The sequence below is a fragment of the Kitasatospora sp. NPDC005751 genome, assembly GCF_040630835.1.
GTDB lineage: Bacteria > Actinomycetota > Actinomycetes > Streptomycetales > Streptomycetaceae > Kitasatospora.
The window spans coordinates 1-112318 of sequence record NZ_JBEXYC010000017.1 but is presented as its reverse complement, the minus strand read 5'-3'; the positions used below and the strand labels follow the sequence as shown (position 1 = coordinate 112318).

100 protein-coding genes, 1 pseudogene and 1 riboswitch (1 of these 102 cut by a window edge) are annotated in these 112318 nt (G+C 74.6%); of the genes and pseudogenes, 53 read left to right on the top strand and 48 right to left on the bottom strand.

All coding sequences use genetic code 11. The features are described from left to right. A protein-coding gene (locus ABZ497_RS18355) for a GDSL-type esterase/lipase family protein (protein WP_359806360.1) crosses the window boundary here: on the top strand, nt 1–382 show its 3' end. It extends 815 nt beyond the left edge of the window; 382 of the gene's 1197 nt are visible here — the last part of the coding sequence; its start codon lies beyond the left edge, outside the window; it ends in the stop codon at nt 380–382. Between the two features lie 66 nt (nt 383–448). Here ABZ497_RS18355 and ABZ497_RS18350 read toward each other — a convergent pair whose 3' ends face one another. After that, complete coding sequence (locus tag ABZ497_RS18350) at nt 449–1807, bottom strand: NAD(P)/FAD-dependent oxidoreductase (RefSeq protein WP_359806357.1); 1359 nt, start codon at nt 1805–1807, stop codon at nt 449–451. Nucleotides 1808–1978: 171 nt separating this feature from the next. Here ABZ497_RS18350 and ABZ497_RS18345 point away from each other — a divergent pair, with 171 nt between their 5' ends. The 4 genes from ABZ497_RS18345 to purB all read left to right on the top strand — a co-directional run bounded on the left by ABZ497_RS18345 (nt 1979) and on the right by purB (nt 5291). Then, nucleotides 1979–2734, top strand: coding sequence for a HipA family kinase (locus tag ABZ497_RS18345; RefSeq protein ID WP_359806355.1), 756 nt, complete (start codon nt 1979–1981; stop codon nt 2732–2734). After that, a complete protein-coding gene (locus tag ABZ497_RS18340; RefSeq protein WP_359806352.1) occupies nt 2731–3144 on the top strand; it encodes a DUF3037 domain-containing protein in 414 nt (137 codons plus the stop codon). The genes ABZ497_RS18345 and ABZ497_RS18340 overlap by 4 nt, the downstream gene beginning before the upstream one ends. A 121-nt stretch (nt 3145–3265) precedes the next feature. Beyond that, complete coding sequence (locus ABZ497_RS18335) at nt 3266–3721, top strand: MarR family transcriptional regulator (protein ID WP_359806349.1); 456 nt, start codon at nt 3266–3268, stop codon at nt 3719–3721. Between the two features lie 139 nt (nt 3722–3860). Further along, a complete protein-coding gene (gene purB / locus ABZ497_RS18330; protein ID WP_359806347.1) occupies nt 3861–5291 on the top strand; it encodes an adenylosuccinate lyase in 1431 nt (476 codons plus the stop codon). Between the two features lie 7 nt (nt 5292–5298). On the opposite strand, the gene ABZ497_RS18325 is transcribed toward purB, so the two are convergent. Continuing rightward, the gene (locus ABZ497_RS18325; RefSeq protein ID WP_359806344.1) at nt 5299–6837 is read right to left on the bottom strand and encodes an MFS transporter; all 1539 of its coding nucleotides are present in this window, start codon (nt 6835–6837) and stop codon (nt 5299–5301) included. A gap of 310 nt (nt 6838–7147) precedes the next feature. After that, a riboswitch (cyclic di-AMP (ydaO/yuaA leader) is annotated at nt 7148–7308 on the top strand. A gap of 4 nt (nt 7309–7312) precedes the next feature. Between ABZ497_RS18325 and ABZ497_RS18320 the strand changes: the two genes are divergently transcribed. Beyond that, nucleotides 7313–8368, top strand: a complete 1056-nt coding sequence (locus tag ABZ497_RS18320) for a LysM peptidoglycan-binding domain-containing M23 family metallopeptidase (protein WP_359806341.1) — start codon at nt 7313–7315, stop codon at nt 8366–8368. Nucleotides 8369–8754: 386 nt separating this feature from the next. Here ABZ497_RS18320 and ABZ497_RS18315 read toward each other — a convergent pair whose 3' ends face one another. Beyond that, nucleotides 8755–9474 carry a DUF2470 domain-containing protein gene (locus ABZ497_RS18315; protein WP_359806338.1) on the bottom strand — a complete coding sequence of 240 codons (720 nt, stop codon included), beginning with the start codon at nt 9472–9474 and terminating at the stop codon, nt 8755–8757. A gap of 227 nt (nt 9475–9701) precedes the next feature. Here ABZ497_RS18315 and ABZ497_RS18310 point away from each other — a divergent pair, with 227 nt between their 5' ends. Then, nucleotides 9702–10916, top strand: a complete 1215-nt coding sequence (locus ABZ497_RS18310) for an MFS transporter (RefSeq protein ID WP_359806336.1) — start codon at nt 9702–9704, stop codon at nt 10914–10916. A gap of 129 nt (nt 10917–11045) precedes the next feature. Here ABZ497_RS18310 and ABZ497_RS18305 read toward each other — a convergent pair whose 3' ends face one another. From ABZ497_RS18305 to ABZ497_RS18295, 3 genes are all read right to left on the bottom strand, one after another. Continuing rightward, nucleotides 11046–11462, bottom strand: a complete 417-nt coding sequence (locus tag ABZ497_RS18305) for a RidA family protein (protein WP_329490901.1) — start codon at nt 11460–11462, stop codon at nt 11046–11048. A gap of 67 nt (nt 11463–11529) precedes the next feature. Beyond that, nucleotides 11530–12291 carry an IclR family transcriptional regulator gene (locus ABZ497_RS18300; protein ID WP_329490902.1) on the bottom strand — a complete coding sequence of 254 codons (762 nt, stop codon included), beginning with the start codon at nt 12289–12291 and terminating at the stop codon, nt 11530–11532. Next, nucleotides 12288–13577, bottom strand: a complete 1290-nt coding sequence (locus tag ABZ497_RS18295; RefSeq protein ID WP_359806333.1) for a sugar kinase — start codon at nt 13575–13577, stop codon at nt 12288–12290. The genes ABZ497_RS18300 and ABZ497_RS18295 overlap by 4 nt, the downstream gene beginning before the upstream one ends. A 126-nt stretch (nt 13578–13703) precedes the next feature. Between ABZ497_RS18295 and ABZ497_RS18290 the strand changes: the two genes are divergently transcribed. The 5 genes from ABZ497_RS18290 to ABZ497_RS18270 all read left to right on the top strand — a co-directional run bounded on the left by ABZ497_RS18290 (nt 13704) and on the right by ABZ497_RS18270 (nt 20342). Next, complete coding sequence (locus ABZ497_RS18290; RefSeq protein ID WP_359806330.1) at nt 13704–15005, top strand: alanine racemase; 1302 nt, start codon at nt 13704–13706, stop codon at nt 15003–15005. Beyond that, entirely contained in the window at nt 15005–16627 is a 1623-nt protein-coding gene (locus tag ABZ497_RS18285; protein ID WP_359806327.1) for a D-aminoacylase, read from the top strand. Before ABZ497_RS18290 ends, ABZ497_RS18285 begins: the two co-directional genes overlap by 1 nt. After that, a complete protein-coding gene (locus tag ABZ497_RS18280) occupies nt 16624–17334 on the top strand; it encodes a bifunctional 4-hydroxy-2-oxoglutarate aldolase/2-dehydro-3-deoxy-phosphogluconate aldolase (protein WP_359806324.1) in 711 nt (236 codons plus the stop codon). Before ABZ497_RS18285 ends, ABZ497_RS18280 begins: the two co-directional genes overlap by 4 nt. Nucleotides 17335–17549: 215 nt before the next feature. Continuing rightward, nucleotides 17550–19166 (top strand): alpha-amylase family glycosyl hydrolase, encoded by a 1617-nt coding sequence (locus ABZ497_RS18275; protein ID WP_359806321.1) that lies wholly within the window; start codon nt 17550–17552, stop codon nt 19164–19166. Between the two features lie 123 nt (nt 19167–19289). Beyond that, the gene (locus ABZ497_RS18270; RefSeq protein ID WP_359806318.1) at nt 19290–20342 is read left to right on the top strand and encodes a hypothetical protein; all 1053 of its coding nucleotides are present in this window, start codon (nt 19290–19292) and stop codon (nt 20340–20342) included. A gap of 127 nt (nt 20343–20469) precedes the next feature. On the opposite strand, the gene ABZ497_RS18265 is transcribed toward ABZ497_RS18270, so the two are convergent. Together ABZ497_RS18265 and polX are read right to left on the bottom strand one after the other, a co-directional pair. Beyond that, nucleotides 20470–21351 carry a (2Fe-2S)-binding protein gene (locus ABZ497_RS18265; RefSeq protein ID WP_359806316.1) on the bottom strand — a complete coding sequence of 294 codons (882 nt, stop codon included), beginning with the start codon at nt 21349–21351 and terminating at the stop codon, nt 20470–20472. Between the two features lie 531 nt (nt 21352–21882). Continuing rightward, nucleotides 21883–23610, bottom strand: a complete 1728-nt coding sequence (gene polX, locus ABZ497_RS18260; protein ID WP_359806313.1) for a DNA polymerase/3'-5' exonuclease PolX — start codon at nt 23608–23610, stop codon at nt 21883–21885. A gap of 319 nt (nt 23611–23929) precedes the next feature. On the opposite strand from polX, the gene ABZ497_RS18255 reads away from it, so the two are divergent. The 6 genes from ABZ497_RS18255 to ABZ497_RS18230 all read left to right on the top strand — a co-directional run bounded on the left by ABZ497_RS18255 (nt 23930) and on the right by ABZ497_RS18230 (nt 30071). Beyond that, nucleotides 23930–24727 (top strand): hypothetical protein, encoded by a 798-nt coding sequence (locus ABZ497_RS18255; protein WP_359806310.1) that lies wholly within the window; start codon nt 23930–23932, stop codon nt 24725–24727. A 125-nt stretch (nt 24728–24852) separates the two neighbouring features. After that, a complete protein-coding gene (locus ABZ497_RS18250) occupies nt 24853–25590 on the top strand; it encodes a winged helix-turn-helix domain-containing protein (RefSeq protein ID WP_359806308.1) in 738 nt (245 codons plus the stop codon). Continuing rightward, nucleotides 25587–27044, top strand: coding sequence for an MFS transporter (locus ABZ497_RS18245; RefSeq protein WP_359806305.1), 1458 nt, complete (start codon nt 25587–25589; stop codon nt 27042–27044). Before ABZ497_RS18250 ends, ABZ497_RS18245 begins: the two co-directional genes overlap by 4 nt. A gap of 340 nt (nt 27045–27384) precedes the next feature. Further along, the gene (locus ABZ497_RS18240; protein ID WP_359806303.1) at nt 27385–28347 is read left to right on the top strand and encodes a hypothetical protein; all 963 of its coding nucleotides are present in this window, start codon (nt 27385–27387) and stop codon (nt 28345–28347) included. A 19-nt stretch (nt 28348–28366) separates the two neighbouring features. After that, on the top strand, nt 28367–29200 hold the full coding sequence (locus ABZ497_RS18235) for a hypothetical protein (protein ID WP_359806302.1): 834 nt from the start codon (nt 28367–28369) through the stop codon (nt 29198–29200). After that, nucleotides 29178–30071: an inositol monophosphatase family protein gene (locus ABZ497_RS18230; RefSeq protein WP_359806299.1), complete on the top strand. Its 894-nt coding sequence runs from the start codon at nt 29178–29180 to the stop codon at nt 30069–30071. The genes ABZ497_RS18235 and ABZ497_RS18230 overlap by 23 nt, the downstream gene beginning before the upstream one ends. A gap of 97 nt (nt 30072–30168) precedes the next feature. Here the strand turns inward: ABZ497_RS18230 and ABZ497_RS18225 are convergent, their stop codons facing one another. Continuing rightward, complete coding sequence (locus tag ABZ497_RS18225) at nt 30169–31371, bottom strand: SLC13 family permease (RefSeq protein WP_359806297.1); 1203 nt, start codon at nt 31369–31371, stop codon at nt 30169–30171. Between the two features lie 88 nt (nt 31372–31459). Between ABZ497_RS18225 and ABZ497_RS18220 the strand changes: the two genes are divergently transcribed. After that, entirely contained in the window at nt 31460–37381 is a 5922-nt protein-coding gene (locus ABZ497_RS18220; protein WP_359806294.1) for a TIR domain-containing protein, read from the top strand. Nucleotides 37382–37424: 43 nt separating this feature from the next. Here ABZ497_RS18220 and ABZ497_RS18215 read toward each other — a convergent pair whose 3' ends face one another. Together ABZ497_RS18215 and ABZ497_RS18210 are read right to left on the bottom strand one after the other, a co-directional pair. Further along, entirely contained in the window at nt 37425–38099 is a 675-nt protein-coding gene (locus ABZ497_RS18215) for a DUF6629 family protein (protein ID WP_329490918.1), read from the bottom strand. A gap of 29 nt (nt 38100–38128) precedes the next feature. After that, on the bottom strand, nt 38129–39112 hold the full coding sequence (locus tag ABZ497_RS18210; protein ID WP_359806291.1) for a DMT family transporter: 984 nt from the start codon (nt 39110–39112) through the stop codon (nt 38129–38131). A 282-nt stretch (nt 39113–39394) separates the two neighbouring features. Between ABZ497_RS18210 and ABZ497_RS18205 the strand changes: the two genes are divergently transcribed. Next, nucleotides 39395–39658, top strand: a complete 264-nt coding sequence (locus tag ABZ497_RS18205; protein ID WP_329490920.1) for a dsRBD fold-containing protein — start codon at nt 39395–39397, stop codon at nt 39656–39658. Between the two features lie 179 nt (nt 39659–39837). Here the strand turns inward: ABZ497_RS18205 and ABZ497_RS18200 are convergent, their stop codons facing one another. Then, the gene (locus ABZ497_RS18200; RefSeq protein ID WP_359806288.1) at nt 39838–40707 is read right to left on the bottom strand and encodes an alpha/beta fold hydrolase; all 870 of its coding nucleotides are present in this window, start codon (nt 40705–40707) and stop codon (nt 39838–39840) included. 185 nt (nt 40708–40892) lie between these two features. Between ABZ497_RS18200 and ABZ497_RS18195 the strand changes: the two genes are divergently transcribed. Further along, nucleotides 40893–41327, top strand: a complete 435-nt coding sequence (locus tag ABZ497_RS18195) for a MarR family transcriptional regulator (protein WP_329492362.1) — start codon at nt 40893–40895, stop codon at nt 41325–41327. A gap of 71 nt (nt 41328–41398) precedes the next feature. Here ABZ497_RS18195 and ABZ497_RS18190 read toward each other — a convergent pair whose 3' ends face one another. Beyond that, on the bottom strand, nt 41399–41746 hold the full coding sequence (locus ABZ497_RS18190; protein WP_329490922.1) for a hypothetical protein: 348 nt from the start codon (nt 41744–41746) through the stop codon (nt 41399–41401). A 262-nt stretch (nt 41747–42008) separates the two neighbouring features. After that, nucleotides 42009–42998 carry an AEC family transporter gene (locus tag ABZ497_RS18185; RefSeq protein WP_359806285.1) on the bottom strand — a complete coding sequence of 330 codons (990 nt, stop codon included), beginning with the start codon at nt 42996–42998 and terminating at the stop codon, nt 42009–42011. A 143-nt stretch (nt 42999–43141) separates the two neighbouring features. Between ABZ497_RS18185 and ABZ497_RS18180 the strand changes: the two genes are divergently transcribed. Then, nucleotides 43142–43600, top strand: a complete 459-nt coding sequence (locus ABZ497_RS18180; protein ID WP_359806284.1) for an HD domain-containing protein — start codon at nt 43142–43144, stop codon at nt 43598–43600. Nucleotides 43601–43869: 269 nt separating this feature from the next. Here ABZ497_RS18180 and ABZ497_RS18175 read toward each other — a convergent pair whose 3' ends face one another. Together ABZ497_RS18175 and ABZ497_RS18170 are read right to left on the bottom strand one after the other, a co-directional pair. Beyond that, the gene (locus tag ABZ497_RS18175) at nt 43870–44244 is read right to left on the bottom strand and encodes a transglycosylase SLT domain-containing protein (RefSeq protein WP_359806281.1); all 375 of its coding nucleotides are present in this window, start codon (nt 44242–44244) and stop codon (nt 43870–43872) included. Between the two features lie 517 nt (nt 44245–44761). Then, complete coding sequence (locus ABZ497_RS18170) at nt 44762–45556, bottom strand: NAD(P)H-dependent oxidoreductase (RefSeq protein ID WP_359806278.1); 795 nt, start codon at nt 45554–45556, stop codon at nt 44762–44764. A 116-nt stretch (nt 45557–45672) separates the two neighbouring features. Between ABZ497_RS18170 and ABZ497_RS18165 the strand changes: the two genes are divergently transcribed. The 3 genes from ABZ497_RS18165 to ABZ497_RS18155 all read left to right on the top strand — a co-directional run bounded on the left by ABZ497_RS18165 (nt 45673) and on the right by ABZ497_RS18155 (nt 48309). Beyond that, nucleotides 45673–46647 carry a helix-turn-helix transcriptional regulator gene (locus ABZ497_RS18165; protein WP_359806275.1) on the top strand — a complete coding sequence of 325 codons (975 nt, stop codon included), beginning with the start codon at nt 45673–45675 and terminating at the stop codon, nt 46645–46647. Nucleotides 46648–46819: 172 nt separating this feature from the next. Then, nucleotides 46820–47353, top strand: coding sequence for a SigE family RNA polymerase sigma factor (locus ABZ497_RS18160; protein WP_329490929.1), 534 nt, complete (start codon nt 46820–46822; stop codon nt 47351–47353). A 2-nt stretch (nt 47354–47355) separates the two neighbouring features. Then, complete coding sequence (locus tag ABZ497_RS18155) at nt 47356–48309, top strand: hypothetical protein (protein ID WP_359806273.1); 954 nt, start codon at nt 47356–47358, stop codon at nt 48307–48309. Between the two features lie 82 nt (nt 48310–48391). Here the strand turns inward: ABZ497_RS18155 and ABZ497_RS18150 are convergent, their stop codons facing one another. The 3 genes from ABZ497_RS18150 to ABZ497_RS18140 all read right to left on the bottom strand — a co-directional run bounded on the left by ABZ497_RS18150 (nt 48392) and on the right by ABZ497_RS18140 (nt 52291). Further along, nucleotides 48392–50023: a carboxyl transferase domain-containing protein gene (locus ABZ497_RS18150; protein ID WP_359806270.1), complete on the bottom strand. Its 1632-nt coding sequence runs from the start codon at nt 50021–50023 to the stop codon at nt 48392–48394. Nucleotides 50024–50177: 154 nt separating this feature from the next. Beyond that, nucleotides 50178–51026, bottom strand: a complete 849-nt coding sequence (locus ABZ497_RS18145) for a sirohydrochlorin chelatase (protein ID WP_359806267.1) — start codon at nt 51024–51026, stop codon at nt 50178–50180. Nucleotides 51027–51142: 116 nt separating this feature from the next. Then, nucleotides 51143–52291, bottom strand: a complete 1149-nt coding sequence (locus ABZ497_RS18140; RefSeq protein WP_359806265.1) for a uroporphyrinogen-III synthase — start codon at nt 52289–52291, stop codon at nt 51143–51145. Between the two features lie 357 nt (nt 52292–52648). On the opposite strand from ABZ497_RS18140, the gene nirB reads away from it, so the two are divergent. From nirB to ABZ497_RS18115, 5 genes are all read left to right on the top strand, one after another. Continuing rightward, nucleotides 52649–55243: a nitrite reductase large subunit NirB gene (nirB, locus tag ABZ497_RS18135; protein ID WP_359806262.1), complete on the top strand. Its 2595-nt coding sequence runs from the start codon at nt 52649–52651 to the stop codon at nt 55241–55243. Then, nucleotides 55240–55644 (top strand): nitrite reductase small subunit NirD, encoded by a 405-nt coding sequence (gene nirD / locus ABZ497_RS18130; RefSeq protein ID WP_329490935.1) that lies wholly within the window; start codon nt 55240–55242, stop codon nt 55642–55644. Before nirB ends, nirD begins: the two co-directional genes overlap by 4 nt. After that, entirely contained in the window at nt 55641–56999 is a 1359-nt protein-coding gene (locus ABZ497_RS18125; protein WP_359806259.1) for a nitrate/nitrite transporter, read from the top strand. The genes nirD and ABZ497_RS18125 overlap by 4 nt, the downstream gene beginning before the upstream one ends. A 92-nt stretch (nt 57000–57091) precedes the next feature. Then, nucleotides 57092–57763, top strand: coding sequence for a helix-turn-helix domain-containing protein (locus ABZ497_RS18120; protein ID WP_359806257.1), 672 nt, complete (start codon nt 57092–57094; stop codon nt 57761–57763). A gap of 180 nt (nt 57764–57943) precedes the next feature. Then, on the top strand, nt 57944–58555 hold the full coding sequence (locus ABZ497_RS18115) for a universal stress protein (protein ID WP_359806254.1): 612 nt from the start codon (nt 57944–57946) through the stop codon (nt 58553–58555). Nucleotides 58556–58575: 20 nt separating this feature from the next. Here ABZ497_RS18115 and ABZ497_RS18110 read toward each other — a convergent pair whose 3' ends face one another. Together ABZ497_RS18110 and ABZ497_RS18105 are read right to left on the bottom strand one after the other, a co-directional pair. Continuing rightward, nucleotides 58576–59334 (bottom strand): alpha/beta hydrolase, encoded by a 759-nt coding sequence (locus tag ABZ497_RS18110; RefSeq protein ID WP_359806251.1) that lies wholly within the window; start codon nt 59332–59334, stop codon nt 58576–58578. A 517-nt stretch (nt 59335–59851) separates the two neighbouring features. Continuing rightward, nucleotides 59852–60802 carry an IclR family transcriptional regulator gene (locus tag ABZ497_RS18105; RefSeq protein WP_359806249.1) on the bottom strand — a complete coding sequence of 317 codons (951 nt, stop codon included), beginning with the start codon at nt 60800–60802 and terminating at the stop codon, nt 59852–59854. A gap of 321 nt (nt 60803–61123) precedes the next feature. On the opposite strand from ABZ497_RS18105, the gene ABZ497_RS18100 reads away from it, so the two are divergent. From ABZ497_RS18100 to ABZ497_RS18090, 3 genes are read left to right on the top strand one after another with little or no spacing between them, the layout of a single operon-like run. Beyond that, nucleotides 61124–62437 (top strand): extracellular solute-binding protein, encoded by a 1314-nt coding sequence (locus ABZ497_RS18100; RefSeq protein WP_359806246.1) that lies wholly within the window; start codon nt 61124–61126, stop codon nt 62435–62437. Between the two features lie 41 nt (nt 62438–62478). Beyond that, the gene (locus ABZ497_RS18095; protein WP_359806244.1) at nt 62479–63456 is read left to right on the top strand and encodes a sugar ABC transporter permease; all 978 of its coding nucleotides are present in this window, start codon (nt 62479–62481) and stop codon (nt 63454–63456) included. Beyond that, nucleotides 63453–64301 (top strand): carbohydrate ABC transporter permease, encoded by an 849-nt coding sequence (locus ABZ497_RS18090; RefSeq protein WP_359806242.1) that lies wholly within the window; start codon nt 63453–63455, stop codon nt 64299–64301. The genes ABZ497_RS18095 and ABZ497_RS18090 overlap by 4 nt, the downstream gene beginning before the upstream one ends. Before the next feature lie 147 nt (nt 64302–64448). Here the strand turns inward: ABZ497_RS18090 and ABZ497_RS18085 are convergent, their stop codons facing one another. Together ABZ497_RS18085 and ABZ497_RS18080 are read right to left on the bottom strand one after the other, a co-directional pair. Then, nucleotides 64449–65309, bottom strand: coding sequence for a VOC family protein (locus ABZ497_RS18085; RefSeq protein WP_359806239.1), 861 nt, complete (start codon nt 65307–65309; stop codon nt 64449–64451). A 96-nt stretch (nt 65310–65405) separates the two neighbouring features. Continuing rightward, nucleotides 65406–66047 (bottom strand): alpha-ketoglutarate-dependent dioxygenase AlkB, encoded by a 642-nt coding sequence (locus tag ABZ497_RS18080; RefSeq protein WP_359806236.1) that lies wholly within the window; start codon nt 66045–66047, stop codon nt 65406–65408. A gap of 403 nt (nt 66048–66450) precedes the next feature. On the opposite strand from ABZ497_RS18080, the gene ABZ497_RS18075 reads away from it, so the two are divergent. Continuing rightward, a complete protein-coding gene (locus ABZ497_RS18075; RefSeq protein ID WP_359806234.1) occupies nt 66451–66870 on the top strand; it encodes an SHOCT domain-containing protein in 420 nt (139 codons plus the stop codon). A gap of 180 nt (nt 66871–67050) precedes the next feature. Here the strand turns inward: ABZ497_RS18075 and ABZ497_RS18070 are convergent, their stop codons facing one another. Then, entirely contained in the window at nt 67051–67305 is a 255-nt protein-coding gene (locus tag ABZ497_RS18070; RefSeq protein WP_359806231.1) for a LapA family protein, read from the bottom strand. 939 nt (nt 67306–68244) lie between these two features. On the opposite strand from ABZ497_RS18070, the gene ABZ497_RS18065 reads away from it, so the two are divergent. The 4 genes from ABZ497_RS18065 to ABZ497_RS18050 all read left to right on the top strand — a co-directional run bounded on the left by ABZ497_RS18065 (nt 68245) and on the right by ABZ497_RS18050 (nt 71205). Beyond that, nucleotides 68245–68628 (top strand): hypothetical protein, encoded by a 384-nt coding sequence (locus ABZ497_RS18065; protein WP_329490948.1) that lies wholly within the window; start codon nt 68245–68247, stop codon nt 68626–68628. 130 nt (nt 68629–68758) lie between these two features. Further along, nucleotides 68759–70174, top strand: coding sequence for a hypothetical protein (locus ABZ497_RS18060; RefSeq protein WP_359806228.1), 1416 nt, complete (start codon nt 68759–68761; stop codon nt 70172–70174). 82 nt (nt 70175–70256) lie between these two features. Next, nucleotides 70257–70661 carry a roadblock/LC7 domain-containing protein gene (locus ABZ497_RS18055; RefSeq protein WP_329490950.1) on the top strand — a complete coding sequence of 135 codons (405 nt, stop codon included), beginning with the start codon at nt 70257–70259 and terminating at the stop codon, nt 70659–70661. Between the two features lie 169 nt (nt 70662–70830). Then, nucleotides 70831–71205 (top strand): hypothetical protein, encoded by a 375-nt coding sequence (locus ABZ497_RS18050; protein WP_329490951.1) that lies wholly within the window; start codon nt 70831–70833, stop codon nt 71203–71205. 134 nt (nt 71206–71339) lie between these two features. Here the strand turns inward: ABZ497_RS18050 and ABZ497_RS18045 are convergent, their stop codons facing one another. From ABZ497_RS18045 to ABZ497_RS18010, 8 genes are all read right to left on the bottom strand, one after another. After that, nucleotides 71340–71726, bottom strand: coding sequence for a DUF6188 family protein (locus ABZ497_RS18045; protein WP_359806224.1), 387 nt, complete (start codon nt 71724–71726; stop codon nt 71340–71342). Between the two features lie 40 nt (nt 71727–71766). Then, entirely contained in the window at nt 71767–72876 is a 1110-nt protein-coding gene (locus ABZ497_RS18040; protein ID WP_359806219.1) for an NUDIX hydrolase, read from the bottom strand. 154 nt (nt 72877–73030) lie between these two features. Further along, complete coding sequence (locus ABZ497_RS18035) at nt 73031–74080, bottom strand: SGNH/GDSL hydrolase family protein (RefSeq protein WP_359806217.1); 1050 nt, start codon at nt 74078–74080, stop codon at nt 73031–73033. Further along, entirely contained in the window at nt 74077–75327 is a 1251-nt protein-coding gene (locus ABZ497_RS18030) for a glycosyltransferase (protein ID WP_359806214.1), read from the bottom strand. The genes ABZ497_RS18035 and ABZ497_RS18030 overlap by 4 nt, the downstream gene beginning before the upstream one ends. Further along, on the bottom strand, nt 75324–76586 hold the full coding sequence (locus ABZ497_RS18025; protein WP_359806212.1) for a glycosyltransferase family 1 protein: 1263 nt from the start codon (nt 76584–76586) through the stop codon (nt 75324–75326). The genes ABZ497_RS18030 and ABZ497_RS18025 overlap by 4 nt, the downstream gene beginning before the upstream one ends. Nucleotides 76587–76715: 129 nt before the next feature. Next, complete coding sequence (locus tag ABZ497_RS18020) at nt 76716–76910, bottom strand: DUF1508 domain-containing protein (protein WP_329490958.1); 195 nt, start codon at nt 76908–76910, stop codon at nt 76716–76718. 129 nt (nt 76911–77039) lie between these two features. Continuing rightward, on the bottom strand, nt 77040–77366 hold the full coding sequence (locus tag ABZ497_RS18015; protein WP_359806209.1) for a hypothetical protein: 327 nt from the start codon (nt 77364–77366) through the stop codon (nt 77040–77042). Nucleotides 77367–77838: 472 nt separating this feature from the next. Then, nucleotides 77839–79161 (bottom strand): MFS transporter, encoded by a 1323-nt coding sequence (locus ABZ497_RS18010; RefSeq protein ID WP_359806207.1) that lies wholly within the window; start codon nt 79159–79161, stop codon nt 77839–77841. 193 nt (nt 79162–79354) lie between these two features. Between ABZ497_RS18010 and ABZ497_RS18005 the strand changes: the two genes are divergently transcribed. Both ABZ497_RS18005 and ABZ497_RS18000 read left to right on the top strand, forming a co-directional pair. After that, the gene (locus tag ABZ497_RS18005; protein ID WP_359806205.1) at nt 79355–82543 is read left to right on the top strand and encodes a DEAD/DEAH box helicase; all 3189 of its coding nucleotides are present in this window, start codon (nt 79355–79357) and stop codon (nt 82541–82543) included. Between the two features lie 9 nt (nt 82544–82552). Beyond that, nucleotides 82553–82759, top strand: a complete 207-nt coding sequence (locus ABZ497_RS18000; RefSeq protein WP_359806202.1) for a hypothetical protein — start codon at nt 82553–82555, stop codon at nt 82757–82759. A 225-nt stretch (nt 82760–82984) separates the two neighbouring features. On the opposite strand, the gene sph is transcribed toward ABZ497_RS18000, so the two are convergent. The 3 genes from sph to ABZ497_RS17985 all read right to left on the bottom strand — a co-directional run bounded on the left by sph (nt 82985) and on the right by ABZ497_RS17985 (nt 87283). Continuing rightward, nucleotides 82985–83989, bottom strand: a complete 1005-nt coding sequence (gene sph / locus ABZ497_RS17995; RefSeq protein ID WP_359806201.1) for a sphingomyelin phosphodiesterase — start codon at nt 83987–83989, stop codon at nt 82985–82987. A gap of 72 nt (nt 83990–84061) precedes the next feature. Next, nucleotides 84062–86158 (bottom strand): MMPL family transporter, encoded by a 2097-nt coding sequence (locus ABZ497_RS17990; protein WP_359806199.1) that lies wholly within the window; start codon nt 86156–86158, stop codon nt 84062–84064. A 165-nt stretch (nt 86159–86323) separates the two neighbouring features. Next, nucleotides 86324–87283, bottom strand: coding sequence for a deoxyribonuclease IV (locus tag ABZ497_RS17985; RefSeq protein ID WP_329490965.1), 960 nt, complete (start codon nt 87281–87283; stop codon nt 86324–86326). 595 nt (nt 87284–87878) lie between these two features. On the opposite strand from ABZ497_RS17985, the gene ABZ497_RS17980 reads away from it, so the two are divergent. Together ABZ497_RS17980 and ABZ497_RS17975 are read left to right on the top strand one after the other, a co-directional pair. Beyond that, entirely contained in the window at nt 87879–88961 is a 1083-nt protein-coding gene (locus tag ABZ497_RS17980) for a right-handed parallel beta-helix repeat-containing protein (protein ID WP_359806196.1), read from the top strand. Between the two features lie 100 nt (nt 88962–89061). Continuing rightward, a complete protein-coding gene (locus tag ABZ497_RS17975) occupies nt 89062–90093 on the top strand; it encodes a methyltransferase (protein ID WP_329490967.1) in 1032 nt (343 codons plus the stop codon). Nucleotides 90094–90159: 66 nt separating this feature from the next. On the opposite strand, the gene ABZ497_RS17970 is transcribed toward ABZ497_RS17975, so the two are convergent. From ABZ497_RS17970 to ABZ497_RS17955, 4 genes are all read right to left on the bottom strand, one after another. Further along, complete coding sequence (locus ABZ497_RS17970; RefSeq protein ID WP_329490968.1) at nt 90160–90837, bottom strand: class F sortase; 678 nt, start codon at nt 90835–90837, stop codon at nt 90160–90162. A gap of 188 nt (nt 90838–91025) precedes the next feature. Beyond that, nucleotides 91026–91424, bottom strand: a complete 399-nt coding sequence (locus ABZ497_RS17965; protein ID WP_352297482.1) for a hypothetical protein — start codon at nt 91422–91424, stop codon at nt 91026–91028. A gap of 225 nt (nt 91425–91649) precedes the next feature. Continuing rightward, complete coding sequence (locus ABZ497_RS17960; protein ID WP_359806192.1) at nt 91650–92153, bottom strand: hypothetical protein; 504 nt, start codon at nt 92151–92153, stop codon at nt 91650–91652. 1 nt (nt 92154) lies between these two features. Next, entirely contained in the window at nt 92155–93435 is a 1281-nt protein-coding gene (locus ABZ497_RS17955; protein ID WP_359806190.1) for a tyrosinase family protein, read from the bottom strand. Nucleotides 93436–93689: 254 nt separating this feature from the next. Between ABZ497_RS17955 and ABZ497_RS17950 the strand changes: the two genes are divergently transcribed. Continuing rightward, nucleotides 93690–94358 carry a DUF4360 domain-containing protein gene (locus ABZ497_RS17950; RefSeq protein WP_359806188.1) on the top strand — a complete coding sequence of 223 codons (669 nt, stop codon included), beginning with the start codon at nt 93690–93692 and terminating at the stop codon, nt 94356–94358. Nucleotides 94359–94435: 77 nt separating this feature from the next. On the opposite strand, the gene ABZ497_RS17945 is transcribed toward ABZ497_RS17950, so the two are convergent. From ABZ497_RS17945 to ABZ497_RS17915, 7 genes are read right to left on the bottom strand one after another with little or no spacing between them, the layout of a single operon-like run. Next, the gene (locus tag ABZ497_RS17945; RefSeq protein WP_352297475.1) at nt 94436–94768 is read right to left on the bottom strand and encodes a TcmI family type II polyketide cyclase; all 333 of its coding nucleotides are present in this window, start codon (nt 94766–94768) and stop codon (nt 94436–94438) included. A 5-nt stretch (nt 94769–94773) separates the two neighbouring features. Then, the gene (locus ABZ497_RS17940) at nt 94774–95229 is read right to left on the bottom strand and encodes an SRPBCC family protein (RefSeq protein ID WP_329490974.1); all 456 of its coding nucleotides are present in this window, start codon (nt 95227–95229) and stop codon (nt 94774–94776) included. 1 nt (nt 95230) lies between these two features. Continuing rightward, nucleotides 95231–95491, bottom strand: coding sequence for an acyl carrier protein (locus ABZ497_RS17935; protein WP_329490975.1), 261 nt, complete (start codon nt 95489–95491; stop codon nt 95231–95233). A 40-nt stretch (nt 95492–95531) separates the two neighbouring features. Next, nucleotides 95532–96773: a beta-ketoacyl synthase N-terminal-like domain-containing protein gene (locus ABZ497_RS17930; protein WP_329490976.1), complete on the bottom strand. Its 1242-nt coding sequence runs from the start codon at nt 96771–96773 to the stop codon at nt 95532–95534. A 5-nt stretch (nt 96774–96778) separates the two neighbouring features. Then, nucleotides 96779–98035 (bottom strand): beta-ketoacyl-[acyl-carrier-protein] synthase family protein, encoded by a 1257-nt coding sequence (locus tag ABZ497_RS17925; RefSeq protein ID WP_359806183.1) that lies wholly within the window; start codon nt 98033–98035, stop codon nt 96779–96781. Further along, entirely contained in the window at nt 98032–98466 is a 435-nt protein-coding gene (locus ABZ497_RS17920) for a cupin domain-containing protein (protein ID WP_359806182.1), read from the bottom strand. Before ABZ497_RS17920 ends, ABZ497_RS17925 begins: the two co-directional genes overlap by 4 nt. Nucleotides 98467–98512: 46 nt before the next feature. Next, nucleotides 98513–99679 carry a SchA/CurD-like domain-containing protein gene (locus ABZ497_RS17915; protein WP_329490979.1) on the bottom strand — a complete coding sequence of 389 codons (1167 nt, stop codon included), beginning with the start codon at nt 99677–99679 and terminating at the stop codon, nt 98513–98515. 306 nt (nt 99680–99985) lie between these two features. Between ABZ497_RS17915 and ABZ497_RS17910 the strand changes: the two genes are divergently transcribed. Continuing rightward, nucleotides 99986–101611 carry an FAD-dependent monooxygenase gene (locus ABZ497_RS17910; protein ID WP_359806179.1) on the top strand — a complete coding sequence of 542 codons (1626 nt, stop codon included), beginning with the start codon at nt 99986–99988 and terminating at the stop codon, nt 101609–101611. A 77-nt stretch (nt 101612–101688) separates the two neighbouring features. On the opposite strand, the gene ABZ497_RS17905 is transcribed toward ABZ497_RS17910, so the two are convergent. Beyond that, nucleotides 101689–103353: an APC family permease gene (locus tag ABZ497_RS17905; protein WP_352294313.1), complete on the bottom strand. Its 1665-nt coding sequence runs from the start codon at nt 103351–103353 to the stop codon at nt 101689–101691. 389 nt (nt 103354–103742) lie between these two features. On the opposite strand from ABZ497_RS17905, the gene ABZ497_RS17900 reads away from it, so the two are divergent. From ABZ497_RS17900 to ABZ497_RS17870, 7 genes are all read left to right on the top strand, one after another. After that, the gene (locus ABZ497_RS17900) at nt 103743–104045 is read left to right on the top strand and encodes an urease subunit gamma (RefSeq protein WP_329490983.1); all 303 of its coding nucleotides are present in this window, start codon (nt 103743–103745) and stop codon (nt 104043–104045) included. Further along, nucleotides 104042–104368 carry an urease subunit beta gene (locus ABZ497_RS17895; protein WP_329490984.1) on the top strand — a complete coding sequence of 109 codons (327 nt, stop codon included), beginning with the start codon at nt 104042–104044 and terminating at the stop codon, nt 104366–104368. Before ABZ497_RS17900 ends, ABZ497_RS17895 begins: the two co-directional genes overlap by 4 nt. Further along, entirely contained in the window at nt 104361–106097 is a 1737-nt protein-coding gene (locus ABZ497_RS17890) for an urease subunit alpha (protein ID WP_359806175.1), read from the top strand. Before ABZ497_RS17895 ends, ABZ497_RS17890 begins: the two co-directional genes overlap by 8 nt. Further along, nucleotides 106097–106762, top strand: a complete 666-nt coding sequence (locus tag ABZ497_RS17885) for an urease accessory UreF family protein (RefSeq protein ID WP_359806172.1) — start codon at nt 106097–106099, stop codon at nt 106760–106762. Before ABZ497_RS17890 ends, ABZ497_RS17885 begins: the two co-directional genes overlap by 1 nt. Continuing rightward, nucleotides 106752–107444, top strand: a complete 693-nt coding sequence (gene ureG, locus ABZ497_RS17880) for an urease accessory protein UreG (RefSeq protein WP_352294307.1) — start codon at nt 106752–106754, stop codon at nt 107442–107444. Before ABZ497_RS17885 ends, ureG begins: the two co-directional genes overlap by 11 nt. A 23-nt stretch (nt 107445–107467) precedes the next feature. Next, the gene (locus ABZ497_RS17875) at nt 107468–108250 is read left to right on the top strand and encodes an urease accessory protein UreD (protein ID WP_359806169.1); all 783 of its coding nucleotides are present in this window, start codon (nt 107468–107470) and stop codon (nt 108248–108250) included. A gap of 91 nt (nt 108251–108341) precedes the next feature. Next, on the top strand, nt 108342–109652 hold the full coding sequence (locus ABZ497_RS17870; protein ID WP_359806167.1) for a DUF2254 domain-containing protein: 1311 nt from the start codon (nt 108342–108344) through the stop codon (nt 109650–109652). Nucleotides 109653–109680: 28 nt separating this feature from the next. On the opposite strand, the gene ABZ497_RS17865 is transcribed toward ABZ497_RS17870, so the two are convergent. Further along, nucleotides 109681–110616 carry a serine/threonine dehydratase gene (locus tag ABZ497_RS17865; RefSeq protein WP_359806165.1) on the bottom strand — a complete coding sequence of 312 codons (936 nt, stop codon included), beginning with the start codon at nt 110614–110616 and terminating at the stop codon, nt 109681–109683. A gap of 296 nt (nt 110617–110912) precedes the next feature. On the opposite strand from ABZ497_RS17865, the gene ABZ497_RS17860 reads away from it, so the two are divergent. Together ABZ497_RS17860 and ABZ497_RS17855 are read left to right on the top strand one after the other, a co-directional pair. Next, on the top strand, nt 110913–111776 hold the full coding sequence (locus ABZ497_RS17860; protein WP_359806163.1) for an EamA family transporter: 864 nt from the start codon (nt 110913–110915) through the stop codon (nt 111774–111776). An 81-nt stretch (nt 111777–111857) separates the two neighbouring features. Further along, nucleotides 111858–112318 (top strand): annotated as a pseudogene (locus tag ABZ497_RS17855) (transposase); the annotation flags it as partial.

Here is a 112318-nt window from a genome sequence, read left to right as displayed (position 1 = left end):
CTGGAACGGCGACGCGGACTGGGCCCGGGACTCGTTGGTGCCGCAGATCTCACGGGCGCTGGCCGGGGTCGCCGCCGCGAAGGGGGCGCAGTTCCTGGACCTGGCGGACATGCTGCAGGGGCGCGAGGTCTGCTCCAAGGCCACCAAGCAGGCGAGTTCGAGCAGCGCGCCGTCCGCCACCACGAGTGAGTGGGCGCGGTTCGTCGACGGCGGGCTCAGCGCCTCGCAGGGCACGATCCAGGAGTCGATGCACCCGAACTACTACGGCCAGCAGGCCCTCGGGCAGTGCCTGACCCTGCTGTACGCGCGGCCGACCGGCAACTACGGCTGCCGCAACACGGCCGGCAAGGACGCGAGCGGGATGTACCTCACCGCGCGGTAGCGTGCGGCGCGGCCGGTCCCCGTCCCCGGGCCCGAGTGGGCGGGAACGGGGACCGGCCGCGGCGGGTCAGCCCTTGGCGAGCAGCGCCTCGGCGTGCGCGCGCACCTGATCCTTCGTCAGATAGGCGTCGGTGTACTCGAAGTCCCGCAGCCGGGCGGGCTGGCGGGCCAGGAAGCCGGTCCGGACGAAGTCGTCGCCGGCGGTGGCGTTGAGCAGCCAGTTTGCGCCGACCCGGAACTTCGCCGCGTTGGTGCGCATCGCCATCAGGTGGTAGCCGCGGGCGACCACCTGGGCGGGGACGCCGCGCAGTTCGACGCCGACCGGCTTGGAGACCGCGTCCTTGCCGCCGAGGTCCACCACCAGGCCCAGGTCCTTGTGGTAGTAGGGCTCCAGCGGCTGGTTGCGCAGCGCGGCGATCACGTTGTTGGCCACCGCCCGGCCCTGGCGGGCGGAGTGCTGGGCGGTGGGCGGGCAGACCGCGCCGTCGCCCTTCGCGAGGTCCGGGACGGCGGCGGCGTCGCCGAGTGCGAAGACGCCCTCGAACTGCGGCACCCGCATCTCCGCGGTGACCGCGATCCGGCCGCGGACCGTCTCGGCGTCCAGGGTGCCGATCAGCGGGCTGGCCGCGACGCCGGCCGTCCAGATCAGCGTCCGGCAGGGGAGCACCCGGCCGTCGGTGAACTTGACCGACTCGGCGCCGACTTCGGCCACCGAGACGCCCAGCGAGACCTCGATGCCGCGCTCGCGCAGCACCTCCAGGGCGGCGACGCCGAGGGCGTCGCCGAGCTCCGGCATCAGCTTCGGGGCGATGTCGATCAGGTGCCACTTGATCTGCCGGGCGTCCAGCCGCGGGTAGCGCCGGGCGGCCGCGGTGGTCAGCCGCTGGAGGCAGGCGGCGGTCTCGGTGCCCGCGTAGCCGCCGCCGACCACCACGAACTGGAGCCGGGACTCGCGCTCCCGCTGGTCCAGGGTGGCGGAGGCGAGGTCGAGTTGGGCGATGACGTGGTCGCGGACGTAGGTCGCCTCGGCGAGCGTCTTCATGCCGCGCGCGTAGTCGGTCAGGCCCGGGATGTCGAAGGTGCGGGTCACGCTGCCGGGCGCGAGCACCAGGTAGTCGTACTTCTGCGCGACCACCTCGTCGGTGATCTTGCGGACCACGCAGACCTTGGAACGCGGGTCGACGCCGATCGCGCCGCCGGGGACGATGTGGGTGCGGCGCAGCGTCCGGCGGAGCGAGACCGCGACCGACTGCGGGGTCAGCACCCCGGCCGCCACGTGCGGGAGCAGCGGCAGATAGAGCTGATAGCTGAACGGCGTGACCAGCGAGATCTCCGCCTCCGAGGGCGTGAGCTTGCGTTCGAGCCGGCGAGCGCACTCCAGTCCGGCGAAGCCACCGCCCACGATCAGGATCCGAGCTCGTTCCATCGTTCATCCCTTACAGTGCAGTTCGTACCGTGCAAGGTCCCCACTACTCTGAGCCACACTCGCACGGCGGAGCGGGCGCTGCCACCGGACGGCGCGGATGGCGCAGGCCCGCGCCGGGCGGGGACGGCACGCGGCGCCCGGTCCGCGCATATGCCCGATAGGCTGTCCGGCGTGCTCCCCGAGGTGACGGCGGTTCGTTATGTGACGCCACTGCGAGAAGGCGGCTCGATGCCGGGCCTGGTCGAGGCCGACGACCGGCGGCTGTACGCCCTGAAATGGGTCGGCGCCGCGCAGGGCCGCAAAGCGCTGGTGGCGGAGGTGCTGGCCGGTGAGCTGGGCCGCCGGCTCGGGCTGCCGGTACCGGAGTTGGTCACCGTGGACCTCGACCCGGTGCTGGCCCGCAGCGAGCCGGACCCGCAGATCCAGGACCAGATGCGGGCCAGTGGCGGCCGCAACCTCGGGATGGCCTTCGTCAGCGGGGCGCTCAACTTCGACCCGCTCTGCTTCGAGGTGGACGCCGGGCTGGCCGGGCAGGTGCTCTGGTTCGACGCCCTGATCGGCAACGTCGACCGCTCGTGGCGCAACCCCAACCTGCTGGTGGCCACCGGCGGGCTGCGGCTGATCGACCACGGCGCCAGCCTGATCTTCCATCACCACTGGGCGGGCGCGGCCGGCTGGATCCGCCGCCCGTACGACGCCTCCGACCACGCGCTGTTGCGCGCGGAGCCCGATCTGGTGGCCGCGGACAAGGCGCTCGCGCCGCTCGCCGAGGCGGCGGTGGAGGCGGCGGTGGCGCAGATCCCGGACGTCTGGCTGGCGGACGAGCCGGGCTTCGACTCGCCCGAGGCGGTGCGCGCCGCGTACCGCTCCCAGCTGACCGGGCGACTGGCCGGTCCGCGTGACTGGCTGCCGGAGGTCTCCGCATGAGCGAGTCCGTGACGCCGGCCCCGCCGGCCGTCGAGCTGCACGACTACGAGTACGCGGTGATCCGGGCGGTGCCCCGGGTCGAGCGCGGCGAGTGCGTCAACGTCGGGGTGCTGCTGTACTGCCGGCAGAGCGCGCACCTGGGCGCCCGTACCCATCTGGACCAGGCCCGGCTGCTGGCGCTCGACCCGGTGGCGGACGTCGCCGGGGTGCGGCGGGCGCTGCACGGGATCGAGGCGGTCTGCGCGGGCGGGCCCGCGGCCGGTCCGGCGGCGGGCGACAGTCCGGGGCAGCGGTTCCGCTGGCTGACGGCGCCGCGCAGCGCCGTCGTCCAGCCGGGACCGGTGCACACCGGGCTGACCGGTGACCCGGAGGCCGAGCTGCGGCGGCTCTTCGACCAGCTGGTGCTCTGAGGGCGACCGGTCGGGTGCCCGGGGGCCGTCCGGGGGCCTTCCGGGGCCGAGCGGTTGACCTGCGGACTTTTGCCCCGGTCAAAGCTTGAGTTGGTGAAGCACTCGGTCGTACGCTGGCCCCATGGGTTCGACAGCGACGACGACCGTTCCGACCAACGCCGAGTTGATGGAGGCGTTGGCCGCCGTCGGCGCCGCCTACTTCCAGGACTTCGCGGGAGCCGCGGCCCGGCACGGTCTCTCCTCCTCCCAGGCGAAGGCGCTCGGTGCGGTGCAGGAGCCGGTGCCGATGCGCGCGCTGGCCGGCCGGCTGGGCTGCGACGCCTCCAACGTGACGGGGATCGTCGACCGGCTGGAGTCGCTCGGCCTGGCCAACCGTGAGGCGGCGGCCGGTGACCGGCGGGTCAAGATCGTGGTGATCACCGAGCAGGGCCGCGAGATCCTCGGGCTGATCCGCGGCGAGATGAGCCGTACCCACCACGCCTTCGAGGCGATGACGGACGAGCAGCGGATCTCGCTGCACTCGATCTGCGCGCAGGTGCTGCCGGTCCTCGCCGGGCGCTCGCCCGGCACGGTGTAGCGGTTCGGCGGTTCGGCGGTTCGGCGGTTCGGCGGCACGGCGGTACGGCGGTACGGCGATCGGCCGGGGCGGGCGCGGGAGGCGGCAGCGCCCGGTCCGCCGCCGCTCGCGCTGACCTCGGCTGTTAGGCTTGCGAAGCGTGAGCGCGAAGCCCCAGATCCCCAATGTCCTGGCCTCCCGGTACGCCTCGGCGACCCTGGCCCAGCTGTGGTCCCCCGAGCACAAGGTGGTCCTTGAGCGCCACCTGTGGCTCGCCGTCCTGAAGGCCCAGCAGGACCTCGGCGTGGAGGTGCCCGCGGGCGCCGTCGCCGACTACGAGCGGGTGATCGACCAGGTCGACCTCGGTTCGATCGCCGCCCGCGAGCGGGTCACCCGGCACGACGTGAAGGCGCGGATCGAGGAGTTCAGCGACCTCGCCGGCCACGAGCAGATCCACAAGGGCATGACCTCCCGGGACCTGACCGAGAACGTCGAGCAGCTGCAGATCCGCCAGTCGCTGGAGCACGTCCGCGACCGCACGGTCGCCGTGCTGGTCCGCCTGGGCCGGCTCGCCGCCCAGCACTCCGAGCTGGTCATGGCCGGCCGGTCGCACAACGTCGCCGCGCAGGCCACCACCCTGGGCAAGCGCTTCGCGACCGTCGCCGACGAGGTGCTGGTCGCCTTCCGCCGGCTGGAGGAGCTGATCGCCCGCTACCCGCTGCGCGGGATCAAGGGCCCGGTCGGCACCGCCCAGGACATGCTGGACCTGCTCGGCGGCGACACCGACAAGCTCGCCGAGCTGGAGCGCCGGGTGGCCGGTCACCTCGGCTTCGACCACGTGCTGACCAGCGTCGGCCAGGTCTACCCGCGCTCGCTGGACTTCGAGGTGCTCACCGCCCTCGTCCAGCTCTCGGCCGGGCCGTCCAGCCTGGCCAAGACGATCCGCCTGATGGCCGGCCACGAGCTGGTCACCGAGGGGTTCAAGGAGGGCCAGGTCGGCTCCTCCGCGATGCCGCACAAGATGAACACCCGCTCCTGCGAGCGCGTCAACGGCCTGGCCGTCATCCTGCGCGGGTACGCCTCGATGACCGCCGAGCTGGGCGGCGACCAGTGGAACGAGGGCGACGTCTCCTGCTCGGTGGTCCGCCGGGTCGCGCTGCCGGACGCCTTCTTCGCCTTCGACGGCCTGCTGGAGACCTTCCTGACCGTCCTCGACGAGTTCGGCGCCTTCCCCGCCGTGATCGAGGCCGAGCTGGACCGCTACCTGCCGTTCCTGGCCACCACCAAGGTGCTGATGGGCGCGGTGCGGGCGGGCGTCGGCCGGGAGACCGGGCACGAGGTCATCAAGGAGCACGCCGTCGCCTCGGCGCTGGCGATGCGGGCCGGCGCGCGGGAGAACGAGCTGCTGGACCGGCTGGCGGCGGACGCGCGGATCCCGCTGGACCGGGCCGGGCTGGACGCGCTGCTGGCCGACCGGCTCTCCTTCACCGGCGCGGCCGGTGCCCAGGTCGCCGAGGTGGTCCGCCAGGTCGAGGCCGTCGCGACCGCCTACCCCGAGGCCGCCAAGTACGCCCCGGGCGACATCCTCTGACGTTGCCTCAGGCCTTCGTGGGCCCCGCCGCCGATCCGGTGGCGGGGCCTTCGCCGTGTCCGGCGGCGGCATGGCCCGGATCCAGCGGAGGGGCGGTGCCGCAGGCGTAGGCGCAGTCCGGCTCGGCGACCGGGTGGTCCTCGGGGGCCAGCACATTGCCCCGGACGGTGGTGAACGCCGTCACCGCGCCGGTGACCAGCAGCCCGGCGCAGATCAGCATCGCGGTCCGGAAGGCGGAGTCCACCGCGGCCGGCACCCGGTAGGCCTCGCCGCTGAGCCCGGCCAGCGCCGGCAGGGCGGCCACCGCGAGCAGCCCGGCCGCGCGGGCGGCGGCGTTGTTGACGCCGCTGGCGATCCCGGCATGCCGGACCTCCACCGCCGCGAGCACCGTCGCGGTCAGCGGCGCGACCAGCAGGACCATCCCGCAGCCCATCACGGTGGCGGCCGGCAGCACGTCCGTCCAGTACGAGGCGTCGGAGCCGATCCGCAGCATCAGCAGGACCCCCGTCGCGCAGAGCAGCGGCCCCACGGTGAGCGGGAGGCGCGGGCCGATCCGCTTGCCGAGCCGGCCGGCCCGGGCGGACAGCGCGAGCATCAGCACGGTGATCGGCAGCAGGGCGAGCCCGGAGACCAGTGGGGAGAAGCCGGAGACGATCTGCAGCTGGACGACCAGGAGGAAGAAGACGCCGCTGAACGCCGCGTAGACGCAGAGGGTGACCAGGTTCACCGCGGTGAACAGGCGGGAGGAGAAGAGGCCGAGCGGCAGCATCGGCTCCGGGACGCGGCGTTCGACCACCACGAAGGCCGTGCCCAGCAGCAGGCCGGCCGCGCCGGACACCCACACCACGGCCGAGAGCCCGTCGCCCGCCGCGGTCAGCGCGTAGGTGACCGAGCCCAGCGCGAGCGCGGCCAGCGCCGCGCCGAGGACGTCGAACCGGCCGGTCGCGCTCTCGTCCCGGCTCTCCGGGACGTGCCGGGAGGCCACCGCGACCACCAGGGCGGCGAGCGGGACGTTCAACAGGAAGATCCACCGCCAGCCGGGGCCGTCCACCAGCCAGCCGCCGAGGAACGGGCCGATCGCGGCGGACACCCCGCCGAGGCCGGACCAGAGGCCGACCGCCGCCGAGCGGTCGTCAGGGTGGAACACCGCCTGGAGCATCGCCAGCGAGCCGGGGGTGAGCAGCGCCCCGCCGACGCCCTGCACCGCACGGGCGGCGACCAGCACCTCGATGGTGGGGGCCGCGGCGCAGGCCGCCGAGGCGGCGGCGAACCAGAGCACGCCGATCAGGAAGACGCGGCGCCGGCCGTAGCGGTCACCGAGCGCGCCGCCGAGCAGGATCAGGCCGGCCAGGGTGAGCAGATAGGCGTTGAGCGTCCATTGCAGGGCGGCGAGCGGAGCGCCGAGATCGGTGCCGATCCGGGGCAGTGCGACGTTGACGACGGTGCCGTCGAGCATCGCCATGCTGGAGCCGAGCACCGTCGCCAGTAGTACCCAGCGGCCCTGCGCGGTGCCCAGGCGCAGGGTGCCGGCCTCGGAGGTGGCCACCGCCTGATCCTGCGCTCCGGGAGGCGACGTGACAAGGGTCACCGGGGGTGTGTCGGCGGATGGCTTTCCGTAGGTGATCGCATGCGTACGGACACCGAAATCGGCGGAGCGTCGTGGATCAGTGGCACGCGGTGAATCGATTGTGCACATACTGTGCAGCCGATCATTCGGAGTGTCACGGCCTTCCCGGTAGTGGTTGTCGATTCAAGAGATCGACATTGCTTCGCCCGGGCGGATGAGTTTTAGTTCAGCGACCGCCCGGCATTGGACCGGGTGGCCACCGGGTGGAACGCCTAGTCCTGCCGCTGCCCGGTGGTACGAACCGAACTCTGTACGGCAGGAGCGGGGGACCCAAAGGTAAGTCGCCGGACCGGAATTCACGGTCCGGCTTGGGGTGAAGCCGCGCTATGCGGCCGGGCAACTCCAGCCCGAACCCGACAGCTCACCTCGCAGGCGTCGGAGAGGACAGTTCGCCATGCCCGCACAGGCTCGTCGTATCACCCTGCCCCGCGCCGCCCGCATCGGCATCGCCACCGCCGTGACCGGCGCCGCTTTCGCCCTCCCGCTGGTGACCACCATCAGCGCCCAGGCCCACACCGCTCCGGCCGCCAAGCCCGCGCAGACCTCCACCTGGACCGGCGCCACCAGCGTCGACGCCGCGCCGGCCGCTGCCGCCAAGCCGGCCGCCGAGGCCGCCAAGCCGGCCGCCGCGCCGGCCGAGGAGAGCTACAAGGTCGTCGGCGGGGACACCCTGTCGAAGATCGCCGACGCCAAGCAGGTCGAGGGTGGCTGGAAGGCCCTCTACGACCACAACCGCTCGGTCGTCGGTGCCAACCCGAACCTCATCTTCCCGGGTCAGCAGCTCGCGCTGGGTGCCAAGGCCGCCGCCGCTCCGGCTGCCGCCGAGGCCGCCAAGCCCGCCGCCCCGGCCGCCAAGCCGCAGGTCTCGCAGGACGCGCAGAAGCCGGCTGCCCAGCACGCCGCCCCGAAGCCGGTCCAGGCCGCCAAGCCCGCCGAGGCCCCGGCTGCCAAGCCGGCCGCCCCCGCCGCCAAGCCGGCCGCCCCCGCCGCGAAGCCGGCCGCTCCGGCCGCTCCCGCCGCGCCGGCCGCCGTGGCCAGCACCTCGGGCTTCGTCGCCCCCCTCGCCAACCCGAAGCTCGGCACCGCCTACGGCGTGGCCGGCTCGATGTGGGCCTCCGGTCACCACACCGGTGCCGACTTCGTCGCCTCCACCGGCACCCCGCTGCGCGCCGTCGGCGCCGGCACCGTGGTGAAGGCCGGCAACGGCGGCGCCTACGGCAACGAGGTCGAGATCAAGCTCGCCGACGGCCACTACGCCGAGTACGCGCACCTGTCCTCGATCGGTGTGAAGATCGGTCAGACCGTCACCGCCGGCCAGCAGATCGGCCTCTCGGGTGCCACCGGCAACGTGACCGGCCCGCACCTGCACTTCGAGATCCGCACCGGCTCGGAGTACGGCTCGGACATCGACCCGATCGCCTACCTGCGGGCGCACGGCGTCTCCCTCTGACCTGAGGTCGGACTTCCGCTGGGTGCGGGGCGTACGACCTCCCGGGATGGTCATGTCGGGTGACCGCTCGACCGGGTGGTCGCCGCACCGTCAGCGGATCATGGGCGCGGGACACGCCCTGGCCGGCCCGGCTCGCGAATTTCCTTCGCGAGCCGGGCCGGCCTTTTTCGTGCCCTTCTGACAGGCAGGTGCCCCCCCACGATCAGGGTTTCCATCCGGCGCTTCCGAGTGGTCGGTTCCGTCGTGCGGAAGGCCTTCCGAAAGCCTTTCCGGAAAGCCTTCCTGGGGGGCCTTCCGGGATGTGCCGACGGCCCGTCCGCGGTCGGACGGGCCGTCAATTCTCGGTCGGCGGTCGCGGTGAAAGGAATGGGCTGCCCCGGCGGGGGTCAGGACCGGTGGGCGGGCAGGTCGCTGTTGGCGGCGGTCAGCAGCTGGTGCACGCGGTGGCCGAACTCGTCCGCGTCGCGGGCCGGCTCGGGGAAGACCAGGCGGACGTCGCGGTGGCCGTAGGGGTGGTCCAGGCGGAGCACCAGGCCGTGCCGGTCGAGGGCCAGCGGGCGGACGTCGGGGTGTCCGACGAGCAACTCGCGGTCCAGCAGCCGGGTGAGCACGGCGAGGGCGTCCGGGTGGTCGTCGGCGAGGTGGGTGAGCATCGCCGCCTCGAAGCGCGCCAGCGGGTCGGGCGCGGCCAGGGCGAGGTCGGCGCCGGTGAGGGCGGTGGTGCCGTACGGGGTGGAGAGGACGGCGTGTGCGACGTCCAGCCGCAGGTGGACGCTGAGGCCGTCGTCGGCGAGGTGGGCGAGGTGCAGCCGGCCGGCCAGGGTGAGACGGCCGCGGACGCGGTCGCGGACGGCGACCGGGGCGATGTCGGTGAGGTCCAGGACGACGGCCAGACCGTCCTGCTCGCGGGTCACGGCGAGGGTGAGCGGCGAGTCGAGCGGTGCGCCCAGGCGCAGCCGGGAGCCGTGTACCGAGACCGGGGTGTCCAGGTCGTGGTACTCGCCGCAGGCCCGGATCACCACGGAGGAGGTGGCGCTGAGCAGGCTGCAGACCCGTTCGGCGGCGGTGGGTTCGGGCGCCTCGACGTCGACGGGACTGGGGCTCATGACGACCTCCGTTAGTTAGGTGAGGCTAACCTAATCACTTCGCCAGGGGAGGGCAAGGTGTGCGCGGGTGGTTCGCGGGTCGCGCTGGAGGGTGCGCGGGTGCAAGGGATTGCAGGTGGAGATAGCGAGCGCTTGCAAGTATCCGGCGCTCGGTCGTATTGTCGACGCTGGTAGTTGCACACGCAATCTTCTGTACGCTTCTGTACGCTCTGGAAAGCGGTCCCCTCATGCCCCTCGCGCTCCTGGCGCTGGCGATCAGCGCCTTCGGCATCGGCACCACCGAGTTCGTGATCATGGGCCTGCTGCCCGAGGTCGCCGGCGACTTCTCGGTGTCCATCCCCACCGCCGGCCTGCTCATCTCCGGCTACGCACTCGGTGTCGTGATCGGCGGCCCGCTGCTCACCGTCCTCGGCACCCGGATCCCCCGCAAGGGGATGCTGCTGATGCTGATGGGCCTGTTCATCGCCGGCAACCTGGTCTCCGCCGTCGCGCCCGCCTTCGGTCTGCTGCTGGTCGGCCGGGTGCTCGCGGCCTTCGCGCACGGCGCCTTCTTCGGCATCGGCTCGGTGGTCGCCGCCGACCTCGTCGCCCCGCACAAGCGGGCCGGCGCCATTGCCCTGATGTTCACCGGGCTCACCGCCGCCAACGTGCTCGGCGTGCCGATGGGCACCCTGCTCGGCCAGCACTTCGGCTGGCGCTCCACCTTCTACGTGGTCGCGGCGCTCGGCGCGATCGGCTTCGCCGGCATCGCGGCCCTGGTGCCCGTCCAGCCGCGCGCCGAGGACACCCGGCTCGGCCCGGAGCTGGCCGTCTTCCGCAAGCCGCAGATCTGGCTCGCGCTGAGCATGACGGTGCTCGGCTGGGGCGGCATCTTCGCGATGTTCACCTACATCACGCCGATGATGACCGAGATGGCGGGCTTCGCCCCCTCCAGCGTGACCTGGCTGCTCTTCCTGTTCGGCGTCGGCCTGTTCATCGGCAACCTGCTCGGCGGCTGGTTCGCCGACCGCGCGCTGATGCGGAGCCTGTACGTGATCCTGGCGGTGCTGGCGGTGCTGCTCTTCGCCTTCACCCTCGCCTCGCACAGCAGGGTCGGCGCGATCGTCGCCATTCCGCTGATCGGCGTGTTCGGCTTCGCGACCGTCGCACCGCTGCAGAAGCGGGTGATGGACCAGGCCGCCGGCGCGCCCACGCTGGCCTCGGCCGCCAACATCGCGGCCTTCAACCTGGGCAACGCGCTCGCCGCCTGGCTCGGCGGGCTGGTCATCTCGTCCGGGCTCGGCTACGACGCGCCGAACTGGGTGGGCGGGCTGATGGCCGCCGCCGCCCTGGGGGTCGCGCTGCTCTCCGGCGCGCTGGAGCGGCGGGGGGCCGGCGCCGGTGGCAGGGTCGTGGCGCGCGGTGGAGCGGCCGCCGAGGAGGCGGTCACCGCCGGGCGGTGAGCGCGGACCGCGTGGGGCCCGGACACTCGTCCGGGCCCCACGCGTCGTGTCGAGGCTGGTCAGCCGAGCACGGCTCGCGCGTCTCGGTGGCCGGTCAGCCGATCACGGCCTGTGCGTCTCGGTGGCCGGTCAGCCGATCACGGCCTGTGCGTCGATCTCGACCAGCATCGGCTCCTGCGGCAGCTCGACGAAGATCGTGGTGCGGCAGGGCTTCACGCCGCCCGGCGCGATGTTCTCCTCGATGAACGCGGCGTAGACCTCGTTCATCAGCGGGAAGTCGGCCCGCTTGGTCAGGTAGACGCGGAACATCACCACGTCCTCGATGGTGGCGCCGCCGGCCTCCACGATCGCCTTGACGTTCTCCAGCGTGCGGCGGGTCTGCGCCTTCACGTCGCCGTGGTGCAGGTACTCGCCGGTGGCCGGGTCCTGCGGGCCCTGGCCGGAGACCTGGAGGATGGGGCCCTTGCGGACGCCCTGGGAGAACATCCAGGCCGGGGCGGGGGCGCCGTCGGTGCGGATCTCGGTCTTGTCGCTCTGGTCGCTCATGGGCTTCCTCGGTTGGTGGTGGCGGGTCGGCTGGTCCGGGGCCGGCGGGGCCGGCCGGTTCGGCGGGTCAGCCGGTCTGGGGAGCCTGGGGGTTCTGCCCGCAGTCGGCGGAGACGGCGCGGGCGGTGGCGAGCAGCTGGGGCAGCAGCTCCAGCACCTGTTCGTAAGGGAGGACGACGTCGGGGACGGAGATCGAGGCGGCGGCGACGACGCGCCCGCTGGCGTCCCGGATCGGCGCCGCCACGCAGTTGATGAAGGCCTCGTGTTCGGCGTGGTCCTGCGCCCAGCCCTGGGCCGCGACCTTCTCCAGCTCGGCGAGCAGCGCCTCGGGAGTGGTCAGGGTGCGGGCGGTGTGCGGGGTGAAGTCGATGCCGGCCACCACCCGGCGCCGCTCGGGCACCGGCAGGTCGGCGAGCAGCACCTTGGAGACGGCGGCGCTGTGCAGGGCCGCCCGCAGGCCGATCCGCGAGTACATCCTGACCGGGTGGCGCGAGTCGTACTTGTCGATGTAGACGACCTCCCCGCCCTCGTACGCGGCCAGGTGCACGGTCTGGCCGGTGGCGGCGTTCAGCTCGGCCAGGTGCGGCGCGGCGATCCGGCGGACGCCGCGCTGCTCCAGGGCGAGGCCGGAGAGGGCGAAGAGGCCGGCACCGAGGTGGTAGCGGTAGGCCGGGTCGCGGTAGACGAATCGTTCCTCTTCGAGGCTCTGGAGCAGCCGCAGCACCGTGGTCTTGTGCACGCCGAGCACCTCGGCGAGCTGGTCCAGCGAGCGCTCGCCCTCGCCGAGCTCGGCGAGGATGCGCAGGGCGCGGGTGACGGTCTGGCTCATCGTGCTCCAAGGGCCGGGGAGGTGGCCGGTCGAGGGTCGGTGACACCGCCCCCGGTCACCGGCGCCGCCGTCGCGGACGGGACCGGCCGGGGCGGCGCCGCCGCGGGCAGTACGGGGGACACGATGCCATCCGCGGAGACCCGGGTGGCGGCCCACTCCCGGGGGGAGGCGTTCAGCAGTGCGGCGACCACCGGCTCGGGCGGCAGTTCGGCCTGGTCCCCGTGGGCGGTCAGCGCGCAGGCGGCGCTGAGGTGGCCGAGCCGCAGCCGGCGGCGCTGGTCCAGGCCGCGGACGGTGGCCGCGAGGTAGCCGGCCGCGAAGGCGTCGCCCGCGCCGGTGGCCTCGACCACCTCGACGGCGAGGGCCGGTTCGGTGACGGCCGCGCCGTCCCGCTCCAGCGCGGTGACCGTCCGGGCGGCGTCCTTGACCACCACGGTGGCGGGGGAGGGGAACCGGCGGCGCAGCGCCAGCGGGTCGCCGGTGCCGAAGGCGGCCTCGCCTTCGTCGGCGCCGAGCAGCAGCAGATCGGCGGCGTCCAGCAGGGGGGGGAGGACGGCCGGGTCGCGGTCCAGCCAGAGCGCGGGGCGCCAGTTCAGGTCGAAGCTGGTCAGCCGGCCGGGGCGGCGGTCGGCGAGCAGGGCGCGCAGCAGGGCCAGGCAGTCGTCGGACAGGGCAGCGGTGATGCCGGACAGGTGCAGCAACCGGGCACCGGCGAGCAGGCGGACGGCGGCCGGGTCGTCCAACAGGGCGGGCGAGAGCGCGGCGGCGGCCGAGCCGCGCCGGTGGTAGTGCAGCCGGCTGCGCCCGGGGCCGAGGTCGTGCCGGGCACCGGTGGAGCCGCCGACCTCCTTGAGGTAGAGGCCGGTCGGGCGGTGCGGGTCGACGGCGACCGCCGAGACGTCCACCCCGCGGGCGGCGACCTCGCCGACCAGGCGGCGGCCGAAGCCGTCGTCGCCCACCCGGCTGATCCAGGCGCTCGACACGCCGAGCGCCGCCAGGGCGCCCGCCACGTTGGACTCGGCGCCGCCGACCGAGAGGCGGAAGTTCTCCACCGCCTCCAGCGGGCCCGGCCGGTCCGGCAGCAGGACAGCCATCGACTCGCCCACGCAGACCGCCGTCGGGGTCCCGGGCGTCGGGCGCGTCGCCGCTCCGCCGTGGGCCACCGGGCCGTCGTGCGCCGACGGTCCGCCCGGTGCCGCCGTCGGGCCCGGCTCCGCCCGGCCGGCCGCCGTCAGGCTGTCGAGCGGAGGGGTGCCCGAGCTCACGGCGGCGTCCTGTCGGGGCATCTGGTGGGCTCCTCGTGTGCTGCGGCTGACCGTTTCCGTTGACCTTCGTCCGGCGCCGATGCTAGAACCGTGATGCCAGCATGTGCAACCCTCGTTGCACATGTTGCAACACGTAAGGAGAACACGGTGGACCAGACCTTCGTAAGCAGCGGCACCGGACCGGGCATCGACACCGGCGCGGTCGCGGCCCTCGCCGACGAGGTGCTCGACTGGCGCTTCAAGGCGCTGCCGCCCGCCGCGTGGGGGTCGACCGTGCGGGACTACCTCGCCACCGGGCCCACGCTCGCCGGTTTCGGCACCCCGCTGCTCACCCTGGACGCCGCCGCGCTCGACCACAATGTGCGGACGATGGCCGACTGGTGCGCCAAGGCGGGCGTCGCCCTCGCCCCGCACGGCAAGACCACGATGGCGCCGGCGCTCTGGCAGGCCCAACTGGACGCCGGCAGCCACGGCATCACCCTGGCCAACCTGCCGCAGGTCCGGGTGGCGCGGGCGTTCGGCGTCCGGCGGATCCTGCTCGCCAACACCCTGCTCGACCCGGCCGGGCTCGGCTGGCTCGCCGGTGAGCTGGCCGCCGACCCGTCGTTCGCCTTCGTCTCCTGGGTGGACTCCACCGAGAGCGTCCGGCTGATGGACGAGGCGCTGCGCGCGGTCGGCGCCGAACGACCGGTCGAGGTCCTGGTCGAGCTCGGCGGCCCCGGCGGGCGGACCGGCGCCCGCGGGGTCGACGCGGCCGTCGAGGTCGCCGCCGCGGTGCTGCGCGCGCCGACGCTGCGACTGGCGGGGATCGGCGGCTACGAGGGCGCACTGGCCCACGACGCCGGCGCCGACGGCCTGGCCACCGTCCGCGGCTACCTGCGCGCCCTCGCCGACCTGCACGGACGGCTGGCCGGCGGCTACGCCGACGGTGCCCCGCCGATCGTCACGGCCGGTGGCAGCGCCTACTTCGACCTGGTGGTCGAGGAGCTGGCCGCACTGCCGGAGGCCTCGGTGGTCCTGCGCTCGGGCGCCTACGTCGCCCACGACGACGGCTTCTACCGGGGGATCTCCCCGCTGGGCCGGGGGGCCGGTCCGACGCCCTTCCGGGGCGCCCTGCACGGCTGGGCCCGGGTGGTCTCCCGGCCGGAGCCGCAGCTGGCCCTGCTCGACGCGGGCAAGCGCGACCTGCCCTTCGACGAGGGCCTGCCGGAGCCCCAACTCGTCCGGGGCGGAACGGTGCTGACCGGCACGGCGGCCCGGGTCACCGCGCTCAACGACCAGCACGCCTTCCTGCGGGACGCCGGCGACCTCGCGCCGGTCGGCGCGGTACTGCGGCTCGGGGTGTCCCACCCGTGCACCGCCTTCGACAAGTGGACGATGATCCCGGTGCTGGACGACGCCTCCGCGGCTGACCCGAAGGTCACCGGGCTGATCAGGACGTATTTCTGATGGAGCCTCAGTCTCCGGTCGACGACCTCGTCTTCAAGGGGGCCACCGTCGTCGACGGCACCGGCGCCGACCGGTACCGGGCCGACGTCCGGATCGGGCAGGGACGGATCGCCGAGCTCGGGAACGGGCTCGGCGGCGCCCGCGAAGTGGACGCCGACGGCCTGGTACTGGCCCCCGGCTTCATCGACATGCACGCCCACTCCGACCTGGCCCTGCTGCTCGAACCCGACCACCCGGCCAAGGTCACCCAGGGCGTCACCTGCGAAGTCCTCGGCCAGGACGGCCTCTCCTACGCCCCGGTCGACGACGGCACGCTGCCCGCGCTGCGCCGCCAGATCGCCGGGTGGAACGGCGATCCGGAGGGCTTCGACTGGGACTGGCGCACCGTCGGCGAGTACCTGGACCGGCTGGACCGGACCGGGCCGGCCGTCAACGCCTGCTACCTCGTCCCGCACGGCTCGCTGCGGATGCTGGCCATGGGGTGGGAGAACCGGGCTCCGAGCGCCCGGGAGCTCGACCGGATGCGCGAACTGCTGGCCCAGGGTCTGGCCGAAGGCGCCGTCGGCCTCTCCAGCGGCCTGACCTACACGCCCGGGATGTACGCCGACACCGCCGAGCTGGTCGCCCTCTGCCGGGTCGTCGCCGAGTGCGGCGGATTCCACGCACCGCACCAACGGTCCTACGGGGCAGGGGCGTTGGAGGGCTACGCCGAGATGGTGGAGATCGCCCGCCGGTCCGGCTGCCCGCTGCACCTGACCCACGCCACGATGAACTTCGGCGTCAACCAGGGGCGGGCGGGCGAACTGCTCGACCTCGTCGACCGGGCGCTCGCCGACGGCATCGACCTCACCCTGGACAGCTACCCCTACCTGCCCGGCTCCACCACACTGGCCGCCCTGCTGCCCGGCTGGGCCACCGAGGGCGGCCCGCAGGCCACCCTGGCCCGGCTCGGTGAAGCGGACGCGTGCGAGCGGATCCGGTACGAGGTGGAGGTGAAGGGCAGCGACGGCTGCCACGGGGTGGTCACCGACTGGGCGACCATCCAGCTCTCCGGCGTCCGGAACCAGGAGCTGGCGGGGGCCGTCGGCCGGACCGTCGCCGAGCTGGCCGCCGAGCAGGGCCGCAGCGGGACGGAGGTCTTCCTCGACCTGCTGCGCCGGGACGAGCTGGCCACCACCATCCTCCAGCACGTCGGCCACGAGGAGAACGTCCGGGCGATCATGCGGCATCGCGCGCACACCGTCGGCAGCGACGGCCTGTTGGTCGGGGCCCGGCCGCACCCGCGGGCCTGGGGCACCTTCCCCCGCTATCTCGCGCACTACAGCAGGGAGTTGGGCGTCCTGACCCTGGAGCAGGCGATCGCCCGGATGACCGGCCGGCCCGCCGCCCGGCTGCGGCTGGACCGGCGCGGCCGGATCGCCCCCGGATTCCACGCCGACCTGGTGCTCTTCGACCCCGAACGCGTCCAGGACACCGCCACCTTCGAACAGCCCCGGCGGCCCGCCGCCGGTATCGAGCACGTCTACGTCAACGGCACCGCCGTCGTCCAGCAGGGCCGCACCACGGGCGCCAGGCCCGGGCGCGCCCTGCGCCGAACCGATCGAGGAACCCGAGCCGCATGAGCCCTTCGCCCTTCGTCTCCGACGCCGTTTCCGTGACGGCTGCGGCGGCCGCTTCCGTTCCCGCGGCCGCTTCCGTCCTCGCGGCCGCGCGTGCCGCGCTGGCCGCCGATCCGGTGATCGCCGTCGTCCGTGCCCCCCGGATACCCGACGCCGCCGCGCTCTGCGCCGCGCTCGCCGAGGGCGGCATCACCTGGACCGAATTCACCTACACCACACCCGGTGTGACGGACCATCTGCTCAGGGCGGCGCAGGCCGGCCACCGGGTCGGGGTCGGTACGGTGCTGACCGCCGAGCAGGCCGAGCGCGGCATCGCCGCCGGCGCGTCCTTCCTGGTCACGCCCGGCTGCCGGCCCGAGGTGGCCCGGGTCGGGCACGCCGCCGGGGTACCGGTCGTGCTGGGCGCGCTCACCCCCACCGAGGTCGCGCAGGCCGTCGACCTCGGCGCCGCGGCGGTCAAGATCTTCCCGGCCCGGACCTTCGGGCCCGGCTACTTCAAGGACCTCCGCGGCCCCTACCCGGACGTTCCGCTGGTCGCCTCCGGCGGCGTCAACGCGGGCAACGCGGCGGAGTTCCTGGCACAGGGCGCGCTCGCGGTCTGCGCGGGGACGGACGTGGTGGCGCCGGAGGCCGTCGCGGCCGGGGACTGGGCCGAGATCGCCGGGCGGGCGCGGGTGTTCACCCGGGCCTGCGCCATGGGCGGCCGGTAGGCGCGGCGGGGCCGGGGACTGGGCCGAGATCGCCCGGCGGGCGCGGGTGTTCACCCGGGCCTGCGCCGTGGGCGGCCGGTAGGCGCGGCGGGGCCGGGTCGCCGGGGTAGGCCCGGCCCCGGGGGAGCGGTGCCGGAGGGGGGCTGTCGGGACGGCCGGGATTGGACGAGAATCGGTGGTTCCGGACCCCGGCACCCGGTAGGAGGATCCACCCCATGACCTCGACCCGCCCCGGCCCCGACTGGTTGGCCGACGCCGTCCTGTACCAGATCTACCCGCAGACCTTCGCCGACTCCGACGGCGACGGCATCGGGGACTTCGCGGGCATCGCCGCCCGCCTGGACCACCTGGCCTGGCTCGGGGTCGACACGGTCTGGCTGAACCCGTGCTTCGCCTCGCCGTTCCGGGACGCCGGGTACGACGTGAGCGACTACCTCACGCCCGCGCCCCGGTACGGCTCCACCGAGGACCTGGCCGCGCTGGTCGAGGCGGCGCGCGGCCGGGGCATCCGGATCCTGCTCGACCTGGTCGCCGGTCACACCTCCGACCGGCACCCCTGGTTCCTGGCCGCCGCCGAGGACCGGGACGACGACCGCTACATCTGGTCGGACCGGCCGGTCGACGGCTTCGTCGCCTCGCCCGGCAGCCGCCCCGGCTGGTACCGGCCGAACTTCTTCGACTGCCAGCCGGCGCTCAACTTCGGCTACGCGCAGAGCCGTTCCGACCAGCCCTGGCGACAGCCGGTGGACGCCGACGGTCCGCGCGCGAACCGCGCCGCGCTGCGCGGGATCATGGCGCACTGGCTGGACCTCGGCCTGGCCGGGTTCCGCGTCGACATGGCCTCCTCGCTGGTCAAGGACGACCCCGGGTTCGTCGAGACCTCCAAGCTCTGGACGGAGCTGCGCGACTGGCTCGACCGTGCCCACCCGCAGGCCGCGCTGCTCGCCGAGTGGGGCGACCCGGCCGCCGCCGTCGCGGCCGGTTTCCACGCCGACTTCTTCCTCCAGTTCGGCGGCGCCGACCACGGTCTGCCGCTCCGCTCGCTGTGGAACAACGGCACCGGCACGGTCGAGGAGTACTGGAAGCAGGGCCCCTGCTACTTCGAGGCCGAGGGCCGCGGCACCCCGCGGGTCTTCCTCGACGCCTGGCGCAGCGCCGCCCAACTCACCGAGGGCGCCGGGTACATCGCGCTGCCCACCGCGAACCACGACTTCTCCCGGCTCGCCACCGGCCCGCGGACCGCCGAACAGCTCGCCCCCGCCTTCGCCTTCCAGCTCACCTGGCCCACCCTGCCGGCGGTCTACTACGGCGACGAGATCGGCATGCGCTATCTTCCCGGCCTGCCCGACGTGGAGGGCAGCACGCTCGGTCCGCGGTACAACCGGGCCGGCTCGCGCACGCCGATGCAGTGGGAGCCCGGGGCGAACGCCGGCTTCTCCACCGCTCCCGCCGAGCGGCTCTACCTGCCGGTCGACCCCGACCCGCACCGCCCGGACGTGGCCACGCAGCGGGCCGACCCGACCTCGCTGCTGCACACCGTCCGGCGCCTGATCGCGCTTCGGCGGGCCCATCCGGGCCTGGGGGCGGGCGGTGCGGTCGAGGTCCGCAGCGTCGGCTACCCGCTGGTGTACACCCGGGCGGGGCGGTACCTGGTGGTGGTCAATCCGCGGCGGGAGCCGGGCGTGGTGCCGCTCGGGTCGGCGCTGCCGGGCGGTCGGGGCGGTGCGGCTGATCCGGTCGCGGTGCGGCCGCTGGACGTGCAGGGGGTGCGGGTGGTCGACGGAGAGCTCCGGGCGGACGGGTTCTCGTACGGGGTGTTCGAGCTGGTCTGAGCAGGGCGGGCCGCGCGGGGGTGGGTCCGGGCTTTCGCTCGTCCGCGAAATGGTTGTACACTGCATCCAGATGGTTGCATTTACCATCTTCTAGGCCCGGCAACGGAGGATGAGACGAACGCCATGAGTGCACCCCAGACCACCGCTGCGGCGCCCACCCCGGGGCACGCGCTCAAGCACCTCGCCGTCCACCTGCTCACCCCGCTGCTGATGTGCCTGGGCATGGCGCTCGCCTACCAGGGGGCGTTCCACCAGCCCGAGCCGCACCACCTGAAGGTCGCCGTCGTCGGCACCTCCCCGCAGGCTCAGGGCCTGGCGGACGCCGTCCGGGCCAAGGCCGGCCCGGCGCTCGACGTCAGCACCCTGGCGACCAAGGACGCCGCCGAGCAGCAGCTACGCGACCGCGACCTGGTCGGCGCGTTCCTCCCGGACGCCCGGAGCCCCGAACTGATCGTCGCCAAGGGCGGGTCCGACACCTCCGCGATGGCGGCGGAGGCGGTGTTCCGGAACGTCACCGACCAGCAGGGCGTGCCGCTGACCGTCACCGACCTCGCCACGCCCGGCAAGGGCGACCCGACCGGCCAGGGCCTGTTCTTCCTGCTGGTCGCGCTCAGCATCGGCTCCTACGCGAGCGTCGCGGTGATCGGCGCGGCCGGCGCCGCCCTCGGCATGCGGACCCGGGCCCTGGTCGGCCTCGCCGTCTCGCTGGCGGTGAGCGTGATCGGCATCGGCACCGCCGGGCCGGTCTTCCACGTCGTGGACCACGACCTGGCAGCCGTCTGGGCGCTCGGCTGGCTGTATTCGGCGGGTGTCCTCGCGATCGGCATCGGCCTGCACAGCTTCCTGAAGCGGTGGACCACGCTGACGATGATGGTGCTGTTCGTGATGCTGAACTTCACCACCTCGGGCGGCATCTACCGGCCCGAGCTGCAGAACGGCTTCTTCGGTGCCCTGCACGCCTTCTGGACCGGCGCCGGATTCCTGGAGGGCGCCCGCAGCGTCCTGTACTTCGACGGCGGCGCCGGGCTCGGCGGGCACGTGCTGACCCTGGCGCTCTGGCTGGGGCTGGGCGGTGCGGTGATGGTCGGCGCGGCGGCGTACGAGAAGCGCGGCCGGTCAGCGGTCGAGGCGGAGGCGGAGGCCGAGGAGGAGATGGCGGAGGCGGTCGCGGTCTGACCGTGACGCCGGAAGGCTTCACCCGTCGCCACGGGCATCGGCGCCGGGTGGGGATCGGCGGCCCGCGCCCGGCCCCGGACAGGCCGCACGCGGGCCGCCGCGCCGCGCCTCGGGCGGGGTGGCGTGGTCAGGGGCGGCGTGGTCCGGGGCGGCGTGCTTCGGGGTGGCGTGGTCCGGGCGGGCTGGTGAAGCAGCAGTCGCCGCAGACGCCGGTGCCCGGGCCGACCCGGTAGTAGAGGCAGCAACTGGTGCGCCGGAAGCCGGTGCCGCGCAGCTCGCCGGTGTCGGCCAGCGGTGGCCGGCGGAGGACCGCCGCGACGAGGGCGCGGGCCCGGCCGGGGGCCGCGTGGGCGTCGAGCATGCGCAGGGCCCCCGCCAGGGCGGAGGCGGCATTGCCGTCGAGCAGTCTGCCGGAGAGCGGCACGGCGGCCCGGACGGCGGCCGCGAGCAGCGTCAACTGGCCCTGGACGAGCACGTGGTGGATCCGGTCGGCCAGCTGCTCGTCGCTCGCGCGGGGGCCGGTCGGAGCCGGGGCGGGCGGCTGTGGGGGGTGGGGTGCGTCGTGGTGCGGCGCTCGGTGGTCCGGTGTCCCGATGTGGGGCGTTCCGTCGTGGGGCGTTCCGTCGTGGGGTGTCGCTTCGTGCGGTGTCGCCTCGTGCGGTGTCCAGAGGTCGATCGGGCCCTGCTCCGGGATGCGCACGTAGGCGCGGTCGGGGTCCAGCGCGGGGACGGTGCCCAGCAGGACGGCGGCGCCGAGGCCCACCGAGCAGAATCGGGCGGCGAGCCCGAGGTGCAGGATCGAGGCCGCCACCCGGGGTTCGGCGGTGCCGAGCCGGTGGGCCACCACCCGGACCCGCTCGGCCAGCGGCGAGCGGGGCCCGTGCGCGTACAGCTCGCGCAGCGGGCGGAATCCCGGAGGGGCGGCCTCGGCGGGCGAGGCGCCGGAGTCCAGGGCGAAGTACGGTCCGACGGCGGAGAGTCGGCGGTAGTCGGGCGTGCTGGTGGTCATCGGCCGACCGCCCGGGCGACCGGCGGGCACGGGGTCGGCCGGCGGAGCCCGGGGCTGCCTGCGGGCGGGCGGTCGTCGGTCATCGGGCGGTCCTCCGGGGCGGGCCGTGGGGGCGTCGGCCCCGGGACGGTCGAGTGGCCGGTGTCGGCGGTGATGAACGCTACCGCGCCACGGGCGCCCGAGTCCTGGCCCCGGAGCCGCGGCCCCCGCCGCCGGGCGTGCCGAACCTGCGGTCGCCGGGCGTGCGGAACCTGCGAGGAGGGGGATGGCCTCCGGACGTCGCGTCCTCCGGCCTCATAGTTCGATCGTCGACCGAGGTACCAGCGGCAGACCCTGATCCGTCTCGATCTGTCGCCACTGCCTCCTGCGGTCGAACTCCCACAGCTCCTCGCAGGTCCACCTCCATGATGCGCCTCCCGCGCCCCGGGCACCAGGGCTTTTCCCCATGAATCGGGGCAATCTACCCGGCTCCTGGGCGGGTCGGGCGCACCCGCGGCGACCTGACGGGCACCTGGGGGCGGCTGCCGCGCGCTACCGCAGCGCGTCCTTGCGCAGGAACCGCTTCAGGCGTTGCCACGGCCAGGTGTTGATCACGTCCTCGGCGGTCAGCCAGGCCCGCTGCGCGGTGCCGACGCCGTACCTCGGGTACGCCAGCTGCGGGGTGGAGTGGGCGTCGCTGTCGATCGAGAAGCGGACCCCGTGGCGCTTCGCCCGCAGCACGTCCTCGTCGCGCAGGTCGAGGCGGTTCGGTGAGCTGTTGATCTCGATCGCGGTGCCGGTCCGGGCGGCGGCCCGGAACACGGCGTCGAGGTCGACGTCGATCGGCCCGCGCCGGCCGATCCGCCGGGTGGTGAGGTGGCCGATGACGTGCACGTGCGGGTTCTCGCAGGCGCGGATCAGCCGGCGGGTCTGGGCGGCGCGGTCGGCCCCGAAGTGCGAGTGGACGGAGGCGACGCAGACGTCGAAACCGGCCAGGAACTCGGCGGGCCAGTCCACCCCGCCGTCCGGGCCGATGTTCAGCTCGGTGCCGTGCAGCAGCCGCATCCGCCGGTGCCGGCCCGCCAGTTCGCGCAGTCGCTCGCGCTGGGCGAGCATCTTCTCGTCCGTCATCCGCTGCATCACCAGGTCCGGCGCGTGGTCGGTGACGGCGTAGTACGCGTAACCGCGGGCGGCCGCCGTGTCGATCATCTCCTCCAGGCTCGCCAGCCCGTCGGTGAGATCGGTGTGGGTGTGCAGATCGCCGCGCAGGTCCGCCTCGGTGACCAGCACCGGGAGTTCGCCCTCCAGGGCTGCCTCGATCTCGCCGCGGTCCTCGCGCATCGGCGGCGCGATCCAGGGCAGCCCGAGCGCCGCGTAGACCTCCTCCTCGGTCGCCGAGACCACCTTGTCGCCGCTCTCCGCGTCGAACAGGCCGTACTCGGAGAGCTTGAGTCCGGCCCGGACGGCCATCGTGCGGAGCTTGATGTTGTGCGCCTTGGAGCCGGTGAAGTACACCAGCGCCGCTCCCCAGTCGTCCTCCGGCACCACCCGCAGGTCGACCTGGAGCCCCTTGGCGGTGCGGACCGAGGTCTTGGTCGGCCCGCGGGCGATCACCTCGGCCACCGAGGGGAGTCCGGTGAGCGCGGCCATCAGCGGCGCGGAGTCCTCGGCGGTGGCGAGCACGTCGATGTCGCCGACCGTCTCGCGCATCCGGCGCAGCGAACCCGCGTACGCGCAGCGGGTGCAGCCCGGGACGGCCGCGATCGCGGCGACGATCTGCTCGGCCTGTTCGGTGGCCGCGTCGAGCAGCGTCCGCCCGCCGGCCTGCCGCATCAGCTCGATGCCGCGCAGGATCTGCTCGCCGCTGCGCTCGCCGAACCCGGCCACGGCGCTCAGCCGGTCAGCGCGGATGGCCTCGGCGAGCTGGTCGACGGAGGCGATGTCGAGGTCGCGGTAGAGGGCGAGCGCGCGTTTGGGCCCGACACCGGGAACGGCCGTCATGGCGCGGACCCCGGCCGGGATGGCCGCGCGCAGCGTCTCCAGCGCGTCCATCCGGCCGGTGGCGAGGTACTGGGCGACCTTGTCGGCGGTGGACTTCCCGACGCCGGGGATCTTCTGGAGGCCCTTGGCGTCCAGCCCGGCGATGTCCTCCGGGTGGCCGCCCACCGCACGGGCGGCCTTCTCGTAGGCGCGGGCCCGGAAGGCGTCCCCGCCGGTGATCGAGATCAGGTCGGCGTACTCCTGGAGCAGCTCCTGGACCTGGTCGTTGAGCCGGGTCATGGGGTCAGTCTAGGTTCGGCGGCCCGATCGGGCAGGGGGTGCGGCTCGGTGGCCTCGGGGCGTGCGGGCGCGCGTCGGGGCGTGCGGGCCGGGCCGGTGCGCTCGGGCGGCGCCGTGCGGGCGGTGGCGACCGGACCCCCGTCGGTCGACGGGTTCGTTCCCGGTCGGTCGGCGGGGTACTGTGCCCGGTTCGTGCCCGGGAGCCGGATTGTCACCCGTGCGGCCCGGGCGCAGGCTTGGCGGAGGACCCGGAGCGCGGCCGACTCCGGTCCGCCGTGCGGCCGGCGGCGACGATCGGTGAGGTACGAGGGGCAGGGCGATGGCACGCGGGAAGCTCTGGGGCTATGTCGCGTCGGGCGCCCGGGCGCTCGGCGGGTTCGGTGCGTTCGGCGCCGTCGCCGGGGGCGGCCGGGGCGGTGGTCCGGGCGCGGGCGAGGACGGTACCGGGGAGAAGGCGGGGTTCGGACCCGCGGACGGTCTCGGGCGGCCCCCGGCCGGTGTGATGGCCGGGCCCCGCGAACTCAGCCGCCCGGAGCTGGAGCGGGTGCGGTGGACGGACCGGGCGGAGGGGTGCGGTCCGCGGGCGCCGCACGTCCAGGTGGCCGACGTGGTCCAGCGGGTCCTGCGCGGGGGCGGCCGCGCGGGGCAGGTGGCGGTCCGAATACCGGCCGGCCTGCCGGTGGTGGTCGCGGACGCCCGGCGGCTGGAGTCGGCGCTGGCGGGGTTGGTCGATCACGCGATCAGGCGCAGCCCGTGGGGGGCCAGGGTGCTGGTGCGCGCCGATGTGGTGGACGCCGGTGCGGTGGACCCCGGTGTGCGGGACTTCGGTGGGCGGGACGTCCCGGGGGCGGGGTCGGGGGCCGGGGGTGCGGCGGGGCTCGCGAGCGCGGCGGGTGCCGGCGCCGGTCGGGCCCGGGTGGAGCTCAGGGTGGTGGACCGCGGGCAGAGCGAGCTGCCGGAGGCCCGGCAGTGGCTGCTCGCCGGCCTGCGCTCCGCCGGTGCGGCCGGCCCGGCGGTGGACGGCCTGGTCCGTGCGGCGGGCGGGCGGCTGGCGGTGGAGCAGACTCCGGGCGGTGGCCTCACCGTGGTGCTGGCTCTGTCGGTCGCCCGGGAGTGAGACGGAGCGCCGCGGACGGGCCGTGACGGTCGGGCGGGGGCGCCGGAAGGCCGTCTAGGAGGACCGCAAAGACTTCTTCGCAAAAACCCTTTGCGAAGAAGTCTTTGCGGTCCTAGGCTGCTGCCATGACCGAAGAGAAGCGGTGGCCGCACAGTCCCGACCCGCAGCGGGACGTCGTGCTCGATGCCAAGGGCCTGCGGGCGCTGGCCCATCCTGTCCGCGTGCAGCTGATCGGGCTGCTGCGCCGTGGCGGGCCGTCCACCGCGACCCGGCTGGCCGAGCAGATGGGGTTGACGTCGGGCGCGACGAGCTACCACCTGCGGCAGCTGGCGGCCGCGGGGTTCGTCGAGGAGGACTCCGAGCGCGGCAACGCCCGCGAGCGGTGGTGGCGGGCGGTCCACCAGCTCACCGTGTGGTCGGACATGGAGCTGGCGGACGAGGAGCCGGAGGCGGCCCTCGGCTACCTGCGGTCCATCGTCGCCGCGCACACGCTGCTCGCCCAGCGCGCGCTGAACGGGTACGAGACCATGCCGCGGGCCTGGCGCCACATCCTCAACCTCAGCGACATGGCGGTCCTGCTCACTCCCGAGGAGGCCCGCGCCATGACGGAGGAGCTGGCCGCCGTCGTCGGCCGCTACCGGCAGTTCGACGCGGCGGACGCCCCGGCCGGCGCCGAGCGGATCGGAATGGTCCTCCAGGTGCTGCCCGAGCCCCGAGGGGGCACCGAGCAGGACGACGCCGGACAGGACGGCGTCGATCAGGGCGGGGCCGAGCAGGACGGGGCCGGGCGCGGCGGCGGGGAGACGGCGCCTGCGGCGGGCGGGCCAGGGGGTTCGGTCGAGGACTCCGGGGGGCGGTCATGACCGGGTCCACCGCCGTCGAGGCGGTCGCCGCCCCGCGCAGCCTCCGGCCCCTGGTCGGCGTGCTGTCGGCGATGGCCGTCTCGCTCACCGGTACCCGGGTCTCGGCCATCGCCCTGCCCTGGTTCGTCCTCGCCACCACCGGCAGCGCCACCATGACCGGCGTGGTGGCCTTCGTCGAGATGACGCCGTACGTGCTGGTCAAGGCGTTCACGGGCCCGGTGATCGACCGGCTGGGCCCGCGCGTCGTCTCCTGGACGACGGACACGGTGAGTGCCGTCGCGGCGGCCCTGGTGCCGCTGCTGCACGGGCTTGGCCTGCTGCCGTTCTGGCTGCTGCTCGTCCTGGTCGCGACGGTCGGCGCGGTGCGCGGCCCGGGGGACTTGGCCAAGGAGGTGATGGTCCCCGAGGCGGCCGACCACGCCCGGGTGCCGCTGGAGCGCGCTACCGGGCTGTCCGGGGTCACCGAGCGGCTGGCCTCGACGATCGGCCCGGCGGTGGGCGGCGGGCTGGTGGCGCTGCTCGGTCCGATGGCCGGTCTGACGCTGAACGCCGTCGCATTCGGGCTGGGTGCGCTGGTCGTGCTGGTGGTGCTGCCCCGGGGGATGGGCCGGGGTGCCATCGCACCGGCCACCGCGAAGTCCGCGCGGGCCGCCGATTCCGTCGATTCCGTCGAGTCCGCGCAGCCGACGCGGGCCGACGGGCCGGCCGGCTACTGGCAGATGTTCCGGGAGGGCTTCACCTTCCTGCGCGGCGAGCCGCTGCTGCTCACCGTGATCGTCATGATCGCGGTGACCAACCTGCTGGACGCGGGCTTCATGACCGTCCTGGTGCCGCTCTGGGCGCAGCAGTCCGGGGGCGGCCCCGCGGCCATCGGGCTGACCGGCAGCGCCTGGGGGATCGCGGCGGTGACGGGGAGCCTGATAGCGGCGGCCGTCGCCCATCGGCTTCCGCGCCGGGTGGTGTTCTTCGCGGGCTTCCTGCTCTGCGGAGCACCGAGGTTCCTGGTCCTCGCCCTGGACGCGCCGATCGGTGTAGTGCTGGCGGTCTTCGCGGTGGGCGGCTTCGGTTCCGGCTTCCTCAACCCGATCCTCGGTGCGGTGACGTTCGAGCGGGTGCCGCGCCACCTGCTGGGCCGCGTCGGAGCCCTCGGCGACTCGCTGGCCTGGGCCGGCATCCCCCTCGGCGGTCTCCTCGCCGGCGCGGCCGTCGCCCTGTCCGGCCTGATACCCGTGCTGCTGGTGGGCGGCGGGCTGTACTTCGCCACCACCTCGCTGGCGGCCCTGCGGCCCGAGTGGCGGGAGATGGACCGCCTGCGGGGCCGCGGGCCGGCGGCCGACCCCCGCGAGGCCGAACGGTCGGCGCCGCCGGTGCCGTCGCCGCCCGGCGCCGCGGAGTCGGGCACCGGGGCGGACCGGCACCTCCTCTCGGTGGCCGGGGCCAAGGCCGACGGCTGAGTCGGGCGGGCCCGACGGCAGGCCGGCCGAGCGGTTCCGGCGGCCGCCGCCGGTCGTGCCGCGCGGTCGTGCCCTTGGTTCGGGCCGTCGGCTCGTGCCACGGGCTCGCGTCACCGGTTCGCGTCACCGGCTCGTGACGCCAGTTCGTGACGCCCACTCGTGACGCCGGTTCGTGCCACCGGCCGGTGCGGCAGGTACCGGCCGGCCGGGGCGACGGCCCACGGTGTGCGCCCTCCACGCTCGAAGCGCGCCCTTCGTGCTCCGTTCCGGCAGTGAACTGTCTGGGCGTCAACTGGACCGCTGACCTACCATGTTGGTGGGCGAAGGACGGGGGTGCGGGGTGGCGAACGGGGGCTCGGGGTCCGGGCGGCGGCTGGAGGGCGCGATCGCCTGGGGGCTCAGGAACTCGGACGGTGTCGTCGCCTTCTGCGGCGCGCTGACCGTCGGGTTGCTCGACATGTTCGGGGGAGTGCTCGGTGACAACGTCGTGTCGGGTGCCACGCTCCTGGTGCTCGCCGCGGTGGTCTACGGGTCGCTGGCCGAGCGCAAGCGCCGGATCGCCGACATCCGGGAAGCCACGGCCGGCGCGCGGCAGGCGCTGGACAGTCTGACCTCGGTGCGCGAGCTGGCCGGTATGGATCTCGAACGGGCCCTGGAGGGAGCCCGGCAGGACACCGACCGGTGGGTCTTCAAGGGCGGCACCGGTACCTATCTGCGGGCCGTGACCCTGCCCGAGTGCGTGCGGGAGGCGCAGCGCAGGCGCCGTTCGCTCACCGTCAAGATCGATATCGTGCACCCGGGGGACGAGCGGGCCTGTGCCGCCTATTCGCGGTTCCGCGAGACGTTCAGCAGCCGGCGGGACTCCGTCGCGCAGGACGGCTGGAGCGTCGAGCGCACCCGCAAGGAGTCGTACGCCACCGTGCTCGCCGCCTCGTGGTACCGGCAGCGGCTCGACACCCTGGAGATCGACGTCCACCTGTCGTCCGTCGTCCCGACGCTGCGCTTCGACCTCTCCGCGTCCTGTCTGATCATCACTCAGGACGATCCGCGGCGGGTCAGCCTCTACGTCGAGCGCGGGCGTCCGCTCTACGACTACTACGTCACCGAGCTGCACCACTACCGGGAGCAGGCGCTCAAGCTCGACCTGCGGGACACCGAGCCGCTCAGCGAGGACCCCACCGTCGACGAGGCACGGCGGCTCTTCGAGCAGCTCGGCATCCCCTTGCCGGCGGCCCTCTCGGACCGCGACGTCGGCGACATCATCGACAGGGCGCTGCACGCGGAGAACCCCTACCGCAGGTAGCCGCCGGAGGCGGGAGACGATGGACCTCTTCACGAGACTCGACCGGGCCGCCGGGCGGACCGGGGCGGCGGCCGAACCGGGTGAGCCGGACAGACCGGCCGGCCAGGACAGCCGGGCAGGCCGGGACGGCCGGGCAGATCAGCACAGCCGGGGTGGCCCGGGCGCGCCGTCCGAACCAGGCCTGCCCGAAGAACCGGGCGGGCTCGACGGGCTGGTCGGCGGGATCCTGGCGGAGATCGCCTCGGGCAGCAGACCCCTGCGCGCGGTGGCCCACCCGCTCGGCTTCTACTGCCTGCCGGTCCTGCGGGAGGGCGCGTGCGGGGTCTGCGTGCACGTCTTCGGGCCGGTCATGCCCGGTCTGCGCCGGGCGGCGCACCCGCCCCCGCAACCGGCGGCGCACCCGCCCGCGCCTTCGCCGGAGATCCACTGCCACAGCTGGGAGTTGAAGAGCAGCGTGCTCTACGGGCGGGTCGGCAACCTGAGGGTCCGGGTGCTGGACGAGCCGCGGCGGCCGACGCACCGCGCCTTCGAGGTGTACAGCCGCACGGGTGCGGACGAGATCCGGCCGACCCCGCGACTGGTGCGCTGGGAGCCGGTGGTGGAGCAGCGCAGCGCGCGCGGAGAGACGTACACCCTGGCGGCCGGCGAGTTCCACACCACCCTCCTCACCGGGGCCGCGTCGGCGGCGACGGTGGTGCTGGGGCGGTCCGTGCCCGGCTCGGTGGACGTCGTGCTGGGGCCCGTTGACGGTCCGGCCCGCCGGGTGGTGCGCCGGCTCTGCGACGCCGACCAGACGGCTCGGATCGCCGGAGAGGCAGCGAGGAGGATCAGTGGACCCGATCAGGCAGCGTGACGGCGCCCCGGCGTTCCCGTTCGCGTTCGAGTGCGGTGTGGCGGTGCGGGCCGCCGAGGAGGCGGGGGTGCTGCTGAGCGCCCGGTTCCAGGACGCCTTCGGGGTCTGCACGAAGGGCGAGGACGGCGATGTGGTCACCGAACTCGACCTCCAGGCCGAGGCCCTGGTGAGCAGCCGGCTCGCGGAGTGCTTCCCGGGCGACCGGATCGTCGCCGAGGAGGGCGGTGCGACAGCGGGCGGTGCCGGCGGTGCGGCGTCGGGCCGCACCTGGCTGGTGGATCCGCTCGACGGCAGCAACAACGTGGTGATCGGGCTGCCGGCCTATGTGGTCGGCATCGCGCTCTGCGTGGACGAGGAGCCGGTCGTGGGGGTCGTGCACGACCCCGTGATCGGCCGGACGTGGTGGGCCGTCCACGGTGCCGGTGCCTTCGGCCCGCAGGGACGGCTCTGCGGTACGGCGGGTGCGGCCCGTTCGGCGCGTGCGGTCGCCGCGGCCCGGCCGGTGCTCGCCTGGACCCAGGGGCACGGCATCGCGACCGACGACCGGCTGCTCCGGGCGCTGAAGTCGGAGCTGGAGGCCGGCTCCCAGCGGCTGCTGCAGCTGTGGGCGCCGCTGCTGGCCTGGTCGATGCTGGCCCGGGGCGACATCGACGGCTTCGTCGGCTATCTGCCGGAGGAGATCGACCTGCCCGCCGGGTACCTGCTCGCGGCGGAGGCGGGTGTGGTGGTCCGCGGGTTGGACGGCGGCCGGTTCAGCGGGCGGATCGGCCGGCCGGACACCGCGCGGAGCTTCGTCGCGGGCCGACCGGAGGCGCTGCCCTATCTGCTGGACCTGGTGGCCCGGGCCGCCTCGGCCGCCGGGCACGGCTGAGGCAACGGGCAGCGGAGTCGAGTCTCCCCGCCCTGTGCACCTCCGGCCACCTCCGGCCACCGTCGTCACGCCGCTACGCCGCTACGCCGCTACGCCGTCACGACGTCAGGGTCAGGGCCGCGGTGGCCAGCGCCACCCCGCTGACGGCCAGGACGGCGCTGGTCGCCGCGACGCTGCGCAGCGGTACCCGCAGCCCGGCCGACCGGCACCGCTCGTACCAGAGCAGGGTGGCGAGCGAGGCCCAGGGTGTGATCAGCGGGCCGATGTTGGTGCCGATCAGCAGGGAGAGCAGCTGCTGGTGGTTGCCGGCCGGTACGGCGGCTTCGCCGGCCAGGTACACGGGCAGGTTGTTGAGCAGGTTCGACAGCCCCGCGCCCACCGCCGAGGCGCGGAACATCCCGAGCACCCCGCCGTCCGTCCCGATCGCCGCGGCGAGCACCCGGTGCAGCCCGTGCGCGTCGAAGGTCTGCACCACCAGGAACATCCCCGGCACCATTACCAGCAGCCGCCACGGGATCAGCGAGGCCCGCAGCGCCTCGGGCCGCCGCACGGCGAACGCCACGACCACCACCAGGGCCGCCACCCCTGAGGCGACCCAGAGCGGGAGGTCGGCCAGCAGGCTGGTCAGCAGGAACCCGGCGCAGGTCAGTGCGCAGATCCTGAACAGCACCCGGTCGGCCGGCCGGTGGGCCGGCGGCGGGTCGTAGTCGTTCGCGCCGCGCCGGTCGCGCCGCCAGTAGAACCACCACAGGCAGGCCATGGTCATCAGGCCGGCGGCCAGTTGCGGCGCCCACATCACCCGGGCCAGGCCGGTCGGGGAGAGCGCGACCCGCTCGGCGGCCAGCAGGTTGGTCAGGTTGGACACCGGGAGCAGCAGGCTCGCGGTGTTGGCCAGCCAGACCGTGGTCATCGCCAGCGGGAGCGGCGCGATGCCCACCCGCGAGGCGAGCGCCAGCATCACCGGGGTCAGCAGGACGGCCGTGGTGTCCAGGTTGAGGGTGATCGTGGTGACGGCGGCCAGCGCCACGCAGAGCACGAACAGCGCCGCGTAGCTGCCCCGGGCGGTCCGGGCCACCCCGGCCGCCAGCACGTCGAACACCTCGGCGGTGCTGGTGAGTTCGGCGAGCACGATGACGGTTCCGAGGAAGGCGAGCAGGGGTGCGATCCGGGAGATCGCGGCCCCGGCGGAGTCCGTCGGTAGCAGTCCGGTGGCGAGGAGGAGCAGCCCGCAGGCGAGCAGCGCAGCAGCCACCCAGTCGAGAGGGTGGAGCCGCTTGACGTTGGGCCAGTAGGCAAGCACGGTGGTCAGGGTCGCATACGAGCGGTGGTTGGTCGAGTGTGGGTCCGAACCGGGGTCGCTCGTCGGCGATCGGCCATAAGCTGGCCCCATGGGGGCTTATGACGTGAACCCGGGCGGCCCCGGGCCGATCGACTTCTTCATCAGCTACTCGCCCGCCGACGAACGGTGGGCGGCCTGGATCGCCTGGACGCTGGAGGACGCGGGCTACCGAGCCTTCCTCCAGGCGTGGGACTTCGTCCCGGGGACCAACTTCGTCGACTTCATGGACCGGGGTGTCACCGAGTCCGCCGCGGTCATCGCGCTGCTCTCGCGCCACTACGAGCGTTCGCGCTACGGCCGGATGGAGTGGCAGGCGGCCCTGCGCGCCGACCCCGACGCCCCGGAGCGCAGGCTGCTGACCGTCCGGATCGAGGACATCCCGGTGGACGGCCTGCTCGCCACCCTGACCTACATCGACCTGGCCACCGTCACCGACCCCGCGCTGGCCCGCCACCTACTGCTCGCCAGGGTCGCCCAGGCGATGGACGGCCGGGCCCGGCCGGAGCTGCGGCCGGGCTATCCGGGCGGCGCCGCGGGCGCGCCGCCCGCCGCCCGGGCGCAGCAGGACGGGGAGCCGGCCCCGCAGGCGCTGCGGCCGGTCGGCGGCACCGGGCGGTCCGGCCGGCGCAGGCCCTCCGTGCGGCCGGAGTACCCGCCGGCGGCGGGCCACCCGGGCGGGCGGGAGTCGGTCACGGTGCTGCACCTGGCGGGCCCGTCCTTCGGCCGGGGCACCGATCCCGCGGAGCTCCAGGCCGCCGTCTGGGGGGACCTCGTCGAGCTCGCCGACGCCGGGGCCCCGGCGCCCGAACTGGTCGTCGTCACCGGGGACCTCACCGCGTCCGGCAGCCCCCGGGAGTGCGAGCAGGCCCTCGCCTTCCTGACCGGCATGCGCTCCCTGCTCGGGCTGGAGCCGCACCGGGTGGCGATCGTCCCCGGCGGTCAGGACGTCAGCCAGGCGGCCTCCCGCGCCTACTTCGCCACCTGCGAGGCGGACGAACTGCGGCCCACCCCGCCGTACTGGCCCAAGTGGCGCCACTACGCCCGGCTGTTCCAGGAGTTCTACCAGGGGCTGGACGTGGTCTTCGACAGCGACCAGCCCTGGACGCTGTTCCCGGTGCCCGAGCTCGGGACGGTCGTCGCGGGCCTGAACTCCTCGATGGCCCACAGCCACCGGCCCGACGACCGGTACGGCTGGCTCGGCCCCGAGCAGGCCGCGTGGTTCGCCCAGGCGCTGCGCCCGTACGAGAACGACGGCTGGCTGCGGATCGGCGGCGTTCGGCACCCCGTCACGCCCCGGCCGGCGGGTGCCCGGTCGGCCCGGGCGGGCCAGGACGCCGAGCCGCTGCGGGACGTCGACCGCTTCACCCGGCTGACCGCGCCCCGGCTGCACCTGCTGCTGCACGGGCCGGCCGACGGCCGCGCCGCGCTCCAGGACCTGCCCACCTCCGCCGGGGAGCTCAGGGTCCTCGGTGCCACCGCCCCGGGCGCGCACCAGCTGCTGCAGCTCACCCGCGAGGGGCTCACCCACTGGCCCAGCCCGAGCCCCGGCGCCGCCCCGGGGGCGGGCACAGCCCCGGGCGCCGAGCCCCGGCGGTCGGCGGTCGGCTGGCACCGGGCGCACCGCGCGTTCCCGCCGCCGCCCGACCGGGCCGCGCCCGACGCCCCGCCCGCGGCGGGCCCCGCCCCGGTGCCCGCCGCCGAGCGGGAGACCAGGGAACTGCCCTCCCCGCTCGACACCCTGCTGGCCCGGGTCGCCGAGGTCTGCCGCACCCGGCACCAGGGCGCCCAGATCCGCTCGGTCGCCGGCTCGCCGCCCCAGCTCTTCGTCACCTGGAACGAGTCGGGATTCGTCCGCCAGCAGCGGGTCGCGGTCTGCGTGCACACCCCGACCGCCGAGGAGGTCGACCACTTCGTCGACGAGGTGCACGCCGCCGGCAGCGCCCCGGACGCCGAGCTGGTCCACGACGGCCCGCCCCCGCCGCGCGAGTTGCGCGACCGGGCCCGGCGGCGCGGCGTCCGGCTGCGCAGTTTCATCGAGTTCCAGGGCCTGCTCGACCTCCGCGACCACGTCGCCGCGCAGAGCGAGCGGCTGGCCGCCGACAGCCAGTACCAGCCGGGCCTCTACCTGCCGCAGCGCTACCGGGACGCCGAGCGCCCCGGCGGGGAGGAACGCGAGGGCCTGGTCGACGAGATGCTCCGGCTGCTGGACTCCGACCACGGCCGGTTCCTGCTGCTGCTGGGCGACTTCGGGCACGGCAAGACCTTCGCCCTGCGCGAGCTGGCCCGCCGCATCCCGGTCGAACTCCCGCACCTGACGCCGCTGTTCGTCGACCTCAGCGCACTGGACAAGGCGCACTCCTTCGACGGCCTGGTGGCGGCCCACCTGACCGCCCACGGCGTCGACACCCTCGACCTGCGGGCCTTTCGCTACATGCTCCGGCAGGGGCGCGTGGTCCTCCTGTTCGACGGCTTCGACGAACTGCTGAACCGGGTCAGCTACGAGCGCGCCGCCGACCACCTCCAGGTGCTGCTGGACGCCGCCGTGGACAACGCCAAGATCGTGGTGAGCAGCCGCACCCAGCACTTCAGCTCCCAGGAACAGGTGCTCACCGCCCTCGGCGAGCGGGTCGGCCTGCTCCCGCAGCGGCGGCTGATCGCCGTCCAGGACTTCACCACCGCCCAGATCCGCGGCTACCTGGCCAACCGCTACGGCGACGAGGCCGCCGCCGACCGCCGGATGCGGCTGCTGGAGGCCATCCCCGACCTGCTCGCGCTCTGCCGCAACCCCCGGCTGCTGAGCTTCGTCGCCGACCTCGACCACGACCGGCTGCGGGCCGTCGCCGGAGCCGGCCGGGCGCTCAGCGCCGCCGGCCTCTACCAGGAGGTCTTCACCGCCTGGCTGGAGTTCGAGGAGCGGCGCGGCCAGGGCGGCCCGGGCGCCGCGCCCGGCCTCGGCCTGGACCAGCTCTGGGAGGCCGTGACCGCGCTCGCGGTCCGGCTCTGGGAGACCAGCCGCACCTCCCTGCCGTACGACGAACTGCTCGACCTCTCCGGTGCGCTGACCGGCCTGGCCGGGAGCCACCTGCCCGCGCCGCAGCTCGCGCACGCGGTGGGATCTGGCAGTCTGCTCGTCCGGTCCGACGAGGGCGTGTTCCAGTTCATCCACGGTTCCGTGGTCGAGTGGCTGGTCGCCCGGGCCGCGGCGGCCTCGCTCGGGAACGGCGAGTCGGAGCTGCTCACCCGGCGCCCGCTCAGCCGGCTGGCGGTCGAGTTCCTCTGCGACCTCGCCGACCACCAGCTCTGCCAGCAGTGGGCCCACGACGTCCTGGACGGGACCGGCGAGGCGGACGAGACCGCGCGGCTCAACGCCGTCAAGGTGCTGGCCCGGCTGAGGGTGCCCGCCCACACCGACCTGCGCGGCGCCGCGCTGGCCGGCGAGGACCTCTCCCACCGGGACCTCTCCGGCGTCGACCTCGGCCAGGCCGACCTCACCGACGCCCGGCTGCTCGGCGCCAGCCTGGCCGGCGCCTCGCTGCGCGGCGCCCGGCTGGCCGGTGCCCGGCTCGACGCGGCCGACCTCTCCGGCGCCGACCTCTCCGGCGCGGACCTCCGCGGTGCCCGGCTGATCGGCACCGATCTGCGCGGCGCCCGGCTGCGGGGCAGCCGCTGGCAGCGGGCCGCCCTGATCTCCGCCGTCACCGACGACGAGGTGCTGGCCGCCCCCGAACTGCGTGCCGCGGCCATCGCACCGGGCCTGCCCGTCGAGGCCGGCTTCCGGCCCTCGGAGGTCGGCGTGCCGTACGGGTTCGGCGTGCGCACCGCCCGGCTGCCCGAACCGGTCGCCTTCAGCGCCGACGGCCAGCTGCTCGCGGTCGGCAGCGCCGACGGCAGCGTGCTGGTCTGCGACGCGCTCACCGGAGTCGCCCTGCGCACCCTCAAGGACCACATCGACCGGGTCTACGCGGTGAAGTTCGCCGGGAGCGTGCTGGCCACCGGCAGCGCGGACGGCACCGTTCGGCTCTGGGACCAGGTCTCCGGGGAGTGCCTGCACCGCCTCGACGTCCACCCGGGCGGGGTCTGGCCGGTCTCGCTGGAGTCGACGGGGGCGCTGCTCGCCACCGGTGACGCCGACGGGACGGTCACCCTCTGGGACACCGCGACGGGCGGGCTGCTGCGCCGGCTGACCGGCCACGCCGCACCCGTCTACACCGCGGTCTTCAGCCCGGACGGCGCCCTGCTGGTGACCGGTGACCGGCTCGGTGGGGCCCGGCTGTGGGACACCGCGACCGGGCAGCGGGTCGCCGAGCTCCCGGGGCACCGCGGGACGGTCTTCCGGGCCCGGTTCAGCCCGGACGGGACGCTGCTGGCCACCGGCGACGCCGGTGCGGACGGCGCGGCCGTCCGGGGCGCCGCGGACGCGGTCCCGGAAGCCCCGGGCGGCGCCGTCCGGGTCTGGGACGTCGCGGGGCGACGCCTGCTGCACACCTTCGAGGGGCACGGCGGCCGGGTCTACACGCTGGCCTTCCACCCCGACGGGGACCTGCTCGCCAGCGGCGACACGGCCGGTCAGATCCGGCTCTGGAACCCGCAGGACGGGACGGCGGCCGGCCGGCTGGAGGGCTGCACCGGCTCGGTCTACCAGGTCGACTTCGACGACGGCGGCGGCCGGCTCGCCGCCGGGGACAGCGACGGCGTGGTCCGGGTGTGGCGGGTCGGGCCGCCCGCCCCGGGCGGGCGCGAGGTGGTGGCCCCGCGCCGCCAGCCGCCCGAGCACCGGGGCTCGGTCTGGGCCTGCCGGTTCCGCCCCGGCGCCGGACCGGGCGGGGCGGAGGCCGACACGCTGCTGGTGACCGGCGGCAACGACGGCGCCGTCCGGCTCTGGGACCCGGCCTCCGGCCGCAGCCGCCAACTGCTGCGCGGCCACGGGCGCCGGATCGGCTCGCTCTCCTTCAGCGGGGACGCCGGCGTGCTGGCGGCCGGTGGCAACGACGGCGTGGTCCGGCTCTGGGAGCCCGCCACGGGCCGCCGGGTCAGGGAGCTCTCGGGGCGCAGCAGCCGGCTGGTCTCGGCGCAGTTCAGCCCGCAGGGGCCGGTGCTGGCCACCGCCAGCAACGACGGCGACCTCTATCTGTGGAACGCGCTGACCGGTGAGTACCTGCGGGAGATGGACGTCGAGACGGAGCACGTCTGGGCGGAGGCGTTCAGCGCCGACGGAGTCTTCGTGGCCACCGCCAACGACGACGACACCGTCCGCATCTGGTACCGCAGCACCGGCGCCCACGTCGCCACGCTGCGCGAGCACCGGGGCCGGGTCCGCTCGATCGCGTTCAGCGCGGACGGGCGCCGGCTGGCCACCGGCTGCGACGACAGCAGCGTCCGGATCTGGGACATCGAGGCCGGCCGGATCGAGGCCCGGCACGACGGGCACGGTGACCGGGTGTACGGCGTCGCGTTCGGCGCCGACGGCGCCTGGCTGGCCAGCGCCTCGTGGGACGGCGACGCCGTGGTCTGGGCGGACGGCGGGATCAGGCACCGCCTGACCGGCCACGCCGGCCGGCTCTGGACGGCGTCGGTGCACCCCCGGCGGTCGCTGCTCGCCACGGCGGGGGACGACCGGGTGGTCCGGCTCTGGGACCCCCGCACCGGGCAGGACCTCGGACGGCTGCGCGGGCACACCGGCCGGATCCTGGCGGTGACCTTCAGCCCGGACGGATCGCTGCTGGCCAGCGGCGGTGAGGACGGCACGGTGCGGCTCTGGGACGTCCCCGCCGACGGCGCGCCCACGGCCCGGGCGACCCTGCTCGGGGCACCGGACGGCTGGGCGGCGCTGCTGCCGTCCGGCGCGTACAAGTACGAGGGCGACGTCGTGGGCGAGTTCTGGCACGCGGTCGGGATGTGCCGCTTCGAGCCCGGCGAGCTCGACACCCGGCTCCCGGGCGTCCACCGGATGCCGCCGGAGGCGCTGCTGTGAGCCCCGGGGCGGGCGGGCCCGGGGCCACGGCCGACGGGTGGTGTCAGAACGCCGCCGGGTCGCCGGCCGGGGCCGCGTCCCGGGGCGGGCGGGCCGTCCAGTGCAGGAGCAGCAGGCTGGCCAGGGCCGCCAGGGCGCACCAGGTGGAGACGAAGGCCAGCCGCCAGAGCAGCGCGCAGAGGACGGCGCCCGCCCCGGTGAGCAGGCCGAGCCGGCGCAGCAGGCGGTCGCCGCTGAGGAGCAGCGGGCCGACGGTCGCCACCAGGTAGCCGGTCAGCAGGAGCGCCGCGTGCGGGATGCCGACGGCGTAGCCGAGGGTGTGGCCGTGCGCGGTGGCCGTCACCGGGCGGGTCGCGACGGCGAGCGCGAGCGGGACCGCGACCAGCAGGCCGAGCAGGACGAAGCCCAGCAGCGGGCGCCGGCGGGCCCGGTCGCGGGTGGCGGTCCACACCCCCACCGGGACCAGGACGGGCAGCAGCGGTAACGCGATCACGGCCCACGCGGTCCGGGCCCACCCGGCCGGACCGGCGGGGAGGCCGCCCTCGGCGCCGTGCCAGACCGCGGCCTCGATCAGCTGGTGCACGCCGAGGACGAGCGGGAGGGCCGCGAGGGGCAGTCGCTCGGGGCGGCCGGCGCGGTGGGTCCGGACCAGGCAGAGGACGCCGATGCCCGACACCACCCCGCCGGCGACGAGGTCCGCCTGCGCGCTCCAGCACATGGGTCGCCGCCGTTCCTTGGCCGGCCCGGCTACCGGGAGCCGGTGGGGTCGGTGGGGCCCGCGCCGGTCGGGGAGTCCGGGCCGTCCGGGGAGTCCGGCGAGTCCCCGCCGTCCCCGCCGTCCGGGCGGTCGGCGGCTTCGGCGGCGCGCGGGACCGCCCGGTGGCCGCTGCCGGGCATGGCCGGGTGGCGCCCGATCACGATCACCCCGATGACGACCGCCACCAGTCCCGCGGCCTGCCAGGCCAGGGCACCGGGGGTGACCCGCAGGCGGTCGCCGAGGAAGCCCACCGCGCAGGCGATCCCGGTGATCGGCTGGGCCGCCGTCAGCGCGGGCAGCGACATCCGCAGCGGGGCGGCCTCGAACGCGCTCTGCACCAGCAGCAGTCCGACCACCCCCGCCGCCACCACCGCGTACGGCTGCCAGCTGCGCAGCACCGCGTCCAGCCCGTCGTGGTCCAGCCGCAGGGTCGTCGTACGGGTGAGCGCGTCCTGGAGGCCGTAGAGCAGGCCGGCGGCGAGGGCGAGCAGGGTGGCCTCCTCGAACAGCGGCATCCGGCGGGCCGTGGAGACCAGCAGCACCGTCAGGCCGACCACGGTGCCGACCACCACCCAGTGACGCAGCTCCCCGGCCGGTTCGCCGCCCCCGGTGGGGCGGCCGGCCACGATGAACGCCGTCACACCGAGTGCGAGCAGCAGCACGCCGGCCCAGCCGGACCGGCCGAGGCTCTGCCGGGTCAGCACCCGGGACAGCGCCATCGCGAACAGGAGATTGGTGGCGAGCAGCGGCTCGACCAGCGAGACCTCGCCCTGGTTGAGGGCGAGTGCGGAGAGGATCAGACCGCTGACCATGAACCCGGTGCCGAGCAGCCATTCGGGCATCCGCAGCAGGTCCAGCAGCAGCCGCCAGCGCAGCAGGTCGGCACGCGGGGCACGCTGTGCCGCGTGCTGCTGGAGGACGAATCCGAGCCCCAGGCAGCAGGCGGCGCTCAGTGCGAGGAGGAAGACCACCACGAAGGGACCACCCGAACGTCGCTGCCCGCGCCGGACCGGCGATCCGTGGTTCGACGGCGGTCGCGGCACGTTTCCGCCAGCGTACCGCCGGGGCGTTGACCCGACCGCCGGGACGCGGGCCGGCCTGGGCCGGACGGCTGCTTCCGCTGCCGCCCCCGGCGCCCGGGGCCGCGCTTGCCGCCCCGGGCGCCGGGGGCGCACGCTGGTGTGAGCAGCCGCCACGGGTCCGCAACCGTGCCGGCCCGAGTGGGCGCGACGGGGGCAGGCGCCAGGAGGTGTGGCATGCACAACCAGTGGGATGTGGAGCTGAGCTTCGAGGAAGACGGCGTGCACACGGGATGCGACGCGAGGCTGACCGGTGCCAGGGCACCGGGCCTCAGCGCCCACGGAGAGTCGCTCAAGAGCGCGGAGGACCGCCCGCTCGCCCGGATCGGTGAGGAGGTCGCCGCCTCCCGCGCCCTGGAGGCGCTGTCCCGCAAGCTACGGGCCCAGGCGACCGGCGAGATCGAGGACGAGGGCCACCGGCCGGGCTACCTGATCTACTGAACCGTCCGTCCGCTGACCCGCCGTCCGCCCGGCCGGTCGACCTGACCCGCGCACCCGGGCCGGCCGGTGTGCGCCGCCCGGGACCCACGGGGTGGATGGCGGTGGGGCCGGCGCCGCGGCCGTTCCGCTCGGACGGCCCGTGAGCTACTGGGCCCCGGCGCCCTCCGGTTCGAAGCCGGTCACGCGGCACCGGACAGGAATGACGTGAGCCGGTCGGTGAGTTCGGTGGGCCGGGCCGTGAGCAGGGTGTGGTGGGAGACCTCGGGCAGCACGGCGACCGTGGCGCCGGGCAGGGCCTCGCGGGCCGACGCGGCCACGCGGCGCGCGTCGTGGGTACGGCTGCGTTCGGCGAGCAGGACCAGGGCCGGCGCCCCGAGGGCGGCCAGTCGTTCACGCGTCGGGCGAGGTCCGGTGACCACCCGGGAGGCCGGGAACCCGGCGTGGCCGAGGGCGTAGAGTTCGCGCCAGCCGGCGTCCAGGCCGCTGCCGCCGCTCTCCCAGTCCAGGTAGGCGCGGGCCCGGCCGGCCGAGCGGGGCGGCAGGAAGAGCGGCAGCACGCGCAGCAGGTAGCCGGCGCGGAAGCCGGCGAAGCACTGGGTCGGATCCAGCAGGGCGAGTCGGCCGACCCGGGCGGGGGCGTGCAGGGCGTACTCCAGGGCGATCCACCCGCCGTACGAGTGACCGCAGAAGTCGGCCTCGGGCACGTCGAGCCGGTCGAGCACGGCGTCCAGCCAGCCCAGCAGGCCGGGCACACCGCCGAGCGGGGCGCCGTCGTGGACGCTGCGCCCCGGGTCGCCGATCAGGTCGACGGCGAGGACGCGGTGCCCGGCGCAGGTGAGCGCCTCGACCGCGGCGAGCCAGCCGGTGGAGGTCGCGCCGCCGCCGTGGAGCAGGACCAGCGGCCGCCCGTCGCGGGGGCCGCAGGCGTTGACGCGGGTGGTGCCGTGCGGCGTCCGGACGGTGAGCGGCTCGACGGGGACGGGCCAGCGGGCCAGCACGGCGTCGTAGGCGGCGAGGAACGCATCGAGCGGATCGTCGGCGCCGCCCACGCCGGTGGTCCGGGTGTCCTGCGGGTTTCGTGGGGCTCGTGAGGAGCGTGAGGCGCGTGCTGACATTCTGCTGTCCTCCGGCGGGTGGCAAAATTACTCGCTGAACAATAATCTCGCTGAGCGAGACAATAGTGCCACCGCACCTGGAGCGGAAGGAGAACGAGGTGGACGAACCCGAGGAGCCGATGCGGCTGGTCCATCTGCTGCGCGGCCTGACCGTCGAACTGGACCTGTTCGGAGCGGAGTTCGCCGGCCGCCACGGCCTGCACCCGACCGACCTGCGCGCGTTGATCCACCTGCTGGACGCCGCCCGGGCCGGGACGGTGGTGACGCCGGGCCGGCTCGGCGAGGCGCTGCGGCTGAACTCGGCGGGCACCACCGGCCTGGTCGACCGGCTGGAGCGGCTCGGCCTGATCCGCCGCGAGCGCGACCCCGGGGACCGCCGACGCGTCCGGCTGGTGGTCGAGGAGCGGGCGGTGGAGCTCGGGCAGGGCTTCTTCGGCGGGCTGATCGCCGATCTGGTGGCCGCCATGGGCCGGTTCGACCCCGCGGAGCTGGCGACGGCCCGGCGGTTCCTGCTGGCCATGACCGAGGTGGTGGCCACGGCCCGGGAGGAGTGACCGGACCGCGGACGCGAGGCGATCGTCGTCCGGGGCCGGTGACGCGGGGCACCCCCGGGGGCGCCGGGGGATCAGAACCAGGTCTCGCCGAAGTGGTCCCCGGGGTGGCCCTCGCGGAGCAGGCAGAAGTCGGGTTCCCTGACGTGCTCCGGACCCTTCAGCCCGGCCTCGGCCGGGCAGCGCGGCGCCAACTCGACCGTGTACACGGGCCAGGAGGCCCAGTGCAGGTCGTTGCCGACGCCCTGGACGAGGGCGCAGTGGGTGCTCTCGTGCCCGGCGACGAGCTCGCAGCGGAGGTGTTGCTCCATCATGAAGGCGGCGTGCGGCAGGCTGTTGAAGTGATCCACATCGGACTGCGGGAGCGTGACGACGGCGGGGCACTGACGCTTGACCATGGGTGGACGGTTGGCTTCAGTCATGCTCGCCAGCATTCCACCGCGCCGCCCGGGAGGCGATGCTTTCCGCCCGGTCGCACGCGTCTCGTACAGGTCGGGCGGGTTCTTGACGGCTCCCCACCGGCGGCGTACCGGCGGGCACCGGATCCCGCCCCCGTCGGGCTCCACGAATTCCCCACGCTTCACCCGCGTCGCCCACTTCAATGCCTGCTTCGTCGCCCGCTTCGTCGGCCGGGCCGACCCGCCGTCGCGGCGCCGGTCCGACGGTGCCGCCGGGCCGTACGGCTCAGCCGGGTCCGAGCGTCCGGCTGACGAGTGACAGCGTCGCCATCGAGACCAGGGTGGAGCAGAGGATCGAGCGCCGCGCGAGCGCGGTGCCGTGCCCGTACTGGGCGGCGTAGACGAACACGTTCTGCGCGGTCGGCAGGGCGGAGAACAGCACCACGGTGAGCAGTTGGTGGGGCGGCAGGTGGAGCAGGCCGGCCCCGACGGCGAACGCCGCCAGTGGCTGGATCAGCGTCTTGAGCACCACCGTCACCCCGACCTCCGCGTACCGGCGGTTGCCGGGGCCCGCGCCGATGTCAGCGCCGGCACCAGGAACGGTGCCGGCGCCGGTACCGGTGTCCGCGGCGGTCGCCGGGCGGCCGTGCAGCGACATGCCGAGGGCCACCAGCGCGGCCGGTACGCCCGCGCCGCCGAGCAGTTCGCAGGAGCGGGCCAGCTCGGCGGGCGGGTGCCAGCCGGTCGCCGAGACCGCGGCGCCGAGCGCGACCGCCAGCAGGATGGGGTTGCGCACCGGCAGGGTGAGCGCGGCCCGGCGGCCGGCGCGGCCGGTGTCCAGCACGGTCAGCACGATCGGGGTGACCAGCAGGGTCTGGAACAGCACCACCGGCCCGACGAAGGACGCGTCGCCGAGCACCTGGAGGGCCACCGGAATGCCGAGGTTGGCGGAGTTGACGTAGCCGGAGGCCATCCCGCCGATCGTGCCCGAGGCGAGCCCCCGGCCGAAGAACCGGTGGGCGGCCAGCAGGCCGAGACCGGCGGCGAGCGCCGTCCCGGCGGCGAAGGCCAGCATCGACGGGTTGGCGAACCGGTTCAGCGGCGTCCGGGCGATCATCAGGAACAGGGCCGCGGGCATGGCCAGGTGGAAGCTGAACCGGCTCAGCACCGCGTCGGCGTGCGGCCCGAGCAGTCCGCTGCGGCCGACCAGGTAGCCGATCCCGATGAGGGCCCAGATCGGGGCGAAGCCGGAGAGCAACGGGTGCAGACTGGGCATGGCTCCTCGGGGTGGTCCGGGGTGTCCGGCGGTGTCCGGTACGCGGCTCGCGGGGGTCTCCCGGCACCGCCGCAGTCAACCAGACGCCCTCCCGGCCGAGTCGGCCGGGCATCCCGCGGGGGCTCCCGGCCTACCATGGCCCGGTGGAGAACCTGAGCCTGGTCGAGGTCGAGACGATCGCGCGGCGTGCCCATGACGGGCAGGTCGACAAGAACGGTCACCCCTACAGCGAGCACCTCGCCGCGGTGGCGCACGGTGTGGCGGAACGCGGCGGCAGCGAGGAGCAGATCGCGGCGGGCTGGCTGCACGACGCGATCGAGGACGAGGTGCTGACCCGCGAGTGGCTGGCCGCCGCGGCCCTGTCCGAGGACACCAAGGCGATCGTGGACGCCCTCACCAAGCGCCCCGGCGAGCCGGTGGAGGAGTACACGGCCCGCATCCTGGCGACCCCCGGCGCGCTCCTGGTCAAGCGGGCCGACCTGGCCCACAACTCCAGTCCGGCCCGGCTGGCCACCCTGGACGCGCCGACGGCCGAACGGCTGGCCGCCAAGTACCGCCGGATGCGCGAACTGCTCGGCCTGGTGGGCGTGGACGGCGACTGACACCCTTCGCCGCCCGGCACCGGTCCGGTCCGGTCCGTCCGGCGTCCGGCCCGGTCGGGTCCGGGGGAGCGCGCCGGACCGGGCCCGGAGACGGGCGAGAGGGCCCGCGCACGCGGATCGCGCGTGCACGGGCCCTCTCGGTCACCCCGGTGATCCCTGTCCGATCCCCGGGGTGAGGGGGGACAGTGGTCTGGCTGCGGCAGCCGGAGCCCCGGCGGAGCACCGGCGATCGATCGGCCGGCCGGCCCGGTGGCTCGGAAGAGTTCGGCTTAGTACCAGTGGTGGTTCTGCCAGAACGACCAGGCGGCGTTCGGGCTGCCGTAGCGGGAGTTCATGTAGTCCAGCGCCCACTTGATCTGGGTCTTCGGGTTGGTCTTCCAGTCCGCACCGGCGGAGGCCATCTTCGAGCCCGGCAGCGCCTGGGCCAGGCCGTACGCGCCCGAGCTGGGGTTGGTCGCGGTCACGTTCCAGCTGGACTCGTGGCTGATGATCTGGCTGAACGACGCGAGCTGGCCGGCCGGCACGATCTGGGCGGCGAGGGCCTGGGGGGACACGGTCGCGGCCGAGGCGGTGGCGGGCACCAGGCCGGCGCCCAGGGCGGTCAGACCGGCGGCGCCGGCGAGAAGAGCGGCGGAAGTACGCATACGGAGCTTGAAAGCGGGCATGAAGGAGAAGACCTCAATCGGGTTGGGCCGGTGTCACGCCCCGCCTCGACCGTTGGCCGGACAGGGGCCGATACGGTCGCGGGGCGTGACTCGGCGGTAAGCCGTGCTCCGGCGGGACAGGTGCCGGAGCGGCTGACGACTGAGCCATTGTTGCCAGACGGGATCGGCCGTCGCCAAGACCCCTTCGCTACGACCGGGCGTCGTAGCCGGGGCCGTGCCGTGGATTCGAAGGGTCCTCCGGAGCCGCCTGCGGCGTGCCCGCCGGCCTGGGCGGATCCGCGATCGGCGGCGGACCGAGTGGCTGTCCCGAGAACGACTACCGCCCGTCGTGGCGGCCTTTCGTGTGTGAGCGCACTCACCGGCGGGCCACCGGGGCCCGTCACGGACCGGTCCGGGGGAACCACTACGGGTACAGACGATCTGAGAGCGGCGCCACACCGGTGCGCCCTCGGTGGGCGCCCTGACGGCCCGGGCCGGGTCCCGCCGCCCGGGCTCCTCAGCCGCGCGGGCGGACGTGCAGGTCCAACCCGCCCGTCCCCGGCGCCTCCACACCCGGCATCAGCCGCATGTCGCGGCCGTAGTCACCCCCGACGAGCGACCGGAACGGGACCGGGTCGTCGGTGAAGAGCCCGTCGAGCCGCCGGCCGTACGCCTCCTTCGCCGCCTCGAAGCGCTCCTCGGACAGCTCGTTCGCGTCGTACACCGCGAACGGCTCCAGCGGTGCCATACCGGTGAACCAGAAGAGGCCGTGCTGGACCGGGTGGAGCACGTCCGCCAGCCGGCCGTGGATGCCCCGGTCGAGGAGCGACGTCTCCCGGGCGCCCGCCGTCACGGACATCAGCGCGCGCCGGCCCGCCAGGGCGGAGTCCTGGGTGTAGGGGGGAGGCAGGGCCGGGCCGTAGCCGAACCCGGCGGTGAACACCCGCTCGATCCAGCCCTTCATGATCGCGGGGGTCGAGAACCACCAGAGCGGGAACTGCAGGATCACCGCGTCCGACCAGCGCACCTTCTCCTGCTCCGCGGCGATGTCCGGCGACAGCCGCCCGGCCAGCGTGGCCCGCTCCGAGGCGGCCATCACGTGCAGCCGCTCGTCCGGCGCGTGCGCGGGGAAGTCGTCGGCGTCCAGCCCGGCCTTCCACTTCATCGCGTAGAGGTCGGACTGCCGGACCTCGTGCCCCGCGCCGCGCAGGCGGTCGACCGCGAACGCGGTGAGGGCGGTGTTGAGCGAGCGGGGGTCCGGGTGGGCGCTGACGACGAGGATCTTCTGCTGCTGTGGCGTGGCTGCGGTCATGTCGTACACGCTCTCCCGGGCGCGGCCGGGCAGCCAGAACCCTGGTCAACCGCAGGACCGGTGATCCTGGTACCGGGAGGGCCACCCATACTGGACGCCAGGAAACGGGGGGCGGGATGAGGCACACGGACACGACGACGGACGGCACGGGCGGGGGCGGCGACCGGGTCGAGGCTTTCGGGGCGGTCGGGACGGTGGGGGCGGTCGACGGGGTCGGCGACACCCGGCGGGCGCTCGGCGGTTTCCTGCGGGCCCGGCGCGGCCGCGTCGCTCCGGAGGACGTCGGGCTCGCCGGCGGCCGCCACCGGCGGGTCCGCGGGCTGCGCCGCGAGGAACTGGCCCAGCTCGCCGGGATCAGCGTCGACTACTACGTCCGCCTCGAACAGGGCCGGGCCACCCAGCCGTCCACCGAGGTGCTCGACGCGCTCGCGCGGGCGCTCGGCCTCGACGCCGCCGAGCGCCGCCACCTCGCCACCCTGGCCGGAGCCCGGCGCGGCACCGCGCCCGCGGCGCGGGTCAGCCCGCAGCTGCGGCGGCTCCTGGACGCCGTCGTCCACTTCCCCGCCTTCGCGACGACCCCCCACCTCGACGTGGTGGCCTGGAACGCGCTGGGCGCCGAACTGATGGGCGGGCTCGGCACACCCGGCGGCCGGGACGGCAACAACGCCAGGTACCTGTTCTGCGACCCCGGCTCCCGGGACGTCCACCCCGAGTGGGAGGACCGGGCCCGCGAGGCCGTCGGCCAGCTGCGGGTCTCCGCCGGGAGCTACCCGGACGACACGGAGCTGGCCGCGCTGATCACCGAACTGTCGGCGCGCAGCGCGGACTTCCGGCGGATCTGGGCCACCGGCGAGATCGTGGTGTGCGGCGCGGGCCGCAAACGGCTGCGGCACCCGGTGGCGGGGCTGCTCGCCCTGGACTACGAGACGCTGCACGTGCCCGCCGCACCGGGCGAGACGGGTCTGGTCGTGCACGTGTTCAGCGCGGCGGAGAACAGCCCGGAGGCCGCCGCGCTGGCCCGGCTGGCCGAGGCCGTGGCGGCGTCGCAGCAGGAGCGGGCCGCCGGGCCGGTGCGGTACTCCGACGCCTGAGGCGTCCACGGCAGGGCGCCGGGAGCGCCCCCCGGAGCCTCGCACCCGCCGCCTCCCACCTCCCCCTACCGCACCGCCCGGTGCCCCGGGCGCGCACGCGGGCCGCACCGGATTCGCCGCGGAGGAAGCGGTTCCGGCCCGGTCCGGGCTCAGGAGGGGTGAGGAGGTGCTCATGGGAGAAACGAAGACCGACCGGGACGACGAGTTCCAGGCGTTCATCGTCGGGGCCTGGCCACGGCTGCTGCGTACGGCGTACCTGCTGGCCGGGGAGCAGTACGCGGCCGAGGACCTGGTGCAGTCCGCGGCGGAGAAGGCCTGCGCGGCCTGGGGGAAGGTCCGCCGGGCCGAGGACCCCTACGCCTACGTGCGGCGGATCCTGGTGAACCAGCACGCCCGCCGCTTCCGGCGCCGCCCGCCGGAACTGCTGGTCCACGCCGTGCCGGAGACGGCGGGCGAGGAGGACGGCTACGCGCGGTCCGACCAGCGCTCGGCGTTGCTGGCCGCGCTCGCCACCCTGCCGCCCCGCCAGCGCGAGGCCGTCGTGCTGCGCCACTGGGAGGACCTGAGCGACAGCCAGGCCGCCGTGGCGATGGGCTGCTCGGTGGGAGCGGTGCGCAGCCAGGCGGCGAAGGGGATAGCGAGGCTCCGAGAGGTCTCGGTGCTGAAGGAACTCAAGGGCATGACACACGTCGGAGGTGCGGTATGAGCATGGGCGGCAACGACCGGACGGGCGCCGCGGGCGCGGCGGACGACGGCGACTCGGCGGTGTGGGTCGGGCTCGGGCTGGCGGAGGCCGCGGCCGGGGCGCGGGTCGGGGCGGTGCCGCTGCCGGAGATCATGGCGGGCGGTCGCCGGTTGCGGCGGCGGCGACGGACCCTGGTGGGGGCGGTCGCGCTGGGCACCGTGGTGGTGCTGGCCGGCGGCACGACGATCGGTCTGCACGGAGCCGGCGCGGGCGGCACGTCGGTGGGGGCGCTCGCCCCGGCCGGGTCCGGGACCGGCGGCGGAACCGGTGGCGGACCGGCGGCCGACACCTCCACCACCACGGCCCCGCCGACGGCGGCGGTCCGCGACCCCTTCACCCCGGCCCGGGCGGTGGTCGCCCAGGGCACCGCCGACGGCAAGGAGTGGAAGCTCTGGATCGCGCTCTGGCCGCTCGCCCGGCAGGACCAGGCCTACCAGCAGGCCCAGGCGATCTGGCAGGAGCGGCACGCCGTGGACCCGGAGCTCACCGCGCCGACGGAGGAGTTCGTCAAGCAGTACTGGCAGCCCCGGGACGACGTCACGAACACCTACTTCACGGTGGACGGCGTGCGCCTCGGCCATGACTCCCAGGGCAGCGTCCCGGCGCCGTCCGCGCCCGCGACGCCCGTCGACACGGTGGGTTCGCTCAGCGGGGGCCTGGTCGGCCACCGGGGCAAGGGCGACACCGTGGCCCCGCTCGACGTGGTGTCGGCGCGGCTCGACCCGAACGTCGGCCGGGTGACGGTGACCTGGACGGACGGCACGACGTACGAGCCGCAGCCGGTCACCGTGGGGGACTCCCCGGTGCGCTGGATCGCGGTGGCCCGGCCGGCGGGCAAGGCCGCGCAGTCGTGGCAGCTCTTCGACCGCGACGGCGTGCCGATGAAGGGCGGTGACCACGTCGACTTCCTGAAGTGAGGCCGGACCCGCCTCCCGGGGTGCCGCGGCTTGTCCGACCGTTCCCGCCGCGCGCCGGTGCGGCGCGACTGGTCAGTGAGTCCTAGGCGGAGCCGCCGCGGGCCGTATCGACGAGCAGGTCCCCGAGCCGGCGGTGGCGCCGGGCGCGGGCGGTGAGCCGCTCGGCCTCCGGTACCCCGGCGAGTGCGGTGAGCGCCGCGCCGACCGCCCGGCCGAGCCGGTCGCAGAACGCGGCCGGCTCGTCGGCGGCGTCCGGCCGTTCGGGCACCACGGCGTCGACCAGGCCGACCGCCGCCAGGTCGGCCGCGCCGATGCCCTGCGAGCGGGCGAGGTCGGCGGCGTGCGCGCCGTCCCGGTGGACGATCGCGGAGGCGCCCTCGGGCGGCAGCGGCGCGAGCCAGGCGTGGCCGGCGGCGAGCACCCGGTCGGCGGGCAGCAGGGCGAGGGCGCCGCCGCCCGAGCCCTGGCCGAGCAGCACCGCCAGCACCGGCGTGCGCAGGGCGAGCAGGGTGGTCAGGCAGTGCGCGATCTCGACGGCGATGCCGTCCAGTTCGGCCGCCGCGGACAGCTCGGCGCCGGCCGTGTCGACGACGGTGACCAGCGGCAGGCCGAGCTGCTCGGCGAGCCGGGCGCTGCGCCGTACGGCCCGCAGGTCGGCGGCGGTGAAAGGGCGTTCGTGGTCCGGACCCTGCCGTTGCTGCCCGACGATCAGGGCGGGCCGGCCGTGCAGGACGGCGAGGGCCCGGACCAGGGCGCCGCCGCGGCCGCCTGGCGCGTCCAGCAGGACCAGCTCGTCGGCCGTCCGGCGCAGCAGCTCGCGCGCCCCCGGCCGGTCGGGGCGGCGGGTGCGCCGCACGGAGTCCCAGGCGTCCGGCTCTCGGGCGGTCGCGGTGTCCGGCGCGGGTGCGGCGTCCGGTGCGGTCACGGTGTCCGGTGCGGTCACGGTGTCCGGCGCGGGTGCGGCGTCCGGTGCGGTCGCGGTGTCCGGTGCGGGTACGGCCTCCGGTGCGGTCACGGAATCCGGCACGCTCGCGGCCGGGGCCAGGACGGCCAGCGACCGTCGCAGCACCTCCCGCAGGTCCTCCGGCGCCACCACGGCGTCCACCAGGCCGCGCCCGGCCAGGGTCTCCGCGAGCTGCACGTCCGCGGGCAGCTCCACGCCCCGCAACTCCTGGTACACCCGGGGCCCGAGGAACCCGAGCCGGGCCCGCGGCTCGGCGAACACCAGCTGTCCCAGCGTCCCCCAGGAGGCGAAGACCCCGCCCATGGTGGGGTTGCGCAGGTAGCTGAGGTACGGCAGGCCGGCCGCGCGGTGGGCCTGGACGGCGGCGGTGATGCGCAGCATGCAGAGGAAGGCCGCCGACCCCTCCTGCATCCGCGTCCCGCCCGAGACCGGCAGGGCGACCAGCGGGAGCCGCTCGGCCGTCGCCCGTTCCACGGCCCGGGTGATCCGTTCCGCGGTGGCCACCCCGATCGAGCCGCCGAGGAAGCCGAACTCGGAGGCGACCAGGGCCACCGGCCGGCCGGCGAGCAGCCCGACCCCGGTGATCACCGCTTCGTCCACCCCGGTGCGTTCGCGCGCCCGGGCGAGTGCGGCCAGGTAGTCGGCGTCGGCCGATTGCGCCCCGACCGGCTCGTCCCAGCTCCGGAACGAGCCCTGGTCCACCAGCAGGCCGATGAGTTGACGTGCCGTCAGTGAACTTCCGGTCCCCACAACCCACCCCGCCGTCCGAGCCGTCCGCATCGACAAGATCCACCCTACGCAGCGGCCGACCAGCCGTCCCGGACCGACGGGCGGGTGTGACCGGGTCGACAGCTTCGGGGGCGGGGGTTGCGCGAGCCGACCGCGTCGACCGCCGTGCGCCGGCTCAGCGGAGCGCGGCGGCCTCCTCCCGCCGGGGCACGGCGGTGCGGTTGTCGTGGTCGGCGTGGTCGGCGTGGTCGGCGTGGTCGGCGTGGTCGGCGCGGGCCGGGCGGGCCGGGCGGCAGGCCCGGTCGTAGCGGTCGTAGCGGTCGGCGACCAGGCGGGCGAGCGCGTCGTGCGTGCCGAGCGGGGCGCTGGTCCACCGGGCGGCGGTGCCGGCCGCCCGGTCGGCGAAGAACCCCGGGCCGAGCAGGTAGGTGGCGACCGCGACCTCGCGGTGGCCGGCCGCGTGCAGGGCCTCGACCGCCTCCTGCGGAGTCGGCCGGGCCGCCGAGAGGTAGGCGGGGACGACCGGCCGGCCCTCGCCGAGCCGGCGGGCGAGCAGCCGCGCCGTCCGGGCGGTGTCCGCGGCGGCGGCCGGGTCGGAGGAGCCGGCCGCCGCGAGCACCACCGGTCCGGCGCCGGCCGGGCGGCCGCTCTCGGCGAGCCGGTCCGCCAGGGCGGCGGCCAGCAGCGGGCTCGGGCCCAGCGCGGGGGCGAGCCGGACGTGCGGCAGGCCGGCGTCGGCCAGCGCGCCGGGGATGTCCACCCGCAGGTGGTAGCCGGTACCGAGGAGCAGCGGCACCAGGACGGCGGGCTCGCCGGCGGACAGCTCGCCCAGCGCGGTGGGCAGGGAGGGCGCGGCGAGGTCCAGGAAGCAGCAGCGGACGTCGAGTTCGGGGCGCAGCGCGCGGACCCGGGCGAGCAGCGCCCTGGTGGCGGCCGTTCCGGCCGGATCGCGGCTGCCGTGGGCGACGGCCAGCAGCACCGGGCGGCCGCCGCGCGGCGCCGGCCGGGCCGCCGACTTCCGCACCGGGCTCATCACCGGCCGGGCCCGGGGACCGTCCCCGGGCAGCCGGTCCGTCAGGTTCCGCGGGGCCGCGTCGGTCGTCCGCTCCGGCCCGTTCCGCCTCGCGGCTGTCCGGCGCATCAGGCCGCCGCCAGCCGGTAGCCGCGCTTCGGGACCGTCCGGATCAGCCCGCCGTGCGGCCCGAGCGCGGCCCGCAGCCGGCCGATCGCCGCCTCGACCGCGTGCTCGTCCGCCGCCGCGTCCACCCAGACGGTGCGCAGCAGTTCGGCCCGGCTGAGCACCCGGCCCGGCTGTTCGGCGAGCGCCCGCAGCACGGCTGCCCCGCGCGGGCTCAGCCAGTGGCTCTCGCCGTCGACCAGTACGGCGTTGCCCTGGAGGGTCAGCAGCCTTCCGGCGAGGGCGAGTTCGCGCCGGTTCCGGCCGGGCAGTGTCTCGCCGAGGTAGCGGACCAGGGAGCCCAGCCGGCCGCGCTCGGGGAACAGCACGGGCAGGCCGAGGTCGGCGAACGGCCGGGCGCAGAGCGCGCCGACGCAGACCGGCAGGACGTCGCCGCGCAGGGCGTCCAGCAGCGGCTCCCGCAGTCCTTCGGCGGTGGCCGTCTCCACGAAGGCGCTGACGGCCGGGGCGCTGGTGAAGGTGAGCGCGTGGACCTGCCGCCGGACGGTCTGCTCGACCAGCCGCCGTACCGGTGTCGGGTCGTCCGGGGCCTCCCAGCGGTAGACCGGTACGGAGATCACCTCGGCACCGCGCTCGCGCAGCGCCGCCGCGAAGGCGTCCAGCCGGACGCCGTGCTCCTGGATGGCGACCCGACGGCCGGCCAGCGGGCGGGCGAGCAGCCAGGTGAGCAGCTCGTCGGTGGCCTCGGAGCCGGGGGAGAAGGCCTCGTCGAGGCCGCTCGCCCGGACGGCGCCGGTCGCCTTGGGGCCGCGGCTGAGCACCAGGGCGCTGCGGCAGGCGTCGGCCAGGGCGGCGCCCCGGCCCCACCCCTCGGCGGCGCTCATCCAGCCGCGCCAGCCGACGCCGGTGGTGGCCACCACGTAGTCCAGCGGGGCGGCCAGGCAGAGTTCGGTGGCCCGGCGCAGGGCGAGGTCGTCGGCCAGCGGGGTGATCCGCAGCACGGGGGCCTCGACCACTTGGGCGCCGCGCCGGCTGAGCAGGGCGACCAGTTCGTCGCGGCGGCGGGCCGCGGTCACCCCGATCGTGAAGCCGGTCAGTGGGCCGGGGGGTGCGCCGGGACGCGGGCCGGTGGGGGTGGGGGAGGTTGCCATGGGCGCAAGGGTGCTTTCTCCGCGTTACGGCGGGGTTGCCCGCCGGTCACCCGGGCGTAAGCGAAACCGGCCCCCCGGTTACGGCTGATGTCCTGCCGCGCACCCCGCCCCCCGGAGGCCGTGAGCGAGGCGTACCGCGCGCGCAACACGGGGGACCCGACCGCGAAACGACCACCGGTCAGATTCTTCGGCATGAGGGCGGCACCCGACGGACCACTCGCCGGACAGCCGCCCCACTCGCCGGACGCCCGCCCCACCCGCCGGCCCACCCGGCCCACCCGCCGTACCCGCTCGCCCGAACAGCCCCCCACAGACCCCGCCACCCCGCACCCCCCGTACGACCCGAGGAGTACCGCGATGACGTCGCACTCGCCCGACCGACCACGGGAGCTCGTCCTGGTCGGCCACGGCATGGTTGGCCAGCGCTTCCTGGAGGCCTGGACCGAGCAGCCCGGCGCCGATCGCTGGCGGGTCACCGTCCTCGCCGAGGAGCCGCGCCCGGCCTACGACCGCGTCCACCTCAGCTCGCTGTTCGACGGCCGGACGCCCGAGGACCTCGCGCTCTGCCCGCCCGGCTTCCTCGCCGAGCACGGCATCGACCTGCGCCTCGGCGACCCGGTCACCGCCATCGACCGCGCCGCCCGTACGGTCACCACCCGGGCCGGCCGGCAGGTGCGCTACGACGCCCTGGTGCTGGCCACCGGGTCCGCGCCCTTCGTGCCGCCCGTCCCCGGCCGGGACGCGGCCGGCTGCCACGTCTACCGGACCATCGAGGACCTGGACGCGATCCGGGCCGACGCCGAGCGGGCGACGATCGGCGTGGTGGTCGGCGGCGGCCTGCTCGGTCTGGAGGCCGCCGGCGCGCTGCGAGCGACGGGCCTGTCCACCCACGTGGTCGAGTTCGCGCCCCGGCTGATGGCCGTCCAGGTGGACGACGGTGGCGGGGCCCTGCTCCGCCGCAAGATCGAGGACCTCGGCGTGACCGTGCACACCAGTGCCGCCGCCGACGCCGTGGCGACCGGGCCGGAGGGCCGGGTGCGGGCGCTGAGCCTCTCCGACGGCCGCGAACTCGCCGCCGACCTGGTGGTGTTCTCCGCCGGCATCCGCCCGCGCGACCAGCTGGCCCGCGACTGCGGCCTGCCGGTCGGCGCTCGCGGCGGCATCGTGGTCGACGAGCGCTGCCGCACCGCCGACCCGGCCGTGCTGGCCATCGGCGAGTGCGCCCAGGCTGCCGACGGCCGGGTCTACGGTCTGGTCGCCCCCGGGTACCAGATGGCCGAGACCGCCGCCCGCGAACTGGCCGACCGCCCCGGCGACGGCTTCGTGGGCGCGGACACCTCCACCAAGCTCAAGCTGCTCGGCGTGGACGTGGCCAGCTTCGGCGACCCGCACGGCGCCGCCGAGGGCGCCGTCGACGTGCTCTACAGCGACAGCCGGCTCGGCGTCTACCGCAAGCTGGTGATCGGCGCCGACGGCGCGCTGCTGGGCGGCGTCCTGGTCGGCGACACCGACTCCTACGGCACCCTGCGCCCGCTCGCGGTGGCCGGCCGGCCGCTGACCGTCCCGCCCGAGCAGCTGGTGCTGCCCGCCGGGCTCTCCACCGCCGGACCGGTCGCGCTGCCCGACGAGGCGGTGCTCTGCTCCTGCCACAACGTCACCCAGGGGGCGGTCCGCACCGCCGTCCGTGAGCAGGGCTGCGACAGCGTCGCCGCGGTCAAGAAGTGCACCCGGGCCGGCACCGGCTGCGGCAGCTGCGTCAAGCAGCTCGCCACCGTGGTCGGCGAGGAGCTGGCGGCGGCCGGGTTCGCCCCGCAGACCGGCCTGTGCGAGCACTTCGCGCAGACCCGCGCGGAGCTGTACGAGATCGTCCGGGTCACCGGCATCACCGGCTTCTCCGACCTGCTCGACCGGTACGGGCAGGGCGAGGGCTGCGAGGTCTGCAAGCCGACCGTCGCCTCGATCCTGGCCAGCCTCGGCGGCGGCCACATCCTGGACGGCGAGCAGGCCGCGCTGCAGGACTCCAACGACCACTTCCTCGCCAACCTGCAGCGCAACGGCTCCTACTCGGTGGTGCCGCGGGTGCCCGGCGGTGAGATCACCCCCGAGGGCCTGATCACGATCGGTGAGATCGCCCGCGACTACGGCCTCTACACCAAGATCACCGGCGGCCAGCGGATCGACCTCTTCGGTGCCAGCGTGGACCAACTCCCGGGCATCTGGGCCAGGTTGGTGGACGCCGGCTTCGAGTCCGGCCACGCCTACGGCAAGGCGCTGCGCACCGTGAAGTCCTGTGTCGGCGAGACTTGGTGCCGCTATGGCGTCCAGGACTCCGTCGCCCTCGCGATCGAGCTCGAACTGCGCTACCGGGGCCTGCGCTCCCCGCACAAGCTCAAGTCGGCGGTCTCGGGCTGCGCCCGCGAGTGCGCCGAGGCGCAGAGCAAGGACTTCGGCGTGATCGCCACCTCGGCCGGCTGGAACCTCTACGTCGGCGGCAACGGCGGCATGACGCCCCGTCATGCCGACCTGCTGGCAGCCGATCTGGACCGCGAGACGCTGATCCGCACCATCGACCGCTACCTGATGTTCTACATCCGCACCGCCGACCGCCTGGAGCGCACCTCGGTCTGGCTGGACCGCCTGGAGGGCGGTCTGGACCACCTGCGCGCGGTGGTCATCGACGACTCGCTCGGCATCGCCGCCGAGCTGGACGAGCTGATGGCCCGTCACATCGGCTGCTACCAGGACGAATGGGCGGCCACCCTGGCCGACCCCGACCGGCTCCGGCGCTTCTCCTCCTTCGTCAACGCCCCCGGTACCCCGGACCCGGCCGTCACCTTCGTCCCCGAACGCGGCCAGATCCGCCCCGCCCGCCCCGGCGAGGACGGGCGCGTCCTCACCACCCCCGCTCCGGTCCTGGTGGCCGGGCCCCGACTGGAGGTGCTCACCCCGTGACCGTGGAAATCCACGACGGCACCCGCTGGCGTACCGTCTGCACCCTCGACGACCTGCAACCCGGGCGAGGAGTGGCGGTGCTGCTCGACGGCGAGCAGGTGGCCGTCTTCCGGGACCGCTCCGGCGGCCTGCACGCCCTCGACAACCGGGACCCGTTCAGCGGCGCGCACGTCCTCTCGCGCGGCCTGCTCGGCAGCCGCGGCGAGCGGCCCACCCTGGCGTCCCCGATGTACAAGCAGGTCTTCGACCTGACCGACGGCCGCTGCCTCGACGAGGAGACCGCCCCCGACGGCACCCCCGCCGTCCTCAGGCTCTGGCCGGTCCGCAGCGCGGTGGAGCCGGCGCCCGCCGCGGCCCGCCCCGCCGTGCCCGCCCGCGCCACCGCGCAGGCCCCCGCATGAGCGCCGTCGTCGAGACCGGACGCCCCGGCAGCAGACCCGCCCCGACCGTGCTCGCCGGCTGGGACCCGGAGGACACCGCGTTCTGGGACCGGACCGGAGCCCGGATCGCCCGGCGCAACCTGGTCTTCTCGGTGCTCTCCGAACACATCGGCTTCTCGGTCTGGAGCCTCTGGTCGGTGCTCGTGCTCTTCCTCGGCCCCGAGTACCACATCGACACGGCCGGCAAGTTCACCCTGACCGCCCTGCCCACCGCGCTCGGCGCGACGCTGCGCCTGCCGTACACCTTCGCGGTGGCCCGGTTCGGCGGCCGCAACTGGACGGTGATCAGCGCACTGCTGCTGCTCGTCCCCACCGCGCTGGCGGCGCTGGTGCTGACCCCGGGCGTGCACTACGGCACACTGCTCGCGGTGGCCTGCGTCGCCGGGGTCGGCGGCGGCAACTTCGCCTCCTCGATGGCCAACATCAACGCCTTCTACCCGCACCGCCTCAAGGGCTGGGCGCTCGGCATCAACGCCGGCGGCGGCAACCTCGGCGTCCCGGCGGTACAGCTGCTCGGCCTGCTGGTGCTCGCCACCGCCGGCGCGGCGCACCCCCGGCTGCTGCCGCTGCTCTACCTGCCGCTGATCGTGCTGGCCGCGGCCGGGGCCTGGTGGCGGATGGACAACCTCGCCGTCCCGCCGCGGGGCGAGGGCCGGGCGCTGCGCGAGGTCGCCCGCGACCCGTACGGCTGGGCGGTCTCCACCCTGTACATCGGCACCTTCGGCTCGTTCATCGGCTTCGGCTTCGCCTTCGGGCAGGTCCTGCAGGTGCAGTTCCACGACCGCTTCGACACGCCGGTCAAGGCTGCCGCGCTGACCTTCCTCGGGCCGCTGCTCGGCTCGCTGCTGCGGCCGGTCGGCGGGCGGCTGGCCGACCGCTGGGGCGGTCCGCGGGTCACCCTGGCCACCTTCATGGGGATGGGCGCCGGCACGGCCGTCGTGCTGGCCGCCTCCCGGGCCGGTTCGCTGCCGCTGTTCCTCGCCGGCTTCGTCGCGCTGTTCGTGCTGAGCGGCATCGGCAACGGCTCGACCTACAAGATGATCCCGGCGCACTACCAGGACCGGGCCCGGGCGGAGGTCGCGGCCGGCGCCGATCCGGCCGGGGCTGAGGCCGACTCGCGCCGCCGGTCGTCCGCGCTGATCGGACTGGCCGGAGCGGTGGGGGCGTTCGGCGGGGTGCTGGTCAACCTGGCCTTCCGGCAGTCCTTCCTCAGCACCCACAACGGCGACGCCGCGTACCTCGGCTTCCTCGCGGCCTACCTGTTCTGCTCGGCGCTGACCTGGGCGGTCTGGCTGCGGCCCCGCGCGTCACGCTGACCGCGGTCGCGCGGACCGGCCCCGGGGTGTCGCCCACCCCGGGGCCGGTCCGGTGCCCGGGCCCGGGCGGACGCGATTGCTAGGGTCGTCGCATGGCATCGAGCAGCGCGACGACCCCCGGCCGGCTGCGACGCGACGCCCAGCGCAACCGCGACCTGCTGCTGGCCGCCGCCCGCGAGCTGTTCTCCCGGCAGGGCCTGGACGTCCCGCTGGACCAGATCGCCAAGGAGGCCGGCGTCGGCAACGCGACGCTGTACCGGCACTTCCCGACCCGCGAGGCACTGATCGCCGAGGTCTTCGCCGACGCCGCCGCACTGCTCGACGGCGCGGCCCGGGAGGCACTGGCCGCCGAGGACGCCTGGAGCGCGATCGAGCGCTACTTCGAGCGGATCTTCGAGCTGGTCGCCGCCGACCGGGGCATCAACGACCTGGTCACCCAGGCCATCCCCACCACCCCCGCGATGATCGCGATCAGCCGGCAGAACGCGGTGACGGTCGGCACCCTGGTCGCCCGGGCGCAGCAGCAGGGCACCATGCGCCCCGACGTCGCCACCATGGACCTGCTCTTCATGCTCGGCCCGCTCTGCCGGGCCCTGCCCGCCACCACCGAGCTGCGCCCCGACCTCTGGCGCCGCTACCTCGCCCTCCTGCTCGACGGCTTCCGCACCCGGGCCGCCCACCCGCTCCCCGTCCCGCCGATCGGCGAGGAGCACCTGGACAAGATGTTCGCCGACCTCTGGGAGGCGGACGGCCCCGGCGCCTGACCCGACCGTGCACCCCGCTGCCGTCGGGGGGAGCGCCGTCAGGACCGCGTACGGATCGGCCCGCCGCGCGTCAGGGCTCCGTCAACGGACGGCCGCTCCGGCCGCGGCCCGGCTTTGCTGAGTCCGACAGCGGGACAGCGAGACAGCGCGGCAGGACAGGCCGGAAGGACGGGCAGGGCCATGGCGGACAACGGCGCCGGAATCCACGGAGACGAGCCGACGGACGAGTCGACGGACGAGCTGACGGGCGAGTCGACGGTCGGGCCGGGTGGCGGACCGGACGGGCGCGGCCGCCTCGTGGTCGGGGTCAGCGGGTCACTCGGCAGCCTGGCCGCCCTGCACCACGCGGTCGCCGAGGCCCGCCGCACCGACGCCGAGGTCCTCGCGGTGCTCTGCTGGACGCCGGCCGGCGGCGAGTTCGGCTACCGCCGGTCCCCCTGCCCGCCGCTGCTCAGTGCCTGCCGCGACGCGGCCGTCGCCCGGTTGCGGCAGGCCCTGGACGAGGCCTTCGGCGGTGGCCCGGCGGGCGTCCGGCTGCGCTGCCAGGCCGTGCGCGGGGAGACCGGCCGGGCCCTGGTCCGCTCCGCCGACCGCCCCGGGGACCAGCTCGTCCTCGGCGCCGGCGGCCGCGGGGCGCTCGCCCGCGCCCTGCGCCCGTCCGTGACGGCCTACTGCGTGCGGCACGCCGCCTGCCCCGTCCTGGCGGTACCCAAGCCACCGCTCCAGTGCGACCTCGAAGCCCTCGAACGCCACCACCACGTCCGCGCGCTGCCCCTCCCCGTCGGCAGCTGACCGGGGCCCGCTTCCCTCGGTCAGCGGGCCGGGTCGGCCGCCCGGGCCGGTGCGCCGACGGCCGCCGCCTCGGCCAGGACCCGGGCGGTCGCGCGGCCGGCGCGCACGGCGTGGTCCGCCCGGGCGGGGCGGCAGCGCTCCACGGCCGGGTCGTACTCGGTCAGCACCACGCCGGCGTGGTCGGAGTCCAGCTCCAGCAGCCGTACCGGCGAGCGCCGCTCGGTCAGCGCGGCGTGCAGCTCCCGGCTCAGCGCCGTGGGCACCAGGTCGTCGGCGGTGCCGTGCACCAGCCAGACCGGGACGGGGGAGGGCCGCTCGGCGAGGAGCGGCAGCGGGGCCTCGCCCGTGGTCACGGCCGGGCGGCCGTAGGCGGAGGCGATCCCGACGGCCGCCGTCGGGCGGACCTCCTCGGGGGTGTCCGGGTGGGTGGCCAGCGCGACGGCCTCGCGCCCGCCCAGCGACCAGCCGGCGAGTACGAACCGGGCCGGATCGCCGCCGAACGAGGCCGCCTCCCGGCGGGCGTACTCGAACGACGCGAGCAGCCGCGCACGGCCGCCGTCCTCCTGGTCCGAGCGCCAGTCGGGGACGAGCACCAGCAGCCCCAGCCCCGCCGCCTCCTGAGCCAGCGGCCGCAGCACGTCCCGCTCGTCCGAGCCCCGCCCGTGCCAGAGCAGGACGACGGCCGCCGGACCTTCGGCACCCACCGGGCGGTGGACGTCCATCAGGTGGCCGGGGGTGTACTCGACGACCTCGGGCGGGGTGGGGCGCTGACCGGTCATCCGGGATTCTCCTCGGGTTCGGGACGGGGTCTCCGAGCTGGTACTGTACTTCCTGTCGCGAGGGAGATGATCTCTCGTCAGGCGTCAGTGGTGCTACCGGAGCACGTCCTACTTTCAGTAGGGAGAGTCCGTTCAACCCGGGCCTGGCGCTCCACATCGGACGAGGTCCGGTGCCTTTCCAGGCACCGGACCTCTTCTGTTTTCCCGGATTCGGCCGATGCCCGGGCCGTTTCGGAGCACGGCCCCTGACCTGCTAGTCTTCTTCCTGTCGCGAGGGAGATGATTCCTCGTCAGGCGTCAGTGGTGCTACCGGAGCACGTCCTACTTTCAGTAGGGAGAGTCCGTTCAACCCGGGCCTGGCGCTCCAATCCGAATGAGGTCCGGTGCCTGGAAAGGCACCGGACCTCATTCGTTCTCCGGGTACCGACGGTCCCGTCGCCGGGGCCGGCCCGCCGGATTCGCGCCGGCCGGAAATGCGGTCGGCCGGACGGAATACGGCCGGCCGGCCGGAGCGCGGTCAGCCGGGCTGGCGGTCGGAGCCGAGTTCGCGCGAGATCCGCAGGCCGACCTGGGCGACCACCGGGCCGAGCGAGCGGACCCGCGCGGCGGTCATCCGCGAGGTGAGGCCGGAGACGGACAGCGCGGCGGTCACCTCGCCGGTGTGGTCGAAGATCGGGGCGGCGACGCAGCGGACCTCGGGCTCGTTCTCCCGGTCGTCGATCGAGTAGCCGCGGGCGCGGATCCGGGCGAGGTCGGCCCGCAGGTGCGTCTCGTCGGAGATGGTCCAGGCGGTGACCGGGCGCAGCCCGGCGGCGACCACCTCGGTGACGGCCTCGTCGGGCAGCCAGGCGAGGATCGCCTTTCCGGTCGCGGTGCAGTACGCGGGCGCCCGGCTGCCGACCCGGGAGGCCATCCGGACGTTGGTCTCGTCCTCGACCTTGTCGAGGTACACGATGCCGGGGGCCTGCCAGACCGTCAGGTGCACGGTCTCGCCGGCCTCGCGCTGCAGCCGCCGCAGGTGCTCGGCGGCGACGCTGCGCAGGTCGAGAGTGGACAGGTAGGCCTGGCCGAGGCGGAGCGAGCCGTGGCCGAGGCGGAACCAGCCGGTCTCCCGGTCGCGGTCGAGCAGGTGCTCGTCCAGCAGCGGGCCGGCCAGCCGCAGCACGGTGCTCTTGTTGAGGCCCAGCGCCTCGGCGAGCTGGGCGAGCGGTACGCCCCGCCCGTTGCCGTGGTCGCGTACGTGGCCGAGGACGGCCAGCGCGCGGCGCAGCGAGGACGACTGGTTGCGCTCGGAACCCGCCGCCTTCTTCGCGGCCGCCTTCGCCGGCTCCGCGCCGTCCTTCGCCGGCTCCCCGGAGTCGCTCCCGTCGACCGCGCCGGCCGCCGGCGCGGGCTCCGGCGCGGGTCTCGGTCCGGGCTCCGATCCGGTCTGTGGCCGGGCCTGCGACCCGGTCCCCGTCTCCGTCATCGGTCCGTTCCCCTCTCGTTCCACCGCCGGACTGCGGCGGTGGTCAGACGGTACCTCCTCGCGCCGGGTTAGCCGATTCTTCGATACAGCGTTGTGCACTGCAAAACTTCCCGAACGGCCTCTTGTTGCCCCCGAGCGCCCCCGCCTAACGTCCGTGGCATCGAGCAGGCGCCGCGGCCCACCCGACCGGTCGCTCTGCCGTACCCCCACATCAAGGCGTTCACGCACCCACCATCGGCCCCGGTCAGGGCCTGCTTCGACGTGCCCGTCCCCAGCGGCGCACGTCTCGGCGGCAGCTGTCGGGAGGGGAGGTCTCCACCCATGCGACTCATCAGACGGACCGCCGCGGCCACCGTCCTCGCCGCCAGCTGCCTCGCGGCTGCCGCCTGTTCGCCCGGTACCGCGCTGCCGGCCGGCGACCGGGCCGGCGACGACCGGACGGGCACCCTGCAGGTCTGGCTGTACAACGAGGCCGGCAACGCGGCGAAGGAGGCGGTGATCAGCAAGGCGATCACCGAGTTCCAGGCCTCGCACCAGGGCGTCACCGTCGACATCAGCTACATCGACACCGATGCCTCGGCCCGCGCCGCCAAGATGAAGGGCGCGTTCAACGACCCGAACAGCGCCCCGGACCTGGTCGAGTTCGGCAACACCGACCTCCCCGGCTACGTCGCCGCCGGCGGCCTCGCCGAGATCGGCGCCGACCTCGACAAGTGGAAGGACAAGGGCGACCTCGACCCGGCGATCGCCAAGACCGCCGTGCTGGACGGCAAGACCTACGGCCTGCCGTGGTGGGTCGGCGTCCGTGCGCTGTACTACCGCACCGACCTCTTCGCCGAGGCCGGGCTGAGCGCGCCGAAGTCGTACCAGGAGCTGGTGGCCGCCAACCAGAAGATCCACGCCGCGCACCCGGACACCTTCGGCATCGCGGTCGGCGGCAAGTACACCTTCGGTGCGCTGCCGTTCGTCTGGGACGCCGGTGGCGACATCGCCACCAAGGACGGCGCCGCGTTCAAGGCCGGGATCAACTCGCCCGCCGCGCAGGCCGGGATCAAGCGCTACACGGACCTCTTCGGGGCCGACGGCTGTCCGGCCCAGCAGTGCGCCGACCTCACCGGCGGCAAGACCGTCGACCTCTTCGCGGCCGGCAAGTCCGCGATGGCGATCCTGCCCAACTCCAGTCGCAGCAAGGTCGACGCCGGCCCGGTCAACGGCAAGTACGGCGTCGTCCCGCTGCCCGGCGAGAAGTCCGGGTCGATCGCCCCGGCGTTCGGCGGCGGCAACAACCTCGGGGTGATGAAGGCGGCCAAGCACCGCACCCTCGCGGTCGAGTTCGCCGAGCTACTGGCGAGCCCCGGCTACCAGGAGCAGATGTACGACGCGATGGGGAACCTGCCGACCCTCAAGTCCGTCAACGACAAGGTCGCGGCGAAGGACGCCTTCCTGAAGCCGTTCACCGACACCATCGCGGCCGGCACCAAGTTCGTTCCGCTGGACCAGGCGTGGGCGCAGATCGACGCGCAGGCCGTCATCCCGACGATGCTCCAGCAGATCGTCACCGGAAAGTCGGACGTGGCCAAGGCCTCGGGCGACGCCGCCACGCAGATCACCTCGGCCTTCGCGGCCGGTCACTGATCGCACGCCCGAGAGAGCAGGCCCCGAGAGAGGTCCCGTACGTGTCCGCACCCACCACGACTGCCCCGGCGGCGTCGACTTCCCCGAGCGGGCGTCGTCGGGGCACCGGCCCGGCCGCGCCCCCGCGCGGCCGGCGCCGCCCACCGCTGCTGCTCCTCCTGCCGGCCGCGATCATCATGATCCCGCTGGTGGCCTACCCGATCTACCAGCTCGGACTGCTGTCGGTGCTGGACTTCGGGCAGGCCCAGGCGTCCGGGGGAGTGCCCACCAGCTTCGTCGGCCTCGGCAACTACGAGAAGATCCTGAGCGACACCCAGTTCTGGTCGGTGCTCACCCAGACGATCGGCTTCGCCGCGTTCTGCGTGATCGCCACCCTGGCCGTCGGCGCCACCCTCGCGGTGCTGCTGACCAGGGTCGGCCGGGTGGCCCGGCTGGTGCTGACCACCGCCGCGATGGCGGCCTGGGCGGCACCGGCGATGACCGGATCGACGGTGTGGAGCTTCCTGTTCGACACCAACCTCGGTCTGGTCAACAAGACCCTGGTCGACCTCGGACTGAGCGGCTTCCACGAGTACAACTGGTTCTACGACAAGTGGTCGGCGTTCCTCATCGTCGGTGCCGTGGTGGTCTGGCACTCCTTCCCGTTCGTGATGGTGACGCTCTACGCGGGCATCCGGGCGATCCCCGAGGAGATCCTGGAGGCCGCCGCCCTGGACGGCGCCGGCACCTGGACCACCTTCCGCCGGATCACCGCCCCGATGCTCCGGCCGATCCTGACCGTCGTGGTGATCCAGTCGGTCATCTGGGACTTCAAGGTCTTCACCCAGATCTACGTGATGACCGAGGGCGGCGGCATCGCCGGGCAGAACCTCGTGCTCAACGTGTACGCGTACCAGAAGGCGTTCGCCTCCTCCCAGTACGGGCTCGGCGCGGCGATCGGCGTGATCATGCTGCTGATCCTGGTGATCCCGACGGTCCTCTACATCCGCACCCTGCGACGGACGGGGAATGAACTGTGAACGCCCGTAGCCGCTGGCGGCTCGCCGCCAACACCACCGCGATCCTGGTGGCCGTCGTCACCGCCTTCCCGATCTTCTGGATGGTGCTGTCGGCCTTCAAGCCCAAGGGCGAGGTGCAGTCGCTGGATCCCAGGCCGTGGACCGCCCACCCCACGCTGGAGAGCTTCCGGCAGGTGCTGAGCGTCGACGGGTTCGGCCGCTACTTCCTCAACAGCCTGGTCATCGCGCTCTCGGTGGTGGTGCTGTCGGCACTGGTGGTCTTCCTGGCGGCGGTGGCGGTGACCCGCTTCCGCTTCCGGTTCCGCACCACGATCATGGTGATGTTCCTGATCGCCCAGATGATCCCGGTCGAGGCGCTGACCATTCCGCTGTTCTTCATGTTCCGCGACGCCGGCCGGGTCGCGCCGGGCATCGGCCTCAACACCCTGGCCTCGCTGATCCTGGTGCAGCTGGCGTTCTCACTGCCGTTCGGCATCTGGATGATGCGCGGTTTCGTCGCCGCCGTCCCGGTCTCCATCGAGGAGGCCGCCCAGATCGACGGTGCCAGCCGGACCCGCATCCTGTGGCGGATCCTGCTGCCGCTGGTGGCCCCCGGCCTGGCGGCGACCAGCGTGTTCTCCTTCATCGCGGCGTGGAACGACTTCGTCTTCGCCAAGACCTTCATCATCAGCGCCACCGAGAACCAGACGCTCCCCTCGGCGCTGCTGGTGTTCTTCAAGCCCGACGAGAACGACTGGGGCGGCATCATGGCGGCGTCCACCCTGATGACCGTGCCGGTACTGATCTTCTTCATCGCGGTGCAGCGCAAGCTGGTCTCCGGGCTGGCGGGCGCCGTGAAGGACTGACCCGCGAGGAAGGGGCCGAGGCGGGTGACAGCGGCCCGGTCACGGGAGTGGGGTCCCAGGCCGGGCACGTGCCGACGGGCGACCCGCCCGGACCGCGGGGGCGGTGGGCCCGGCCCACCGCCCCCGCGGTGCGGAGCGGGCAGGAGCTCAGATCGTCGTCCGGTCGGTCGGGTCCTGGTCCTGGTCCGGATTCGGTCCCGGGGCCGGTACCTGGTCCTGCTCCGGTCCCGGGTCGGCCGGTTCGCCCGGAGGGACGGAGATCAGGGTGAACACTGCCCCGCCGTCGTCCCGCACCACCGCGAGCCGCCCGTACGGGGTCGGCTCGGGTCCGTCCAGCACGCTCCCGCCGAGCCGGACCGCCCGCTCCACCGTCCGGTCGGTGTCCGCCGCCCCGAAGTACACCGCCCAGAAGGCCGGTGGGCCGTCCGGGTCGATGCCCGGGTCCCCGCCGATCCCGCCGACCGGCTGCCCGCCGACCCGGAAGACCGTGTGGTCGGCCGCGGCGGCGTCGTACTCGTAGTCGAAGACCCGGCCGTAGAAGTCCCGGGCGGTGTCCGGCGCCGGGGAGAGCTGATCGTTCCAGGCGACCGTGCCGGGTTCGTTCACCAGGCCGGCCCCCGGGTTGAGCGACCCCTGCCAGAGCCCGAAGACCGCGCCGAGCGGGTCCACCGCGAGCACCCCGCGCGCCTGGTCGGGCACGTCGAACGGCTCGAAGACGACCAGTCCGCCCGCCTCCTGGACCAGTCCGGCCGTCCGGTCGGCGTCGTCCACCGCGAGGTAGGTCGTCCAGGCCGGCCGTCCCTGCCCGTCGACCTCCCGGCGCGACCTGATCCCGGCCACCTGCACCCCGCGCACCGTCGCCACCAGGTACTCGTCACCGGCCGGGCCGGTCGGCACGTACTCCCAGCCGAACAGCCGGCCGTAGAACCGTCGTGCCCGCTCGACGTCCGGCGCGGCCAGTTCGGCCCAGCACGGGACGCCCTCGTGGTACCTGCCGGCCTTCGGCATGCCGTCCTCCAAGCCCTGGCGGACCCCTCGGCCAGCCTCCGCGACCCCCGGCCCCCCGGCAACCGGGACGCCCGGCCCGCTCCCGGCCGTGGCTGCTCAGGCCACCCCGCGCGGCCGGAACTGGACGCTGATCCGCGGCCCCACCGGCCGGGCGGTCTTGGCGATCGCGTGCTCCCACGTCCGCTGGCACGACCCGCCCATGACCAGCAGGTCCCCGTGCCCGACAGGGTGCCGGACGACGGGCCCGCCGCCCCCGCGCGGGCGCAGCAGCAGCGTCCGGGGCTCGCCCACCGAGACGATCGCGACCATGGTGTCCTCGCGGTCCCCGCGCCCGATCCGGTCACCGTGCCAGGCCACGCTGTCGCGCCCGTCCCGGTAGTAGCAGAGCCCCAGGGTCCGGAACGGCTCGCCCAGTTCCTCCGCGTAGTGCGCGCTCAGCGCCGCCCGGGCCTCGCCCAGCAGCGGGTGCGGCGGCGCGTCGCGCTCCCCGTAGGACGCGAGCAGCCGTGGCACCTCCACCACCCGCTCGTACATCTCCCGCCGCTCGGCCCGCCACGGCACCTCGGCCGCCAGCTGTTCGAACAGCCCGGTCGCCCCGTGCACCCACCCGGGCAGCAGGTCCACCCAGGCGCCGGCGCCCAGGACCTCCCGCCGTACCCCCGTGAGGGGCCCCAGCGCGGCCCCGCCCCCGTCGGCGTCGTCGAACAGCGAGGGCTGGAGGTGCAGGGTGCTCGGCATGGATCCAGCCTACGCCGTTATCGAACATATGCTCGAACAATTGTTCCGGGTGCGGGCTCCTGCCGCGGGGGCCTCAGCTCGCCGCCTGCTTCACGAGGGCGGCGGTCCGCGCTTCGACCTCAGCCGTCGCGGAGGTGAGCGCGAAGGCGTTCGCCCACATGGCGCCGTCGTCGAGCTCCGCCTGGTCGCGGCCAGTGGGTGAGCGGGGGCGCCGGGGAAATCGCCGCGCGGGTGGTGGAGAAGAGCCTCCTCGGAGGGCTCGACGCGCTCGCCGGCTGTTCGATGTCTGACATGCGACGGCCGAATAGCGGTGATATGACTCGTTTGTCCGCCGCCCATCTCCGGGCGGCGCGGTTCACCGCGTGGCCACCGACGGTCGGTCGGCCGGCGGGAGGAGGACACCGTGGACGACTACCCGTTGCTCAACCTGTTCTGGACGATGCTGGAGCTCTTCCTCTTCATCCTCTGGTTCTTCCTGCTGTTCAAGATCATCTCGGATATCTTCCGCAGTCATGACATGGGCGGTTGGGGCAAGGCCGGCTGGCTGATCTTCGTGATCCTGCTGCCCTTCCTCGGCGTCTTCGTCTACCTGATCGCGCGCGGCAAATCGATGGGCGAGCGCGACCTGGAGCAGGCGAAGCAGGCCGACGCCGCCTTCAAGGCGTACGTCAAGGAGGCGGCCGCCGGTGAGGGCGGCGGTACCGGTACCGCTGGCGGGGCGGGCAGCCATGTCGACGAACTGGCCAAGCTCGCCGGCCTCAGGAGCAGCGGGGCGATCTCCGAGGAGGAGTTCCGGAAGGCGAAGGAGATCCTGCTCTCCTGACGCCGGGCCGCACCGGCGGGTCGTGGGCATCGCGCCGCGGCCCGCCGGTGCCGTCCGTCGACGGGCGGTGTGCCGTGTGGGCCTTGTGCCGTGCGTGCCGTGGGTGCGGACGCGCCGCCGCCCCGGTCCCGGGCGGGCGGTGCCCGGGACCGGGACCGGGGTCCGGGGTCCGGGGCCGGTTCAGGCCTTGGTCCGCCGACGGGCGAGGAAGTACCCGATGACCAGCCCGACGGCCAGCGTCACGGTGAGGACCGCCCACAGCGGCAGGGTGACGGTGGCGATCCAGAGGGTGATGGAGACCGATCCGGTATTGGCTGCGATGAACCAGATGGCCAGCACCGCGAGGACGGCGACCGCGATCGTACGCATCCGCACCTCGCGGCCCTTGACCGTGACGGTCGGCGGAGCGTGCGGCGGAGGAGTGTTCTGCGCCATGTCCCCAGTATGGTGCGACCCGCCGACCGGGGCCCGTTCGGAGCAATCCGGCCGCCGGCTCTCCGCCCGCCGACCGCCCGGCCTCCCCGTGTCGCGCCGGGCGCCCGGTGCTGCCCCGGTCGTCGTCGCTCGTTGTCACGGGCGCGGTCGAGTGGTGCCGGGGTTCCGCCGGGTCCGTCTCCCGTTGCCGCCCACTCGATTTCTGACCAGGCGTGATGTCCTGCTAATGTTCTTCCCGTCGAGAGGAAATGATCTCTCGGTCAGGCGTCAGAGGTGCTACTGGAGCACGTCCTACTTTCAGTAGGAAGAGTCCGTTCGACCCGGGCCTGGCGCTCCATTCCAAGGCGGCCGCTCCCCATCGGGGGCGGCCGCCTTGTTCGTTCCCTCGGACTGCCGGACTGCCGGACTGCCGGACTGCCGGACTGCCGGACTGCCCCGGGAGTCGGCGTCGGCCGGACGGGGCGCCCGCTTCCCGGTTGCCGCCGCTTCGTCGCCCAGGGTGGCGGCTGCGTCCGGCCGAACGAGTCGATCTCCTGGGCCCGCGCGCGGTCGGCCACGTGATCATCCCGATCGCCCGCTGCCCCGCCGCGGTGGCCGGACGGACCTCGGTGGGGCGAGCGTGGCGTGATGCGGCCCTACCGCACATCCCGTCCGAAACCCTCCGTCGTGGCCGACAACCGGCCAAGGTCGCGCCCCTGGTCGCCTCCCGGGCTGGTCGGCAGCCGGTCGCCCGGCCAGCGGCTTCGCCGTGAGCGGTGATCTGACGATGCGTCACAGGATGGCTGAAAGTGGCCTGCTGCGGTGTGAATATGCCATTGGAATGTTCGTCATATGGAATCCGGCAGTAGCCTTCCGTGTCGAAGCCGCCACTGGTCGTGGTGGACCGGCCGGTGCCGACCGAGCGCTCCCGGCCGTACCGAACCCTCCGAAGGAGCCCGAGTGCCGGGTATCGACGAATGCCTCTCCGGGGCGATGGCGATCGCCGGTGCCCGGGCTGCCAGTCTGATCGACTGGAGCAGCGGGCTCGCCCTCGGCAGCATCGGGATCAGCCCCAGCGGGGACCACGACACCTCGGCCGCCGAAGCAACCGACCTGGTACGGGCGGCTGTTGAGAGCCAGACCTTCACCGGGGCGGAGGACCGGCAAGCGCCGTTGCAGGACATCATCGTCACTGCGGGCCGCAGTTACCACCTGTTGTGCTTCATTGACACCGTCTTCGACAGCCGGCTCGTCCTGCATCTCTGGCTCGACCGGACCGAGGGCAACCTGGCTGCGGCGCGCTACCGCCTCCAGGGCCTCGCCGAGGAACTGGTGCTCGGATGACGAACACGATCGTGAATCCGGCCACCCCTTCGGCCTCGGTCGGTCCTGCGAACTGCGCGGATGCCCGTCCGGCCCCCGCCGTCGTGTTTCGGCCGTCCGGGCGGAAGCCTGTCGCCCACCGGCGGTCGGCATGAGCGGCCTCGTCCTGCCCCCGGTGGGCGTCCTCACCCCGGGGCGGCTCGGGCGGAACCCGGGTGAGGCGGTCACCAGGCTCGCCGAGGGCCGGTTGACCGGTGTTCTGCGCGGGCCCGCGGGGGCTCTCTACTTCGCCGACGGACTGGTGGTGCACGCCGAGTCCGACCACAGCCCCGATCTGGCCGCCCTGCTGACCGGGTGCGGCCGGATCACCCCGGAGGCGTGGCGGGACACCGTCCGGAGCTTCGGCCCCCAGTGCCGGGTCGGCGAGGCGCTGGTGGAACAACGCAGCCTCAGCCGGGGCGAGTTGGAGATCTGCCATCTCGGCGCGCTGTACGACGCCGCGTTCTTCGTCCTGGACTGCGCCGGCGCCGCGTCATGGAACGCCGCCGCCTGGGCCTCCGGTGCGGCGGAGGCGGCCGGATCGGTCGGGGCGGCCGCACCGACCCGGCCGGGCGGGCTCGCTGGACCGTCGACGGCGGGGTGCTGGTCCTTCGAATCCGGCGTGCGGCACTGGCTCGGGCCGGTCTCGGCGGTGAGCGCCTTCCGGCTCTGCCGGGAGGTCGACCGCCGCCGTCGGTTGCTCGAACGGATCTGGCCGTGGCCCCAAGTCGACACCGCGCCGGTCCGCCCGGTGGCCTGCGAAGCGATCGGGGCCGGTCGTGCTGTCGGCGCTGCCGGGGCTGTCGCCGCTCGGCAGTCCGACGGGTTCCGTGCGGCGCACGAGGCTCACGAGGGGCACGTTGTCGGTGAGGTTCATGACGCCCACGAGGCCTGTGCGGCATGGGAGTTCGGGGAGCGGCGACCAGTTGTCGAGGGTGGCCGGGCCGATCGGGAGGTGTGGGCGGCGGCGTCCACCCGGGTGGCGCGCCGCCGGCCGAGCCGGCATCAGCGTGAGTTGCTCGACCACGTGGACGGCCGAAGAACCCCGGCGGAGCTGGCCCGGCTGCTCGGGCGCTCGGCCTTCGCGACCACGGCGGACATCCGCCGGCTCGCCGCCGCCGGGCTGCTCGCCACCCCCGGAGGTGCTGTCCCTGGCGCCGGTGCCCCTGGAAGACCCGCCCCGGGAGGCGGTACCCCGGGACGCGCCGCGCCTCGGCACGCCGCCCAGGCACCGGTGGCGCCCGGTATCGCTGCGCACGTCTCCGCCGGGCACGCGCCTGCTGAGGGCCTGCCGGCCGCCGCGACCGCGCCGGCCGGGCGGTCCGCCGCCGGTCACCCGCCGGTCGGCCGTACCGGTGGGCTGCACCGCCGCGTCCCCGGGGCCGCGCTGGCCGGGCTCGTCCCGGCGGGGGCCACCCGCTCCGCCGCCCTTCCACCGACCCCGGCAGCGACCCACCCGCTGACCGTTCCAGACCCGGACATCGCGCTGCTGACCCGGGTCCGAGACCTTCTGGAGGCCCGACTTTGAACCTCTCTCCGCCCGCGACTCCGTCCTCACGGCCATGAGGCGGGCGCTCAAGCAGCGTGTCGGAAGGAGACAACTGATCGCCTTGGAGACCGAGCTGCTGGCCGAACTCCGCGCCCTCAAGCATCGGGTACCGCATCTCGCGGGCGGGCTGGTGGCCAGCGTGGACGGCCTGCTGGTCGCCCACGACACCCACGGGACCGAACCCTCGGGCCTGGCGGCGATGACGGCGGCCTCCCTCGGCCTGGCGCAGCGGCTCGCCGACACGACCGGGCAGGGCGACTTCCGGGAGTCGCTGGTCCGCGGCGAGCACGGCTACGTCGCCACCTACGCGGCCGGCGGAAGCTGTGTGCTGACCCTTCTGGCACACCCGGACGTGAACGTGGGCCGGCTGCACCTGGAGGCCAGGCGCTCCGCCGGGCGCATCGCCGAGCTCCTCGCCGACTCCCTCGCGCCCAAGGACGTGCGGGAGTCCAAGGAGGTGGGCTGACCGCCCGCCGCCCGAAGCACCACCCGCCGACCCGGCGACCTGTCGGCGGCAGACCGGTCGATGGACGGATCTGTCGACGGGCAGACCTGTCGACGTGTCGACTTCCGACCTTCCCCACCTATCGACGTCCCACCGATCCCCAACCCACGAACGAACCGGAGAAACCGACATGACGGACGCAGCAGGCGCGCTCAAGCAGACCATGACCGTGATCGAAGGCGCCCTCGGTGCCGCACTGGTGGACTACAACAGCGGCATGGCACTCGCCACCCTCGACGGCCCCGGCGGGCTGGACCTCAACGTGGCCGCCGCCGGCAACACCGACGTGGTCCGGGCCAAGATGCGCACGATGGACATGCTGGGCCTGCAGGACGGCATCGAGGACATCCTCATCACCCTCAGCAGCCAGTACCACCTGATCCGGCCGCTCACCGGCCGCAGCGGCAAGGGCCTCTTCCTCTACCTCGCGCTGGACAAGAGCCGGGCCAACCTGGCGATGGCCCGCCACCAGCTGACGAAGATCGAGGCCGACATGGAGGTCTGACCCCCTCCGGTGCCCGGAACGGTCCGGCCCTCGGCGGGGTCCGGCCGACCCGTCCGTGGCTCGGACCCTGCGTCGCGCGGCGCAGGGTCCGGCCCGGCCGCCGGTCCGGCCACCGGTCGCGGGTGCGGCCCGGCTCAGCCGCCCGGGCCGCCCGTCCAGGTCACCTCGCCACCCGCCAGCCCGGAGCAGACGACCCCCTCAGGGGTGAGCACCGTCCAGGGCGCGACCACGGCGTGCGGCGGCACCGACAGGACGGTGTCGCCGTCGAAGACCAGCTCCAGCCCACCGGCCGGGGTCACCCGGGCGGTTCCCACCGTCCGGCCGACCAGGGCGAGCAGCCGGACGGTCGGGCGGACGGCCGGCGCGGGGTAGAAGCGCTCCACCCCGGACGGCACGGCGAAGCGGAACTCGTGTGTCACCCGGACGGTCACCGGCCCGTCCAGGTCGATGTCGAGTCGCCCGCCGCCGCGGACCGACTCCACCCGACGGCCGGCCAGGACGTCCGCGATCCCGTTCTCCATGCCTCCAGTGTGGACCGGGGCCACCGGTCGGGCCGCCCGGTCAGCGCGCCGGTCGGCCCTCGACCAGCTCGGCCGGTCCGCCGGAGCCGCCGCGGGCGGCGAGCGCGGCGGCCGTCCGCGACCAGGACGGGGCGGACAGCAGCGCGCGTGCCTCGGCCGGGTCGCAGAGCCGCCATTCGACCAGTTCGTCCTCGGGCAGCGTGATCGAGGCGAGGCGCTCGTCCGACGCGGTCCCGCCGTCGAACAGGTAGACGAGTACGGCGGTGTCCCGGTCGTGAGCCGGCTCCGCGCCCCGGCCGGGCAGCCAGTCGAGGGCCAGCAGCCAGCCCGGCTCGTACTCCCAGCCGAGCTCCTCGCGGATCTCCCGCCGGGCCGCCGCCCGGGGCAGCTCCCGGTCGGCCTCGATCCCGCCGCCGGGCAGCGTCCAGTACGGCTCCTCGCCGCCGCCAGGCCACGGCCGCAGGCGTACCAGCAGGACCCGCCCGGCCGTGTCGGTGAAGACGGCCCGGGCCTTCGCCCGGATCCGCGGCCGGCCGGCGATGTAGCCGGCCCGGTCCATCGGGGGAGCCGACGGCTCGACAGCCGTCCCGGTGGTGTCCCCGGTGAGCGCCAGACCCGCCAACCGGGTGTACTCCGGCGGTGGTTCGACCGTCAGATGCTCCAGGGTGTGCCCGGCCGGGTGGCTGTCCTCCAGCTCCAGCGGACCGGCCGAGCGCGGCGCCCGCAGGCAGGCGGTGACCCGCCGGGAGAGGCGGGGCGGCAGCGCGTGGGCGGCCTGTTCGGCGGTCAGCCAGGTCCACCCGCCGACCTCGGCGGTGTCCGGAGCGAACGCGGCCGACTGCTCGGGGGTGAGCGGTTCGGCCCAGTAGAGGTGTGCGGCGATCGGCGGGCGGAAATCGTCGAGCGTCCAGTCGATGCAGGCCAGTGGGCCGAGCACGGGCGTGAACCCGAGCTCCTCGCGGACCTCCCGGACGGCCGTCGCGCGGGGCGACACGTCCTCCGGATCCCAGCCCCCGCCGGGGACGGCCACCGGGTGCTTCCGGTCGTACGGCAGCCGCACCACGAGTACCCGGCCGTCGGCGGACGGGAAGAGCACCCCTGCGGCTGCCATCAACTCACGTCCGGAGTAGACGCTCTGTCGGTCCGTCACCGCTCCGACTCCCTCCCTCGATCCGGGCAGGTCGATCCGCCCGCTGCCCACCACGACACCCCACCCGCTCCGAACGGTTCCCCGCCGGTTACCGCGGCGAACCGGCGGTACCGGCGGTACCGGCGGTAGCGGTCCGTCCGGCGGTGAGGGGCGATCACTTCGGCGGGCCGCCGTGCGGTGCGGCCGGCGCGAGCGCATCGACCGGTCCGCGTGGGTCCGCGTCGACCGGCGCGAGCGCGCCGAGCGCGGCCGCCGCCGCCCGGGCCATCCGCTCGTCGTGGCGGCCGGTGGCACCGCGCAGGCGTGCCCAGCCTTCGACGGCGGCCAGCGCGAGCAGGCCGGGGAGCAGGTCCGTGCTGCGTTCGGCGACCCAGCTGGTGCCGCGGGTGGCCATCCACCAGAGGTCGGCGACGGCGCCCGGGGGCGGGTCGACGGGACCGCCGGTGGGGGCCGGACCGAGCGGCCGGCCGGCGGCCGCGAGCAACTCGTGGAAGCCCCGGGCGATCAGCCGGTGCCCTTCGGCGCTGGGGTGGAGCCGGTCCACGCTCAGCAAGCCGCGCCGCGCCGTCCAGGGCAGGCCGGCGACGTGCAGGTGGAGGGCGTGGTGGCGCGCGGAGAGGGCGTGCACCACGGTGTTCACCGCGTCCATCCGGCGGGCCAGTGGCCGGGCCAGCGGCCGCGGCAGTCGCAGCAGCGTGCCCGGGTCGGGCAGGCACGCGGTGAGCACCAGGGCGCCGCCGCGGGAGAGTTCGCGGAGCGTGGTGTCCAGCTCCCGGGCGGTGCGGCCGATGTCGAACTCCGACCGCAGGGTGTCGTTGCCCCCGACCACCACGGCGGCCAGCCGGGGGCGCAGCACCAGCGCGGCGGGCAGCTGCTCGGTCGTCAGGTCGGTGGTGAGAGCCCCGCTCCGCGCGAGGTTGGTGAACTCGACGCCGACCCCCGGCGGAGCCAGTGAGCCGGAGAGCAGCGCCGCCCAGCCCCGCCAGCCGCCGGTGACCGGGTCACCGACGCCCTCCGTGAGGGAGTCGCCGAGGGCCACGAACCGCACCGGCTCGACGGCGCTCCCGGCACCCGCGTTCCGCTCCCCGCGCACGCTGCCCGGGGCCACCGCCGTCAGGGGCAGGGGCTCGTGGGTCACCGCCTCCGGGTGCGCCGTGCCCGGGAGCGTCTCGCCGCCCTCGCCCCCCACGACGGCCGTGCTCATCGTGCCTCCTCCGTCCCGGGGGCCGGGGAGACCGCCCGGTCCTGCACCCGCTCCTGGGCCTCCTGGTCCTGCCCCCGGTCCGGCGTCCCGAGCGGCGCCGGCACCACGGCCGCCGCACGGTGCGCGGCGAGGAAGGCCGCCACGGCGGCGGGCCAGCCGTACTGTTCGGCCCGGGCGCGGGCGGCGGCGCGGCGCTCCTCCTCGGGGCGTGCGAGCAGCTCACGCGCCGCCCCCGCGAATCCCGCGCCGGTGTCGTCGGCCGCGACACCGGCCGGGCCCACCAGGGCGGGCAGCGCCGAGGACCGGCTGACCGCGACCGGGGTGCCGCACGCCAGCGCCTCCAGCGCGGCCAGCCCGAAGGTCTCGACCGGTCCGGGGGCGAGCACCACGTCGGCACAGCCGAGCAGCCGGGCCAGTGCGCCCCGCCCGGCCACGTGCCCGAGGAAGTGCACCGGCAGCCGGAGCCGCCCGGCCCGGGTGGCCAGCCGCGACCGGAGCGGTCCGGTGCCGGCCACCACCAGGACGGCCGGCAGCCCGCCAGAGGACAGCTCGGCGAGGGCGTCGACGGCGCGTTCGGGGTGCTTCTCCGCCGAGAGGCGGGAGCAGAGCACCAGCAGCGCCTGCCCCGGGTCCGCGTAGCGCGCCCGCTCGTCCGCCCGCTCGGCGGCCGTGAGGGGGCGCATGGCGGTCAGGTCCACCCCCAGCGGTGCCTGAGCGAGGTTTCGTACGCCCAGGCGGCGGAACTCGGCGGCCGCCCAGTCGGTGGTGCAGACCACGGTGTCGTAGGACCGGGCGGTGCGGAGGTTGAGCCGGTCGGCGGCCGCGGTGGCGAGCGGGCCGGGCAGGCCCCAGGTGCGGAGCAGCCCGGCGGCGCTCTCGTGCGACACCATGACCGAGCGCAGGCCGTGGCGCCGGGCCCAGCCGCCGGTCCAGCGCAGCGTCGTGCGGTCGGAGACCTCCAGTCGGTCCGGCGCCAGACGGGTCAGCTCGTGGGCGAGCGCCCGCCGGTCGGTGAGCAGCCGGTAGCCGCCGCTGCCGGGCAGCACCGGTCCGGGCAGGGTGACCACCAGCCCCTGCCCGGTCTCCTCCTCCGTCCGCCGCTCGCCGGGGACGACCAGCACCGGTGTGTGGCCGGCGGCCCGGTAGCCCTCGCCGAGGTGGCGCAGGGCCGTGCGCAGTCCGCCCGAGACCGGGGTGACGAAGTTCGCCACCCGGACGATCCGGAGCGAGGCTCCGTGGTCGGTCATGCCGGGAGCTCCTCCGCCACCGGGGCGCCCTCGGCGGGGCACGCCGGGGCGGCCGTCGGGGTCGCGCCCTCGCGGCCCGGTCCGGTCGCACCCGTGACCTCGGCCACCGCGGTGCCGCGGTGCTCGGCCAGCACCTCCGCGTAGTGCCGCAGCAGGAGGTCCCCGACCGCCTCCCAGGTGCGGGCCGTCACGTCCGCCCGCCCGGCCCGCCCGTAGGCGGCCCGCAGTTCGGCGTCGCCGGCCAGCGTGGTGACCGCCCGGGCCACCGCCGCGCCGTCCCTCGGCGGCACCAGCAGGCCGGTCCGGCGGTGGCCGACCAGGTCCAGCGGCCCCCCGGCGGCCGGGCCGATCACCGGGACCCCGCTGGCCATCGCCTCCTGGATGGTCTGGCAGAAGGTCTCCAGCGGGCCGGTGTGCACGAACACGTCCAGGGTGGCGAAACAGCGCGCCAGCTCCTCCCCGGTCCGCCGGCCGAGGAAGACCGCGCCGGGCATCGCGGCCTTCAGCCCCGGCGCGGACGGTCCGTCGCCGATCACCACCACCCGCACCCCGGGCAGCGCCGAGGCGTTCGCCAGCAGGTCGACCCGCTTCTCGGGCGCGAGCCGCCCGACGTACCCGACCAGCACCTCCCCGCCGGGCGCGAGGGCCCGGTGCAGCGTCTCGTCACGGTGGCGCGGATGGAAGCGGACCGAGTCCACCCCGCGCGGCCAGAGCCGCACCCGCGGCACGCCGTGCGCGGTGAGGTCCTGTGCCGCCGGGGTGGAGGGCGCGAGGGTGCGGGCGGCGGCCCGGTGGACTGTCCGGATCCGGTGCCAGGCCGCGGCCTCGCCCAGCCCGCGGCCCGCGCGGTAGGCGTGCGCGTACCCGGCGAGGTCCGTCTGGTAGACGGCGACGGCGGGGACACCCAGCCGGGCGGCGGCCTGCATCCCGCGCGCGCCGAGCACGAACGGGCTGGCCAGGTGGACGATGTCGGGCCGGTGCCCGGCGACCGCGGCCGTCAGCTGCCGGCCGGGCAGCGCGATCCGGACCTGCGGGTAGCCCGGCAGCGGGACGGACGGAACGCGGACCACGGGCAGCTCGGCCGCCCCCGTCCCGCCGCCGAAGACGTGCGGCGGGCACTCGGCCCCCCGCGCGGGTGCCGGGGTGATGACGAGCGGCTGGTGGCCCCGGCGGACCAGATGCTCGGCCGTCCGCAGCACGCTGTGGGCGACTCCGTTGACCTCGGGCGGAAAGGATTCGGTGACGATGACGACGCGCATGCCATCGTTCTGTCCGCATCCGGCGTGCAGGCGGCCAAAGGGATCTGTCGAACAAACGAACGCGGGTCGGCGATTGTGCCACCGACCCGCATTTCCGCCCTCACCCGCCCGAAGCGCGGTGCGTCCGCCCTACCGGGCCGGACCGGCCGCCGTCTCCTTGAGCTCCGCGTAGGGCGCGAGCTTCCGGATCGACTCGATGCTCCTGATGCAGTCGTCCCGGCTCTCGTGCGGATCGCCCGTCACCACGACGGTGCCGTTGCTCGCCTTGAGCCGGAACCGGTGCATGCCGGTCTCGTCGGTGTACAGCTCGAACTTCCCTGCCATTGGGTCTTCACCTTTCGGTCCGGTAGCCCCCTCGCACCGCAACGTAGGCCCAAGTTCCCACCACCGCATGCCAGATGGGCCAGATGGGTCACCCCCTACCGCGATCGGGCCGAGAGTTTCAGGGCGGTGCTACTCGCGGGTCAGGATGCCGGTGGCCCGCGACGGGCCCCAGTCGAAGAGGAGCGTGCCGTCGCTGCGCGGCTCCAGCACGAAGTCGCCGTTCACGCACGTCGTCCGGGTGTTGCGGGTGACCCTCTCGTGGCCGGTCAGCCGTTTCGGGAGGCGCTCGGTGAGCAGCCAGACCGTGGTGCAGCCGAGCGGTGAGTACTCGGCGTCCGCGAACTCCTCGCCGATCCGCGCGTCGCGGATCCGTACGAGGACGACGTACTTCTCGCGGCCCTGGGTGATGCTCCCGCGCCAGGTCCCGGCCCAGGACGCCGTCGTGGCGGTGGCCACCGGGCCCGGAGTCGTCGACGCGTACGTGCTCGCCGGTGCCGCGGCGGCGGCCGGCCCGCCGGAGGACGCCGGGTGAGGGGAGTCGTTCCCGGCAAGCTGCCACCAGGTCAGGACGGCGGCGAGTCCCGCGAGCAGTGTCCCGAGACCGCCGAGGACGGTGGACCAGTGGCCCAGCCAGGCTCGAACGGCTTGCTGCCGTGACCGCCCGGGCGGAGCGCCGGGTCCGCCGCCCGGCGTGTTCCCCGGCCCGCCACCGCCGCTCGGCCCGCCGCCGCTGCCCGGACCGGTCCCCGGCCCCGGGCCGGTACCCCCTGCCGTTGCCATCCCGACCACCCCCGGCCGCAGCGTTCCCGTCGCCGGAGGCTTGAACCGCGTGTCGCTCCCCGGTCGACGGCCGCCCGCTCGGTCGTCGCCCGCCCCGAGCGACTCCACCTCGCGGTTCGCGGGCGGCAACTCCTCCGGAGACCGGACCTCAGGCGCGCAGTTCCGGTGCCCTGTCGACGGCTCCGCCCGGGGGAGTGCTCGGCGGTTCGGCCGGCGGTGCGGCAAGCGCCGCCAACCGCCGTTCGCAGGAGCGGCGTTGCACGACGGAGAGTCCCGCGACGGCGGCGCCGAGGGTGAGCCAGCCCGCCGGGCCGGCGGCCATCACCGCGCCGGTCAGCAGCAGCGGGCCGGCCGACTTCTGGACGGACTGGGCCATGCCGGCCACGCCCAGGTAGGAGGCCCGGGCCCGTTCGGGTGCCAGCGAGACGGCGAGCTCCCAGGAGCTCACCGACCGCATCAGCTCGGCGGCGGTGACCAGCATCGCCGCGACCAGCAGGGCGGCCGCCGCCGACCAGGCCCCGCCGGCGGTGCCGAGTGCCACGACCGCGCAGCCCGTCGACATCGCCACGCCGTACAGGGTGACGGCCGCCGCCGCGCGGTGCGGGCCCTCGGCGCGCGCGGAGACCCGGAGTTGGAGCACCACCACCAGGACGGTGTTGATCGCGAGGAAGGCGGGCACGAGGGCGTGCGGCGCCGAGGTGTGGTTCACCAGCCAGAGCGGAAGCCCGACGTTGAGCACCGAGTCGTCCAGGCTCATCGGGATGTCCAGGAGGACGAAGCGCAGGTACCCGCGGTCCCGCCACGGGCTGGGCGCCGGCTCCTGTGCCGGGGCGCCCGGCGTATCGGCCCGCGCCGCGACCCGGCCGCCGCCGCTCGGTTCCCGGGTGCGCCACACCAGGACGGCGGTCACCGCGAAGGACAGCGCGTTGCCGAGGACCAGTGCCCGGTAGGCGTCGGTGGTGCCCACCGCCAGGCCGACCGCCGCGATGCCCGCGCCCAGCGCGTACCCGGCGTTGGCCGCGCTGCGGGTGAGTGCCTGGTAGGTGGAGCGCCGCTCGCCCGTCGACCGGGTGGCGAAGAGCATCTCCAGCGTCTTGGCCGCCCGCTCGCCCAGGGAGGTCACCGCCATCACGGCGAGCAGCGCGGTGAAGCCGTCGCAGACCAGCAGCAGGCCCATCGTGACAATCCGCACCAGGTGGCACCCGATCAGCAGCCCCCGGACGGGGAACCGTTCGGCCAGATGCCCGGCCAGCGGGGAGCCGGCGATGCCCGCCACGGCGGCCACGCCCAGCAGCAGGCCGACCTGCCGCGCGTCCAGCCGGGTGACGAAGGTGAAGTACAGCACCGAGGCCGCGGCCCACACCCCCGTGCCGGTCCGGTCCAGGAACTGGGCGAGCAGCATGACCCGCCCATCCCGTCCGCCCGGCGGCCGCCGCAGCTGCGCCAGTAGTCCGCCCCCGTGCTGTGCCATGACCCCTGCCCCTCGCCGTTCCGGTGTTCGGGGAGCAGCCTGCCGGACATGAATCTCGACGTCAAGATACTTGATGTCAACAGACCTCATGGGGGACTTGCGGGGAGCACCACCCGCCGCCCGGCCGACCTGTCGGACCTCGAAGCTAGGCTGGGAAGCCCGTTGTCCGCACCGCTCCGGAAGGCCCCGGCCGATGTACGCCCTGCACGCGCTCTGGCGAGCCGACGGCCGCCTCGCCCTCTGGGCGGAGGATGCCGCGGTGTACCGGGAGGGCCGCGCGGCGGCCGGCCGGAGTGCGGCGGACGGCGCCCGGGCCGGCGCCCATCCGTTCGCCTGCGCGGCCGCCGACGTCGCGCGTCTGCTGGGCGCGATCGGGCCGGGCCTCGACTGGCTCGCCGGCCAGGGGGCGGAGCGCTGGACCGGCCTGCTGCTGCCCGCCCTCGGCGGCCGACCGGTGCCCTCGCCCGATCTGCCGGTCGGAGCCGCGCCGCGCGGGGTCACGCTCAGCCCCTGGCGGGTGCCGACCCTGCTGTTCGACGCCGCCGAGGCGGCCCAGCTGCTGGGTGCCCTGCACGACCCGCACTGGCCGGGCGCGACCGTCGAGCTCCCGGGCGGCGAAACCGTCGAGGTCGCCTACGGCGCCTCGCTGCGCTGGCTGTCCGCCGTCCACGACCTCGCCTGGCGGCTGGTCGGGCGAGGGCGGCTGCTGCCCGCGCTGGGACAGGAGCGGCCGGGGGAGTGGTACGCGCGCTGGCGGCCCGCGCCGGACTCCGCGGCCCGCCGGGAGCTCGCGGCCCTGGCCGCCGGCTGCCCCCCGGTCTGCCGTGCCGAGCACGCGCCCGGACCGCCCATGCCCGCACCGCCCGTGCCCGCAGCGCCCGCACCGCCCGTGCCCGCAGCGCCCGCGTCCGGACAGCACACGCCCGGACCGCGGACAACGGAGCCGGCCCCGGCCGGGCGCAGCGCCGTCGACCTGTCGACAGAACTGCTGGACACCCTGGTCGACCGCGAGGCCCGGGCCGCGCTCGCGGACCTCGAACCGCCCGCCGAACCGTGGCTCGCCGCGCTCCACTCCGCCGACGGCCGGCTTCCCGAGCGCCCGCCCGCCGACCTGCCCGAGCGGCTCGCCGCCTGGTACGCCGCCCGGTCCCCGGACAGCCCGGTCCGGCTGAACCTGCGCCTCGGCGAACCGCTCGGGCCGGACCCGGACGACCCCGACGGCGGCGCCGTCGCCGACTCCTGGCGGCTGGACCTGCTGGTCCAGGCCGCCGACCGGCCGTCCCTGGTGGTCCCCGCCGCCGCGCTGTGGGCCGAGGACGAGGCGTACGCGGCCCTGGCCCGCACCGTCCCGGATCCGGCCGAGGCCTACCTGGCCGAGCTCGACCGGGCCGCCCGGATCCACCCGCCGCTGCGCACCGCCCTGCTGGACCCCCGCCCCACCGGTGTCGACCTGGACCGCGACGGCGCGCTGGACTTCCTGCGCACGGCGGCGCCGGCCCTTACCCGGGCCGGCTTCGGGGTACTGCTCCCGGCCTGGTGGCAGCGGCGCCCCCGGATCGGGCTGGCCCTCACCGCGGCTCCGGCAGCCACCCCCGGCGCGGTCAAGCGCACCGCGCAGATCGACCGGGACGCCGTACTGGCCTTCCAGTGGCAGCTCTCGCTCGGTGAAGTGACCCTCACCGAGCAGGAGTTGGCCGAGCTTGCGGCCGCCCAGCAGGGCCTGGTCCGGCTGCGCGGCCGCTGGATCGAGGTCGACCAGGCCCAACTCGCCGCTGCCGTGAGGTTCCTGGCCGACCACGGCAGCGGCACGATGGAGCCGGTCGAGCTGCTCCGACTGGCCGTGGACGACCGGGCCAGTGTGGACGGCTTCCCCGTCACGGCCGTCCATGCGACCGGGCCGATCGGCGACCTGCTGGCCGGTCGGCCCGGCGACGCCGACCGGACGCCGCAGCTGCCCGAGGCCTTCACCGGCACTCTCCGCCCCTACCAGCGAAGGGGGTTGGCCTGGCTGGACGCCCTCGGGCGGCTCGGCCTGGGCGCGGTGCTCGCCGACGACATGGGGTTGGGCAAGACCGTCCAGACCCTCGCCCTGCTCGCGCTGGAGCAGGAGCGCGGCGCGGCCGGGCCCACCCTGCTGGTCTGCCCGATGTCGCTGGTCGGCAACTGGCAGCGGGAGGCCGCCCGGTTCGCCCCCGGCCTGCGCGTGCACGTCCACCACGGCGCCGACCGCTCGGCGCCGGATCCGTCCGCCGACCTGGTGATCACCACCTACGGACTGGTCCAGCGCGACGTCGCCGACCTGCGGCGGATCCGCTGGCGGCGGATCGTCGCCGACGAGGCCCAGCAGGTGAAGAACCCGGCGGCCCGGCAGTCCAGGGCGCTGCGATCACTGCGCTCCGGCCCCCGGATCGCCCTCACCGGCACGCCCGTCGAGAACCGGCTGGCCGATCTGCACGCCGTCCTGGACTTCGCCAACCCCGGCCTGTTCGGCAGTGCGGAGTCGTTCAAGGAGCGTTTCTCGATCCCGGTCGAGCAGTCCGGCAACGCCGAGGTCGCTGCCCGGCTGCGGCGGTTGAGCGGTCCGTTCCTGCTCCGCCGGAGCAAGAGCGACCCGCTGATCGCCCAGGACCTCCCGGCCAAGCAGGAGTTCACCGTCCACTGCGGGCTCACCGCCGAACAGGCCGGTCTCTACCGGGCGGTGGTCGCTGATCTGCTGCGGCGCCTCCAGGGCATCCGGGGCGTGGAGCGCAAGGGGGCGGTGCTGGCGGCGATCGGCCGGCTCAAGCAGGTGTGCAACCACCCGGCCCAACTCCTCCACGACGGAACGGAGGTGGCCGGGCGCTCGGGCAAGGTCGAGCGGCTGGTCGAGGTGCTGGAGGAGGCGCTGGCCGAGGGGGACCGCGCGCTGGTCTTCACCCAGTACGCCGAGTTCGGCGCGATGCTCCAGCCGTACCTGAGCCGCCGCCTGGGCGGCGAGGTGCTGTACCTGCACGGCGGGGTGCCCCGGGGGCGGCGGGACGACCTGGTCGAGCGGTTCCGGGCCCCGGACGGCCCGCGGGTCTTCCTGCTCTCGCTCAAGGCCGGCGGCACCGGTCTGAACCTCTCCGCCGCCAACCAGGTGATCCACCTGGACCGTTGGTGGAACCCGGCGGTCGAGGACCAGGCCACCGACCGGGCGCACCGGATCGGCCAGCGCCGCGACGTGCAGGTCCGGCGGCTGGTCTGCGTCGGTACCGTCGAGGAGCGGATCGCCGACCTGATCTCCGCGAAGCGCGCGCTGGCCGACGCCGTGGTCGGCGGCGGCGAGCAGTGGCTGGCCGAGCTGTCCACCGAGCGGCTGCGCGAGCTGCTGACCCTGTCCGCCGACGCGATCGGGGAGTGACCCGCCGCCATGCCAGTACCGGATGACCGCCCGTTGACGGAGTCGCTCGACACCTTCTGGCAGGGCAGGGTCCCGCCGCCGATCGCGCCCGCCGACGCAGGCCCCGAAGCGGCCCCGGCTGTCGACGGGTTGGTCGCCTCCGGGATCACCGTGCGCGGCCGCCCGCTGGAGGCGCTGCTCGCCCCCGCGTACCGGCGGTTCACCGACACCGGCTGACCGCTCGGGCCGTGTTCCCGAACGACCGGCCAGGAGGTCCCGTTCCTCCCCCGCCGGACGAGCGGCCCCTCCCGATCCCAACCGCCCGGAGCGGCCCTCCCGGTCCCAACCGCCCGGAGCGGCCCTCCCGATCCCAACTGCCCGGAGCGGCCCCCCGGGCCCCACCGCCCCGCCGGTGCCCGCGGTTCACGCCGTGGGCACCGGCCGGGCAGGCGGCAGGCCGGGCTACCGAGCCGTCAGCGGGTAGTGGTCGGAGAGGTCGTTGTAGGTGTAGCTCGTACCCCAACTGCTCACCGTCCACGGCGAGCTGTGGAAGTGGACCACCGTGTTGGTGTAGCGCGCCGGCCGGGCGTGGTCGGCCCGGTAGAGGACGTAGTCCAGGTCCTCCTTGGGCTCACCGGGGTAGCGGTAGGCGGCGATTGAGTTGTCGACCGTGTCGAAGGAGTTGGCCCAGCCGTCGCGGGTGTCGGCGGGCGCCACGTTCGCGTTGGTCAGCAGCGACGGGTACTCGCTGCCGTGCGAGTCGATGTTGAGGTCGCCCGCGATCAGCACCGGCTCGGCGGCCGGGATGTTCTTGCCGTCGATGAACGCCTTCATGGCCTTGAGCTGCGCCGCCCGGACCGCCGCGGGCTGCCCGGCCGAGCAGCCGGTGTCGGTGGACTGCAGGTGCGTGCCGATGACGTGCGTGCGCCGGCCGTTGACGTCCAGCACCGCGTAGACGAAGCCCTTGTTCGACCACCAGTCGCTGCCGCAGGCGTCCTTGAAGACGTACTGCTCCTTGCGCAGGATCGGCCACTTGCTGAGCAGCGTCACCCCGCCGTCCTCCGGGGTGGTGGAGGTGTAGCTGCCGCTGGTGGCGTCCCAGCCGGAGGTCGAGCGGCCGACCACGGGGGTGTGGTACGGGTACGCGGCGGAGGCCTGTGCGGTGAGCTGGTCGGAGGCGCTGTTGTCGAAGGCCTCCTGGAGCACGACCACGTCGTGGCCCTGGAAGACGTCGGCGGCCGCGATCGCGTTGGCCCGGTAGTCCTGGCCCCAGTTGGGGTACAGGTTCTTGCTCATCAGGAAGACGTTGTACGTCAGCACGTCGAGCGGCGCGACCGACGGGGTGGCGGCGCTCGCGGTCGGCTCGGTCACCGCCTGGGCGGCGGCGCAGGGGGCGAGCAGGGCGGCGGCGACGGCACCGGCGGCGGCGAGTCGCGAGGCGCGCCGGAGGGTGGTGGGAGTTGGCATGCGCGCAGTCAACGCGCTCCCGGCCACGTCCGGCAAGACGTTCGACAAGCAGTTTGTGAACTCATCGGTAACTCAAAGATGTCTGCTCAACTGGCTTTCCGGATCGTGGACTTGACTGGACAACTTGTTCGGCCACCACATGTGCCGGTCCAGGTCCATGGTCAGCGCGGTGACCAGTACCGAGCGCACCACCAGCGTGTCCAGCAGCACTCCGAGTGCCACTGCGAAGCCGATCTCGGCGAACCCCACCACCGGCAGCGTCCCGAGCACCGCGAAGGTGCTGGCCAGGATCAGCCCGGCGGAGGTGATCACCCCACCGGTCGCGGCCAGTCCGGCCACCGCCCCCTGCCGGGTGCCGAGTTGGGCGGACTCCTCCCGCACCCGGGTCATCAGGAAGATGTTGTAGTCGATGCCGAGCGCGACCAGGAAGACGAAGACGAACAGCGGGAACGCGTTGTCCTGGCCCTCGAAGTGGAAGACGTGCTCGAAGAAGAACGCGCTGATCCCGAGCGCCGCCGCGTAGGAGAGCACCACGGTCGCGATCAGCACCAGCGGTGCGGTGACGGCCCGCAGCAGCACCGCCAGGATCACCAGCACCACGCCGAGCACCAGCGGGATGATCGTCCGGTTGTCGTTGGCGGCGGCCCGTCCGGCGTCCAGGATCACCGCCGTGCTGCCGCCCACCTTGGCGTCGGCGTTCGGCACCGCGTGGACGGCGGCCCGCACCCGGTCCACGGTGTCCTTGGCGGCCTGGCTGTCCGGCGGGTCGGCGAGCGTGGCCTGGAACAGTGCCTGCCCCTCGTGGGTGGTCGGGGTCGACGTCCCGGCGATCCCGGGGGTCTCCTGCGCCACCGCGCGGACGGTACCGGCCTCGCCCGCCGCGCTGATCACGGTCAGCGGAGCGCCGGTGCCGCCGGGGAAGTGCTGCTCCAGCACCTGTTGGCCGACCACCGAGTCCGGCGTCCCGGTGAACGAGCCGGCCGTGCTCAGACCGGTGGCGTTCAGCGAGACCAGCCCGATGCAGCAGGCCCCGAGGGCCAGCGCGGTGCCGATCCACACCTTGCGCGGACGGCGGTTGATCCAGCCGCCGACATGGGCCCACCGGCCGGTCCTGGTCGGCTCCGGCGTCCCGTACGCGGGCTTGACCGGCCAGAACACCCAGCGGCCGACGACCACCAGCAGCGCCGGCAGCAGCGTCAGCATCGCGGCCAGGGCGACCAGCACGCCGATCGCGCAGACCGGGCCGAGGCCCCTGGTGGAGTTCATCTCGGCGACCAGCAGACAGAGCATCGAGGCGACCACGGTGGCCGAGGAGGCCAGGATCGCCGGCCCGGCCCGGTGCAGCGCGAACGCCATCGCCTCGTGCCGGTCCTCGTGCCGGCGCAGCTCCTCCCGGTAGCGGGCGGTGAGCAGCAGCGCGTAGTCCGTGCCGGCGCCCAGCACCAGCACGATGAGGATGCCGGCGCTCTGCGCGTTGACGGTCAGTCCGGAGTGCTCGGCGAGGAGGTAGATCACGGCCTGGGAGACGACGAGCGCGCCCGCCGCGGAGATCAGCGGCAGCGCCCAGAGCACCGGGCTGCGGTAGGTGAGCAGCAGCAGGATGATCACCACGCTGATGGTGGCGGCCAGCAGGGTGCCGTCGATGCCCGCGAACGCCTCGGCCTGGTCGGCGCCGACCCCGGCCGGCCCGGTGACGTGGGTGGCCATGCCCATGCTGTTGTCGGCGGCGGTCGCGCGCATGCTGTCCACCGCCGGACGCAGGTCCTGCCAGCCGCCGGTGCCGATGTCGACCGGCACGATCGTCTGCATCGCCTGGCCGTCGGCGGAGACCACCGGTCCGACCACCGGCCCCAGGACGTGCGGGGCGCTCGCGAAGGCCGTCGCGTCGCGGGCGGCCTCGACCCGGTCGGCGGGGGTGATCCCGCCGTCCCGCTGGTAGACCACCACGGCCTGGGCGGTGTCGACCGGTTGGAAGGCCCGCTGTTCGTTCAGGACCTGGGTGGACTCCGCGTTGCCCGGCAGCCAGCTGGACGCCTGGTTGTCCTCGGCGTCGGTGAGTTTGCCGGCCAGTGGCCCGGCCACCACCAGCAGCACCAGCCACAGCGCCAGGACCACCCACTTGCTGCGGCGGCCGCACGGCAGGGTGGCCAGCTTCCGGGTCGGGCTCATCGGAAACTCCCAGGGGCCTCGGGCGTCAGTCGTCCCAGCCTCCCACCGCTCCCGCTACCCGGCAGCCCGGGCTGAACCGGTCGGGGGGCGGCCCGTACCGGACCGGGCGGGGCGGCCCGGTTCGGGCGTGGTTCGCGAGCCGCCCGCGGCGCCGGAGCCCGGCGGCTACGCCGGTACGGCGGCCCGCGCGCGCAGCTCCTTCAGGACCGCGATGTCCCTCGCGTGCCCGGTGCCGTCACCGCCGTGCTTGCGGTCCGGGGTCTCCACCAGAAGCGGGACACCGGCTGTCGCGGGGTGCTCGAAGAGCTCGCGGAACGGCTCCGCCCCGATCAGCCCGGCCCCGATGTTGGCGTGCCGGTCCTTGCGCGCGCCGACGGCGTCCTCCGAGTCGTTGGCGTGGATCAGGCGCAGCCGGCCCGGCCCGGCGGCCGCGACCAGGGCGTCCAGCGCCGCGCCGGTGCCGCCCGGCGCCGCCAGGTCGTGACCGGCCGCGAAGGCGTGGCAGGTGTCCAGGCAGACCCCGACCCTCGGGTGGCCGTCCAGCGCGTCCAGGTACGCCGCCAGGTCCTCCATCCGGGAGCAGAGCGAGCTGCCCTGACCGGCCGTCGGTTCCAGCAGCAGCCAGGGCGCGTCCTCGCCGAGCGCGTCCAGCTCGTCCAGCAGCGGCCGGACGTCCGCGCGGACCTGGGCCATCGCCTCGGCCCGCCGGGAGCCGCCGCCCGGGGCGGTCCCGACCGCCGAACCGGTGTGCAGCACCACGCCCGCGGCGCCGATCGCGTGGCCGCGCAGCAGGGAGTGCCGTAGCGAGTCGGCCGAGCGTTCGCGGGTCGCCGCGTTGTCCGAGCCGAAGTTGATCAGGTACGGCGCGTGCACGTACGCCGGGATGCCCTGCTCGGCACAGGCGGTGCGGAACTCCGCGTCCTGGGCGGGGTTGCCCGGGGGAGTGGCCCAGCCGCGCGGGTTGGCCACGAACACCTGCACCGTCTCGGCACCGACCCGGCGCGCGTACGCGAGGCCCGTCCCGGCCAGTCCGCGGGCGGCCACCGGCACGTGGGCGCCGATCGGATTGCGGGCGGAGGCGGCGGGTACGGCCGCGGCGGGCGGCGCGGCGACGGCGGTGTTCATGACCCCGAGCATGCCACGCGGGCCGGCGGGCCCGGCGCCCGGACGGGTGCGGTCCGGACGGGCTCGCCCCGGCGACCGGCCACGGCCGGGCGCACGACAGGCCCCGGTACGCCCCGGTGGCCCCGATCCCGCTCCCCGCTACGGCCGGCGCGGTTCGCCCGGCCGGCCCGGACCGGCCGGACGCCACCCCGGCGTACCGCACACCCCGGCGTACCCGCCCGACGACGTGCCCGACCGCACCTCACCTCTCGCAACCGGGCGCGCCGACGTGCTGCCCGGCTCCCGCTGCCGCCACCGTGCCCGCCCCGCCCCACCGCCGCCCCGCCCCATCGCCGCCCCACCCCGAGTCTCCCCGCCCACGGCCCCGATCCGTCGCCCCCCGCCCCGCCCCGACCCACCCCGCCGCCCCGCGCCACGCCGACGGCCCGCCCACCTGGCCGACGCCCCGTCAGTCCCGCAGCCCAGCCCTGGTGGCGGGCCCCCTCGCGCACCCATAGCGTCGATTCGGCCGACACCCACCGGCCGTCATCTCCCGCACACTCCGTGTCACCGCGCCGGCGTCCCCGCGAGCGCGCGAGAAAGCAGGTCACCACTCATGCCCACGCGACGGGTCCACCACCTCGCCGCGGCCACCGCCGCCGCCACGACCGCACTCACCACCGCCCTGACCGCGCTCGGCGCCGCACCTCCGGCGCACGCCGCCGGGACGGTGCACCTCGTCCAGCCGGGCGAATCGATTCAGCAGGCCGTCGACGAGGCCGGCCCCGGCGACACCGTCCAGCTGCTCCCCGGCACCTACCGGGGCAGCGTCCGGATCACCACCCCGGGCCTCACCCTGCGCGGCGCCGGCCCGGACAGCGTGGTCGCCCCCGGTGACGCCGCCGACGGCAACGCCTGCGCCACCGCCGGCCACGGCCTCTGCGTGGTCGGGGCCGACGCCGGCCCGCTCACCGACGTGACGATCGAGGCCCTCGCCGTCACCGGCTTCCGCAAGAACGGCATCAACGCCTCCGGCACCGACCGCATGACCGTCCGCGCCGCCTACGTCCACGACAACGGCCAGCAGGGCATCAGCCAGGAGAAGTCCACCCGTGCCGTGATCACCGGCAACGAGTCGACCCGCAACGGCCAGTCCGGCGTCTTCCTCGCCAACGCGGTGGACAGCGAGGGCGGGGCCCTCACCACCGACGGCACCGTGGTCAGCGGCAACCTGCTCACCGACAACCGGATCGGCGTCACCGTCCGCCGGCTGCGCGACCTCAGCGTCGAGGCGAACGAGATCCACGGCAACTGCGGCGGTGTCTTCATCGTCGGCGACGAAGGGGTCCCCCGGGCCGGGGCGCTGAGCGTCAGCCACAACCGGGTCGTGGCCAACAACAGCTACTGCCCGCCCAACCCCCGCCTCGACGCCATCCAGGGCACCGGCATCCTGCTCACCGGCGCCGAGGACACCACGGTGGCCGGCAACGAGGTCACCGACAACGTGGGCGCCTCGCCGATGTCCGGCGGCATCGTGCTCTTCCGCAGCGTGGTCGGCGTGGCCAACGCCCGGAACACGGTCACCGGCAACCACGTGGTCGGCAACGGTCCGGCCGACCTCGCCGACCGCGACACCGGTACCTCCAACTCCTTCGCGCGCAACCAGTGCGCGGTCTCCGAGCCGGCCGGCCACTGCTGAGCCACAGGCCCCCACCCGCGGCCGCGGGGCACCCCGGCCACCCGGCGAAGCCCCGGCTCCGCCGTACCCAGCCCACCTCCCACCTGCAGAAAGACGGCACATGACCACCGCACCCGCCACCACCCCGCAGGCCGCGATGCGCCTGCGGGAGCTCGTCTTCGGCGCCGCCTGCGCCGCCGCCGTCCGCGCGGCCGCCAGGCTCGGGGTCGCCGACGCGCTCGGCGACACCCCGACCACCGTCACCGACCTCGCGGCCGCGCTCGACACCGAGCCCAAGCCGCTGCGCCGGCTGATGCGGGCCCTCACCTGCTACGGCATCTTCCACGAGACGGGCGACGACCGCTTCGAGCACACCGAGATGTCCCGCCTGCTGCGCGAGGACGCCCCGAACAGCCTGCGCTACATCTCCCTCTGGTGCACCGAGCCGTGGACGTGGGAGGCCTGGCCGAAGCTGGACGAGGCCGTCCGCTCCGGCCGCAACGTCTTCCCCGAACTGTTCGGCAAGGAGTTCTTCGACTACCTGCACAGCGAGGGCGGGGACTCGGCCAAGGTCTTCGACAAGGCGATGACCACCTCCAGCCGGCAGTCCGCGGTCGACTTCGCCGAGTACCTCGACCTCACCGGGATCGACTCGGTGGTCGACATCGGCGGTGGCCAGGGCCATGTGCTGGCCAGCCTGCTGGAGAAGCACCCGGCCCTGCACGGCACCCTGCTGGACCTGCCCAAGGTGGTCGCCGGCGCCGACCCCCGGCTCCGCGACGGCGGCGCCTTCGCGGCCCGGGCCCGGCTGGTCCCCGGTGACTGCCGGGTCGACATCCCGGTCCACGCCGACCTCTACATCATCAAGAACATCCTGGAGTGGGACGACGAGAGCACCCGTCGCACCCTCGCCAACGTGGTCCTGGCGGCCCGTCCGGGCGCGCGCGTCGTCGTGGTCGAGAACCTGGTCGACGACAGCCCGTCGATGCGCTTCACCACCGCGATGGACCTGATGCTGCTGCTCAACGTCGGCGGCGCGAAGCACTCCAAGGAGAGCCTGGTGCGGCTGATGGAGGAGGCCGGACTGGACGTGGCCGACGTCCGCCCGGTCAACCCGTACCTGCACGCCTTCGAGGCCACCGTGCGCGGCTGACCGCCGCACCGCACCGAGCGACCGCCGGCCCCGCAGTGGGGACCGGCGGTCGCTCGGTGTCCGGGCTCACGCCTTGCGCGAGGACTCCAGGTGCGCGAAGACCACCACGTTGTCCAGGTAGTCCTTGCGCTTCTTGTCGTACACGCCGCCGCAGGTGATCAGCCGCAGCTGGGAGTCGGTGGTCTTCCCGTACACCTTCTGGTCGGGGAAGGCGTTCTTCGCGAAGGTCTCCACCGAGTCCACCACGAAGACGGCGACCGTGCCGTCGGCCCGCTGCACCTCGACCTTGTTGCCGGGGACGACCAGGCTGAGCAGCAGGAAGACCGCGGCGCCCTTGGCGGTGTCGACGTGTCCGGCCACCACGGCGGCGCCGCGTTCACCGGGCGAGACGCCGTCGCGGTACCAGCCGACCAGGTTCTTGTCCTCCGGCGGCGGTGCGTTGAGCTCACCGGTCGGGTTCAGCGTCAGCTCGGTGAAGGGCGCGTCGACGGCGATCTGCGGAATCCGCAGCCGGGTCGGCTTGGAGCGCTTCAGCACGGGGGCCGCCGGCTTGGCGGCGGCCGCGGGCGAGGCCGCGCCACCCGGGGACGCGCTCGCGGTGGCGGCCGGGGGAGCGGCCTGGCCGGGTCCGGGATCGGACGCGGGCGCCAGGTCCACCGAGTTGTAGATCATCAGCAGACCGGCGGCCGCGGCGCCCATACCCACGCGCAGCAACCGGGACGTTCCAGTGGCCGGACCGGCCATCGTTCCACTCCTAGGTCATGCCGGTCGTCACCACCGGGCGGTGTTCGCTGTCCACGGGCGGCGCCTGCGGCCGCCGGGAACGGCGCCGCCCGCCCCGAAGAGGGGGCCGGGGCGCCGCCGCACGTGCCCCCGCCGTGGCCACCACTGAGGACGGTGGCCACGGCGGGCAGGCTACGGAGAGAGCCCGGTCAGATCGCGGCGCCGCTGGTCCGGCGACCGCGCCGCAGCGCGATGGCGCCGGCGCCCAGGCCGCCGAGCAGCAGGACGGCGCCGGAGGCGAGGCCGCCACCGGACAGGGCGAGGCCGCCGCCACCGGTGTGCACGCCACCGTGCGGAGTCTTCTCCTCGGCCTTGTGCTCCTCGCCGGAGGGCGCGGAGGGCGCGGCCGGCGCGGAGGGCACGGACGGGGCGGCCTTGTCCTGCTTGTCGTCCCAGGTCTTCTGACCGTCGGGGGTGGCAGCCTTGTCCTGCTTCTCCTGCCAGGTGAGGTTCTTGTCGGCGGTGCCGTCCGCGTACGCGGCGGGGGCGGCAACGGTCAGGGCGGCGGCGACGGCCGCTCCGGCGAGCAGCGTGCGTGCAGAACGCATGGGGTGGGTCCTTCCGGCGCGGGCCGCGACTGCCGACACGTCGTCGGGCAAGGGGACTCGCGGAGTGCGCCTGAACCACCGTCATCCACCGCGGCGGCCGTTGCCACCGGAGGACGGCGGTGGCCGGTGTGGCGGTGCGCCCTTCGAGTGGACTCCTGGGCGGGTTCACCCGAGTGCCCCGGTGATCCGGGTGATTCGGTATCCGGGCCCGACCGGCGGCCCGGCTCAGTGCAGCTGCTGCACGCCCCCGCTGTCGCGGACGAAGACGGACCGGGTGTCGGTGGCCCGGTAGCGCTCCTTCAGGGTGAACGCGGCGGGCGTACCGGGCGCCGGCGCGTCCGGGGCCTCGTAGTAGAGGACGTACGTCTTCGCGCTGTCCGTCTGGCTCTCCAGCTGGAGCCAGCCGGTGAATCCGGCGGCCGGGAAGGTGCCGGTCGCGGTGACGGTCGTGGCGGAGGACGTCTGGCCGAACGCGAAGGCCGCGGTGCCGAGCTGGAGGCGCTTGTGCCCGCTCTCGTGCCAGCGGCGGAAGAGCGCGATCCACTCCTGCGGCCACGGGCCGCCCTCGGAGTCCGGAGGCATCCCGGCGCCGTCGATCCGGGAGAGGATGTCGTCCGCGTTCGCGACCACGGAGTCGAAGTCCCAGAGGTCGACCGCGAAGGTCATGTGCTCCTGGTCGGTCGCCCGGAACATGGGCTGGATGTGGAGTTCGAAGACCGGAGTACGCATCTCAGCCGTACACCTCCATCAGGACGTCCTTCAGGGCGACCTCCTGGAGCAGGCCGGGAGCCTCCTGGGGCCGGCCGTAGGGGTCGGGGGAGGGGAGGTACTGGAGCGTCAGCACGAGGTCCTCGGGGGCCGGGGCCGCCGCGAGGACGGCCGTGACGTCGAAGCGCGCGTTGCACTCGGTCGGGTGGTGGGGGTGCGGCCGGCCGCCTGCGGGGCGGTCGTCGGGGGCCGTCCGGTGCGACTTCCACATCGTGACGTAGCCGACGCCGTAGTGGTCGGCGAAGTCCGGGTCGTCGGCCCGGAACGCGACATCGGCGGGGTGGACGTAGGCGCGCAGCACGTAGCTGCCGGCGACCGGGACCTTCAGGTCGTCGAGCCGGACCATCACCTTCCGCGCCTCGGCCGGCGGGGCGGCGAGGCTGAACTCGGCCCGGGAGTCGGCCCGCAGCGAGGCCGTGAGGCTCGGCGCGGACACCAGGCTCAACGGCTGCGCCGCCAGCAGCCGGCGGACGACCGGCTGCGGGGTCGGCACGTCGAAGTCGGCCTTGAGCCGGTCGGTGAGTTCGTACCGGTAGCCCAGCGCCACGGTGTCGGCGAAGTCCGCCACCTTGTGCTTCTCCTGGGAGAGGAAGCCGCGCAGGTCGTGGTCGGGCGAGGTGGGGGCGGGGGATCCGTTGCGGCGCTGCCACTCGGCCCAGAGCAGGTCGATGAAGGCGTGGAAGCCGTAGTAGATCGGGTCCATCGACGCGGTGGACGGGTCCGCCATCAGGCCGCCGATGTAGTTGCCGTGCATGAAGTTGTGCGGGCCGAACTCCAGTCGCCCGAAGTCGCCTCCCGGGTGGGCCGCCGGGAAGCCGCCGAACTCGCCCTGGTCGGTCTCGGTGGTCACGATGTCCAGGGTGTCGGGCGGAAGTGCCGTGGCCACGGTGTTGCGGTCCTCGACGAGCCCGGGCAGCGAGAACGCGGCCGGGAACTTCCCCGTCGTCTCCGGGTGCAGCCAGTCCCAGTAGGGCAGCGTGACGTTCGCCGTGCGCGGGGGGTCGGACTCCCGCAGGAGCTTCTCGAAGTGGTACAGGTGCGAGCGGTGCCACGGCAGGAACAGGTCGTTGCCGTGCTCGCACGGGCCCACGAACATGTCGTTGTGCAGGGCGGCCTGGAAGTCGTAGCCGGTCTCGTCGTCCGGGTTCGCGGCGGACCGTGCGCGCAGGATCCCGAGGGCGTGGACGTAGTCGTCCAGCTCGGCCGGGCTGAGGGAGTTGATGTCGCGTCGGCTCGTGGTCATGGGGTCACCTCCGTTGTGCGGCACACCGTATGCGCACGGGGTGATCGCCCTGGTGAGCCGTGCGGTGCGGCGCGCTCCGCGCCAGCCGACCGGCGTACCGCCCGGCGCCGGATCGTCCGCCCCGGCGCTCGGCGATGCGCCGGTCCGCGCCCCTGGCCGCGGCACCGCCATCAGTGGTGACATGTACCCGACAAGCCTGCCGGATGGCACGCACGTGGGGGTGCGGCCCGTGACCGGTGGGCCGACGGAAGGAAATGCCCGTGACTGTACGCATGATGGCCGCCGGCGGTGCGGCGGTGGCAGCGCTGCTCGGCTCCTCGCTCACCGGCGTCGGCGGCGAGGCCGCCGCGACCGGCTGGAGCACGCCGCCGCCGGACAAGATCGTCATCGACGTGGCCACCGTCAACGGGTCCGGCTGCCCGGCGGGTACCGCCGCCATCGCCGTCTCCCCGGACAACACGGCCTTCACCGTCACCTACAGCGACTACATCGCGCAGGTGGGCGTCGGGTCGAAGCCCACCGACTTCCGGAAGAACTGTCAGCTCAACCTGAACGTCCACGTCCCGCAGGGCTTCACCTACGCGATCGCCGCCGCCGACTACCGGGGCTACGCGCACCTGGAGCCGGGGGCGTCCGCCGTGCAGAAGGCGAACTACTACTTCCAGGGCTCGCCCCAGACCACCTCGCTCAGCCACAAGTTCACCGGGGCCATCGACGACAGCTGGCAGGCGACCGACAGCGTCGCCGTGACGGCGCTGGTCTGGGCGCCCTGCGGGGAGCTGCGCAACTTCAACATCAACACCGAACTCCGGGTCAACGCCGGCACCTCGGACCCGACCAGGACCACCAGCTTCATGACCATGGACTCCACCGACGGCAGCATCAACACCGTCTACCACCTCGCCTGGAGGCAGTGCCCCTGACGCCGGACGCGCACGGCCCGGCGGGCCGCTCCCCGACCTGCGCCGGGGGCGGCCCGCCGGGCCGGTGGTACGCGGTGTCAGCTCGCGCCGCCGCGCTCCCACCGGTAGAACTCGTGCGCCATGGCGTCCTTGGGCCCCCGCCAGGTGGCCGGGTCGTAAGCCTGGACGTAGGCGGTGAGCCGGTCGCTGACGTCCCGGAACTCCGGGTGCTCGACGACCCGGGCGACGGCCGGGCCCGGCGGGCGGTCCGCCTCGATCAGGTGCAGGTAGACGTCGCCGAACTGGAAGAGGCTGCGCCCCGTGACGCCGATCAGGTGCGGGAGTTCGCCCCGGTCGGACTCGGCGAACACCTCGGCGATGCCGCCGGCGGCGTCCGGCTTCATCCGGGCGACGATCAGTGCGCGGTGCATCCGGTTCAGACCTCCCCCGCCTGCTTCTCGACCTTCTCGCGGATCAGCTGCATCTGGACCCGCGAGTTGCGGTTGATGTGGTTCACCATGCCGTCGTCGTCGACCGGCGCGGTGGGCTTCATCGCGAAGTCCTGCACCCAGCGCATCCTGGTGCCGGCCGGGACCTCCGCGTACTCCCAGCGGATGTCCATGAACTCGAACGGCCCGGGCTCGACCCGGCGGGCGCGCACCGCGAGCGAGGCCCGGTCGGTGGTGCGCTCGGAGACCCAGCTCCACACCTGGCCGTTCTCGTCCGGGTGCATGGTCAGCCGGAACCGCACGCTGTCGCCGTCGCGCTGCAGCACCTCGACCGAGGCGTACTCGCTGAACAGCTGCGGCCAGTTCTCCAGGTCGTTGGTGACTTCCCAGACCAGGTCGAGCGGGGCGGCGATGACGATCTCGTTGTCCGTGTGTCCGGGCATCTCAGGCACCGGCCTTCGTGGCGAACGAGGAGTTCACCAGGTCGAGGAACTCGGCCGGCGTCTTCGCCGACTCCGCTCCGTTGGTGACCTTCACGCCGTGTCGGTTCTCCAGCTCGCCGACCACGCCGAGCAGACCGAGGGAGTCCACGCCGAAGTCGTCGAAGCTGGCGCCCGGGCGCTCCAGGTCGAGCGGGTCGATCACCACGCCGGCCCGCGCCTGGATCAGCGCGGCCAGTTCGGGATGGCTGAGGGTGTTGCTCACGGGATGTTCCCTTCAGTTCGTTGCCAGAGCAGTGGTTCGGTCAGGCCCGGTCCCCGCGCCGGAGCACCAGCGCGGAGTTGGAGCCCATCAGCCCGCGGCTGAGCACCAGCGCGGTGCGCAGCTCGGCCGGGCGGGCGCGGCCGGTCACCAGGGCGAGGTCGTGGCAGACCTCGGTGACGTTGGGGGTGGGCGGCACCACGCCGTCCTCCATGGCGAGCACCGCGGCGGCGGTGTCCAGCAGGGGCGCGCCGCAGTACGCCCGGCCGGTGCCCGCCTTCGGGGCGGTCACCGGTACCCGCTCGGCGTACGGGCCCAGGGCGTCGGCCAGGGCCAGCGCCTCGGCGCGGTCGGCGGCCGGGACGCCGAGGGCGTCGGCGAAGACCACGTCGACCTCCTCCGGGGCGATCCGGGCCTGGTCGAGCGCGATCCGGACGGCGTTGGCCAGCCCCTCGCGGGACTCCTCCCAGCGGGAGGCGCCGGTGAACGTGGCGCCGTGCCCGGCCAGGTACGCCCGGACGGTCGCGCCGCGCCGGCGGGCCGTCTCCTCGTCCTCCAGCAGCAGCATCGCGCCGCCCTCGGCGGGGGCGAAGCCGTTGGCGGCGGCGGAGAACGGCAGGTAGGCCCGGTCCGGCCGGTCGTCGAGGCTGAGCTCGGGGTAGCCGAGCTGGCAGACCATCGAGTACGGCGCCAGCGGGGCCTCGGCCGCGCCGGCCACCACCGCGTCGGTGCCGCGCTCGATGGCCCGGGCGGCGTGCGCGAGGGCGTCCAGGCCGCCGGCCTCGTCGCTGGCGACCACCCCGCACGGGCCCTTGTAGCCGCCCCGGATCGAGACCTGGCCGGTGCTGGCCGCGTAGAACCACGCGATGGACTGGTAGGGGCCGACGAACTGTGGTCCCTGGCCCCAGAGTTGCTGCAGTTCGCGCTGGCCGAACTCGCCGCCGCCGGAGCCGGCCGCGGTCACCACGCCCACCCCGAACGGCTGGTCGGGGTCGGGAACGAACCCGGCGTCCGCCACCGCCAGGTCGGCGGCGGCCATCGCGTAGTGCGTGAAGCGGTCGGTCTGCACCAGGTAGCGGCTGTCGATCACGGACTGCGGGTCGAAGTCCCGTACCTGGCCGGCGACGCGCAGCGGAAAGTCCGCGCAGCCCTCGCGGGATATCCGGTCGAGGACGCTCACGCCCTGCCTGGTGGCCTTCCAGAAGGCGTCGGCCCCCACACCGTTCGGCGCGACCACGCCGAGGCCGGTGACCACCGCCCGGCGGCCCTGCTGACGTGACGTCATGGATCTCACCCCGTTCTGTTGAGCACGACGGCGGACTGGAATCCGCCGAATCCGCTGCCGACCGACAGGATGTGTCGGAGGGGCAGCTCGCGCGCGGTGCGCGGCACGTAGTCGAGGTCGCACTCCGGGTCCGGAGTCTCGTAGTTGGCGGTCGGCGGTACCACGCCGTGGGCCAGTGCGAGGGTGCAGGCGACCACCTCGATCGCGCCGATCGCGCCGAGCGAGTGCCCGACCATCGACTTGATCGAGCTCATCGGCGTCCGGTACGCGTGCTCACCGAGCGAGCGCTTGACGGCCGCCGTCTCGTGCCGGTCGTTCTGTTTGGTGCCCGAGCCGTGCGCGTTGACGTAGTCGACGTCGGTGCGGTCCACCCGGGCGTGGGCGAGCGACTCGTCGATCGCCCGGGACATCTCCAGCCCCTCCTGGGTGAGGCCGGTCATGTGGTACGCGTTGCCGAAGGTCGCGAAGCCGCCGATCTCGCCGTAGATCCGGGCCCCGCGCCGCCGGGCGTGCTCCAGCTCCTCCAGCACCAGGACGGCGCCGCCCTCGCCGAGCACGAAGCCGTCGCGGTGGGCGTCGAAGGGGCGGGAGGCGTGCTCCGGGTCGTCGTTGCGTTCGCTGGTGGCCTTGATGGCGTCGAAGCAGGCGACGGTGATCGGTGAGATCGGCGAGTCGGAGGCGCCGGTGACGCAGATGTCGGCGCGCCCCTCCTCGACCGCCTGGAAGGCGTAGCCGATCGCGTCCAGTCCGGAGGTGCACCCGGTGGAGACGGTCTGCACCGGGCCGTGCGCACCGGTGCGCTCGGCGACCGCGGAGGCCAGCGTGCTGGGTGCGAAGGCGCGGTGCAGCTGCGGCTCGGCTCGTCGGTGGTCCACGTCCCAGCGCGCGCCGCCGGCGCTGACCAGGGCGTAGTCGTGCTCCAGCCGGGTGGTGCCGCCGACGGCGGTGCCGAGCGAGACGCCGATCCGCCACGGGTCCTCCGCGGCCAGGTCCAGGCCCGAGTCGGCGATCGCCTCGTCCGCCGCGACCATGGCGAACTGCACGTAGCGGTCGGCCCGTTCGACGTCCTCCGGGCTCAACCCGTGCGCCGCCGGGTCGAAGTCGCACTCGGCGGCGATCCGGGAGCGGAATCCGGTGGGATCGAAGAGCGTGATGCCCCTGGTCGCCGTCCGGCCGGAGGTGAGCAGTTGCCAGAAGGCCGGTACGCCCACGCCGCCGGGCGCGACCACACCGATCCCCGTGACGGCGACCCGCCGGGTCACGAAGCCACCTTGGCGTGTTCCGGCGGACCGGAGGTCACCGCTCCCTCGGTCTCCTCGGTGTCGACGTGGCCGAGCTCCGGGCGGGGGGCGAGCGGGCCGAGGTGGAAGACCATCCGGGCCTCGGTGTCGCCGACGTTGCGGAAGCGGTGGCGCATGTCGATCGGGATCATCAGGCCCTGGTCGGGCCGGAGCGAGTGGGTCACCCCGTCCAGGTCCACCTCCAGTTCGCCGGCGACCACGAAGACGAACTCCTCGGAGTACGGGTGGTAGTGCTCGCCGATCCGCTCGCCGGGCTGCACGAGGGCCAGGCCCATGAAGCCGCTGGTGGCGCCGCAGGTGGTCGGGGTGAGCATGGCGCGCAGGTCGCCGCCGCGCCGGCGGTTCTCCGGCGCCTCGTCGACGTGCACGATCCGTGGGTACTGCGTGGACATGGTTTCTTCCTTCGGGAGTCGGAGCCGGCGCAGGGCCGATGGTCGGTCAGGTGAGCTGCGAGCTGCGGTCGGTGACCGGGCTCATGGCGCGGGCGGCGAGGAGGGCGCTCAGGCCGGCGACGGTGCGCAGGTCGCCCTCGGCGCCGAGGTCCAGCAGCCGGCCGAGGACGGTGGCCTCGCGCTCGCCGGCCACGCCCAGGGCGACGGCCGGCTCGGCCTCGGCCGGGACCCGCAGGTCCACCAGGCGGACCACGACGTCCTCCCGGTGGAAGACGGTGGCGGCCGCGAGCGGGCCGGTCGGGTCGGCGGTGGCCAGGTTGTCGTGCTCGGCGAGCAGGGCGGCCACGGCCGCGCCGTTGCCCGGCTTGACGGGGTAGAGCACGGCGTGCCGGTGCAGCCGGCCGGAGGCCGGGGAGCCGGCGATCGCCTGGTGCTCGGCGGGCAGCGCCGCACGGGCGAAGAAGGCGCGTGCCGCCTGCGGGTCGCCGAGCTGGCGGGCCTCCTCCAGGTACGGGTTGATGGCCTCCTCGACGGCGCGGACCTCGGGCTGCATCGCCACGTGGCGCAGCGCGTCGCCCAGGTTGCCGACCACCTCGACGGCCCGGACCACCCGGTTGCCGTGCATGAAGAGGGAGGTGCGGCGCAGCTGGGTGGTCTCGTCGACCTCGGCCTTGGGGGAGGCGTAGCCGGAGAGGATCCGGGCCACCTCGTGCTCGCTGCCGGGCTTGACGGTGAAGGTCAGGGCGTGCCGGACCACCCCGTCCGGGCCGGGCGCGGCCTGCGGCGGGCCGACGTGCCCGGCCGGCGCGGTGCGCGGCAGGCCGGGCGGCACGTCCACCGGCTTGCGGGTGCCGGTGGCGCCGGCCGCGGAGGTCTCCCGGAGGATGGAGTAGCGCAGCGAGCGGAAGGTGTCGCTGACGCAGCCGTGCATCGGCTTGACCATCTCGCGGTGGGCGGGGCTGTCCACCCACTCCAGGAAGGTCTCCTGGTCCTTCCACTCGCTGGTGATGAGCCACTGCCGCGGGTCGTTGATCGACTGGCAGAGCTGGTCGCTGACGTGGCCGGGGACCGAGGCCACCTGGTGGCGCAGCTTCTCGTACACGTCGAGGAAGCGCTGCTGGGCGCCGTCCTTGATCTCCAGCATCAGCATCACGCGCAGTCGGGTGTGCTGCTCGGAGTGCTGCTCGGCCTGCGGTTCGGACAGAGTCGTCATGATCCACTTTCTTGCTTCGGGCGCTGCCCGCGCCGTGCGCCGGGCGGCTTCCGTCCGGACGGGCCCCGGCGGGGGGAGGGCGGTGCGGTGGCGGTCGGCCCGGGCGGGTGGGGGCCAGGCCTGAGGTCGATCGTGCGCGGACCCCACGAGTGGCGCGAGATATGCGGGCCATCCGGGCGACGAGGCGGCAGAAGGGACCCGCGGCGGGGGATGGAAGAGCGGGGCCGACGTGCGCGCGGGCCCCGCCGAGGGCGACGCCGAGCCCCGTAGCCGGGTCGCGAACCCCCGTACAGGCTGGAGCAATTGATGAATCCGAAGATTGACGACCGGGTGCCGGTCCTGATCGTCGGCGGCTCGCTGGTCGGGCTGTCGGCCTCACTCTTCCTGGGCCGACTGGGTGTCAGACACCTGCTGGTCGAGAAGCACGCCGACACCTCGCGTCACCCGCGTGGCCGAGGCAACAACGTCCGCACGATGGAGCTCTACCGGGGGGCGGGGATCGAGACGGCGATCCGCGAGGCCGCCTCGGTGCTCGCCGCGAACCACGGCATCCTGCAGGCCCCCTCGCTGACCGGCGAGGAGCAGGAGTGGCTGTTCCGGGAGATCGACCCGGGCGGCCGGCTGGCCCGGTTCAGCCCCAGCTCCTGGTGCCTGTGCAGCCAGAACGACCTGGAGCCGGTCCTGCTGAAGGCCGCCCGCGAGCTCGGCGGCGAGCTGCGCTTCGGCACCGAGCTGGTCTCCTTCGAACAGGACGACGAGGGGGTGACGGCGCTGCTGCGCAGCCGGGAGACCGGCGAGGAGCGCACCGTCCGGGCCCAGTACCTGATCGCGGCGGACGGCCCGCGCAGCCCGGCCCGGGAGGCGCTGGGCATCGGCCAGAGCGGCAAGGGCGAGCTGTTCCACAACGTCAGCATCACCTTCCGGGCCAAGCGGCTGGCCGAGGTGGTGGGCGACCGGCACTTCATCGCCTGCTACCTGACCAACCCGGACGCCGACGGCGCGCTGCTGCCGGTGGACAACCACGAGGAGTGGGTCTTCCACGCGCCGTGGCACCCGGAGCACGGCGAGCCGCTGGAGGCGTTCACCGACGAGCGGTGCGTCCGGCACATCCGGGCCGCCGTCGGGGTGCCGGACCTTGAGGTGGAGGTCACCGGCAAGGCTCCCTGGCACGCGGCCGAGCGGGTGGCGACGCGGTACTCCGCCGGGCGGGTCTTCCTGGCCGGGGACTCCGCGCACGAGATGTCGCCGACCGGCGCGTTCGGCTCGAACACCGGCATCCAGGACTCCCACAACCTGGCCTGGAAGCTGGCCGCGGTGCTCTGCGGCTGGGCCGGACCGGGGCTGCTGGAGACGTACGGGCAGGAGCGCCGGCCGGTGGCGGAGGTGACCAGCGAGCGGGCCTCGGCGCGGTCCGCCGAGCACAGCCACCCCGGGTACGCGGTGGTGCCCGGGGTCGGGCGGCAGGCCGGGGTGCTGGCGGTGGCACTCGGCTACCGCTACCCGGTGGGCGCGGTCGCCGGGGCGGACCCGGCCGGGCCGGTGGTGCCGGAGGCGTTCGAGTCCGGCGGCGAACCCGGCAGCCGGGCGCCGCACCAGTGGCTGCTGCGGGCGGGCGTCAAGCTCTCCACCCTCGACCTGTACGAGCAGGCGATGGTGCTGCTGACCGGCCCCGAGGGCACGGCCTGGCACCAGGGCGCCCGCCGGGCGGCCGACCGGCTGGCCGTGCCGCTGGACACCTACCGGATCGGTACCGGGGCGGAGGACGACCTGGCGCCCGAGCCCGGCGCGGACTTCGCCGAGCTGCACGGCCTCCGGCCGGGCGGCGCGGTGCTGGTCCGCCCGGACGGCTTCGTCGCCTGGCGGAGCGAGGACGCGGTGGCGGACCCGGAGGCGGCGGTGGAGGCGGCGCTGCGTACGGCGCTCAAGCTGTAGCCGCGAGCGGGCGGCGAACGCGGGGCGGGCCCGCCGGTGTGTACCGGCGGGCCCGCCCCGTGGTGTCCGACGAAGGGTCAGTGACCGCCGGCGTCGACCACCTCGATGTCCTCGATGTTCTGCTCGATGGCCTCGGCCGGCAGCGCGACCCGGATCGCCCAGAAGTAGACGCCGAGGGCGAAGACGGCGACCACGCCCATGTCCCACCACATCGGGATGTTGCCGCGGCCCTCGCCGAAGCCGCCCTGCCAGGAGATCAGGCCGAGGCCGACCAGGTAGACCGGTAGCCACTGGGCGGCCCGCCAGTCCAGGCGCGGGGCGTTCGGCAGGCCCTTGCGGATCGCGTAGGCGGCGTAGCTGCCGAGCAGCACGTAGCCGAGGACGATCGCGATGCCCAGGCGGGACAGGGTGTGCCAGCCGGCCCAGTAGATGATCAGGCTGGCGACCACGAAGGCCAGCGGCGAGATCACGCCGCCGAGCGGCAGCCGGTACGAGCGCTCACGGGTGGGCAGGCGGCGGCGCAGCGCGCCGAAGGCCAGCGGGGCGCCGGCGTACATCAGCACGCTGGCGGAGGTGATGAAGCCGACCAGCTCCTGCCAGCTCGGGAAGGGCAGGAAGCAGACGACGCCGGTGACGAAGGAGAGGATCAGGCCGAACCACGGCACGCCCCGGCTGTCCAACTGCTCGAACTTCTGCGGCGCGTAGCCGTTCTTGCTCAGGCCGTAGGAGATGCGCGAGGTGGAGGTGGTGTAGATCAGGCCGGTGCCGCCGGGGGAGACGATGGCGTCGAAGTAGAGCACCCAGGCCAGCCAGCCGAGGCCGACCAGGGTGGCGAGGCCGGCGAACGGGCCCTCGATGCCGGGGAAGTCGAGCTTGTCCCAGCCGTTGGCGAAGGAGCTGAGCGGCAGCGCGCCGATGAAGACGACCTGGAGCAGGACGTAGATCAGGGTGCCGATGGCGACCGAGCCGAGCACCGCGCGGGGGATGTCGCGCTTGGGGTTGCGGCTCTCGCCGGAGATCTGGATCGCCTGCTCGAAGCCCAGCAGCGCGAAGATGATGCCGCTGGAGCTGATCGCGGCCAGCACGCCCTTGATGCCGAACGGGGCGAAGCCGTGCGAGGTGAAGTTCGAACCGTGGAAGTTGGTCAGCGCGAGCACGAAGATCGTCAGCAGCGGGACGAAGATCTTCAGCCAGGTGGCGATCGAGTTGGTGTGGGCCAGCACCCGCACACCGAGGAAGTTGACCGCGACGAAAACGCCCATCAGCAGGACGGCGACGATGAAGCCGCTGGTGGTGAGGGTGCCGTTGTCGTTCAGGAAGCTCTTGGCGAACTCCCAGTGCCCCGCGTACCCGATCATGGCCTCGACCTCGATCGGTGCCACGGTCGCGGCCTGCAGCCAGGAGAACCAGCCGAAGGACATGCCCGCCAGACCGCCGAAGGCGTAGTGCGGGTAGCGGGCCGTGCCGCCGGCGACCGGGAAGAGCCCGCCCAGCTCGGCGTGCACCAGGGCGAGCAGGACGATCGCGACGGCGCCGATGCCCCAGGAGACGAGCGCGGCCGGCCCGGCGACCATGACGGCGTTCTTGGCGCCGAACAGCCAGCCGGAGCCGATGATCGAACCCACCGAGGCCCACAGCAGGCCGATCAGGCCGACCTCGCGGCGGAGCGACCGATGGGTGGGTGTCCCGGAATCGGGAGAGGTGCCGGTGCTCGGCGGGGACAGCTGGTTGAGGGATGCCATGCGAAATCTCTCTGTGGTGTGGGAACCCGGCGGACGGAGCGCGGAGAGTTGCCACACAGTAGGCGTATTCATAGGCCTATGCACAGATTTCATTACTGAATGTTTACCTACTTCCCCAGACATTCCCGCTGGTAGGGGGTCCTCTGTTCATGTGTGTGTTACGTGACTCGCCGGTAGGTCCAGCATTTGAGCCGGAATTGAGGTTCCGCACAAGATCCGGCAATGTGGACGGCAAATAGGGTTATAGAAATAGTGGCGGCCGCATAGGGATACCGGGCGGAATCGGTGAGGTGCCCTGTGGCCGGGGTCGTTCGTTCGCTACGGTATGCGCCACCACCGCGGCACAGCGTTGTGTCCGTGCGCTCGAACTCCTCCCGAGGTGCGCGCAGATGAGACTCACCCCCCACGAGCAGGAACGCCTGCTCATCCACGTGGCCGCCGAGGTGGCCCGCGCCCGCAGGGCGCGGGGGCTGCGGCTCAACCACCCCGAGACGGTCGCGCTGATCACCTCGCACGTCCTGGAGGGCGCCCGGGACGGCCGGACCGTCGCCGAGCTGATGGACTCCGGCCGCAAGGTGCTCACCCGGGACGACGTCATGGAGGGGATCGCGGAGATGATCCCGGACGTCCAGGTCGAGGCGACCTTCCCGGACGGGACCAAGCTGGTCACCGTGCACGGGCCGATCCAGTGAGCGGCGAGCGGGCGTTCCCGGGGCAGATCCTCCACGGGGAGGGCGCGATCGGCCTCAACCCCGGTTTGCCGGTCACCCGGCTGACCGTCGTCAACGCCGCCGACCGGCCCGTCCAGGTGGGCTCGCACTACCACTTCGGGGAGGCCAACCCCGGCCTGGACTTCGACCGGTCCACCGCGCGCGGCCTGCGGCTGAACATCCCGGCCGGCACCGCCGTCCGCTTCGAACCGGGCATCCCGGTGGAGGTCGAACTCGTCCCGATCGCCGGCCGGCGCGAGGTCCTCGGCCTGCGCGGCGCGGTCGGAGGTGCGCTCGATGACTGACCGCCCCGCCCTCTGGCTGACCCGCGAGCGCTACGCCGACCTGTACGGCCCGACCACCGGCGACCGGATCCGGCTCGGTGACACGAATCTGCTGATCGAGGTCGAGGAGGACCGCGGCCGCGGCGGCGACGAGGCCGTCTTCGGTGGCGGCAAGGTGATCCGGGAGTCGATGGGTCAGGCCCGGACCAGCCGCGCCGAGGGCGCCCCGGACACCGTCATCACCGGCGCCGTGGTGCTCGACCACTGGGGCGTCGTCAAGGCCGACATCGGCATCCGGGACGGCCGGATCACCGCCCTCGGCAAGGCCGGCAACCCCGAGACCATGGACGGTGTCCACCCGGACCTGGTGATCGGACCGGAGACCGAGGTGATCTCCGGCAACGGCCGGATCGTCACCGCCGGCGCCGTGGACGCCCATGTGCACTTCATCTGCCCGCAGTTGGTGGACGAGGCGCTGGCCTCCGGGGTCACCACCCTGGTCGGCGGCGGCACCGGACCGGCCGAGGGCAGCAAGGCGACCACGATCACCCCGGGGGCGTGGCACCTCGGCCGGGTCTTCGCGGCACTGGACGGCCTGCCGGTCAACATCGGCCTGCTCGGCAAGGGCAACACCGTCAACCGGGCCTCGATGCACGACCAGCTGCGGGCCGGCGCGCTCGGGTTCAAGATCCACGAGGACTGGGGCGCCACGCCGGCCGCGATCGACGCCTGCCTCCGGGTATGCGACGAGACCGGTGCCCAACTGGCCATCCACACCGACACCCTGAACGAGGCCGGCTTCGTCGGCGACACCCTCGCGGCGATCGCCGGCCGGGGCGTCCACGCCTACCACACCGAGGGTGCGGGCGGCGGCCACGCGCCGGACATCATCACCGTGGTCGGCGCCGCGAACGTGCTGCCCAGCTCCACCAACCCGACCAGGCCGCACACCGTCAACACCGTCTCCGAGCACCTCGACATGCTGATGGTCTGTCACCACCTCAGCCCGTACGTGCCGGAGGACCTCGCCTTCGCCGAGTCCCGGATCCGGCCGTCGACCATCGCCGCCGAGGACATCCTGCACGACCTCGGCGCCATCTCCATCATCAGCTCCGACTCCCAGGCCATGGGCCGGATCGGGGAGGTGGTCCTGCGTACCTGGCAGACCGCCCACGTGATGAAGGCCCGGCGCGGCCCGCTCGCCGGCGACGGCCGGGCCGACAACCACCGGGCCCGGCGCTACGTCGCCAAGTACACCATCAACCCGGCCGTCGCCCAGGGCCTGGACGGCGAGATCGGCTCGGTCGAACCGGGCAAGCTCGCCGACCTGGTGCTCTGGTCACCCGCCTTCTTCGGGGTCAAGCCGGACCTCGTGGTCAAGGGCGGCCAGATCGCCTGGGCGCAGATGGGCGACGCCAACGCGTCCATCCCGACGCCCCAGCCGATGCTGCCCCGGCCGATGTTCGGCGCCATCGGGCGCTCGGCGGCGGCCAACTCGCTCAACTTCACCGCGGCGGCGGCGATCGAGGACGGCCTGCCCGAGCGGCTGGCCGAACAGCTGGGGGTCGCCAAGGCGTTCAGCGCGATCCGGAACACCCGGGGGGTCACCAAGGAGCGGATGGTCAACAACAGCGCGCGGCCGGACGTCCGGGTCGAACCCGACACCTTCACCGTCACCATCGACGGGGAACTCGTCACCCCCGAACCGGCCGCCGAACTGCCGCTCGCCCAGCGGTACTTCCTCTTCTGATGGGCATCGCCGCGCTCCTGCTGCTCGCCGACGGCCGGTTCCCCGCCGGGGGGCACGCCCACTCCGGCGGGGCCGAGGCGGCGGTCCGGTCCGGGCGGGTGCGGGACACCGCGAGCATGACGGCCTTCCTCACCGGGCGGCTGCACACCACCGGTCTGGTGTCGGCCGCCCTGGCCGCGGCGGCCGCCGCCGGCCAGGACGCCGGCCGGCTCGACGCGGCCGCCGAGGCCCGCACCGCCTCACCCGCCCTGCGCGCCACCAGCCGCCGGCTCGGCCGACAACTGCTCCGCGCCGCCCGCGCGGCCTGGCCGCACTCCGGACTCGACCGGCTGGCCGCCGAGTTCCCGCGCGGCGCGCACCAGAGCGTCGTCCTCGGCACCGCCGCGCTGGCCGCCGGCCTCACCCCCGCCCAGGCCGCGACCGCCGCCGCCCACGAGAGCGTCAACGGCCCGGCCACCGCCTGCCTGCGGCTGCTGGGCCTGGACCCGTACGAGGTCGCGGCCGCGCTGGCGCGGCTCGCCCCCGAACTCGACACCGTGGCCGAGGCCGCCGTCACCGCCGCCCTGTGCGGGGACCCGGACGCGCTGCCCGCCGCCTCCGCGCCGCTGCTCGACGTCTACGCCGAGCAGCACCACTCCTGGAAGGTCCGCCTCTTTGCATCGTGACCACGCCGACCCCGTCGACGCCCCCGCCCGCCACACCTACACCTCCACCGCCACCGGCGGCACCCGCCGGCGCGCCCTGCGGATCGGCCTCGGCGGGCCGGTCGGCTCCGGCAAGACCGCCACCGTCGCCGCGCTCTGCCGCCTGCTGCGCGAGGAGCTGTCGCTGGCCGTCGTCACCAACGACATCTACACCACCGAGGACGCGGAGTTCCTGCTGCGCAACGCCGTCCTGCCGCCCGAGCGGATCACCGCCGTGGAGACCGGCTGCTGCCCGCACACCGCCATCCGCGACGACATCTCCGCCAACCTGGAGGCCGTCGAGGAACTGGAGGAGGCCGTCGGGCCGCTCGACCTCGTCCTGGTCGAGTCCGGCGGCGACAACCTCACCGCCACCTTCAGCCGGGGCCTGGTCGACCACCAGATCTTCGTCATCGACGTCTCCGGCGGGGACAAGATCCCGCGCAAGGGCGGCCCGGGGATCTCCACCTCGGACCTGCTGGTGATCAACAAGACCGACCTCGCCCCGCTGGTCGGCGCCGACCTCGACGTGATGGCCCGCGACGCCGCCGCCCAGCGCGGCGCCCTGCCCACCGTGTTCTCCGCGCTCACCTCGCCCGACGGCGTGGCGCCGGTCGCCGCCTGGGTCCGGGAGCGGCTGGCCGACTGGCGCACCCGGCCGTGACGGCTCCCATGGTGACGGCTCCGGTGACGACGGCCGCGGCCGGTCCCGTCCCGGCCGACGCGCCCCGGGCCGCGCTGGTGGCCCGGGCCCGGATCCGGGCCGAACCCGACGGGCGGGGCGCGACCGCCCTGCCCGTCCTCTCCGGCGCCGGACCGCTCGCCCCACGGCGCACCCGGGACGCCGACGGCGGAGCCCGGGTGGTGATCGTCGGCTCGATGGCCGCGCCGCTCGGCGGCGACCGGCTGGCTCTCGCGGTCGAGGTGGCCGACGGCGCGGCCCTCACCGTGACCAGCGCGGCCGCCACCATCAGTCTGCCCGGCCCCGGCCCCGCCCACTACGACGTCGAACTGACGGTGGGGGAGGGCGCCCGGCTCGACTGGTGCCCCGAGCCGGTGGTCGCCGCCGCCGGCAGCCACCTCCTGCTGCACACCCGGATCAACCTCGCCGCCGGTGCCCGGCTGCGCTACCGCGAGGAGCAGATCCTCGGCCGCCACCACGACTGGGCCCGGGCCGCCGGCCCCGGCCGGCTCACCTCCCGGCTGACCGTGCGCCGAGCCGGCCGGCTCCTGCTGGACCAGCGGACCGACCTCGGCCCCGGCGCCCCCGGTTGGGACGGTCCCGCCGTCCTCGGCGGCCACCGGGCCACCGGCCAGCTGCTCACCGTCGGCCACCCGCCGCCCGCGCCGCCGCGGTGGCCCGAGGCCGGGGACGCCGCTCTGCTCACCCTGCCCGATCCGGACGCCCGGCTGCTCATCGCCGCGGCCCCCGACGCGCTCGCCCTCCGGCGGGTGCTCGACGGGGACTGAGCGCCGGGGCCGCCGCCGCGGGGTGGCCCCGCGCGCGGCCGGCCGGGCGCTGATCCGATGCGAATGGTCGGACAAGCCCTAGCCTGGGGCGATGACCGATCGCCGGCCCGGCCGCTACCGCCCGCTCTCCCCGCTGCGCGAGCACCTGCGGGAGTCGTTCTGGTTCGCCCCGCTGGTCACCTGCGTCGCCGCGGTACTGCTCTCCGGGGTGACGGCCTGGCTGGACGAGGCCGTGGTCACCGCCAGCGTCGCCGAGACCGGCTCGGCGGACGAGCTGATGCGGTTCACCGGTGCGGCCAAGAGCGTGGTATCCACGGTGAGTTCGGCGATGCTCACGTTCATCGGCGTGGTGTTCTCGATCTCGCTGGTCGCCCTCCAGATGGGCGCCAGCCAGTTCTCCCCGCGCGTCCTGCGGCTGTACGTCCGCAGCCGGCTCACCAAGGCCACCTTCTCGGTCTGCCTGGCCACCTTCCTGTTCGCCCTGCTCGTCCAGCTCAGCTACGACGACTCCACCGACCCGGCGAAGGTCACCTCGGTGCCGGTCTTCTCCGGCCTCGGCTCCCTCCTGCTGGTACTGCTCAGCCTGGCGCTGTTCGTGCTCTACGTGCAGTCCACCATGCGGCTGCTGCGGGTGCCGCACGTCATCGACCGGGTCGCCAACGAGTCGGTGGCGGTGATCCTCCAGTACCGACGGATGCCGCCCGAGCCGCAGCCGCCGGCCGTCCCGGAGGGGGCGCCCACCCTGCTCCACGAGGGGCGCTCCGGGGTGCTGCGCGACGTCAACATCGGCCGCCTGGTCCGGATCGCCCGCAAGCACGACGTGGTGCTCCATCTGGTGCCCAGGATCGGCGACTTCATCACGCCCGGCACCCCGATCGTCCGGGTGGCCGGGGCCGCCGACCGGCCGCCGCGCCCGCGGGGGATCGCCCTGGCGCTCAACGTCGGCGTCGACCGCACCATGCACCAGGACCTCAGCTTCGGGTTCCGGCAGCTGGTCGACATCGCGATCCGCGCGCTCTCGCCCGCCGTCAACGACCCGACCACCGCCGTGCAGGCGATCGACCGGATCCACCAACTGCTCGGGATGCTGGTGCACGAGAGCTTCGGGGACCTCTGCTTCCGCGACCGGGCCGGCGCCGTCCGGCTGGTCGAACCGGTGCCGGACTGGCAGTCCGTGGTCGACCTCGCGTTCACCGAGATCCGGCTCTGCGGGGCGGGCCACCCGCAGGTGACCCGCCGGCTGGCGGCCGCCCTGGAGGACCTGCTGCTGATCAGCCCCGACCGGCGGCGCTCGCAACTCCTGGAGCAGCGGCGCCTGTTGGACCGTGCCGTGGTCGAACAGCTGCCCGATCCGGAGGTCCGCGCCTTCGCCCTGCTGCCGGACCGGCAGGGCATCGGCTGAGGAGCCCCGGGGCCGGGCCGCCGCCCGACTACCCGGCCGCCACCAGGTCGGAGGGGTCGGTGTTGGCGCCACAGAGCAGCACCGCGATCCGCTCGCCGGCCACGTCGTCCAGCTCCGTCACCGCGGCGAGCGCGGTGGCCGCCGCGTGCTCGACGGCGATCCGCCGCTCGTCCCAGAGCGCCTGCCGGGCCCGGACGATGGCGTCGTCCGGTACCAGTACGGTGCGGACGCCGTCCTGCCGGGCGGCGTGCACGGCCAGCGCGGTGGCCCGGCGGGCCCCCAGGGAGTCCGCGGCCACCGAGTCCACCGGGACGTCCACCGGGTGGCCGGCCGCGAGGGCCGCGCCCAGGGCCCGGCTCCCCGTCGGCTCCACCGCCACCACCCGGACGCCGTGCTCCCGCGCCGCGGCGGCCACCCCGGCGAACAGTCCGCCGCCGCCCACCGAGACCACCACCGTGTCCAGACCGGGCAGCCGGGCCACGATCTCGTCCAGCACCGTCCCGGCCCCGGCCGCGATCAGCGGGTGGTCGTACGCGTGCGAGGCGAGCGCGCCGCCGTCCGCCGCGAACTCCTCGCAGGCCGCCAGCGCCTCGGCGTACTCGCGGCCCGCCAGCCGCACCTCGGCCCCGTAGGAGCGCAGCCGGGCCACCTTGACCGCGGGCGCGGTCTCCGGCAGGAACACGGTGGCCCGCACGCCGAGTTCGCGGGCCGCCCAGGCGCAGGCCAGGCCCGCGTTCCCGCCGGAGGCGATGGTCACCCCGGCGGCCGGGAGGGTGCCCGCCTCGGTGTGCGCGAGCAGGAAGTTCTGCGCCCCGCGGGCCTTGAAGCTGCCGGTGTGCTGGAGGTACTCCAGGGCCAGCCAGATCCGCCCGCCGTCGTCCCCGGGTGCCACCACCACCGGCCGGACCCGCCCCGCGATCCGCCGCCCGGCCGCCTCGACCTCGCCGTACGTCAGGTGCTCCACGCTGCTGCTCCTCCCGGTCCGGGGGTGGAAGCCGACTTCCACCGCGTCACCGCCGACGGTACGTCGCGGCGGCCCACCAGCAGAAGATCACGACCGCCCGGCGGGGGCCGCACAGGGGTCGGGTCCGGGCGGCCGCGTAGGCTGACCGCCATGCGTTCCGTGATTCTTCCGCCGCCCGCCCGCTAGCGGGCGCGCTCCACGATTCCCCGCCCGGCGGCGCCGTCGCCACCGGGCCGCTGGATGCCGCCCGCGTCGACCGCGGACGTCACCGGCCCACCATCGTGGAGAACCAACGCATGACCACTCGTTCCGCCGTGCCGCTCCGGCACGGCCTGCTGTCCATCTCGGCCGCCGCCGTCGCCTGGGGCCTGGGCGGCGCCGCCGCCGCGCTGCTGCTGCGGACCACCGGGCTCGGCCCGGTGGCCGTCTGCTTCTGGCGGTTCGCCGTCGCGGCCGGCTGTCTGGCCCTCCTCCCCGCCCGCCGGGGGCGCGCCGGTGCGCGCGGCGCGGCCCTGCTCACCGGGCTCGGGCTGGCGGTGAGCCAGTGCGCCTACTTCGGCTCGGTGCAGTACGCCGGTCTCGGCCTCGGCACCCTGGTCACCATCGGTGCGGGGCCCGTCCTGACCAGTCTCGGCGCCCATCTGCTGCTCGGTGAGCGGCTCACCGCGCGGGCAGCGATCGCGATCGCGGTCGCGCTGGGCGGGCTGGTCCTGCTGGTCGCCGCCCCGGCGGCCGGCCCGCGGCCGGCGCTCGGCGTCGCGCTCGCCGTCCTGGCGGGTGCCGGGCAGAGCGGCCTCACCCTCTGGGCCCGCGGCGGCGGTTCGGCCCGGGCGGACGTCGGCGCCTTCGCCACCGGCATGCTCTGCCTGCTGCCCCTGGCCGCGGCTGACGGGGTGCTGCCGACCGCGGGCGGTCCGGCGCTGACGGCGGGCGCGCTGCTCTTCCTGGGGACCGTCCCCACGCTGCTCGCCTACCGCTGGTACTTCACCGGTCTGACGGCCGTCCCCGGGGCGACGGCCGCCGTGCTGGTGCTGCTGGAGCCGGCGACCGCCGCGCTGCTCGCCACCGTCTGCTTCGGCGAGCCGGTGACCCCGGCCCTGCTGGCGGGCTGCGTTCTGCTGCTGGCCGCGATCGCGCTGCTCACCCGCGAGAGCGGCTGACCGCTAGGGCCTGTGTGATGTTGTGATCAATCTTCGGGTTCTGCCCCTGCTCCAGGGCAGAACCCGATAAGAATGTTGGCTGTGACGCGTAGGCAACTCACCGACGAGCAGTGGAGTTTGATCGAGCCCTATCTGCCGATCGGCAGGTTCGGGCCGTACCCCGAACGGCTTCGTGACCAGTTCGAGGGGGTGATCTGGCGGTTCCGTTCCAGTGCCCAGTGGAGGGAGATGCCTGACGAGTTCGGCCCGTGGTCCACGGTCTTCGGCCGGTTTCGGGTCTGGCGGGACGCCGGCGTGTTCAGCGCCCTGCTCGAAGGCCTGATCGCCGAGGCCGCCCGGGAGGGGAGAACGGACCTGTCGCTGGTCAGCGTCGACTCCACGACCGTCCGCGCCCACCACGACGCCGCCGGGATGCTCGTGGACGAGGAACTCATGCAGGCCCTTGAGGAGGCCGCGCGCGAGCAGGAGGCGGCTCGACAAAAGGGGGCGAGTCGCAGGAACAGAACGGACAAGACGAGCGCAGACGGGTCCGATCGCGACGC

What these genes read in the sequence shown, in the direction of transcription:
- ABZ497_RS18350 (WP_359806357.1), bottom strand. Translation starts at nt 1,807, where the DNA reads ATGGAACGAGCTCGGATCCTGATCGTGGGCGGTGGCTTCGCCGGACTG.
- ABZ497_RS18340 (WP_359806352.1), top strand. Translation starts at nt 2,731, where the DNA reads ATGAGCGAGTCCGTGACGCCGGCCCCGCCGGCCGTCGAGCTGCACGAC.
- ABZ497_RS18335 (WP_359806349.1), top strand. Translation starts at nt 3,266, where the DNA reads ATGGGTTCGACAGCGACGACGACCGTTCCGACCAACGCCGAGTTGATG.
- ABZ497_RS18320 (WP_359806341.1), top strand. Translation starts at nt 7,313, where the DNA reads ATGCCCGCACAGGCTCGTCGTATCACCCTGCCCCGCGCCGCCCGCATC.
- ABZ497_RS18315 (WP_359806338.1), bottom strand. Translation starts at nt 9,474, where the DNA reads ATGAGCCCCAGTCCCGTCGACGTCGAGGCGCCCGAACCCACCGCCGCC.
- ABZ497_RS18310 (WP_359806336.1), top strand. Translation starts at nt 9,702, where the DNA reads ATGCCCCTCGCGCTCCTGGCGCTGGCGATCAGCGCCTTCGGCATCGGC.
- ABZ497_RS18305 (WP_329490901.1), bottom strand. Translation starts at nt 11,462, where the DNA reads ATGAGCGACCAGAGCGACAAGACCGAGATCCGCACCGACGGCGCCCCC.
- ABZ497_RS18300 (WP_329490902.1), bottom strand. Translation starts at nt 12,291, where the DNA reads ATGAGCCAGACCGTCACCCGCGCCCTGCGCATCCTCGCCGAGCTCGGC.
- ABZ497_RS18295 (WP_359806333.1), bottom strand. Translation starts at nt 13,577, where the DNA reads ATGCCCCGACAGGACGCCGCCGTGAGCTCGGGCACCCCTCCGCTCGAC.
- ABZ497_RS18285 (WP_359806327.1), top strand. Translation starts at nt 15,005, where the DNA reads ATGGAGCCTCAGTCTCCGGTCGACGACCTCGTCTTCAAGGGGGCCACC.
- ABZ497_RS18280 (WP_359806324.1), top strand. Translation starts at nt 16,624, where the DNA reads ATGAGCCCTTCGCCCTTCGTCTCCGACGCCGTTTCCGTGACGGCTGCG.
- ABZ497_RS18275 (WP_359806321.1), top strand. Translation starts at nt 17,550, where the DNA reads ATGACCTCGACCCGCCCCGGCCCCGACTGGTTGGCCGACGCCGTCCTG.
- ABZ497_RS18270 (WP_359806318.1), top strand. Translation starts at nt 19,290, where the DNA reads ATGAGTGCACCCCAGACCACCGCTGCGGCGCCCACCCCGGGGCACGCG.
- ABZ497_RS18265 (WP_359806316.1), bottom strand. Translation starts at nt 21,351, where the DNA reads ATGACCACCAGCACGCCCGACTACCGCCGACTCTCCGCCGTCGGACCG.
- polX (WP_359806313.1), bottom strand. Translation starts at nt 23,610, where the DNA reads ATGACCCGGCTCAACGACCAGGTCCAGGAGCTGCTCCAGGAGTACGCC.
- ABZ497_RS18255 (WP_359806310.1), top strand. Translation starts at nt 23,930, where the DNA reads ATGGCACGCGGGAAGCTCTGGGGCTATGTCGCGTCGGGCGCCCGGGCG.
- ABZ497_RS18250 (WP_359806308.1), top strand. Translation starts at nt 24,853, where the DNA reads ATGACCGAAGAGAAGCGGTGGCCGCACAGTCCCGACCCGCAGCGGGAC.
- ABZ497_RS18245 (WP_359806305.1), top strand. Translation starts at nt 25,587, where the DNA reads ATGACCGGGTCCACCGCCGTCGAGGCGGTCGCCGCCCCGCGCAGCCTC.
- ABZ497_RS18235 (WP_359806302.1), top strand. Translation starts at nt 28,367, where the DNA reads ATGGACCTCTTCACGAGACTCGACCGGGCCGCCGGGCGGACCGGGGCG.
- ABZ497_RS18220 (WP_359806294.1), top strand. Translation starts at nt 31,460, where the DNA reads ATGGGGGCTTATGACGTGAACCCGGGCGGCCCCGGGCCGATCGACTTC.
- ABZ497_RS18215 (WP_329490918.1), bottom strand. Translation starts at nt 38,099, where the DNA reads ATGTGCTGGAGCGCGCAGGCGGACCTCGTCGCCGGCGGGGTGGTGTCG.
- ABZ497_RS18205 (WP_329490920.1), top strand. Translation starts at nt 39,395, where the DNA reads ATGCACAACCAGTGGGATGTGGAGCTGAGCTTCGAGGAAGACGGCGTG.
- ABZ497_RS18195 (WP_329492362.1), top strand. Translation starts at nt 40,893, where the DNA reads ATGCGGCTGGTCCATCTGCTGCGCGGCCTGACCGTCGAACTGGACCTG.
- ABZ497_RS18190 (WP_329490922.1), bottom strand. Translation starts at nt 41,746, where the DNA reads ATGACTGAAGCCAACCGTCCACCCATGGTCAAGCGTCAGTGCCCCGCC.
- ABZ497_RS18185 (WP_359806285.1), bottom strand. Translation starts at nt 42,998, where the DNA reads ATGCCCAGTCTGCACCCGTTGCTCTCCGGCTTCGCCCCGATCTGGGCC.
- ABZ497_RS18175 (WP_359806281.1), bottom strand. Translation starts at nt 44,244, where the DNA reads ATGCGTACTTCCGCCGCTCTTCTCGCCGGCGCCGCCGGTCTGACCGCC.
- ABZ497_RS18170 (WP_359806278.1), bottom strand. Translation starts at nt 45,556, where the DNA reads ATGACCGCAGCCACGCCACAGCAGCAGAAGATCCTCGTCGTCAGCGCC.
- ABZ497_RS18165 (WP_359806275.1), top strand. Translation starts at nt 45,673, where the DNA reads ATGAGGCACACGGACACGACGACGGACGGCACGGGCGGGGGCGGCGAC.
- ABZ497_RS18160 (WP_329490929.1), top strand. Translation starts at nt 46,820, where the DNA reads ATGGGAGAAACGAAGACCGACCGGGACGACGAGTTCCAGGCGTTCATC.
- ABZ497_RS18155 (WP_359806273.1), top strand. Translation starts at nt 47,356, where the DNA reads ATGGGCGGCAACGACCGGACGGGCGCCGCGGGCGCGGCGGACGACGGC.
- ABZ497_RS18140 (WP_359806265.1), bottom strand. Translation starts at nt 52,291, where the DNA reads ATGGCAACCTCCCCCACCCCCACCGGCCCGCGTCCCGGCGCACCCCCC.
- nirB (WP_359806262.1), top strand. Translation starts at nt 52,649, where the DNA reads ATGACGTCGCACTCGCCCGACCGACCACGGGAGCTCGTCCTGGTCGGC.
- ABZ497_RS18125 (WP_359806259.1), top strand. Translation starts at nt 55,641, where the DNA reads ATGAGCGCCGTCGTCGAGACCGGACGCCCCGGCAGCAGACCCGCCCCG.
- ABZ497_RS18120 (WP_359806257.1), top strand. Translation starts at nt 57,092, where the DNA reads ATGGCATCGAGCAGCGCGACGACCCCCGGCCGGCTGCGACGCGACGCC.
- ABZ497_RS18115 (WP_359806254.1), top strand. Translation starts at nt 57,944, where the DNA reads ATGGCGGACAACGGCGCCGGAATCCACGGAGACGAGCCGACGGACGAG.
- ABZ497_RS18110 (WP_359806251.1), bottom strand. Translation starts at nt 59,334, where the DNA reads ATGACCGGTCAGCGCCCCACCCCGCCCGAGGTCGTCGAGTACACCCCC.
- ABZ497_RS18105 (WP_359806249.1), bottom strand. Translation starts at nt 60,802, where the DNA reads ATGACGGAGACGGGGACCGGGTCGCAGGCCCGGCCACAGACCGGATCG.
- ABZ497_RS18100 (WP_359806246.1), top strand. Translation starts at nt 61,124, where the DNA reads ATGCGACTCATCAGACGGACCGCCGCGGCCACCGTCCTCGCCGCCAGC.
- ABZ497_RS18085 (WP_359806239.1), bottom strand. Translation starts at nt 65,309, where the DNA reads ATGCCGAAGGCCGGCAGGTACCACGAGGGCGTCCCGTGCTGGGCCGAA.
- ABZ497_RS18080 (WP_359806236.1), bottom strand. Translation starts at nt 66,047, where the DNA reads ATGCCGAGCACCCTGCACCTCCAGCCCTCGCTGTTCGACGACGCCGAC.
- ABZ497_RS18070 (WP_359806231.1), bottom strand. Translation starts at nt 67,305, where the DNA reads ATGGCGCAGAACACTCCTCCGCCGCACGCTCCGCCGACCGTCACGGTC.
- ABZ497_RS18060 (WP_359806228.1), top strand. Translation starts at nt 68,759, where the DNA reads ATGAGCGGCCTCGTCCTGCCCCCGGTGGGCGTCCTCACCCCGGGGCGG.
- ABZ497_RS18050 (WP_329490951.1), top strand. Translation starts at nt 70,831, where the DNA reads ATGACGGACGCAGCAGGCGCGCTCAAGCAGACCATGACCGTGATCGAA.
- ABZ497_RS18045 (WP_359806224.1), bottom strand. Translation starts at nt 71,726, where the DNA reads ATGGAGAACGGGATCGCGGACGTCCTGGCCGGCCGTCGGGTGGAGTCG.
- ABZ497_RS18035 (WP_359806217.1), bottom strand. Translation starts at nt 74,080, where the DNA reads ATGAGCACGGCCGTCGTGGGGGGCGAGGGCGGCGAGACGCTCCCGGGC.
- ABZ497_RS18030 (WP_359806214.1), bottom strand. Translation starts at nt 75,327, where the DNA reads ATGACCGACCACGGAGCCTCGCTCCGGATCGTCCGGGTGGCGAACTTC.
- ABZ497_RS18025 (WP_359806212.1), bottom strand. Translation starts at nt 76,586, where the DNA reads ATGCGCGTCGTCATCGTCACCGAATCCTTTCCGCCCGAGGTCAACGGA.
- ABZ497_RS18020 (WP_329490958.1), bottom strand. Translation starts at nt 76,910, where the DNA reads ATGGCAGGGAAGTTCGAGCTGTACACCGACGAGACCGGCATGCACCGG.
- ABZ497_RS18010 (WP_359806207.1), bottom strand. Translation starts at nt 79,161, where the DNA reads ATGGCACAGCACGGGGGCGGACTACTGGCGCAGCTGCGGCGGCCGCCG.
- ABZ497_RS18005 (WP_359806205.1), top strand. Translation starts at nt 79,355, where the DNA reads ATGTACGCCCTGCACGCGCTCTGGCGAGCCGACGGCCGCCTCGCCCTC.
- ABZ497_RS18000 (WP_359806202.1), top strand. Translation starts at nt 82,553, where the DNA reads ATGCCAGTACCGGATGACCGCCCGTTGACGGAGTCGCTCGACACCTTC.
- sph (WP_359806201.1), bottom strand. Translation starts at nt 83,989, where the DNA reads ATGCCAACTCCCACCACCCTCCGGCGCGCCTCGCGACTCGCCGCCGCC.
- ABZ497_RS17990 (WP_359806199.1), bottom strand. Translation starts at nt 86,158, where the DNA reads ATGAGCCCGACCCGGAAGCTGGCCACCCTGCCGTGCGGCCGCCGCAGC.
- ABZ497_RS17985 (WP_329490965.1), bottom strand. Translation starts at nt 87,283, where the DNA reads ATGAACACCGCCGTCGCCGCGCCGCCCGCCGCGGCCGTACCCGCCGCC.
- ABZ497_RS17980 (WP_359806196.1), top strand. Translation starts at nt 87,879, where the DNA reads ATGCCCACGCGACGGGTCCACCACCTCGCCGCGGCCACCGCCGCCGCC.
- ABZ497_RS17975 (WP_329490967.1), top strand. Translation starts at nt 89,062, where the DNA reads ATGACCACCGCACCCGCCACCACCCCGCAGGCCGCGATGCGCCTGCGG.
- ABZ497_RS17970 (WP_329490968.1), bottom strand. Translation starts at nt 90,837, where the DNA reads ATGGCCGGTCCGGCCACTGGAACGTCCCGGTTGCTGCGCGTGGGTATG.
- ABZ497_RS17965 (WP_352297482.1), bottom strand. Translation starts at nt 91,424, where the DNA reads ATGCGTTCTGCACGCACGCTGCTCGCCGGAGCGGCCGTCGCCGCCGCC.
- ABZ497_RS17960 (WP_359806192.1), bottom strand. Translation starts at nt 92,153, where the DNA reads ATGCGTACTCCGGTCTTCGAACTCCACATCCAGCCCATGTTCCGGGCG.
- ABZ497_RS17955 (WP_359806190.1), bottom strand. Translation starts at nt 93,435, where the DNA reads ATGACCACGAGCCGACGCGACATCAACTCCCTCAGCCCGGCCGAGCTG.
- ABZ497_RS17950 (WP_359806188.1), top strand. Translation starts at nt 93,690, where the DNA reads ATGCCCGTGACTGTACGCATGATGGCCGCCGGCGGTGCGGCGGTGGCA.
- ABZ497_RS17945 (WP_352297475.1), bottom strand. Translation starts at nt 94,768, where the DNA reads ATGCACCGCGCACTGATCGTCGCCCGGATGAAGCCGGACGCCGCCGGC.
- ABZ497_RS17940 (WP_329490974.1), bottom strand. Translation starts at nt 95,229, where the DNA reads ATGCCCGGACACACGGACAACGAGATCGTCATCGCCGCCCCGCTCGAC.
- ABZ497_RS17930 (WP_329490976.1), bottom strand. Translation starts at nt 96,773, where the DNA reads ATGACGTCACGTCAGCAGGGCCGCCGGGCGGTGGTCACCGGCCTCGGC.
- ABZ497_RS17920 (WP_359806182.1), bottom strand. Translation starts at nt 98,466, where the DNA reads ATGTCCACGCAGTACCCACGGATCGTGCACGTCGACGAGGCGCCGGAG.
- ABZ497_RS17915 (WP_329490979.1), bottom strand. Translation starts at nt 99,679, where the DNA reads ATGACGACTCTGTCCGAACCGCAGGCCGAGCAGCACTCCGAGCAGCAC.
- ABZ497_RS17910 (WP_359806179.1), top strand. Translation starts at nt 99,986, where the DNA reads ATGAATCCGAAGATTGACGACCGGGTGCCGGTCCTGATCGTCGGCGGC.
- ABZ497_RS17905 (WP_352294313.1), bottom strand. Translation starts at nt 103,353, where the DNA reads ATGGCATCCCTCAACCAGCTGTCCCCGCCGAGCACCGGCACCTCTCCC.
- ABZ497_RS17900 (WP_329490983.1), top strand. Translation starts at nt 103,743, where the DNA reads ATGAGACTCACCCCCCACGAGCAGGAACGCCTGCTCATCCACGTGGCC.
- ABZ497_RS17890 (WP_359806175.1), top strand. Translation starts at nt 104,361, where the DNA reads ATGACTGACCGCCCCGCCCTCTGGCTGACCCGCGAGCGCTACGCCGAC.
- ABZ497_RS17885 (WP_359806172.1), top strand. Translation starts at nt 106,097, where the DNA reads ATGGGCATCGCCGCGCTCCTGCTGCTCGCCGACGGCCGGTTCCCCGCC.
- ABZ497_RS17870 (WP_359806167.1), top strand. Translation starts at nt 108,342, where the DNA reads ATGACCGATCGCCGGCCCGGCCGCTACCGCCCGCTCTCCCCGCTGCGC.
- ABZ497_RS17860 (WP_359806163.1), top strand. Translation starts at nt 110,913, where the DNA reads ATGACCACTCGTTCCGCCGTGCCGCTCCGGCACGGCCTGCTGTCCATC.